Genomic DNA, 90,469 nt, shown 5'->3' with positions numbered 1-90,469 from the left:
TTTTACTTTGGTTTGTGTTCTTAAAAATTCTTTTTAGGAATTTTCGGGATTGTTTTGTTGTTCAATTATCAAAGTTCGTTGCCGCTCGTTTGAAGCAGCTTGTCTATTTTATCAAATCAGAAGAAGTTTGTCAATAACTTTTTTCATTTATTTTCAAATTTCTTTTTGATCTGACTGATTCTGTACTGTTTCGCGTTGTTCCCGCTGACAGCTTGTATATAATATCATCTCTTCCAGCATCTGTCAACACCTATTTTTAAGTTTTTTTAATTTTTTCGATTATTGTATCTTATAAATTGATGCGCTGTCTGCAGATGCCTTGTTAACAGATTGACCGATTTTAATCAATCCGTGATTCCTGTTCTCCGACTTAGATAATTACATTTGTCTATTTCTCTATATTCTGTCTATATTTTATGTTCAACTTTTAATATAATAGAAAATATCAAATTGAAGGAGTCTTTTATTATGAACTTAAAGAAACATCGTTTTACCAAAAAGAAAAAAGTCAGACACCTGGCATCTGGTCAAAGGACTTTTGTATCAGCTCAGGCCCATGCCTTCCTGAATGGTCTGGCTGCTGTTGCTGTTATTGCATTTATCAGCTTCTATTTCTTTCTGACACCGGTGAACCCACAATCCATTCCATTCTGGCTGACTGTGATTATTGCATTATTTGCTTTTGCCGCTGTCAAATCACTGACCATTGTCAGCGAAGCTGCCAGCCGCATGCAGGATCAGGCATCCGGCGATAAAACCTGGCAGGATATATGCGGAGGTGAATGCCGCCTTTTTCTTCTTCCTATAATTGTTATTGTCGGACTGCTTCTGGTTTCTCTTACTGGATCGCCCATTTTTTCAGCTCAGAAATATGCTTCCATTCTTAATGTCAGGGAAGCTGTTTTTTCTGATGATTTATCCGAATCTCTTGGCACCGATTCCATTGCATTGATGGACACAGCCTCTGCCCGTATGCTTGGTGACCGTGAAATCGGTTCTTTATCCAATGTTGTCAGCCAATTTAATGTGTCTGATGATTACACACAGATTGATTATAAAGGAAAACCGGTAAAAGTAGCAGCCCTTGATTATGCAGGCTTTTTCAAATGGATCGGCAACAAATCAGAAGGTGTACCAGGTTATGTCACTGTTGATCCTGTATCCATGTCTGCTTCCTATGCAGAATGTGAACAGCCGATGATTTATGTTCCATCCGCTTATTTTCATCAGGATACTGCCCGATATATCCGTTTTCATTATCCGACATTGCTGCTTGGCAATCTTCATTTCGAAATCGATGAAGCTGGAAAACCCTATTATATCATGTCCGTTTATCAGAATACCATATCTCTTTTCGGAGGTAAAACCGTTACAGGTGCCATTGTACTTGACCCGTCAACCGGTGATTTGACACGCTATGCGTTAGCCGATGTACCAAACTGGGTAGATGTAGTGGCCGAAGGCGATCTTCTCTGTGAACAATACAACTGGTTCGGAACACTGCAGAATGGTTTTATGAATAGCCTGGTCGGCAAAAAAGGCTGTAAACGTGTAACCACCTATGAAACAGATGACAATGATGAAAATGATGATGTGCCTGTCTCCGATTACGGTTATGTTTCTAAAAACGGCGATATCTGGATTTATACAGGTGTCACATCCGTCAACGGAGACAGTTCCAATATCGGTTTTCTGCTGGCCAATGAGCGTACAGGTGAAGCGCATTATTACAATATTGCCGGTGCTGATGAGAAATCTGCCATGTCAGCAGCTGAGGGTGAAGTTCAGGAAAAGGGCTATCAGGCCAGTTTTCCGTCTCTGATTAATGTAGAGGGACATCCGGTCTTAAAGGACGCCAGCGGCCTTGTAAAGCTTTACGCAGCCGTTAATGTGGAACAATACAATATTGTTACAACAGCTTCTTCTCAGGCTGAATGTCTGACCCGATACAAACGGCTTCTTGGTATTGAATCCGGAGATATATCCGATTCATCTCAATCCGGCAGCAGCAATCATTATTCAGAAGATGCTGCCGGAAACAGTGATACTTCCAATAATACCGGAAACAGCACTGATATTGAAGAACCGACTGCCGCCGATCATGAAGCTGATATTACCATTGCCGATATCAAATATATTGATATCAGCGGCAACACCTATATCTACCTGATTGCCGATGATGATACCTTTTATCGTGCAAAAGCAGCTGCTCACGAAGACATGCTGCTGTTAAAAAAAGGTGACAACGTCCATATTACCGCTTACGGTAAAGACATTGTTACCTGCGAAAAACAAACCCAACAACCAAATAATTAAACACAAAATGATAAAAAACAAGCGGCTGCTTCGGGATAAAAGAAGCAGCCGCTTGTCCTATTGATGCATATGCAAATTTTATGGATACTTAATCTCCACCAGTGTCAATCCGTGGGCAGGTGCCGTCGGTCCGGCGGCACTTCCTATCGGATATTCTACTGCTTCTTTAACTTCCTCCGGTTCTTTCTGTTCCAGTCCGACCTTAATCAATACACCGGCGATAATACGCACCATATTGTACAGAAAGCCATTGCCGCTGACACGCAGTGTCACAATATCTCCCTCTTCAATCAGTTCAAGAGAATAGATGGTTCTCACAGTGCTCAGCACTTTCGTCTTCTGAGAGCAAAAGGATTTAAAATCATGTTCTCCCACCAGATAATCCCCAGCCTCACGCATCTTAGCCACATTCAGCTTTTTCGGCACAAAATAACTGTACAATCTTTCCTTTGGCAGCTGTGTCCGCCGGTTCAAAATCCGGTATTCATACGTTTTCTCCACATCCGTATAGCGGGGATGAAAATCCAGCGGTACTTCCTCGGATTTCTGCACCACAATATCCTTCGGAAGACGCTGATTAATGGCCAGGGCATACTTCCAATCCGGGATATTTTTGTCTGTATCAAAAACAACCACCTGACCCAAAGCATGTACACCTGAGTCTGTCCGGCTGGCGCCTGTCACATCGGTTTTCTCCCCCAGTAGATTTTCTATAGCTTTTTGAAGTATTGACTGTACAGAAACACCGTTTGGCTGCACCTGCCATCCGCAGTAGTTTGTGCCGTCATAAGCCACCGTCAGTTTAATTCTATGCACAATTACATCACTCCTCTCAGCACACAAATGGCAATCATATAAACAGCCATTAGCAAATAAGCCATCCGGTCTCTTTTCTCATAATGCAGCGGCTTCATCTTTGTACGGCCCTGTCCGCCGTGATAACAGCGGGCTTCCATGGCCATAGCCAGATCATTGGCGCGTCGGATTGCGGCGATAAAAAGCGGCACCAGAAGCGGTACAAGCCCTTTTGCTCTCTGAATCAGATTACCACTCTCAAAGTCTGCCCCTCTGGCCTGCTGTGCCTTCATGATTCTGTCCATTTCTTCCAGTAAAATCGGAATAAATCGAAGGGCAATAGACATCATCATCGCCACCTCATGTACCGGCACATGCACCCTGTTTAAACAGCCCAACCCTTTTTCAAGACCATCTGTCAGCTGGTTCGGTGTTGTGGTCAATGTCATCAGAGATGAGCCAATAATCAGATAACTCAGACGCATGACCATATAAAGACCTGTCTTTAATCCCTGTACAGTGGCATTCAAAAAACCGATCTTGAATAAACTGTCTCCCGGCGTCAGAAAAAGGCTGAAACAAAATGTTAAGAGAACGATAATAAAAATGGATTTCAGCCCTTTCAGCATAAAACTAACCGGAACTTTTGATAAAACAATCATCACTGCCATAACTGCTGTCACGATGATAAAAGCCGGGACACTGTGGATCAAAAAAACAGATAAGACAAATAAAACCGTTCCGAGCAGTTTTACTCTCGGATCCAGACGATGGATCACAGAAGACTGGGGATAATATTGTCCAATGGTTATGTCTCGTATCATTTCTCGCCGTCCTCCATTCTCGTCTTCCTCCATAAATTGAGAATTTCCCCTGCAGCATCCGATACCGTCAAAATATCTGTGGATAAATCATATCCTTTTTCCGCAAGGCTGTGCATAAGATACGTCATCTTCGGTGCTGAAAGTCCCATTTTCTCCAATTCTTTATAACGTCCAAATATCTCCTTCGGGGTTCCGTCCATTACCAGTTCACCCTGGTTCATTACCAGCAATCGTCTGGCATATTCTGCCATGTCCTCCATGGAATGAGAGGATAAAATAACCGTCATGCCCGTTTCTTTATATAAATGTGCAATGGTATCCAGAATTTCTCTCCGACTCCCGGGATCCAGCCCCGCCGCCGGTTCATCAAGAATCAACACTTCCGGCTGCATGGCCAGAACACCTGCAATAGCCACACGGCGTTTCTGACCGCCTGATAATTCAAAGGGCGATAATGTATATTGCTCTTCTTTAATGCCCACCAACTGAAGTGCCTCAATCGCCCGCTTTTTTGCCTCTTCCTGAGATAATCCCAGATTCTTCGGGCCAAAAGCCACATCCGCCAATACATCAATCTCAAATAACTGATATTCCGGATACTGAAAAACAATCCCAACCTTCGAACGCAATCCCTTTTTCTTGTAGCCATCCGCTGTGATATCCTCATCGTGAAAATAAATTTTGCCGGAGGTTGGCCTGATCAATCCATTCATATGCTGGATCAGCGTTGACTTACCTGATCCGGTATGCCCGATCAGCCCGATAAAGCTTCCAGATTCAACGGTAAAACAAATGTTTTTTAACGCCTGCTTCTCAAAAGTAGTTCCAACGCCATATATATAGTTGACATTCTCAAATTGAATCAGTGACACCTTGCATCCCCCTTCCTCTATGCTGCAGTATCTGCTCTAATTCCTGAATAAATCGTTCCTGGGTCAAAATGCCGTCTGAAAGTGGCATTCCCTGTTGCTTCAGCTGCCATGCCAACTCCGTGATCTGCGGAACATCCAATTCAAGCTTTTGAAGCTCCTCTACTCTGGAAAAGACCTCTTTTGGTGTGCCATCCATGGCAATTTGTCCCTTATCCATAACGAGTACACGATCTGCATCCACGGCCTCATCCATATGATGGGTGATGAGAATCACTGTTACCTTTTCTTCTTTATTCAGTCGATGAACGGCCTCCAGTACCTCTCTGCGTCCTGCAGGATCAAGCATAGCTGTCGCCTCATCCAATACCATACAGGAGGGATGCATAGCCATAATACCGGCAATGGCAATCCTCTGTTTCTGTCCACCGGATAATTTATTCGGTGAATGATAGCGATACACAGTCATATCCACACTCTCAAGACTCTTTGCCACACGCTGCCAGATTTCTTCTGTGGGTACTCCCATATTCTCCGGTCCAAACGCCACATCCTCTTCCACTACACTGGCGATGATCTGATTATCCGGATTCTGAAAAACCATACCGGCGGTCTTTCTTATTTCCAGCCACTCCTGCTGATTTTTTGTATCGTGTCCGTCAATCCACACTGTTCCCTCTGTAGGCTGGAGCAGAGCATTCAGATGCCGTGCCAATGTCGATTTGCCGGAACCATTATGCCCAAGTAAAACAACAAAACTACCGGATTCTATATCCACAGAGATATCCCGCAGGACTCTATTCTTTGATTCAATATTGCCATTCTCATCTTTCTGCACATAATCGTGAATCAGATGCAGGGCCTGGATAATCTTTCCCATCTTTTCTCCTCCTGTAAATTCTCTGTCCTTTTCAGTCATTTGGCAGTCTTTCATATCTATCACTTTCTCTTCACGCATATAGCCTTCATATTCTGCACAAATCCCTCATATCTTCATCCCAAAGATGAAAAACTTCCAAATAACAAAAAAAGAAAAGAGGCCTTGTAAAATACGCTAAGCATATCTTACAACAGCCCCTTCGATTTGTCTATATACCAGAATTAAACTAATTCAATGATAACTTCCATAGCTGCATCGCCTTTACGTTCACCGATCTTGACGATTCTTGTGTAACCACCGTTACGTGTAGCATACTTTTCAGCTAATTCGCCAAATAACTTATCCTGAAGATTGATCTCTTTAGTATTGGCTTTCTTCTTAGCAGCAGCTGCAGGGATGTCTTTTCTTGTGTAAAGAACCTTTGCCATCTGCTTTCTAGCATGTAAACGGGATGGTCTGTCTTTTTTGATTGTCTTTTCAACTGTGTCAAAAACAACTTTGCCATCTTCTTTAACTCTCTTGCCGTTAGCGTCCTTACGAACAACCTTAGCCTGAACAGTTACTTCATCAAAGTTATCTTTTTCTTTAACACCAAGTGCAATTAAGCCTTCGGCAATCTTTCTGATTTCTTTTGCTTTTGCTTCAGTAGTCTTAATCTTGCCGTAGCATAACAGATCAGTTACCTGATTTCTGAGCAAAGCTTTACGCTGACTGGAAGTTCTTCCAAGTTTTCTATAGCCTGCCATTGTATATCCTCCTTAAAAATCGATAAATTCTAACGGAGCGAATTATTCGTCACTCGGATTCAGCTGAAGTCCAAGTTCTTTCAGTTTGGCAAGAACTTCTTCAAGTGATTTACGTCCAAGATTTCTTACCTTCATCATATCTTCAGCTGTTCTGTTTGTTAACTCCTCAACCGTATTGATACCAGCACGTTTCAGGCAGTTATATGAACGAACGGATAATTCAAGCTCATCAATATTCATTTCAAGAACTTTTTCTTTCTCATTGTCTTCTTTTTCTACCATAACTTCAGCAGTCTTGGCGTTTTCAGAAAGATCAATGAAAAGATTCAGGTGGTCGCTTAACACTTTGGCAGCAAGACTTACAGCCTCGTCTGGTCCAAGTGTACCATTAGTATAGACATCAAGAGTGAGCTTGTCATAATCTGTCACCTGACCTACACGTGTATTCTCAACAGTCATATTGACACGCTCAACAGGTGTATAGATAGAATCTACAGCAAGCACACCGATTGGTAAGTCATCACTCTTATTCTTATCTGAGCTGACATAACCTCTGCCCTTTGTAATTGTAAGCTCCATATAGAGTTTGCAATCAGCACCGCCACTTAATGTAGCAATCACCTGATCCGGATTCATGATTTCGATATCCTGATCAACCTGAATATCGGCCGCTGTAACGACGCCTTCGCCTTCGTATTCAATATAAGCTGTTTTTGGCTCATTGGTCAGACTTGTATTCTTGATTGCCAGACTTTTGATGTTCATGATAATTTCAGTAACGTCTTCCTTAACGCCAGGAATTGCACTGAACTCATGGACAACACCGTCAATCTTTACATGACTGACAGCAGCACCTGGGAGAGAGGAAAGCATGATTCTTCTTAAGGAATTACCAAGAGTAATTCCATAACCTCTCTCTAAAGGCTCAACTACAAAACGTCCGTATTTGTTATCTTCTGATATCTCTGCAATCTCTATTTTCGGTTTTTCAAAATAAAACACTAAATTGGCCCTCCTTTATGGGTTTAAAACTAATTGAGGGTAGTCCATCAGCCTGTCAAACAAGCTAAAAATTATTATTTAGAATACAACTCAACGATAAGCATTTCGTCAACAGGAACATCGATCTGCTCTCTTAATGGAAGAGCTTTAACTTCACCTTTCAGGTTTTCCTGATCTGCTTCGAGCCATTCAGGAACCATTCTGCCGCCGGCCATCTCAAGAATGTCTTTGTATCTCTGTGAAGTTTTGAATTTTTCTCTGATTTCAACAACATCGCCAGGTTTTACCTGATAAGAAGGAATATTAACAAGCTTGCCATTTACAGAAACATGCTTGTGATCTACGATCTGTCTTGCTTCTTTACGTGTTCTTGCAAAACCAAGTCTGAAAATAATATTATCAAGACGGCATTCCAACATAACCATGAGGTTTTCACCTGTCTGGCCTTTCATCTGGCTTGCTTTAGCAAAGTAGTTTCTGAAAGGTTTTTCCAGAACACCATAGATGAATTTAGCTTTCTGTTTTTCTCTTAACTGATTACCGTACTCGGATTTCTTTCTATTGCCTCTAATAGACTGTCTGTTGGACTTCTTATCTACACCAAGGTAGAGTGGGTCAAGTCCAAGGCTTCTACATCTTTTTAAAACTGGAACCATTTCTCTAGCCATATCTATTACACCCTCCTATTAGACTCTTCTGCGTTTTGGCGGACGGCATCCGTTATGAGGAACAGGTGTTACGTCTCTGATGCTTGTAACTTCAATACCACATGCCTGTAATGCACGGATTGCGGCTTCACGACCTGAACCAGGACCCTTAACCATAACTTCTACTGACTTCAGACCATGAATAAGTGCAGCCTTTGCAGCTGTCTCTGCTGCCATCTGTGCAGCATAAGGAGTTGACTTACGGCTGCCTCTGAAGCCAAGACCACCAGCACTTGCCCATGATAAAGCATTGCCTTCTGTATCTGTAAGTGTAACAATTGTATTATTAAAAGATGACTGAATATGTGCCTGACCACGTTCAACGTTTTTTCTGACACGCTTCTTTGTAACTTTCTTTGTCACTTTCTTAGCCATTGATCATTAACCTCCTGAATTACTTCTTCTTGTTTGCTACTGTCTTCTTAGGACCCTTACGAGTTCTTGCGTTTGTCTTTGTCTTCTGACCACGAACTGGAAGACCTTTTCTGTGACGGATGCCTCTGTAGCAACCAATTTCCTGTAATCTCTTGATATTAATTGCGATCTCTCTACGAAGATCACCTTCGATTAAGATGCTGTCTGCATCGATTGCATCACGGATTTTACCAACTTCTTCATCTGTTAAGTCTCTAACACGTGTGTCTGGATTAACTCCAGCTTCCTTTAAAAGGCGGTTTGAAGTTGCTCTACCGATACCATATACATAAGTAAGGCCGATTTCAATTCGTTTATCTCTTGGTAAGTCAACACCACTGATACGAGCCATGTAATTACACCTCCGATAGTTGTCCTAAACAGGGGCAAAACTGTAACACACATATTGCTATGTGCGGTGAAATGCTTACAGCGCTTCCCACTGTTCTTATATTTATTCTTGTTCTTATATTAGTAAATTGCATCGCCATTTTGACGGTCATGACGACACGTTGATCTAGCGTGATCAATAAATTTTATATAATAGTGAGGCTTACACCCATCCAGGTGTATCCCACTGCAGCCGCATAACATCGATTGCCGGAATAAGGCAATACTGTTACTACAGACAGAAATACAGAGTAAAATTAACCCTGTCTCTGTTTGTGCTTAGGATTCTCGCAGATAATTCTGACGCTTCCTTTTCTCTTGATAACCTTGCATTTCTCGCAGATAGGCTTTACAGAAGATCTTACCTTCATTATAAATCTCTCCTTTCATAGAATGTACATCCACATACGCAACCCCGTTCCTCTTAGAACGGTGGCCATGTATCGGCTGCTCATTCCATTTTAGAACGCTCGCCGACTATTATATCATATGAAAATATAGAAATCAAGCAGTTTTTTTCTTATTTTACTTATCTCTCCAAATAATTCTGCCCTTAGTCAGATCATATGGGGAAAGTTCAATCGTTACCTTATCTCCCGGTAAGATTTTAATAAAATTCATTCTGAGCTTGCCGCTGATATGTGCCAAAACAACATGTTTATTCTCAAGTTCAACTTTGAACATGGCATTTGGCAGCTTCTCAACAACTACGCCTTCAACTTCGATGACATCTGCTTTTGACATTTATTTGTCCTCCTGATTTTCTTTCCTGTTTTCAAAGGTTTGAATTGCTTTTACAATATCTGAATCGGTAATCTCTGCATCCATCCGAATATTAATCTTTTGCGTATGCACCGGATTTTTTCTTTTGGGATTCGATACCGTCCACTTTATACCGTTTGCCACATAGAGAAATTGATCATCTGAAGCTGTGACAATATAAAGTTTGTTCTGGTCTCTTCCCTGTCTGGATCTTACCAGCTGACCTTTTGGATATCTGTCTGATAACGTTTTATTCTTCATCATTATCACCTATCGAAGCGTCAGTATCTCACATCCGTCTTTTGTTACAAGAATTGTATTCTCATAATGTGCAGATAAAGAACCATCATCTGTTACAATTGTCCAGTCATCATCTTCACAGGCAACTTCCCATGTACCGGCATTGACCATCGGCTCGATTGCCAATGTCATGCCCGCCATCAGGCGAATGCCTCTTCCCTTCGTTCTGAAGTTCGGAATCTCCGGATCCTCATGAAGATGCGTTCCGATTCCATGACCTACAAGATCACGAACCACTGAAAAACCGTTTCCTTCAACATAATCCTGGATAGCAGCGGAAATCTCATGTAAATGATTCCCTTCTTTTGCAAAACTGATACCTTTAAAAAAGCTTTCTCTGGTTACGTCAATCAGTCTCTGTGCTTCTGCACTGATTTCTCCGACTCCCCATGTTCTGGCTGCATCTGAATGATAGCCTTTGTAAATGAGCCCTGCATCCAGACTGACGATATCTCCTTCTTTCAGGACTCTCTTATCAGTTGGGATACCGTGAACAACCTCATCATTAATGGATACACAGATGGAAGCCGGAAATCCGTTATAATTCTTGAAATTCGGAACGCAGCCGAAATCACGGATAATCTCTTCTCCCAGTCTGTCAATATCAAGTGTTGTCATTCCCGGTTTTAATGCCTTGTGCAGTTCCTCATGGGTAATGGCCAGCAATCTTCCAGCTTCACGCATAAGTGCAATCTGCTTCTCAGACTTTACTGTTACTGCCATATTATTCTCCCAGAATCTTCATGATATCTTCGAAGACTTTGTCCATTGACTGTGTACCGTCTACTTCAACAAGTACTTTTCTTGCTGAATAGAAGTCAATCAATGGCTGTGTCTGAGTATGATAAACATCCAGACGTTTCTTAACTGTTTCCGGTTTGTCATCATCTCTGAGAATGAGCGATTCACCGCACACATCACATTTACCTTCAACCTTTGTAGGATTGAATACGACATGATAAGTTGCTCCACATCCAACACAAGCACGGCGACCGGACATTCTATTGATTATATTCTCATCTGGAACATCGATATCAATCGCATAATCCAGCTTTTGTTCAATAGCATTAAGGGCTGCTTCCAGTGCTTCCGCCTGAGGAATTGTTCTTGGGAAACCATCCAGAATATAGCCTTTTTCACAGTCAGCTTGTTGAATTCTATCAACGACGAGATCGCAGACCAGTTCATCCGGTACAAGGAGGCCTTTATCCATGTATTCTTTGGCTTTAGCGCCCAGTTCAGTACCATTCTTGATGTTGGCTCTGAAAATATCTCCGGTTGATATATGTGGGATTCCGCATTTTTCGGCAATCATTTTAGCCTGAGTACCTTTACCGGCACCCGGTGCTCCAAGCATAATTATTTTCATAATTATCCTCCAATCATATGTCCAACAATTAATTAATAGTAACTTTATAACAGCAAGTATTCAGCCTTCGATAAATCGAACGCTGAATCTTTGCATTGTTATACATCTGTTGTAAAATCGAACTTACTTGCTGAAAATACCAGTCAAGTGTCTCTGTTCAACTTTTGAATCGATCTGTCTGATTGTTTCAATAATAACACCAACAATAATGATCAATGATGTACCGCCAAAGGATACATCGGCACCGAATAAACCTGAGAAAATGATAGGTACCAGTGCAACAATCAGAAGACCAACAGCACCGATCACAATCGTGCTGTTTGATACAGACTGCAAATATTCTGCTGTCTGCTTGCCAGGTCTGTGACCTGGAATAAAACTGCCTCTTTCTTTCAGACGTTCCGCTACTTCAACAGGGTTGAATGTAATGGATGTATAGAAATAAGCAAAAGCAACAACCAGTACAATATAGATGATAACACCGATACTGTAAACCGGAGCTGACATATTAAACCAGTTATTCTGGTTCAAAACTTTGACAATCTCACCGAAAATACCACTTGGAGTCTTACCAGCAAATGTTGTGATCAGACTTGGCAGTGACATTAATGAACCGGCAAAGATAACAGGGATAACGTTTGCTGAATTCACTTTAAAAGGAATATAATCACCAACGCTTCCCACGCTGCGTCTACCCTGAACCTTTGATGAATTCTGTACAGGAATCTTGATGTAAGCATCCTGCAGATAAACAACAAAAACAAACATGAACAAGATAACAGCAACAATAATGATGAGAGCAAGACCAGCTTTAACAATGTTCTTGCCGCTCATGAATGTATCATACAGTGTTTTGAAATCCTGCGGCAGTCTTGAAATGATGTTGAATAAAAGGATCATGGAGACACCATTTCCAACGCCGTGCTTTGTGATCTCTTTACCGAGATAAATCAGTACGCAGGCACCTGTAACAAGTGCAACGACCACAATAACCAAACCCAGTGCATTCTTAGATGCCAGATATCCACCACGGTAGAATCCGATACCCATAGCAAGAGACTGGATGGCAGCCAATACGATAGAAAGATAAAAAGTATACTCTTTCATCTTCTCACGTCCATCCTGATCCTTCTGCATCTCTTCGAGAGAAGGAATAATGATGGTCATCAGCTGCATAATGATTGATGATGTGATGTATGGTGTAATACTCAGTGCAAATATTGACATCTGACTGAATGAACCACCGGTCATCATATCAAAAAGATCCATTGCTCCATTTGACTGGTTGGCAAACCATGAAGCAAAGACATCCCGGCTTACGCCAGGAATTGGTATCTGAGCACCAAACCTGACGACAACCAGAATCAAAAATGTAAATAAAAGTCTTTTCTGAATATCAGGGACTTTTAATATATTTTTGAGACTTGCACCATTTGAATTGGTATTAGCCATTAGATCACCTCTGTAGTTCCACCAAGAGCCTGAATCTTTTCTGCAGCACTCGCACTGAATGCGTTTGCTTTAACTGTTAATTTCTTTGTAAGCTCACCGTTGCCAAGGATCTTAACGCCGTCTTTAGGGTTTTTGATAACGCCGTTTTCAACTAATGTTTCGATTGTAACAACAGTACCATCTTCGAATCTGTTTAATTCTGTGATATTGATGCTTACGATATCTTTTGTATTTCTGTTTGTGAAGCCTCTCTTAGGAAGTCTTCTGTATAAAGGCATCTGGCCACCTTCAAAACCTGGTCTTGGAGCGCCGGAACGTGCCTTCTGACCTTTGTGACCCTTACCTGCAGTCTTACCATTGCCTGAACCATGACCACGGCCTACTCTGAAGTTAGCGCTGTGTGTGGAACCTGCAGCTGGTTTTAATTCTGATAAGTTCATTACGTGCACCTCCTTGCAATCTGAATTAGATTTCTTCTACTTTTACTAAATGCTTAACCTGTGCAACCATGCCTCTTGTTGCTGCATTGTCCGGTAATTCAACTGTCTTGTTCAGCTTCTTAAGACCAAGAGCTTCAACAGTTTTCTTATGTTTAGGAATTGCACCAATTGTAGATTTAACTAAAGTAATCTTTAATTTCTCTGCCATTACAAACGCCTCCTTAACCTAAAATCTCTTCGATGGATTTGCCGCGCTTCTTAGCAACTTCTTCTGGAGTTACAAGATTGCTGAGGCCCTCGATTGTAGCAAGAACAACGTTCTGTTTGTTGTTGGAACCAAGAGATTTTGTACGGATGTTCTTGTAGCCGGCAAGTTCCAGCACGTTACGTGCAGGACCACCTGCGATGATACCAGTACCCTGAGGAGCTCTCTTCAGGAGAACGGAAGCACCACCGAACTTTCCTAAATTATCATGTGTAATACTTAAGTTCTCATCAAGTGGAACTTCGATTAATTTCTTGATTGCATCTTCTTTTCCTTTGCGGATTGCTTCAGGAATTTCAGTTGCTTTACCTAAACCAGCGCCAACATGTCCGTTGCCGTCACCAACAACTACTAAAGCTGCAAATCTCATGTTACGTCCACCTTTTACAACTTTAGTTACACGTTTAATTGACACTACTTTTTCTGTTAATTCTAATTGACTAGCATCAATAATTGTACGTTTCATGTGTTCTCCTCCCTGTGCTAGAATTTAAGACCAGCTTCTCTAGCTGCATCAGCTAAAGCCTGAATCTTACCCTGATAAATAAATCCGCCTCTATCGAAGACAACTTCTGTAATACCTTTTTCAAGAGCCTTTTTAGCAACAGCAGTACCTACAGCTGCAGCAGCTGCAACATTGTCTGTATACTGTAATTCGTCTTTGATTGCTTTTTCCATTGTGGAAGCAGCTACAAGTGTATTACCAACAGTATCGTCGATAATCTGAGCGTATATATGATTATTACTTCTAAACACAGATAAACGTGGGCGCTGTGCAGTGCCTACTAAATGATGACGCAGTCTTCTATGTTTTTTAACACGAATCTCACTTCTGGATTGTTTGTTAACCATTCTATTCACTCTCCTTTAATTATTTCTTACCAGTCTTACCAACCTTACGTCTGATTACTTCATCAGCATACTTGATACCTTTGCCCTTATATGGTTCAGGTCTTCTCTTGTCTCTGATTTCAGCAGCGTACTGGCCAACTTTTTCTTTGTCGATACCTGATACAATGATAATGTTCTGACCTTCAAGAGTTGTTGTAACACCTTCCGGATCAGTCATTTCTACAGGATGTGAATAACCTAATGATAATACAAGAGTCTTACCCTGTTTCTGAGCTCTGTAACCTACACCGTTTACTTCAAGTTTCTTTGTGTAACCTTCAGTAACACCAACAACCATGTTGTGGATGAGTGTTCTGGTTAATCCGTGTAATGATTTCATCTTCTTTAAATCGTTTGGTCTTGTAACTACAACGTGACCATCTTCGATTTTAATCTCCATTTCAGGTGCTAAAGCTCTAGCAAGAGTTCCTTTAGGACCTTTTACAGTCACATTATTATTTTCTGCTATCTCAACAGTAACGCCTGCAGGAATAGCGATTGGCATTCTTCCGATTCGTGACATGCCCGTACCTCCTTACTTAAATTGCAGGAGCATTCCGCTCCGTTTTCAGTAGATTTGTAAATTTGACTTATATATTATACTAGAATATAATATCGATTTCAAGCTTTAAGCGATTCTTAAAGCAGATTGCATTGCACACAGGCCGAATAAGCAGTTTTTGCTTATCCGCATCCCTTGCCCTATGCTCTGCGTTTTATCTTTTAATTACCAAACAAATGCTAAAACTTCGCCGCCAACGTTCATGGCTCTTGCTTCTTTATCTGTAACGATACCTTTGTTTGTGGAAATGATAGCGATACCTAAACCGCCAAGTACCTTAGGCATATTTTCTACACCTGCGTATACACGAAGACCAGGTTTGGAGATTCTCTTAAGTCCAGAGATAACCTTCTGGTTCTTATCAGCACCATATTTCAGTGTGATCTTAATTGTTTTAACAACGCCGTCTTCTACGATTTCGTATGCTTTGATATAACCTTCATCTAAAAGGATTCTTGCGATCTCTGTTTTGATCTTTGATGCAGGAACATCAACTGTATCATGTTTTGCAGTGTTCGCATTACGGATTCTTGTCAGCATATCTGCGATTGGATCTGTCATTCTAAGGTTCCTCCCTTCCTAATCTTACCAGCTTGCTTTCTTAACACCCGGAATTTCGCCCTTGTAAGCTAATTCACGGAAACAAATTCTGCAGATACCATACTTTCTTAAGTAAGCGTGTGGACGTCCGCAAATTCTGCAACGATTGTATTCTCTTGTGGAGAATTTAGGTTTGCGCTGCTGTTTGATTTTCATTGCTGTCTTAGCCATGAAACACTACCTCCTTATTTTACGTATGGCATACCGAATAAACGGATTAATTCACGAGCTTCTTCATCAGTGTTGGCTGTTGTAACGAAGATAACATCCATACCTCTGACTTTGTCTACCTTATCGTATTCGATTTCAGGGAAGATCAGCTGCTCTTTGATACCAAGGGCATAGTTACCTCTGCCATCGAAGGAGTTTGCGCTGACACCTCTGAAGTCACGTACTCGTGGCAGTGCCAGGTTGATCAGACGATCTGCGAAATCATACATTTTTTCGCCTCTTAATGTTACTTTACAACCGATTGGAAGGCCTTCTCTGATCTTGAAGTTAGCGATAGATTTTTTAGCCTTTGTGACAACAGCTTTCTGACCTGCGATGATCTCAAGATCTTTAACTGCTGAATCCAATACTTTGGAGTTGTCTTTTGCTTCGCCAACGCCCATGTTGATAACGATCTTGTTGAGCTTTGGAACCTGCATGATATTCTTATAACCAAACTTTTCGATCATTGCTGGAACGATCTCATTGTTGTATTTTTCCTGTAATCTGTTCACCGTCATGTCCTCCTTTCGTCAATTAATCAATTACTACTGCAGCCTGATCTTTAACCTTTGCTGCACGAACTTTTTTACCGTCAACGATCTGATACTGAATTCTTGCCGGCTTACCATTGTAAAGGTACATAACGTTTGAAGCATCGATAGGACCTTCTGTATGGATGATACCGCCCTGCTGATTAGCCATAGAAGGTTTTGTATGTTTGGTGATCATGTTGAGACCTTCAACGTATACAACGCCTTTTTTATGGTTGATAGCAATAATTTTACCGGACTTGCCTTTATCTTTACCAGCGATAATCTGAACCATATCGCCTTTTTTAATTCTCATTGTTGCTGACACGGTCGCCACCTCCTTACAGAACTTCTGGTGCCAGTGAAACGATCTTCATGAACTGTTTTTCACGTAACTCTCTTGCTACTGGTCCAAAGATACGCGTACCTCTTGGGTTTCCGTCATCTTTGATGATAACAGCAGCATTTTCGTCGAATCTGATATATGAACCATCTTTACGGCGAGCGCCTTTAACTGTACGAACAACAACAGCTTTTACAACATCGCCTTTTTTAACAACTCCGCCTGGTGTTGCATCTTTAACAGTAGCAACAATCACATCACCAATGTTGGCATATCTTCTTGTTGAACCACCCATAACGCGGATGCAGAGCAGTTCTTTTGCGCCTGTATTATCAGCAACACGAAGTCTTGTCTCCTGTTGAATCATGACTTTACCTCCTGAATTCTACTGAACTAATTATTTAGCTTTTTCGACAATTTCAACAAGTCTCCATCTCTTATCTTTTGATAAAGGTCTTGTCTCCATTACTTTAACTCTGTCACCGATGTTGCATTCGTTGTTTTCATCGTGAGCTTTTAATTTGTATGTTCTATCTACGATCTTCTTGTACAGAGGATGTTTTACACGGTCTTCAATGGCAACAACAATTGTTTTGTCCATTTTGTTGCTGACAACTCTACCTACTCTTGTCTTTCTAAGATTTCTTTCTTCCACGACAATAGTCTCCTTTCTCCGCCAAATTATTCAGCAGCGTTAGCCTTTTCAGTGATCACTGTCTGAATTCTGGCAATATTTTTGCGAACTTCTTTGATTCTGCTTGTGTTTTCTAACTGGTTAGTAGCATTCTGGAATCTCAGATTAAAGAGTTCCTTCTTAGCTTCTACTAATGCCTGAGTTAATTCGTCAACAGACTTTGTATTTAAATCTTTTACATATTCATTAGTTTTCACTGTTATCACCGCCTTCTAAATCTGCGCGAGAAACGATTTTGCATTTAACAGGGAGCTTATGAGTAGCCAGACGAAGAGCTTCTTTTGCAACTTCTTCAGGAACGCCTGCGATTTCGAACATTACGCGACCTGGCTTAACAACTGCTACCCAGTATTCCAGTGTACCTTTACCGGAACCCATACGTGTTTCAGCTGGTTTTGTAGTTACAGGTTTATCAGGGAAAATTTTAATCCAAACTTTACCACCACGTTTGATGTAACGTGTCATGGCAACACGGGCTGCCTCGATCTGGTTGGATTTGATCCAAGCAGGTTCCAGTGCAACGATACCGTATTCACCATAAGAAATTTTATTACCACGCTGTGCTTTTCCGGCCATGGAGCCACGGAACTGCTTACGACGTTTTACTCTTTTTGGCATTAACATTATTTATCGCTCCCTTCCTTATTGCCCTTTACTGGAAGAACTTCGCCATGGTAGATCCATGTCTTAACACCAACTTTACCGTAAGTTGTGTTAGCTTCTGCGAAGCCATAATCGATGTCTGCTCTTAATGTCTGAAGTGGAATAGTACCTTCGCTGTAGAACTCTGTACGAGCCATATCAGCACCGCCCAGACGTCCGCTTACGCTAGTTTTGATACCTTTAACGCCGCCTCTTGAACGCATTGTCTTCTGCATAGAAGACTTCATAGCACGTCTGAAGGAGATACGGTTTTCAAGCTGTGCAGCAATGTTTTCTGCAACAAGCTGAGCGTCACATTCAGGCATTTTAACTTCTTTGATATCAATTAAAAGCTTTTTGTTTGTGAACTGTTTCAGTTCTGCTTTAACTTTTTCGATTTCAGAACCCTGACGTCCGATTACAACGCCTGGTTTAGCTGTATATACGATTACTTTTACTCTGTCAGATGCTCTTTCGATTTCAATCTTGGAAACACCGGCACTGTATAATCTCTTCTTAAGGTATGTTCTGATCTTGTGGTCTTCGATCAGATTATCAGCAAAATCAGCATCAGCATACCATCTGGAATTCCAATCCTTAATAACACCGACTCTGAGGCCGTGAGGATTAACTTTCTGTCCCATTGCTTACTCCTCCTTATCTTTCATTCAGCACGATTGTGATATGACTCATTCTCTTTTCGATTCTGTAAGCTCTGCCCTGTGCTCTAGGCTGAATTCTCTTCATGATCGGGCCATTGCTTGCGTAGCACTCTTCGATGAAGAGTTTGCTTCTGTCCATACCATTGTTGTTCTCTGCGTTTGCAATTGCTGATTTTAATAATTTATCGATAACTGTTGAAGCATATCTTGGGTTGTATGCTAAAATTGCTAATGCTGTTTCTACATCCTTGCCTCTGATTGCGTCAAGAACGAAACAAGCTTTCTGAACAGGAATTCTTGCAAAAGACAGCTTTGCGCTTGGTCTTGTGTCCTTATTGCTGTTTCTTTCTCTCTTGATCTGGGATCTATGTCCTTTAGCCATGGATGAAAGCCTCCTTTCAAACTATAATCTTAACGTCTTGATTTCTTTTCGTCTTTACCATGTCCTCTGTATGTTCTTGTTGCTACAAATTCACCTAATTTGTGACCAACCATATCTTCTGTGATATATACTGGAACATGTTTTCTGCCATCGTGTACTGCGATTGTATGTGAAACCATCTGTGGGAAAATAGTTGAACGGCGTGACCATGTCTTGATAACTGACTTATCGCCTGCTGCGTTCATAGCGTCTACTTTTTTAAGTAAGCTCTCATCTGCAAATGGTCCTTTTTTAAGTGATCTGGCCATAATCTAACCTCCTTATTTAATCATGCTTCCGTCGCGTCTTCTTACGATCATCTTGTTAGACTGTTTATTCTTCTTACGAGTCTTATAACCCAGAGCTGGTTTACCCCATGGAGTCATAGGACCGGAACGACCGATAGGCGCACGACCTTCACCACCACCGTGTGGATGGTCATTAGGGTTCATTACGGAACCACGAACAGTAGGTCTGATACCCATGTGACGCTTACGTCCTGCTTTACCGATATTGATCAGTTCGTGATCAATGTTGCCAACCTGTCCAACAGTAGCTCTTGCCTGGATAGGAACAAGTCTCATTTCACCTGATGGCAGTCTTAATGTAGCATATTTGCCTTCTTTAGCCATCAGCTGAGCTGCGTTACCAGCGGAACGAACAAGCTGTCCGCCCTTACCAGGATGAAGCTCTACGTTGTGTACCATTGTACCTACAGGAATCTGAGCCAGTGGTAAGCAGTTACCAAGCTTGATTTCTGCTTCAGGTCCGTTCATAAGAACTGCGCCAACCTGTAAGCCGTTAGGAGCGATGATATATGCTTTCTGACCATCTGCATAGCAGATCAGAGCGATATTTGCTGTTCTGTTTGGATCGTATTCGATAGACTTAACAGTTGCAGGAATACCATCTTTATATCTCTTAAAATCAATGATTCTGTATTTTCTCTTAGCACCGCCGCCGCGATGTCTTACTGTAATTTTACCCTGAGCATTACGACCAGCTTTGCTGTTCTTGGATACTGTAAGGGACTTCTCTGGTGTTGACTTTGTGATCTCAGAGAAATCGGAACCGGTCATATGTCTTCTGGAAGGTGTATATGGGTTATATGTTCTGATACCCATTTCGTTCACTCCTTTCAAGTGTCTGATTTATTGTCATGCTTATTTGCATATAATTCGTTGTGCCTTACGGCCTGATCTTAAAGGCCTTCGAAGATTTCGATGTCAGCACTTTCAGCTGTCAGTTTAACGATAGCTTTCTTTGTCTTTGCTGTCTTACCAAATGTCATACCACGTCTCTTTGTCTTACCATCGTAGTTCATAGTATTAACACTTGCTACCTTTGTTCCAGCGAACATTTTTTCAACAGCTTCTTTAACCTGAGACTTTGTTGCATCCGGATGAACCAGGAATGTATACTTCTTATCAGCCATTGCATTCATACTCTTTTCAGTGATGACTGGTTTGAGGATGACATCATAATATTTTAAATCTGCCATTATGCATAAACCTCCTGAATTGTTGCAACTGCATCCTGTGTCAGTACAAGTGTATCGTACTTCAGAATGTCATATACGTTAATAGTATTTGTAAGAGCAGTCTTTACTGTAGGAACGTTGTTAGCGGATTTGATAACGTTGTCGTTCTTTTCATTCAAAACAACCAGAGCTTTTTCAGCCTTTAAGTTATTCATAACTGCTACGAATTTCTTTGTTTTGATTTCGTCAAGTTCGAAAGAATCAAGAACGATAAGCTTGCTTTCATTAACCTTTGTTGTTAATGCAGACTTAATAGCCAGTCTTCTTTCTTTCTTGTTTAATTTGATTGAGTAATCTCTTGGCTTTGGAGCGAATACTACGCCACCGCCTGTCCACTGTGGAGATCTTGTTGAACCCTGTCTTGCATGACCTGTTCCTTTCTGTCTCCATGGCTTTCTGCCGCCGCCGCTTACTTCAGAACGTGTCTTTGCGCTCTGTGTTCCCTGACGGGATGCTGCAAGCTGAGCAACTACTGCCTTGTGCATGAGATTTTCATTAACTTCTACACCAAATACGGCATCATTCAGTTCGATTTCTCCAACCTGATTACCTTCAATATTGTAAACAGATAACTTTGCCATCTGTAATGTCCTCCTTTCTCAAACCAATTAAGCTTTTACTGATTCTTTCAGCATTACTAAAGATTTCTTTGGTCCAGGTACTGCGCCCTTAACCAGGATAAGGTTCTTTTCAGCGTCAACGCTTACAACCTCAAGGTTCTGAACTGTAACTCTTACTGCACCCATGTGACCTGGCATATGTTTGCCTTTGAATACACGGCCCGGAGTTGTTGCTGATCCGTTAGAACCTGCATGTCTGTGATATTTGGAACCATGAGCCATAGGTCCTCTGGACTGTCCATGTCTCTTGATTGCACCCTGGAAGCCTTTACCTTTTGATTTAGCTGTTGCATCTACTTTGTCACCAGCAGCGAATACGTCTGCTTTGATTTCCTGACCTAAAGTATAGCTTTCAGCATCTTCCAGTCTGAATTCCTTAAGAAATCTCTTAGCTGTTACGCCAGCTTTTGCAAAATGGCCTTTCTTTGGTTTGTTGACCAGTTTTTCTCTGATGTCGCCAAAACCAACCTGGACTGCACTGTAACCATCATTCTCAACTGTCTTAACCTGTGTTACTACACAAGGGCCAGCCTGAAGAACTGTTACCGGTGTTAAAACTCCGTCTTCACTGAAGACCTGAGTCATACCAACTTTCGTTGTCAAAATTGCTTTCTTCATAAAGAATGCACCTCCTGTTTAAATCTACAGCGGAACGCTATTGCGTTCATCCTAGACGCATTGAGTACATCTTCGACTTTCGTCAGAATCTATATCAACCCAATACCTAAGGATTGTTTTCAATGTTATTATTTTGTTTTCATCTTGATGTCGATGTAAACGCCAGCAGGCATTTCCAGTCTGGATAATGCATCAACTGTTTTCTGATTTGGAGCGATGATATCGATCAGTCTCTTATGTGTACGCTGTTCAAACTGTTCTCTGGAATCTTTGTATTTGTGAACTGCTCTTAAGATTGTAACAACTTCCTTCTTTGTTGGAAGAGGAACTGGACCGCTCACCTTAGATCCTGTTTTCTTTACAGTTTCGATAATTTTACCAGCGCTCTGATCGATTAATTTGTGATCATACGCTTTGAGTGTAATTCTCATTACTTGACTTGCCATAAAAAAAGCCGCCTCCTTTTCGCACTATTCATCAAGTACGACAAGCGGTGACTGTACACTTTCCCGTGTGTTTCCTGATATCAACACACACTTATTCTGTCTTACATTCTCTTATAGACAGACCTTGTTAACTTTGTACAGTGACTTGTCGCCAGTTTTCAAACTTGACATTCGCTCCACGGAACACCTGCGCAACCCTCGCAGCAACCTCACGCTTCATAGCTATCAATGTCACAAGCTTTTTTAGTATATACCATAAAGCACAGGAATGCAAGTGTTTTTTTGAAAAAGCTCAAACTTTTTATGTATTTGTTTGTATACACAAAAAGTTTTGTCTGTTAAGGCAAACACGCACGTTCCGTACCGGTAAATATATTCCGAATCATACGCTTTTTCTGTTTCTTCTATAATAATACTATCTATCCGCATCCAACTGCCTCCTGAAAGCACCTACCGTCCGCATCCTTGCACCCCTATCAAAAACTTCATCTAATTGATATTCAATTCAATTGTATTTATATATTGTAAAAACACGCTGCATTATTTATACTATAATAAGCAAGGATTGCACATACACACGTATAGCACCCTGCTTTTATCGGATATAGCGTCTGTAACCACGGACCTATTGATTTTATATATTATGGAGGATATTATGTGGACTGCTGATAATTGGAAAGATTATGAAGTCATCGATACCTGTGGCGGCGAAAAGCTTGAACGCTGGGGACAGTACATTCTTGTACGCCCAGACCCGCAGGTCATCTGGAATACACCAAAAACGGATAAACGCTGGAAGAAGATGAACGGCCATTACCACCGCAGCAATAAAGGCGGCGGCGAATGGGAGTTTTTTGACCTGCCTGAGCAATGGACGATCCAATACCATCATCTCGGACTTTCTTTCAACCTGAAGCCATTCAGCTTCAAGCACACCGGCCTGTTCCCGGAACAGGCTGCCAACTGGGACTGGTTCTCTTCTATCATTAAGAAAGCCAACCGCCCTGTGAAGATTCTAAACCTTTTTGCCTACACAGGCGGTGCCACATGTGCCGCAGCCAAAGCAGGCGCCCATGTAACCCATGTAGACGCTTCTAAAGGCATGGTGGGCTGGGCCAAGGAAAATGCCAAGCTCTCCGGACTGCCTGAGACAAGCGTCCGCTGGATTGTTGACGACTGCCAGAAGTTTGTAGAACGCGAGATCCGACGCGGCAATCACTATGATGCCATCATCATGGACCCACCATCCTACGGCCGCGGCCCTAAGGGCGAAATCTGGAAGATTGAGACATCCATTTACCCATTCATCCAGTTATGCGAGAAACTGCTCAGCGACAATCCGCTGTTCTTCCTTGTAAACTCCTACACAACCGGACTTCAGCCGGCCGTTCTGACTTACATGCTCTCAACTGCTGTCAAAGCCAACCACGGCGGCCATGTTGTTGCTGACGAAGTCGGCCTTCCGGTATCTGGCAACAGCCTCGTCTTACCATGCGGCGCATCCGGTCGCTGGGAACTTTAATACACCTTTACAGAAAAAAAGAGGTATCTCCCCTTCACTTTTCATTTTCGAAAGGGTAGATACCTCTTTTTTATATTTTATTTTTTACAGATTGCAGCCATAGTCAACAACAAGTGCCTGACCTGTTGTCGCTTTTGAAAGGTCGCTTGCGAAGAACAGAATTGCATTGGCCTGATCTACTGCTTCTGCCTTTGGAACGCTTCTGCAGATATGCTCATTGCATGTCTTCATGAATTCCTGATCAAATGTTGCAATCTCATCTGATCCATCCGGTCAGGCCACTGTAAAATACCCATTCATTCATGTCATATATAACTAAAAATGTATGCTAAAATTTCCACAATTAATACGTATGTCAGATTTGCCTATACATTCGAAACAGCATTCAAGTCTGCTTTGCAGGCTAAAATAAGTCCCTGCATTACTGCAGAGACTCCATGCTCTCTTTAAACAAATCGGCAAACAGCCGCATCTCATCAAAGGAATGATTCTCCGGCCATGCCACGCAGATGGGCATTTTCTGGTCCAGTTTCAAACAGGACAGATTCCTGTCAAATGCGCCCCTTGACCAGATATCTGAGATGGCAAAGCCTTTGTCCAAACTCACATCCAACAGGATCGAATCAATATTGTGGTATTCTTTTGTCTCAGGAATAATGCCTTTATCCTGGAGAAAGCCCAGCTGATACGCCTTCGGAATAGAAGTATCCTCCTGCTCAAGCAACAACAGTTTTTCCTTTCTAAAATCCTTCAGAGTATATTCCAAGCCATTTTCAGGCGAACGATGCTTTCTGGAATACAGCAGCACATTCTGAAGGGGCGGTAAATCGAGGAAGGACATATGCTCCAATGGCACAATCAGCCCCTTCGGACAGATACATCCGTCAATCTGGTGATTGCGAAGCTGGGACAGCAGCAAACGGTAGCTATAAGCTGAAAAAGTCATTTTCAGTTCTTCCCGACGCTCTGCCAGTAACGCTTCCATTTTCTCAATCAATGGAAGAACATCCCACCCTTCCGGCACTCCCATATGAACGCGCTTCTCAAACCGCAGAGATTCTCTCTTCGCCTCCATAGACAATTCCGCCAGACGTTTTTCCATCTCGACAAATAAATCGTAATATTTCTTCCCGATCGGTGATAAAACAGCTCCTGTTCTTGACCGGCAAAAAAGTTCCGCCCCAAACTCATCTTCCAGCCGCGCGATCTGACGGCTTAAAGACGGCTGTGACGTATACAGCACCTGGGCAGCCTTTGTAAAGCTTCCCTGTCTGACAACCTCAAGAAAATACGCTATCTGCTGTGAATTCATATAAGCTTGTCCAGTGTATCCGCCGTGCAGCTCGGTTCAAAATCGTCTGTATCGCTGCAGATTCTTCCGCCGAGGGCAGCCATAATGTTGTGAAGTACTTCCCGAACCGCCTCAATATCACCGGTGTCATAACTAATCTGGTACTTTGTCTTAATACCTTGCTCCTCAAACCACTGCTGGTCTGCCGGATCTATAAAACACTCCTCTGCATTCTGGAAAATCAGAGAATCAAAATTCATCTCCACTTCCATCAGATTCAGTTCCGGCCAGATATCTGCCTTTTCAAACCATTTTTCGCCTACCGCTGACTGCAGTTTTCTGGCATCCATCTCTTCATCAAAGAAATAATAGTACTCCACAATTTTGCGCACCGGCTTCTTCGTCATCACAGCCGTAATATCCTTCAACGGCTTTTTACCTGATGATTTCTTCGCTGCCGCCGGCTTCTTAAAACCAGATTTCTTGCCATTCTTACCAGTTGATTTCTTCTTGATCGGATTGCCGTTATTGTCAACATCCGTCACCTTTCCTGTATAATTTTTCATATCATGCCTCTTTTCATCTTTTCATTGTACCTATTAGTCAGTTTTTATACAACTAGCTTTCCACACTCTATCCCCGGCAACTCCGCTTTCAACGTCCGCACAACACCGCGCAATACATAAGCCGTCAGCCCCCAGATAATCCAGTCTTTATAATAATAAAAATAGACTTTCTTATGTCCATCCCGCCAGTGATAATTCCGGCCTCCCGGTATCTGCTCATACGGAAAGTTATCCGGAGGCAGCAACCTGACAGTATTCACATATGCCACTGGTTCTGTTTCCATAAAAAACTTTAGCGGCACTGTAAAAATTTCTGCTACCTCATCTGCATTATAAGTCATTTCATAATCCGTCAATTCACACAGGTATACAGAAACTTTGTTGTCATAAGCCGTATAAAGTGTATCCATCTGTGCAATCATATGAATCTGTTCTCTGGATACCTTCAATTCTTCCATCATCTCACGGATGGCATTCTCTTCTGATGATTCATTACCATCGCGCGCACCGCCCGGCAGACAGATCTCTCCCGGCTGTCGTTTCAAACCGCCTGCACGTTTTTCGAAGACAACATTCAGTCCGTCGTCCTGTTTTACCAGAGCCACCATCACTGCAAACTTGCGATATTCTTCTTCGTCAATGGACTTTGGTATTCTGCCCTTTAATGTCTCAAACATCTCTCTACCATCCTTTTACTCAGGCCGAATGCCTCTGCTGTTAATATTCAATACCCTTGCGAGCCTTGACGCCTTTATCAAAAGGATGTTTAATTTTCTTCATTTCCGTAAGATAATCTGCCCAGTCACACAACTGCTCTGATGGATTACGTCCCGTCAGAACAACCTCCATATCATCCGGAAATTGTTCCAGCATCTCCATCAGTTCATCCTCATTCACAAGTCCTGCACTGCATGCACCAATCACTTCATCCATCACAAGCATAGAGAAATTCCCCTGTAAAACCATTCGGGTAATATCCCATATATAACGTTCATAAATATCTTTTGCTTCTTCCTTCTCTTCATCCGTCATCTGCCAGGTGAAACCAAACTCTGCCGGACAAAGCCAGATCTGCATATTCTCCATATCTTCCATGGCTTCTATTTCACCGGATTTCGTCGGTTTAAGAAATTGTGTAAAAAGCACTCTTCTGCCGCTTCCTGCACACCGTACCGCCAGCCCTACCGCTGCTGTTGTCTTGCCCTTTCCATCCCCGGTATAAATATGATGCATGCCTACATCCCCCCATAAATTATCATATTATATAACTGTTCAGAGCTAACCTCCAAAATGCTACGCATTTCGTCGGTGCGCTACATTTCCTGCCACAAAATCACATGCGATCTGTCTCCTTTTTCACGCATCGCTTTCAGATCGATCAGACGCTGATTCCTGCTGCCCCTGTATAAAAGTTCCAAATCACGTTCAACAATCAGAAATGGGCCATCCACCAGAACATCCACTACATCGAGTAATGCGGTCACATCCGGCTCTGTCTCTGCTCTTTTCAAAAGCTGCTCATACGTATAACCACTGTAACACATTAAATGCATGCCTGCCTTCTTTATCTGCTGACCAAGAATCGCCAGCGGCCCCGGCTGGCAGAAAGGCTCTCCGCCTGAAAAAGTTACCCCGTACAACAGTGGATTCTCCTTGATTTCTGACATGAGTTGACCAAGGGTTACACGCTTGTTCTCTTCAAAACTGTGTGTCTGCGGATTGTGGCATTTCGGACATCCATGCGGACATCCCTGCACAAATATAGTATACCGCAGGCCCGGCCCATCCACAATAGAATCATCTACAATTCCGCTGATATTGAGTGTTTCGGCTTCCCAGTTGTCCATTTTTCTTCTCCTGTTTCTATGTTGACGATAATTTTGAAACCTCCATAGTTCCCGCTACAGTTTTTTATGTCTCAAAATTATCTGTCTTTCTATACAATCTCTGATACCAGAAAAATCGGCCGCTACCGGGCAGCCGATTTTTCTTGTGTGTAGGTTATATTTTAGCCAAGTATATGTCTAGCACTATCACTTAACTAATAGTTTATATGTTCCTTAGTTCAGGCCATGTTTTACGCGGTCGTGTTCTTCTGCACGTTTTGCGTCGTTGAATCGGTCTGTTGTGCCTACAAGGTAACCTGTGATTCGACGGATTCTTTCAAATTTCACGCCTTCACCTACTACTGCACTATTTGCTGCTGCATCCGCATTCCTGAGTTCTTCTCCAGTCATGTTCAATTCCTCCTGCCATAATTTCTTCATCCGTGTACACCGGTACATTCGGATATTTCTTTCTGAGTTCCTTAAGGAAAGCCAGGCTGACCGGTTCTCCTTCTTTACGTCCGCATCGCGGACAGATATCATCTATAACGCCTGTGTATCCACACACCGGATCACGGTCTACCGGATGGTTCACGGAACCATAACCGATGCCTTGCTCCTTCATGTATCGGATCACAGATTCAAATGCCTTCAGGTTCTTACATGTGTCACCGTCCAACTCGACATAGCTGATATGTCCCGCATTGGTCAGTGCATGATAAGGTGCCTCCAGCTGAATTTTCTTATAAGCCTTAATCGGATAATAAACAGGCACATGGAATGAGTTAGTATAGTACTCTCTGTCTGTTACGCCCGGAATCTTGCCGTATTTCTTCTGATCAATCCGGACAAAACGACCGCTTAAACCTTCTGCAGGTGTTGCCAGCAATGTAAAGTTCAGGCCTGTCTTCCGGGATTCTTCATCCATACGATTGCGCATATGACCGATGATCTCAAGTCCCAGCTTCTGGGATGCTTCTGATTCACCATGATGCTTGCCTGTCAGTGCCTTCAATGTCTCTGCCAGACCAATGAATCCGACGCTCAATGTACCATGCTTCAGAACCTCTGCTACACTGTCATCCATATCCAGATGTTCTGAATCAATCCAGATACCCTGTCCCATCAGGAACGGATAGTTTCTGACAACCTTGGAACACTGAATCTTGAAACGGTGCATCAGCTGACGGATAACAAGATCTATCATATCATCCAATGACTTGAAAAACTTGTCAATGTCGCCATGGGCTTCGATACCCAGACGTGGCAGGTTAATGGATGTGAAGCTTAAATTGCCTCTGCCGCAGGTTACTTCCTTGGTCGGATCGTAGACATTGCCCATAACCCTTGTACGGCAACCCATGTAAGCAACTTCTGTATTATAATCACCCGGACGATAATACTGAAGATTAAACGGCGCATCAATAAAACTGAAGTTTGGGAACAGACGCTGCGCAGAAGTCTTTAAAGCCAACTGGAACAGGTCATAGTTCGGATCACCCGGATTGAAATTCACACCTTCCTTAACCTTGAAAATCTGAACCGGGAAAATTGGTGTCTCTCCGCCGCCAAGACCATCCTCTGTGGCTGTCAGCAGATTTCTAACCACCATTCTGGCTTCCTCCGATGTATCTGTACCGTAATTGACAGAACTAAACGGCACCTGGGCACCGGCACGGGAATTCATGGTATTCAGATTGTGGATCAGTGCTTCCATTGCCTGATGCGTCTGCTTCTCTGTCGTCTTCAATGCTTCAGCAACAGCAAAATCATGCGCCTTCTTTAAATATTCTTCTGAAATTCCCTCTGGTTTCAGATCCAGCAAAGCTCTGCCGTAAGCATCCATATTGGCAATACGCAGTTCCTCTGTAATCTCGGATTTCGCACGGGCAACAATAGCAGCTGCCTGATCATCATCAATGCCAGTCTCTAATCTCATGCTGGCTGCCAGCCATGTATAATATTCCTTGGCATACGTCTTCTTCACGCCGTCTGCCATGGCATAGTCGAAATTCGGAATGCTCTGTCCGCCATGCATCTCGTTCTGATTGGCCTGGATTGTGATACATGCCAGTGCTGCATAGCTGATAATGGACTGAGGCTCTCTCAAATGACCGTGACCGGTTGAAAAACCATTCTTAAACAGCTTGATCAGATCGATCTGACAACATGTTTCTGTCAGCATATAGAAATCCTTGTCATGAATATGGATATCACCATTGATATGGGCTGCTGCGATATCCTTCGGCAAAACATAATTATCAACGAAATACTTCGCGCCCTCTGAACCGTATTTCAGCATTGTACCCATGGCTGTATCACCATCAATATTCGCGTTCTCACGCTTGATATCTTCATCCATGGCACTGGAATAAGTCAGCTTAGAATAAATATCCATCAGATCAGATTCCGTCTGGCGGATCTTCGTATGCTCAGCACGATAGAGAATGTATGCCTTGGCAGTCTTCGCATAATCAAACCGGATCAATGTCTCCTCCACAACATCCTGTACATGCTCAACTGTAACAACCTCATCCGGATTCAGCCGACTGCACACTTTCTGTGTCAGGTAAGACAGATCTGCCGGATCCATCACCTCATCTTCAACTGCCATATTTGCTCTGCTGATAGCATTCAGAATCTTCACTGAATCAAACGCCACCATCTGGCCGTTCCTTTTTTGTATCTTCTCTATCATCCGTTTACGCTCCCTCTGTTATATATTTTAATTCCTCATATCTTCACTGTTTTCATGGGGAAAGGTCACATTTACATCTTTCATACTTTATTTTCAATTTGCTTTATGTTCGTATATATGGTATTTTCTATCTCATATGATACAATATTTAGTATTATATTGTGCTTTTGATAGAATGTCAATGCCATTGACAGCGTTTTGCAAATTCATACTTCATACTGTATACATATGTCTCTTGCTTCGTATGACATCATAAACGAACCCTTTCAAAAATTCCTCAATCTACATACATTCGCTGTAAATTACTGATGACTCAATATCTCCAGAATATCTGCAGGTTTGTCCGCAATCGCCATCGGTTTAAATGATGCCAGCAGTTCACGTTCTCTGAATCCCCAGCTCACCAGTATACAGTCCATTCCTGCATTGCGGGCTGTCGCAGCATCTACCTCAGAATCTCCGATGTATACAGCATGTTCAACGGTAGAACCCAGACGTTCCAAAGCTGTAAAAACTGTGTCCGGCGCAGGTTTCTTCCTGATCCCGGCAGCCTCATTCTCACCAATAGATACCGGAAGCAGCTCTCCGAAATAACATCTGCTGAGCTGACATACGGCGTCATGAAACTTGTTGGACACAATGGCCATCTTGAAGTGTTCTGCCTGCAGCTGCTTCAAAAGTTCAGGTATTCCGTCATAAGCACGTGTTTTCACCTCTGAATGTGCGGCATAGTAGGCTTTAAACCACTCATAGATTGCCTGAAAATCCTTTGCTTCCTTTCCTTCCGGCACTGCCCTGTCCATCAGATTCAGCACGCCGTTGCCGACAAACTGACGGACTTCATCCAATGTCCGCTCCGGTCTTCCAAAATGCTTCAGCGCTGCATTGACACCATCTGCCAGATCCTCCAATGTATTTAACAGTGTTCCATCCAGGTCAAAAATAATCGTATCATATCGTCTGCTCATTTTTACCTCCGTTGTACCGAAAAATTTCCGTAATGCCTATTATACACCTTTTTATTTTCCCTGCACAGTATTTTTTGCTCAATACTTTGCCATTTACTGGTAGAACCAGTTTGTTTCTTTTATACATATTTCTTTTCAAAATGTCGTTTTTATTGGTCATCCTTTTTCCGAATCTCTTTTCTTATCTGCTCCTTTGCCAATATGCCTCTTGATTTTTGAAAAAAACGCTGTATAGTAGTATCCATGATATAGATTAATACATTTTAATAGGAAGAAAGAGGCGATTTAAATGACTGACAGAAAACATATAGATCCTACAATTTATACCACACGTCCTACGGATGAGCGTCTCGAAAAAGAAAACCGCGTTTACGACCTTCTTGAAGAACTGAATATACCTTTTGTCCGAATTGACCATGACGCTATGAACACCATTGATGAATGTCAGGATGTTGACAGACTCCTCGGCGTTGAAATTTGCAAGAACCTTTTTCTCTGCAACTCACAGAAAACCAAGTTTTACCTTCTGATGATGCCGGGACGCAAGAAATTCATCACACGGGATTTCTGCAAGCAGATCAACTCATCCCGATTATCTTTTGCTCCGCCGGAATATATGAAAGCCTACCTTGATCTGACTCCGGGCTCTGCAAGTATTCTCGGACTGATGAATGATCACGATCATCATGTTCAGCTTGTCATGGATCAGGAAGTTGTCGATCAGCCATTGATCGGATGCCACCCATGCATCAACACCTCCAGCCTGACATTGTCTACCAATGATGTTCTGAACAAATTTCTGCCATATACAGACCATAATGTCCTGTATGTGAACCTTTAGTATGAGCAGACGCCTTCGATTAAATTGATCCCATAAAAGGACTGCCGATTCGATGATCAAAGCTTTACTGATAAATCTTTGATCATCGAATCGGCAGTCCTTTTGTATCTATCGGCTGATGCTGCACTACATCTGCTTACGCACAATCTTATACTCATCCCCCATCTGAAAATACGGGCAGTTATAGTAGGTATCCTGCATGAAATGGGCCATCTCATCCTCATCCAGATCCACTTCACAGGTATAGCACTCATAATCTTCATCATAAGTATAATTCATACATATATCGCAGCTTGAGATTCTTTTCTTTTCTATTTTCTTGTTCATCATCCGTCTCCCTCAAAAATAATATTTACATTTGTGCTATTTTGGTGTAAACTAAATCCATTAATGACTATTACTTGTTTAAAAGAAGGTTTTTCCATGTGTCTATTATACCACGCATTCAGACAACGGAATATTTTTTATCACTATATTTATTGAAGGAAGATGGATTTTATTCATCTTCCTTTTTTGTTTTATCACAGCAAAGGAGTAACACAGCATGCAAAAGAACATCTCAAAAACCCTTCACAATTTTTTGATCATTTCCCTGGGCAATCTGATTTATACTGTCGCTGTTGCCTTTTTTATTCTTCCGAATAATCTGATCACCGGCGGCACAACAGGACTGGCGCTTTTCGGTCAATATATGTTCCATATACCGATCACAGCCTTTGTCTATGTCTTCAATATTGCCATGTTCCTTCTCGGTGCCTGGGTTCTTGGAAAGGCCTTTGCCCTGACAACAATCCTCAGCACATTTGAGTATCCGTTTTTCTTAAGCATTCTGCAGCTGCTGTCCAGCCGTGTAGGCCCTCTGACAGATGACAGGATGCTTGCCACCCTTTTTGCCGGTGCAGGTATCGGTATTGGACTCGGGCTTGTTATTCAGGCCGGTGCCTCCACAGGCGGTATGGATATTCCACCCCTTGTCATTGAGAAGAAGCTCGGTTTCCCGGTTTCCGTCAGTCTGTATTTATTTGATTTCTGCATACTCATCCTGCAGATTTTCATTTCGGACAGAGAACAAGTGCTCTACGGCATCCTTCTGGTTGTTCTTTACACCGTTATCCTGGATCGCCTGCTCATCAACGGCAAACGTCAGATTCAGCTGAAGATCATCAGTCCGGAGTATCAGCAAATTAACAAAAAAATCCAGACAGATCTGGATCGCGGAACAACCCTCCTTTCTATCGAAGGCGGTTATACCGGCCGGCCAACCTATGCTGTACTGACGGTTGTCTCCCCCCGTGAACTTTTTAAACTTCAGGAGCTGATCCGCGCCATTGACCCCAACGCCTTCATTACCATCAATGAAGTCCGTGAAGTTCGCGGCCGCGGTTTCTCCCTGCAGAAGGAATATCACTAATAAACAGGACATACTTCCAGATGTTCTAAATATACAAAAGGCATTTCCCCAATGAAGAGAAATGCCTTTTTGCTATTTGACACCGGTACGTGTGCCCGCTTTGAGTGCACCTTTATCGCATCGGTTGCCCCATGAATCGATCAGCATGTCATCTCTGTATACACAGATGATCTCGCAATTATTCGGACAGCGTCCGCAGTTGATCTCTCTTGTCTTAAATACCATATCTTCAACAGAGAAATCAAAGACTTTCTTCTTATTGCCCTTTCCGGCCAAAATCGCAATACCGAGGGCACCCATGAGATGTCCGTTCTCATCCACGATGATATCGCAGCCCAGCGCCTTCTTAAAAGCCTCCACAACACCGATATTCTTGCTCACACCGCCCTGGAATACAACCGGCGAAACAATCTTCTTGCCTTTACCTACATTGTTCAGATAGTTGTTGACAACAGAACGGCAGAGACCGGCAATAATATCCTCTTTGGTATGGCCCATCTGGATCTTATGCACCAGATCCGATTCCGCAAAAACCGTACATCTTGCCGCCAACTGCGTAGGGTGTTTGGATGTCAGAGCGATCTTGCCGAAATCTTCGACTTCCACGCCCAGACGCTTTGCCTGGCTTGAAAGGAAAGAACCTGTTCCGGCTGCACACAACGTATTCATCGCATAATCCACAGCAACGCCGTTTTCCACAAGGATAATCTTGGAATCCTGTCCGCCAATCTCAAGAATCGTCCGTACATCCGGATAAAGTGTAGTTGTTCCCACTGCATGGGCCGTGATCTCATTCTTCACCATGGTTGCGCCCAGCATGGCACCTACCAGCTTTCTGGCACTGCCTGTCGTACCTGTTGCCACGATCTGATATTTCTCTTTGTCAAACTGCTTCTCCAGAAGCTCGATCAGTTTTCTCGCTGCGCCCATCGGGTCGCCTTCTGTCCAGATATATTCACTGGCCAGAATCTTGTAATTTTTATCTATAATAACACCTTTGGTCGAAATCGAACCTATATCAACACCAAGATATGCCTCTTCCATTTAGACAACCTTCTTTCTCATACTTATCATGTCGTAAAATGCTTCCACACGGGTCTCAAGTCCCGTATCACTTGTCTGTGAATCGTAAGTTAGGTATAATACCGGTATCTTATAATCCGCACTGATATTCTGAAGAATCGGCATAACGTCAATCTCCGGTGTACAGCCTGCAGATTTCACATGAACGATACCATCAAAGCCATTGACCGCATAATTCTTCGCACACCAGATATTGGCTGTGGATGTCGGTCCCATCTCATACTGACAATATTCGGCAATCTGAACGCCAAGATTCTTCTGTCCCTTATAGTGCAGATTTCGATTGGTAATATTCATCCAGCGATGCACTTCCACACCCATATCCGCCAGCTTCTGTTCAAGATCCAGATTGGAGAAAGGATCCATGATGGTAAAATATTCTCCGACGATACCCACTCTTAAAGGCTGCTCCGGCTTGTCCATCGGAATACGGTTAAATTCACGTTTTGCTTCGCGATAGCCTTCCTCCACATCCTTCTTGGACTTCGCCATATTCATCGCCAGATAAAATCTGTCCAACGCTTTCTTATAGTCACCTTTGTTGAGTTCAAAACCGCAATTTCTGTAGTATTCTGCCTCAATCTCATCGATATATTCCACCATCTTCAGACCCTCTGCAGCGGCCAGTGTAAACTTTGCCAGACTCATCTTCGGATTGATCCGGCGCAGCGCCTTCAGATAATCTCTGTTCTTGCCCGTTGTATATTCTGCCAGATTGATCATCTCAAAATTATAGCCGAGATCACGGATAATCTGTTCCTGAAGTTCGCCGTAATAACCCAGGCGGCATAATCCCATGGTCATAACCAGGGTATCTGCACCTGCTTCCAGTGCATCGATCATACTTCCTAATGTGCTTTTAAAAGGTGCACAGACATAATCCGGGCTGTATCTCGAACCAATCTCCAGTGTCCGCCTTGTCATCTTCGGCGGCATGATAAACTGCGCGTCCAGACCGCATTCCACAAAGTAGCGAACCACACTGTCGTAATTAGCTACCATTGGAAATGACACCTTCTTTTTTCCTATGTCCATTACAGTACCCCCTTCTTCAGCTTCAGGATATCCGTGAAGCTCTCAAGTCTCGTCTCCAGTCCGGCGGTACCATCCTGATTGTCCAAAACAATATTCAGAATCGGAAGTCCGGTGAACTTACGAATGATCATCTCATTCACCATAGAATCCGGTCCGCACGGAAATGCGCTGAGGAGAATCAGACCATCCACCTTGTCACGATGCATCTGGATACTGCCCATCAGTTCACGGCTCAGCTCCCACTTCAGCGTCTTTGATACCTTCGCACTCTGCTTCAGTGCTTCCTTACGATCTACAACATCTGCGCGGATCGGCGTCACTTCCATACCCTTCAGGTAATCAATAACAGGCTGTCCGATGTAAGCATCGCCTAACACATAGCTGTGGGCAACGATCAATACCTTAATACTCTGTGACTTATACAAAGCTTCCTCTTCGTGAACCTTCTTCTTCCAGTCTTCACTTTCGTTCCTCTTCGCCCTCTTATAAGCCTTCTGTGCCGTCTTCCTATCATAGCCGAGAGCTGTTCCGAGATCCACAAAAGCCTTCTCTTCATCAATCTTCTGAAGGGCATCTACATTGTAGGCAACAAACTTCTGATCCGTATTACGGAACACATTACAGACAACGTCATATAGTGATTCAAACTTCGTACACATATTCCGGTGCAGACCGAAATTGCTGATTCTCGGAACAAGAATATAATCACACTTTCCGATCAGCGACTGAATATGGCCCAGATAAATCTTAGTGGAAAGACAGGCTTCATCAATTGCCAGTGCTGAGCCCGCTTCAATCATCGCTTTATTGGTAGGCTTGCTGACAATACCCTTCATACCCAACGCTGAAAAAAATGACTTCCACAACACTTCATAACGATCATACAGCATCGCCCTTGGCAGTCCGATCACAGGTGCCTTCACACTGATGGCTGCCGTACTGTTTCTTTCCTTCATCTCTATATCCTTTCTGTGTATGCACATCTAAAATTCATTTCACTTTTTCTTTGCGTCAGCGGCCTTTTCCGCCTCCTGCACACTATATTATCATTTTAATGAAACGTAATGTCAACATACGATTTGCACCATTTGTCGCATACATTTTACTGACATTTCCCGACTGTTTTTTCTTATGATTTTTTCTTGAAAAATATCTGTTTTCATAAATTCAGAGCACAGAAAAGCTGATGCCTTATTCTCTGTGCATCAGCTTCTCTTATTGCTTATCAATACGCTTTGTATCCTATGTATAATCCCGGCAAAGTCCGTCCGATATTACTTTGCAGCGGCCGCTCTCTTCTTCAATTCATGTGGATAATAATGTTCTTTGTCAGGCATAATCACTGTACCCACGCCGATAATACTGAAAATCTCCACCAACAGCGCATGGGCCATCTTTGATCCCAGAATATGCACCCTCGGCACCCCCTGCTCAATCATCTGAAGGGCATAGGTCACTTTCTGAAGCAGTCTTCCCTCAAACTTTCCTGCTACATACATCTTGACCACCTCATCACAGGTCATCTGTGAAATAATATGGCCTTCATCATCTCTGATGCCGTCTTCTTTGCCCAGGAAAAGCACCTTCTCTGCACCGGTTGACACGGCAATTTCCTTCGCAGCCTCTTCCGGCAGAATCGGTGTGTCCTCATTGTCAATATCATTCGGCGTAATAACCGGAATATAATCATTGTCCAGTGTCATATGAATAGTCTGCAAATCGATACCGCAGATACCCACTGCCTTTACCCCGCAGAATTCAATCATCTTGGCAATACGTTTGTTCTCTCGGAATTTGTCATGTCCCATCTTGGTATCGTGAACAACAATCGGACGCATACCGATGGATTTCATCAACGCAATGTCACGCATAACTTCCTGTTCTTCCTCATCGGTCAGGATATTGCTGCATCCGAAACTGATAATAATAATCTTCTGGTTAAAATCTCTGATATATGGCAGAGAATCTACTAGAATCTGTGCCTTATCTTCTATTTCATGGTATAAATTATGATCCATTTCTTATCCTCTTTTCATGCTTACGGATTCTATGGGCGAATGTTCGCATTGATCTGCTGTGCCTCATTCTCCCTGTCCTGTCCACCAATTCATTCCGGCCGCAGAACATACATTATCATTATACCCATATTTTGTATAAAATTGCAATACAAATACATACCCCTTCCCAAAATTCTGTGGTACAATGTTACTGTTCAGCGCCGGTCATCACCGTTCTGAACTATCCTATTAAAATGATCCAGGAGGATTCCCATGAATATATATGAAGTACAACCGATTTTTAGCCATCCGACACATCCTTTTGAGCTGACCATCGATGCGCCGGGTTCCAAAAGCATTACCAACCGCGCTCTGATGCTGGCTGCCCTTGCCAATGGTGAAACGCTGCTGAAAGGCGCCCTGTTCAGTGACGATTCCAGGCACTTCCTGCAGTGTTTAAAGGATCTTGGTTTTGATGTCGTGGTTGATGAACCGGCTCATACCGTTCGCGTCACAGGTCTTGGCGGCCGCATACCGAAAGAAACAGCCGCTATCAATGTTGGAAGTGCCGGAACCGCTGCCCGTTTCCTGACAGCCATGTTGGGCTGTGCCAAAGGTATCTGGCATCTGGATGCTTCCGAACAGATGAAGAAGCGTCCCATGGCTGCCCTTTTAAACACTTTAACAGATCTGGGCTGCCGCATTGACTGCCATGAAAAGGAAGGTTATTTTCCTTTTACCATCTATTCAGAAGGTATCACCGCTTCAGAGGCCACTGTAGATATCGGCGACAGCAGTCAGTTCTTAAGTGCCCTTCTCATGGCCGCTGTGATGATGGATCATGATTTTGCCATTCATATCACCGGCAATCATGGTTTTTCCTATATTCATATGACCACCGCCATGATGCGTCAGTTTGGTGTCGAAATTTCTGTTTCTGACGATCAGACATGGCGAATCCCGGGAAATGCCGCTTATCAGTCACAGAATTATCAGATTGAACCGGATGTATCAGCTGCCGCCTATTTCTACGGCATGGCTGTCCTCTCCGGCGGCAATGTCCTTGTCCGACACGTTCACTTTGATTCCCTGCAGGGAGATATTGCACTGCTTCGCACCTTCGAGGAAATGGGCTGCAGTGCTGAGGATACACCGGAAGGTATCCGTCTGACCGGTCCTGCACAGGGCAGACTCCACGGCATCGATATCGATATGAGCAGCTTTTCCGACCAGGCTTTGACCATGGCTGCTATTGCGCCATTTGCCGACAGTCCGACTTTTATCCGCGGCATCGGCCATATCCGTCTTCAGGAAAGTGACCGCATGGCTGCGATCGTGGAAAATCTTTCCCGAATGGGTATCCATGCAGCAATTCAAGGCAATGATATCTATATTGAACCCGGCACCCCGCATGTGGCCACCATTGAAACCTATGATGACCACCGTGTGGCCATGGCCTTCTCACTAACAGGACTTCGCACACCGGGTATCATCATCAGCAACCCGCTTTGCTGCCGGAAAACATTTGAAAATTATTTTGACGTACTGGATGCGATCTGTCAAAACTATCTGAAATAATTTTTGCACACATTTATCATCCAACCAAAAAGGAAGCGACCAAAATCCGCAGATTCTGATCGCTTCCTTTTATTTACTTTGACATATTTACTTCGACATAAGACAGATTCACCATACAAAATTGATTTCAAGCCGAAAGGCAAACCATTGGCCGGTATGCCGGGCTCTAAACACTTTATTCTACTGTAACAACTTTTGCCAGGTTTCTTGGCTTATCAACATCCAGACCTCTGTCCATGGATACATAATATGCCAGCAGCTGCAGTGCTGCTGAGGCAGGGAATGCCATTGCCACATCATCCATGGCAGGAAGTGTGAACACATGTGTATAATCTGCATCTGCCAGATCAATACTATCCTTCACCAGTACCACAACACTTGCACCACGGGACTGAACCTCTCTGATGTTAGAAAGCTCCTTATCGCGGACACGTTCCTGTGTCACAAGAGCAACAACCGGTGTCTTCTCTGTAATCAGTGCAATTGTACCATGCTTTAATTCACCGGATGCATAAGCTTCTGTATGAATATAAGAAACTTCCTTCAGCTTCAATGCACCTTCAAGAAGGATAGCATAATCAAGACCGCGTCCCAGCATGAAAGCATCTTTGGCTTCCAGAAGGCCTCTGGCAATGTGATGCATCTCTTCTTTTCTGTCCAATACCTTCTGAATGGCGTCCGGAGCCTGCATCAATGCATCAACAAAGGATTTCTCCTGTTCTTCATTAAAGGCACCGCGCACAACTGCCATACGGCCGATCAATGCAAATAATGCAGCGATCTGAGTTGTATAAGCCTTTGTACTTGCAACAGCAATCTCAGGTCCTGCATAGGTGTACATAACATAATCACTTTCACGGGCGATAGAAGAACCCTTTACATTGATCACTGCAATACTCTTCGCACCCTGGCTTCTTGCATACTTCAGCGCTTCCAGTGTGTCAATGGTTTCACCGGACTGGGAAATTGCCAGAACCAGTGTCTTGTCATCAATGACAGGATCCATATACATAAACTCAGATGCGTATTCCACATCCATATGCATACGAAGGATTGAACGTACCAGAGACTGTGCAACCAGACCGGCATGCATTGCTGTACCGCATGCTACCACGCAGACACGTTCACAGTTCTTCAGAACATCATCCGGCACACCGTCTGCTTCCAGAGAAATGCGTCCATCCACATATCTAGGTGCCAGTGTTGCCTTGATTGCTTCCGGCTGTTCCATGATTTCTTTCTCCATATAGAATGGATAGTTGCCTTTGCCTGCTCTTGTTGTATCCCAGTCAATATCCAGGAATTCTGCCTCGCAAAGTTCATTCTTCATATTATAAACACGGATGTCATCTGTATGCAGTTCAACGACGTGATATTCAGGAACTACCATATAGCTTGTTGCCTGACCGCCAAGAGCAGCCACATCAGATGCCAGCATGGTACCGTCTTCACGATAAGCGGCAACGATTGGGCTGACATTACGGATAGCAAAAATCACATCCGGGATATCATCAAAAATAACCACAAGGGCAAAAGTACCTTTTAGGCATTTCACTGTCTGGAAAAGTGCTTCGTGCGGATCACCTGTATAAAAACGGTTCAATACCGCAGCAACAACTTCACTGTCTGTATCAGAAATCAGTTCATCCGCCAGGCCAAAATGATCCTTCAGCTCTTCATAATTCTCAATAATACCATTGTGAACCAATGTGACACGTCCTGCACGATGCGGATGTGCATTCACATCGCTGACACCGCCATGGGTTGCCCAACGTGTATGACCAATACCGCAAATACCATTCACCGGATTAGCCTTCCATACCTTTTCAAGGTCTGCTACTCTTCCGGCACGCTTGCGGATCTGCACCTGACCGTTTATCTCATCAACAATTGCCATACCGGCACTGTCATAACCACGATACTCCAGCAGTTCCAATGCATCCAGAATCTGCTTTGCAACACTCTGTTTACCTGTATAACCTACTATTCCACACATAATTTTTCCTCACTAATCTATATATTCATGTACTCAGCTGTTTTGCCAGCCTCATACGTCTCATAATCATCTTTGATGCTTCACTATCTGATCTCATCAGTTCCCGTTATATTGTTTTGTTTTGCAGTTGCCTGCATATTTGTCAATATATCCGCACCGGGATGTGCGAAAGGGCATCCGCCGAATCTTCGATCACCCTTCTCCTCGTTAACCGGATCACTCCGGTACATGGCGCTTAAAGAAAAAATTATGGTGAATCCATCTATTCAGTTATCAAAGTTTCTTTTGTATACTATAACAAGTCAGCTGTTTTGTCAAGTTTTCTCTTCATCTGCAGACCTGACAGTTTTCTCTTCATCTGCAGACCTGATTGCGGCGCACTTCCCTGATATTATCCTAAGCAAACATCTGCACCACCCAATAAATTGCTCCCAGTACCCAGCTGGTGACAATGCCGTACAGGATCACCGGGCCTGCAATGGTAAATATCTTGCAGCCCACACCAAAAACTTCTCCTTCAGCTTTAAATTCCAGTGCACATGCTGCCACCGAATTGGCAAAGCCTGTAATCGGCACCAGATAGCCCGCACCGGCAAATTTTGTGATGGGCCCCACCCAGTTCAGACATGTCAGGATCACACTGATCAATATTAACGACAGCGTTGTATATCCTGACACCTCATCCTTCATAAGTCCCATACTGCCGTACCAATCCGAAAACATCTGCCCGATGGCGCAAATGAAGCCTCCGCTAACAAATGCTTTCAGCATATTTAAAAGGCAGTTATGTTTCGGTGTTACCTGTTTCACGTAATCATTATATCGTTTATCCCGCCTCTTCCTGGCAGCCTGTTTTTCATCTTCCATCCGTTTTTCACCTTTTGTTTGTTTTTCATTTTTTGTCTGCTTTTCACTTTCCATCTGTTTCATTCACACCTTTCTTCTGATCAATCAGTATCCCGCCTCCATATTCTTCAATCTATACCTGCTTCTATTTTATACTGGCATTTATGTCAATATAAAATACCACATCCAGGCCCCCAGTGTTTTGCCGACGGCCATCCAGAAAATGACGACACCGATGCCCTGACGGATACCGATTCTTTTGAAAAACACCGGCAACGCATCCAGCACCTCTGCAATCGCTCCGATCAGACACCCGATAAATATCCCGACCAAAAGGCCTGCTGCACCTGCCAGAAACATCCCTGCCGGTATTTTTACTGCTGTATCTGTCAGCCAGACTGCATTACCAAGCGCACCACCCAGCACAAACATCCATTCATACCATCCGCCATAGGCCGTCGTGTGAGTGATCGTCATTAACCGATGGGGAATTCCCGTAATTACAAGGAAGGTAAATAATCCCGCCGCCACTGCGATTCCGCCCGACATACCGATCCCCCATAAAATCAATGCCTTCATTTTCTCTGTTCCTCCATTAAAACTTTTTCTGCAGCCTTCTAAATACATCGTTATTTCGAAAATGATGTATTAGTCAAGATCCGCCAGGATTTCCTGCGCAATTTTTCTTTCATTGAACGGCAAATAGTCTCCTTTGATCTCCTGATACTGTTCATGGCCCTTTCCCGCCAGGATCAAAATATCTCCCGGCCGTCCCTGTGCCAGCATAAACCGCATGGCTTCTTTACGATCAACCATCATTTGATATTGTCCCTTTGTTTCCTTCATTCCCTCCTCAATTGTCTGCATAATCCGCTCCGGTTCCTCATATCTTGGATTATCCGATGTAATCACTGTAAAGTCTGCATATTTTCCTGCCACACGGCCCATCTCTCTGCGCCTTGCTGCTGATCTGCCTCCGCCGCATCCGAAAAGAACCCACAGTTGTCTAGGATGATACCGGCGCATCGTCTCCAGTATATTTTTCAGACTCATGGCATTATGGGCATAATCGATCAGAAGCAGATATCCCCTGTCATTGTCAATAACTTCCACCCTTCCGGGAACACTGATTGTCTTCAGTGCTTTTCGGATAATCTCCTGATCAATACCATAGTGTCTGCATACGGTGATTGCCGCCACTGCATTATAAACAGAAAACTCCCCCGGTGCTGATACTGCATATTCTTCCCCATTGACTTTAAAAAATGTACCCAATTGTCCGTTACGGTTGACTAACATTATATCTGAAGCCTGAACATCCGCTTTTTGCCTACAGCTATAGGTACAAACCTGACATGAGGCATCTTTAAATATTTCCCTATAATAGGGATCATCTATGTTGCCGATCCCAAAGCAGCACTTTTGAAACAGTAGACTTTTATAATGCGCATATTCCGCCATATCTTTATGTTCTTTCGGGCCGATATGATCTCTTCCAAGATTCGTAAAAACCCCCATATCAAATAAAATGCCATCCGAGCGGTGAAGTTTTAATCCTTGAGAAGAGACTTCCATCACTGCAAAACGGCATCCGCTGTCTGCCATTTTTCTCAGATAACGCTGAACATCAATCGCCTCCGGTGTTGTCCGCTCCGCCCGTTTTTTCTCTTCACCAATCTCATAATCTATTGTGCCCAGAAGGCCCGTTTTATACCCGGCGGCTTCCAGAATATCCCGGATCATAAACGTTGTGGATGTTTTTCCCTTTGTGCCGGTAATCCCGATCACTTTTAATTCCTTTGACGGATAACGATAAAAAGCAGCTGCCGCCCAGGCTGCTGCTTCTCGCGTATTTTGCACAGATACAATCGTCATTTGCTCAGGCAGCTTCAGTTTCCCATATGCGGATGTCTTTTTCTCAGGCTGCTTCAGATTTCCATGCATGGATGCCGACTTCTTCCAGAAAGCCTCTTCAACCAGGCATGCTGCTGCTCCTCTCTCTGCTGCTTCTTGAATATATTGATGGCCATCCTGCTCCATACCCTTAATGCAGATGAACAGGCTGTTATTTGTTACCTCTTTCGAACACATTGCAATGGATGCTATATCAGTATCCCAGCTGCCCTGACACAATACTGCCGGAATCCCTTCAAACAATGCTTTCAAAATCATGACATAACTCCAAAAATGGGGTTATACTATATTATGTTTCAGGATGATGTTTGACTCACTTCCAATGTAAGTGTATATTTCCATATTTATACATTTTTTTATGCATTTCATGTCCTATAGGCTTTATTCCATTAAATTGACAGACCAGTTGACCCGTGTTATAGTGCAGTAAACTTAAGAAATGTCTGATATCTCATTCGATCACAGACATTGATTTATTGGAGGCAATCATGTTTGAATTATACGGCTGTCCGACCCACTACGGCGTCGGTGCAAAGGGATTAATCAAAAGTATCGACTATTTAACAGAAAATTTTAAAAATCTTCAAATGAATAAAGTTCCAGAAATCACGTGTAAGGGACCTTTCCGTGCCAATCTGAAGAATCTCGAAAGTGTATGCGCTACCTGCGAAGGCATTGCCAAGCAAGGTTACCATATTCTAACATCTGGGCATCGCCCTCTGATGATTGCCGGAGATCACAGTGCCGCCATGGGTTCTGTATCCGCTACATCCGTTTATACCAAAGGCGAAACCGGGCTGATCTGGATTGATGCGCACCCGGATATCAACACTGACAAGACAACGGTTACCGGCAATATTCACGGAATGCCGGTGGCTGCACTCCTGGGACTTGGTGAACCTTCCCTGACACATTTTCTGGATGACAGCATCAAGTTAAAATCAGGCAACATTGTTATGCTTGGCCTGCGTGACATTGATCCGCCGGAAGCAGAAATTCTCAAAGAACACCATATTCGTTATTATAAATGGGATTATATTATGGAACACGGTCTTCAGAACTGTCTGAACGAAAGTATTGACTATCTCAGCCACTGCCCGGCTGTTCATGTCAGCTTCGATATTGATTCCATGGATCCGAAACTGATGCCTGGCGTCTCCGTTCCCGTTCCGGAAGGTTTCAATGAAGACGACGTCTTCCTGATGATGGATGAGCTGCTGACACGGCTGCCGGTTCAGGCGATGGATATCGTTGAATTTAATCATGAACTGGACAAGGATGATATTACGGCTGGATTTGTATCCAGACTGGTGGAACATGTGCAGGGATTGTAAAATCTATTGAATCTTTTTGATACAGTAAAGGGGCGTATCACAATGATACGCCCCTTTGTTCATCTCACAAATGCCTCTTCCTGCTGGATCTTTTTAATCTCGTACAAAACATCTTCACTTTTCATGTAAAGACTGCCTGCCGGAATGGATAGATTCCTTCCATTGTTATTAAATAAATCATTCTTTACACCTTACTCCTTGAATTCAGAATTTCTTCCAACGTTCTCGGCGTATAATTCATATAATCCCGCATACATCCAACGTTATAGGCTCTTAATTCTTCCGCTTCATAGACATGCCGGCAGTCATTCGCCCTCATCTCGGACAGACACTTCTGATAAAACCTGTCTTCCTCACTCTCATGGGTATGCCCATACAGGAGAATTCTTCCTCGTCCCATGTTCCTCCAACTGAAAATCGGATAATGGCTCAAAACCAGACTATAATGCTCCTTACCAATCGTGTCATGCATTTCTTTATAATCGCAGATTTCATGAAACAACTGCTGATAACGGTAATCAGAAACGTCATCATGATTCCCCTTGATCAACACTTTACGCCCTTTTAACTGAGCCACGAATGCAATCAGCTCTTCCTTTTTGCCGCGCATGCTCACATCACCTAAAATATATACCATATCCCCATTGGTCACACGGTCATTCCAGTTCTTTAAAATCGTATCATGCATTTCCTGCAATGACGCAAATGGCCGAGGATCAAAGGCAATGGCGTTTTCATGAAATAAATGTAAATCACTGATATAATACTTCATTGCCTGTCACTCCTCTCTCAAAATCTCATCTGTTCTTAATTTTAGTCAATCGTCTATAAAATCGCAGACATCAACTGCGATTCCGCTATGTTCTCAAACAATTCCTTTGCCCCGGCACCGCCGCTTTTGATCCCATAAATATCATAGGTAACTTCCCGGTCCATCATTTTTGTTCCATAAGCATGTACTTGCTTAATTGTACCATATCCATCGACTTCCATGCCATTGATCTTCGTTGAAAAAATAACCGCCTCATCTTTTCGATATTCCGGCCTTCCCTGTTTCTGAAGCGTTTCTTTCAATCCAAGCAGCTTAATCGCATCGTAAAGCATTTCTGCATCCACATAAACCCGATTATCATGATAATGTCAAAAATACCATCGCTCATACTGCAGGTTTGCCGCAAGTGTTTCCAGCCATCTTTCTGTTGATAAGTCTATCGATTTGGGGTCTGATAAAGTATATAATGATTTTTCAGGCCTATACACCAGCGGACATGTATGAGACAACACATAATCTACTTTCCAACGGCTTTCTACTATTTGCTGCTCCGTATAATTTTTGATTGATTCATTCGGCTGTTCATCTTCAAACCACGGCAGACCGGTCATCATTCGATAGGCCTTATCCGGACTGCCGGCACCACCAATAACCAATACCTTTTTGCCTGAAAATTCATAGATTTCACCGTCTTTCGCAAAGATCAGATTCGGATATTCCGGCTCAAAATAAACGGTGCCATTTTTCCATTTCTTCTTCCTGTAAGAAGAAATGGAAGAAGGTCTTTCCTCATGATTACCATATACACAAAAAACTGTAATCGGAAGCCCTGCCAAATACTTTTTTCTCTCCGTATCCCGATGATCCATACAGTAATTAATTCCCGCATCACCAAGAATAATCATACAATCTTCGATTGTTGTCTGCATCCGTCTGCAAAACACTTCAACCTTTTGAAAATCACCGTGACAATCCCCTGTTATATACTCAGCCAATTTTACCTGCTTTCTGATAGCCTGACTGCTAATCTATCTGATATTTGTCTATTTCTCATCTTTCAAAGTATTTCGCTTTTTCTTTCTTCCAGCCTTAAAATTATAGATTGGCCGAATAATCTGATCGACACACACAGTCTCCCCAATTACTTCAAGTATGTCATCCATACACCGATAAGCAAATGGTGCTTCATCAAGTGTCCCCTCATCGATACAGGTAGAATAAATCCCCTGCATTGCTTTTTTAAACTGCGACACCGTAAAATGCTCCTTCACAGCTGAACGCTTATAAAGCCGTCCCGCTCCATGGGGTGCCGACTGATTCCATGCATCATTTCCCAGTCCTGTTCCAAGAATGATCCCTGCCTGCATATTCACCGGAATAATCACCTTTTCTCCTGCTTTTGCTGAAATAGCACCTTTTCGAATGATTGGTGTACCGGTAAATGTTGTGTCTGCTGACTCCACATAGTTATGAATACAGCTGTAAGTGTCCTGAACCTTCCACTTCATTCCTTTTATAACCTCTGCCAATATCGCCTGTCTGTTAATATCCGCATACTTCTGTACAATCTGCAAATCTTCAAGATATTCCTGCATCAGCTGTCCTTCAAGATATGTTGTCTCATGAGGAACTGAACAACCTTTTTCCTTCAGTACTTTCTCACCCTGATTGATATAAAAATTCGTCACCTCAATCCCAAGATGCCTGCTTCCGGAATGAATCACAAGATAAAAATCTCCATCTTCTCCCTGATCCACCTCTATAAAATGATTGCCGCCGCCCAGCGTACCAATCGACCGATATGCTTTGTCTGCCTGTATATTTTTATAGCAATGCATTTCTGAAAGATCTATTTCATCAGCCATGCGAAGTGCATCGTCTCTTATAGCAAATCCCGCCGGAACCTTCTCCCTTATCACCGTATCCAGTTTCTGAAAATCCTTAATTCGTCCTTTTACCCGTGCTAATGTCATCCCGCAGCCGATATCAATCCCGACCACATTCGGCATGATCGCTTTGCCGACAGTCTGAGTATATCCAATTGTCCCAACGATTCCCGCATGCACATCCGGCATCACGGCGATCTGACATCCTTCATTTATCGGCTGATCACAGAGTGCCTGAATCTGTGATGCAGCATAATCTTCAATCACTGTCTCAACATTTTTAGTTGTATAAACCTGCGCTGTTGTATATTTTCCTTTGATTAACATCATACACCTCATACATAAAATTCTTCTTTTGTTTCCAGGCATAAACACCCTAAACGACCACTTTTAAAACCACATCCGCAGTCAATCATATATACTTTTTCCTTTTCGTGTAGGCGACACATGCTCATGATAACACATCTTATGGTCATAAGATGCAATTGGATTGTTATAAACCAATACTGATTTCTCCCAATCCGTCAATTCAATTTGACGATCCTCCATAAATTTTCTATAGTCTCTTGATGGCACGACTATCGGAGAAATTCTCCTTCCATTGATATCACCTTCTAAATAACTATAATATTTTAAAACTTCAAAATACGCCTTATACCGTTCTAACTTCATAAAAAATGATATTCCCATATGAAGACCCTGGCCCCTTTCATAAGGTGATTTCAGACTATAAGTCATTCCATCATCATGTAGCATCATATGATAGGATTCAACATATAAATTCATCTTTTCAAAACGCTATTTCCCGCATCAAAATTTAATATTTTTCCATCTACACGTTGCGACAAACTGTTTATTCAAATCGATATATAATAGTTGCACCACCGGTGAGTTTTGAGTACAATTAAAGGAGAATCTATTAATGTCGCAGGAAAATATCTATTACAACCGTAAATACAAGGACAGCCTTTTCCGATTTATTTTCAATGATAAGAACGCTGCACTTTCGCTTTATAATGCCATCAACGACAGTAATTATCATGAGACTGATGCCATGGAATTCTATACCATGAACGATTTCCTGTATATGGGAATGAAAAATGATTTATCATTCCTGCTTGACTGGAATCTGAACATGTTTGAGCATCAGAGTTCTTATAATCCGAATATGCCGCTTCGCGGTTTGATTTACACCAGTGCTGCATTAAAGAAATTTATTGAAAAGAATCGTCTGGATATGTATTCCAGTAAGTTATTGACCATTCCAGTCCCACGCTATTATGTCTTTTATAACGGATTAAAAAAGCCGCAGATGAAGTAATCCTTAAATTGACTGACAGCATGGCCGGAACAAACGCTTCTAAAGTTTCATCCGCAGAATTTACTGCTCATATGATTAATATCAATGCCGGACACAGCGCCAAAATCATGAACCGCTGCCCACTGCTCCATCAGTATTCATTATTTGTGGCCGCGCTTCGCCAAAAGATTTCTGACGGACTTTCACTGGGTGACGCAATAGAAGAAACAATTACTGAATGCATTGAAAAGGACATACTCGCCGATATTTTACGTGAACACAGGGCGGAGGTTACCGATATGTTATTCAAAGAATATGATAGTGCCGCACACATTGCTTCCGAGAAAGAGATTAGTTATGAAGAAGGGTTTGAAAATGGTTTACGCCAAGCAGAACAAGATATTACTAAAGAAAAGGAACGTGCTGACAAACTTCTCACTTCCCTAATTCTTTCCTATCATGCACAAAACAAATCACCAGAAGAAATTGCTGCTCTCTGTGAGCAATCCATAGATTTTGTACTGGATGTCCTGAAAAAACATAATCTATAATTTCTCAAAGTCAAATATAAGTTTATAAAACTGTTGTAAAACGCTTACATTTCCAAGCAGGCCATCACATTTCCACATGTGATGGCCTGCTTGAATATCCACTCAAATTTCCAGCTTCTATCATTTTCAACTAACAGTTCAATGTTTTTTCCATTCATCCATGCTATACTCTGTAATCAAAGAGCACGCAACAATTAGATTTAACCAGCCAGAAGACTGTTCCTTAACTGGCCCCCGGAGGAAAATACCATGAGCAAATACAGAGAAACACCATGCAAATTTTATATCTGCCGCGGCGAATGTTCAAAGGGTCGTGCTGCCGAGCACAAGACTTACTGTCAGCACTGCAGCAAATATTATCCAAGAGCCAAAGTCCGCCATATTAACCAGAAGAAACGCTATAATGAACAACAGCGCAGTCAAATCACTGCCTGAAACAACACCAGAAAGAGGATTCTATGAATTTACCAATTACTGTCACACAGGATGACATGCTGGAAATATTGCTCAATGTTGCTCCAAGCAGACCTGTATTTATCTGGGGTGCACCGGGTATCGGAAAATCTGCACTTGTGGAACAATTTGCAGCTGAAATCGGCTTGCCCTGTGTATCGCTTCTCGGCAGTCAGCTAGCACCGGAAGATATTATCGGTATTCCGCAGATCAAAGGTGAAACTTCCGAATTTCTTCCTCCGAAAATGATTGCTCGCAAAGAGCCTTATGTCTTATTTCTTGATGAACTCAATGCCTGTTCCCAGGAAGTTCAGAAAGCTTTCTATTCTCTTATTCACGAAAGAAGAATCGGCGAATATCACCTCCCGGAAGGCAGCATTGTCGTTGGTGCCGGAAACCGAATTCAGGACTCTGCCATTGTCAAAACCATGTCTTCTGCCCTGATCAACCGAATGTTCCACGTTCAGATGAAGGCTGATGCAAGACAGTGGATCAAGTGGGCACAGCGCAGTCAGCTTCACCCATGGGTCATTGATTACATTATCCAGCGGCCTGACCATCTTTTTTCCGAAGCACCCAAAACAGAAGAGCCTTTCTCTACACCAAGATCATGGCATATGCTGAGTGATGCCCTGACAGAATACGGTGCCGGTAAAAGAGAACTTTCAAGCCGCGTACTGAAAATGCTTGTCTATGGCTGTCTTACCCCTTCCCATGCCGGCGGACACGACGCCTCAAAAAAGAAAGACACCGTAATTTCCAAAGCCTCTGAATGGTTCTTATCTCACTATCCGCTTCTTGGCGGCCTGGCCTCATCTTTTAAGATTATTGAAGACATTGATTTATGCCGCAGATATGAGATACACATTGCTGCTGTAGATGCAGTACACGGAGAAATATATACCAATCCGTCATGTTGTCTGACACTTGAGGAATGGAAATTCGTCCTCGCCCATGAATATCTGCATGCCGGACTCTGCCACCATGAACGATGCCAGGGTCGGGATCACTATCTTTGGAATATTGCCTGCGATTATGTCATTAATGATTGGCTCCTTGCCATGCATATCGGCAGCATGCCGGAGGAAGATCTGCTGTACGATGAAAGCCTGCACAATATGTCAGCAGAAGCCATTTATGACCTTATTGTCAAAAAAATACGGAAATTTAAAAAGCATGCCACTTTCAGAGGATACGGAAAAGGCGATCTGTTTGGCGATCAGAGTCCCCGATTTGAAGGCCTGCACAAAGGCATCAGTCTGGATGAATTTTTCAAGAACGCGCTGCGTGAAGGACTTGACTATCACACCACCCACAGCAGAGGCTATCTACCGGCCGGACTTATTGAAGAGATCCGCGCCCTTTCCATGCCGCCTATTCCCTGGGAAGTGCAGCTGGGCAGATGGTTTGATGAGCAATTCCCGCCTCTGGAAAAGCATCGCACCTATGTAAGACCAAGCAGACGCCAGGGTTCCACACCGAATATACCAAGGCCAAGCTATATGCTTCATGAAAAAGAGCTGAAAAGCCGAACTTTTGGCGTTGTTATCGACACCTCCGGCTCCATGTGTTCTGCACAGATTGGCTTAGCATTGGGTGCCGCTGCCAGCTACGCTGCTGCCAAGGACGTCCCCTTTGTCCGGATAATCTTCTGTGATGCCGAGGCCACCGATGCCGGATACATGGCCCCGGAAGATATCGCAGGCAGAGTAGAAATCACCGGCAGAGGCGGCACAATCCTTCAGCCCGGAATTGATGCTTTGGAAAAAGCCAAAGACTTCCCACCTTCCGGCCCGATTCTTGTAATCACAGACGGCTATATCGAAGATAATCTAAAAATCCGACGGAAACATGCCTTTCTCATTCCCAATGGCAATCGACTGCCTTTCCGGCCAAAAGGCAAGGTATTTTATATGGAGAATAAAGAAAAACAGGCCGCCCAGTCAGCACTTCGCTGACCGGACGGCCTGTCTTATATCACTTCAAATTCAGTTTTACAGCACCTTCGACAGAAATTCCTTCAGTCTCACGTCCTTCGGATGTGCGAAGAATTCCTTCGGTTCTGCTTCTTCCTTGATAACACCTTCATCGATGAAGACGACTCTGGAAGCCACTTCTCTGGCAAATCCCATCTCATGGGTAACAACCACCATGGTCATGCCTTCCTCTGCCAGCTGTTTCATCAGCTCCAGAACTTCTCCGACCATTTCAGGGTCCAGGGCAGATGTCGGTTCGTCGAAAAGAATCACATCCGGATTCATGGCCAGGGCTCGGACAATGGCAATTCGCTGTTTCTGACCGCCGGACAGTGTTGAAGGATAGACATTCGCCTTATCTTCCAGCCCGATACGTTTCAGCAGATTCATGGCCTGTTCTCTGGCTTCTTTCTTAATCTGCTCCTTGGTGGTTGTCACAGGAATCTGTTCTTTCTTGCCAAATGCCGCCAGACGGTTATGACGTTTGGCTTTCTTCAGTTCCTGGCAACGGGTATAAACAGGTGCCAGCATAATATTCTCAAGAACGGTTTTGTTGTTGAAAAGATTAAAATGCTGGAATACCATGCCCATCTTTCTTCGGTGAATATTGATATCAACTTTCATATCCGCGATATCAACACCATTAAAAATAATCTGTCCTGATGTCGGGTCTTCCATACAGTTCAGGCAGCGGAGAAATGTACTCTTACCGGAACCTGATGGTCCGATGATCGCCACAATATCGCCTTTATTGATGGTCATGTTGATGCCCTTTAAAACTTCGACACTGCCAAAGCTTTTCTTAAGATTAATTACGTCTATCACTCTTCTTCAGGCTCCTTTCCATCAATTTGATTAATAATGAAATAATCAGCACAAGAACGATATAAATCAATGCCATGACAAGATATGGAACCATAAATTCATAGCTGTTGCTGCCGATATAGTTAAATGCTACATAAAGGTCGGCCGCACCGACAAAACTGACAACAGATGTCTCCTTGATCAGGGAAATGAATTCATTGCCCAGTGTCGGAAGAATATTTTTGACTGCCTGTGGGATAACAATTTTGACCATACTTGTACCAAAACTTAAACCCACTGCACGTCCGGCTTCCATCTGTCCCGGGTCTACAGACTGAATACCACTTCGCATAATCTCAGATATGTAGGCGCCGCTGTTCAGACCAAAGACCATCATCGCCACCTGAACACCTGTAATCTTCAAACCGATAATCGGTAAAAGAACATAGTAGAAGACAAGGAGCTGAACAACCATAGGCGTACCGCGGAATAATGCAACATAAAAGCTGCAGATCGCATTCAGCACCTTCGGCAATGTTTTATATTTTGGGAGTACACGGACAGTGGCAATGATCGTACCGATAATAATGCCGATGATCAGACCGGCAATGGCAATCATCAGGGTGTTCTGCAGACCCTGAAGCACCTTGTTGTAGCCATTCTGCTCCCAGAATATCTCTATAAACTTGTTAACTTTCTGATCAAAATTTCCCATAATGACTCTTCTTTATCCTTTCAGGCTCGTACAGCATAACAGATGGGTTGTAGGCCCATCTGTTATAAAGATTACTGCATTGCGTTGATAGATGCTGTAATTGCTGCAGCAGGAGCAGCATCAATGATGACATACTTGATGTTGCCATTTAACATATCCTGAACAGCCAGGGAACCACTCTTATAAGTTACACATTCAGCAGGAAGACCCGGGAAGCCCCAATCATCGCTGCCTTCAACGTAATACTGACCTGTTGTACCGGCCTGAACACCAATCTTGTCAGAGCTGCTTAATTCACCAAGTTTAGCTGCAACTTCATCAGCTGTCTTGCATTCGTCAAATGTTGTATCTGCACTTGGCACAATCAGTCTCTGGGATGCCTGATAATAAGGATCTGTGAAAGTTACATATTCCTGTCTTTCTTCGTTGATTGTCAGACCTGCCATAGCAATATCACATTTCTGCTGGCTGACAGATAAGCATACCGCGTCGAAATCCATGTTCTGGATAACAAGCTCTTTGCCAAGTTCATCTGCAAGAAGTTTGGCGATTTCCATATCAATACCATAGTACTGGTCACCCTTTGTGTATTCAAAAGGCTCGAAAGCTGCATTTGTAGCTACAACCAACTGGTCTTTGGAACTGTCAAGTTCTGCTGATTCAACAGCTTCAGGTTCACCATCACCGAAATATTTTGCACAGATGGCATCCAGTGTACCGTCATCTTTGATCTTCTGGATAAATGTGTTTGTCTGTTCAAGCAGTTCAGGCTGTGTTTTATCCACACCAAATGCATATTCTTCACTTGTCAGATCCACATCGATAACCTTTGCTGTGTTGGCACTGCTTCCTGCAGTTTCACCTGATGCGCCTGTTGTTTCACTCTTGCTGCTGGAACTGCCGCATGCTGCCAGTGAAAGGGTACATGCTGCAACCAGAAGAGCACTTAATACTTTTCTCATTTTCATTTTACTTATCCTCCTTAAAATTTTCGTTGCTTCTCGGTGTATGTTTATTCATTATGAATGCATACTGACCTCTTACATATTTTATCATGTTTTCCGCAAAAAACTAGTCTAAATTCTGATTTTCCAGTACATGGGAAGGTGAATGGTTATATTCTTCCAGATATTCCTTGACATATTCCACATCTGTACGGCAATCCGCATAGATCGTGCCGTATTTCTGTCGCGTCTCATTGCCCTTGCCGGTAATCAGAAGAACGGTAGGCCGCTTGCACTCCATAATGGCTTTGTGGATAGCTACACCTCTGTCTTCGATAATCTCATACGGACAATTCTTCTGAGCCACATACTGGGCAATGTCCTCTGAAATCTGCTGTACAGGCTCCTTGCCGGGATCCTCAGCCACGAGATAAACCTTCTTGGAATATTCTCCGGCAATGAGACCAAGGTCCTTACGGCGGATATAGGCCTTATAGCCCGGGCATCCGAAAATAGCCACGATATCATGATCCGGATATTCTTCTCTTGTGGACCCGAATAACTTCTCAAAGCTCAGTTTATTGTGGGCATAGTCCACAACCGCTGTCACGCGCTTGTCGGCACTTGTATACAGTTCCATACGGCCACTGGATCTTGCCCTGTGAAGACCGGACTTGATGTATTCAAGAGGAATGTTCAGCAGTGTCGCTGCAGCCACAACGGCAACGGCATTCTCCACATTGAATAAGCCCGGCATGGTCAATGAAAATGTCTCATCAAACTTATCGCATTTCACAGAGAAAATGATTTCTCCATCTTCTTTGTAAATATTGTAGCCATAAAAATCCGCAGACGGATCCTTCAGACTGAATGTCTTGAAGCTGCCGGCATCCTCTGCAGCCTTTAAGGCACGCTCCACAAAATCCGCATCCAGATTGACAACTGCCTGTTTAGCCAGCGCAAACATCTTCATCTTAGATGAAATATAATCTTCAAAATCCTTATGCTCGATCGGACTGATATGGTCCTCTGAAATATTCAGATAAACCGCCACATCAAACTGCATATTATTCACACGGTCATACTTTAACGCCTGACTGGAAACTTCCATCTCCAGATAAGTAATACCGCTGTCTACCGCATGGCGCATATGCTCATGTAATTCCACCGATTCCGGTGTTGTAATATGGGATTCCTGTCGAATCACACCATCGTATATGTCGATGGATGATAAAACAGCACTTTCTTTGCCCCCTGTGGCTGCCATATAATCATCCACAATGGCTTTCATATAATAAGCAGATGTGGATTTTCCCTTTGTACCGCCAAAACCGATGACCGTCAATTCCTGCCATGCTTTGTTGAAATACATCTCAGCCAGCGGCGGCATGGCTTTACGGATATCCTTCACAATCAGACACGGCACCTTGGTCTCTGTTTCATATTGTACTTCAGAAACATAAGCCACAGCCCCTGCCCGGATTGCATTCTCCAGATACTGTTCTTTAAAGGCTGCACCTTTGCAGATGAAAAGGGTTCCCGGTGTCACTGCCCTTGAATCATACGTCAGATATGTAATGACCGTCTCTTCCCTGCCCATCATTTCCGCCTCTGCCAGCATATCAACAGAAGACAGCAAATCTGCATATTCTTTTAATATATAATTTTTCATACGTATTTCCTCCTTGCAATTAACTGCATACGTATAGGTTCAAATTCAAACATCTGTGCAAGTGAATGGTATAGTTATTTCGAAAACGATGTACTAGCTATAGTACTTCTTATACTTTTCAAAATGACTCAGATGGGTTTTGATCATACGGGCCAGTCTCGGCATACCGAGATCTCCCTTCATGAAGCTTGGATTCACGACTTTCTTCTCTTTGATCAGCTTTTTCATCTTTGCCTTCAGAGCAGGATCCTTGACATACTTAAAGGCAACAGCTTTTGGAACAACCATCCAGAGATGCTCTTCTTTGGCGTAACGCAGCGGCAGTTCCTTGCCGTAAACAAAGTCTTCCACAATATATTCTGCCACATTAAATCCGGAACCGGTCACATAATAATTGCTTCGGCCCTGTCTTGTATTGATCTCAAAGAACTTGAACTTGCCGTCTCTTCTGTCGTATTTGATATCGAAATTGGAAAATCCCACATAATGCAGTTCTTCGAGCAAATCTTTGACACGCATCATCAGTTCCTTATTCGGCTCTGTGATAATGACTGCATGATTGCCCAATCCGTGCGGTGTATGCTCTTCAAGAAGCACATGACCGAGGCACATCATTTTCACCTTGCCGTTGTGATCCGAATAGGATGTCAGCACACGCATATACTCATCATTACCCGGAATCATATCCTGAATGATCAGTTTGCCTGTATAACCGGCCCCGTAAATGTCATCCAGCACCTGATCCAGTTCCTTCTTATCTTTAATCGTGTACACCTTCTTCTGTGTATCAAAAGGATGCTCCCAGTACTGAATGCTGTCGGATGGTTTCAAGATCACAGGAAATGGGAAATTCATCTCAAAATCATGTCCCATCTCTTTGTTGTGGATAATGGTTCCCGGATAATCCACGCCATGTTTCTCACAAAGTTTATAGAATGTCTCTTTCTGCTGGAGACTGTTCATCAAATCAAAATCAATATATGGTGCAATGGTATTCTTCGGCAGTTCATTCTTATGCTTGCTGATCAATGCCACATAGCTGTCACCGCAGCCCACCAGAACAACGGTCTTGTCTGCATGCTTGGAGCAGAAGCTCTTCACTGTCTTCATAAAAACTTCATCTGTGTCAATCTTCGGGTTTGGTGTATATTCAATAATTCTGCTCTGGTAACTCGGACCTGTGGCAAACTTACCAAATGTATAGGATTTCACTTTATAACGTTCATAAAATGCACGGGCAACACTGTATGTATTGATGTCCCCGCCAAACAGCATCGGTATAAAATCTCTTTCTTTGAAATTCATTGCTAATCGCCTTTCTTTCTATTTACAGTAACTTTCATTATAACTTAACCCTTTTCCCCTGTCAACGGCTGTCAAACAGCCTGTTTCCCTTCGTTTCTCAGTTTCTGCTTATTGAAACGAAATCTTAATCTTATCGTAACTGTTCAGAGCTAACCTCCAAAATGCTACGCATTTCGTCGGTGTGGCGTATCCGCCAAATAAAATTTCAAAAACAGTCTTAAAAATTCAAGAATTTTATACCTGTTTTTTGAAATTTTGCTTGGCTCTGAACAGTTACATCTTATCTTTTGTTTAACCGATTATCAATTTTGACAATCGTATCCCTGATATCTGATTCATATTTCTCCATTTCAATTTCAACAGGAGAGGGGGCCTTTCTCTTTGCCGCCGAAACAAAAGGATTAAAAAACAGCAGAATACCTGCAGCCACACCAAAAGCATAAGCAGCTTCAAGAATCCCGGGCTGTGTCGGCACATGGCCCACAAACAGCTGATAAATCCGACCAAACACCCCCGCCACATCCACATCCTGATCATAGGTCATGATGGTAAAAGCCGAACCCGCCAGAATGATCAGACTGACGCATGCCGTCTTCAAAATCGTCACCCACCACAGTGCCGTCTTTTTGCCTCCCCATTCAACAATCAACTGTTCCGCTCCCAGCAGCACGCACTGGCACTGGATACCCGCAAATTGCTTCTGGACCTGCACTGTGATTGCTTCCACCAACATTAAAACAGAGAGGACACTCCGCCCCGTCTCTTGAGTCTGCAGACCGGTCACCGGCATCTGTTTGACAAAATCCGCCACCTTCCTGTCCGTTCCCACAATTTCACATAAATCTCCCATGGTCAGCGGCTGCACCTCAACTTCAATATGATCATCTGCCATCAAATAAATGACAACCTGTTTTTGACCTTCCATTTTCTCATCTCCCGGATTTCTGCATATTTTGAAGATTTGCTCATAATAACTCGCCTACCGCATAGTCTCCCAAAAAGACTGATGTTCTATGCATACGGTCTAGAACCCAGTGTGCGCTTGACGCACACTTTGGCGCGTGAGCGGATAGCACAGCTATATATTCCTCTCTGCGAACTGCACTTTCTGGCACACAGTGCCTTGCTCTGCTCGCTAACTGATATACATCTTCATCTTTCTTAGGATCCTCTTCTCAAGCCTTGATACCTGCACTTGTGATACCCCCATCCGTTTCGCAATCTGTGACTGTGTCTGATCATAATAGAAGCGCAGAACAATCAGTTCCCTTTCTTTTTGTTCCAGTGCTGATAATGAATCTGCCAGCATCATCCGATCCAGTGAAGCATCTCCTTCCCCACTGTGTGCGGACAACCTGTCCATCAGACGGATGCTGCTGCCGTCCCCTTCATAAATCATCTGCTGAAGGGATGCCACTTCCTGGCCTGAATTCACGGCCAGCAAAATATCTTCCATAGAAAGCCCCACATCCTCGGCAATTTCATGGATCGTCGGCTCTCTTCCCAGTTTTTCGATCAACCGTTCTCTGCTCCTGTTGACAGCAACACGATGATCCTTGATAGAACGACTCACCTTAATGGCACCATTATCCCTCAGAAATCTGCGAATTTCCCCGGCGATCATTGGCACCGCATAGGTCGAGAAACGCACCTCATAGGTCATGTCAAAATTGTCGATTGCTTTTATCAGACCGATCATCCCGATTTGGATCAGATCCTCTTTTTCCACACCTCTGGCTGTATACCGACTGACAATACTTTTTACAAGTCCAATGTTTTTCTGAACCAGCTGCTCTCTGGCTTCCTTGTCGCCTGCCTGTGCCTTCATCAGCAGCTCCCGGATTTCTGTCACCTGATAGACCTCTTTTTTCTGCGAACTGCTGCCGGCATTTCAATTTTCTTTCGCATTTTTACTTTTGTTCCCTGTCCGGGCGTCGAAACAACCTCCAATTCATCCATAAAAGCTTCCATAAAAGTAAACCCCATACCGGCATGATTCTCCTCCGGACGAGATGTATACAATGGTTCCATGGCCTGCTTCACATCATCAATCCCAATCCCTTCATCCTCGATTTCAATCTCCAGCCATTCATCCTCGATCCGTGCATCAATCTCCAATATCCCTCCTTTGTGGTCATAACCATGAACGACGGCATTCGTGACAGCTTCCGAAACCGCTGTTTTAATATCTGCAAGTTCTTCCATGGTCGGATCCATCTTGGCCGAAAAAGCCGCCACCGCAACCCGGGCAAAATATTCATTCTCTGCAATCGCATTCATTGTCAGTTTCATTTCATCCCTCATTATCTTTTCCCCCTCCCTCCATGGCTGCCATAAACCGCGATTCGTCGTCATAACTCGGAATAATCCTCTGCAGTCCCGCCATCTGATAAATCCGACGAATCCCCTTCTGCATACGGATAATAAAAACAGCACCTCCCCAGGCCCTGATTTCCCGATAAAGCCCGATCATCATCCCCACACCGGCACTGTCCATAAAAACAGTATCCGCCAGATCAAAAACCATCGTCCGAAAACGCTGCTGCCTGAGCAGACTCTCTGTATACCTGATAATTCTTTCCGCCCGGAAATGATCAATCTCCTTCCCGGGCGAAACAAACAAAATGCCGCGGACAATGCGATATTCCATAAACTCTCCTCCCAATCCTCCAGATTTACTAACAAATTTGAAGCACCTGCCTTCTTTTAAAAAGTATTCAATTACTTTTTATATTAAAACACCTCGCTATCGGATTTCTGATTCCTGAAAAATATACTCCCACACAAACCAAAAAAGAAAAAGCATGCGCTCCGGTTAATCGGAGTATCATGCTTTTTCTTTTGTATTTTCATTGTTTATTCAATTTTTATAGAAGAAATTTTATTCTTCGCTGCCGTCACCATTGTCTAATGATCCGTTGTCTGTGTTATCTCCCAAATCGTCGTCAGAGTTGTCGCTGCTGTTGTCCTCTGAATTGTCATTGCTGTCGCTTGTGCTGCCGCCGCTAATATCCACAGGGTCAATGCTTGTGGTGTCACCCAGCTGATCCAGATATTTTCTTGCATCGTCTACCATATCTGAGTTTGGATAGGACTGGATCAGGCGTTTGTAGTAACCTGCTGCATTGCCTGTATCACCAAGCATCTGATAGCTGCGTCCCATATAGAAAACGGCATAGGAATAGCTGTCATCCATTCGAAGGACTTTGGTCATACCATCGATGGCAGCCACATAATCCTTCTTGTCAAAGCTGTCTTTTGCATTTGCATACAGCGTTTCTGTCACAGAGCTCTTGGTCGCCTCTTTCAAAATATTGTAAATCTTCTTCTCCTGGGCATTAGTAATAGCTGCAGGCTCAATTTCAGCAATCAGCGTACCTGCGTCCTGCACATTGTTCTGGAGATAGCTGCCTACAGCCTCGATCAGTTTCTGCTCACTGGCACCGGCATCATCCACGGTATTGCCGACGGTTGACTCATACTGAGACAGTTTGCTCTGAAGATCCGTAATCTGATTCTGGAGATCATCAATGTTCTTATTGCGCTCAGAGATCTGGGCACTGTATTCCACAACTGCCTGATTGTACTCGGATGCCTTTGTCTTGGTAATAGATGGTACAATGAGCAGCCAGATAACCGCCGCACCAATAACAATACCGATCAGAATATTGATAAATGACAAAAATCCCGTATTATAATCTGCATAATTATGTCCAGATCCCTCTTCTATAACAATAGGGTTCGGATCGTTGATCTGCATGAATTCATCCTTGCGTCCATGCTGATTTTTCTCCTGCTTACCGTGGAGATGATTCACTTCTTTCAAATACCGAAGTGTGGTCATATTATTCCTGTCAACCTTGACGGCACGCATCAGTACCTTTCTGGCCGCCGCATACTGCTTTCTCTGCATATAAAGCAGCCCCAGCAGCTGATAGGCTCTGATATATGTAGGACTCATGTTCACAACACGTTTCAGCTCTATAATTGCCAGATCCGCATTGTTCTCCTGCACATAATTCAATGCCAGATTATACTTCTGGATCACCTTGTTGGCTGCCTTTAACTTGGCCGGATTGTTCTGAATGGCCTGAATATAGTCAGCCGCAATATTGTTGCGTTCCTGAAAATGAACGCTGATGACCCACTCGCTGAGGGCTGCCACAATCTCTCCCATCTGATAATAAATCAGCCCCAGAAGATTACGTGCATCTGTATTCCGTTTGTTATATTTCAATGACTGACTCAGTGACGTAACGGCACCGCTCAGATCTCGTACCTTTGCCTTGGCCAGTCCCTGGTTATAATGCCAGTTGGATGAATATATGATCTTCTTGGCCACCTTGTCCACATGACCGCAATGTGGGCATATATAGACATTTTCCAGGGGCATATTACATTTTATGCAATTCATCTGCTATCCCCCTAAAAACGCTTGTTTCCTGATGCAATTTTAACTTCCTTCATCATATCCTCCAGAATATCCGTTACATCCCGAAGATCGTTCTTATATATCGCCTCTTCCGCCTGATCAATTTCAAGGCTTGGCTTAAATTTCTTCAATTCTTCTTCAAAATTAATCATCTGTCCGTCCTTCCTGCACCGTCTCTCCCTGTCGATGCACCATCTACCGCTGCAGTGCTTCGATCACACTGCCTGCCAGATACAGCGATCCCGCACAAATAAGTACAGCATTCGGATACTTTGCCGCCTGCTGCTCACTCGTGATGATCGCTTCATTTATATTATATGAATGACCCACATATCCATGCCAGTTCTTTTTAAATATTGAGGCAACTGTCTCAAGATCTGTCCGTCGATAATTCTCAATTTCAGTCACTGTCACGCCCTTTAGATCGGGAATCGTGCAGAGAATTCGTATCATTTCCCCGTAATCCTTGTCGCTGGCTACTGCAAAAAGCAGCCATACCGGTCTGCCGGCAAAACTAACTGCAATGGATTCACGGAGCTTCCTGATGCCGCCCACATTGTGTGCGCCATCCACATAGACCCCCGGAAGCAGTTCTTCCAGTCTTCCCGGCCAGTGCATATTCGCCATACCCTCCAGAAGAACACCATCTTCCGTCTGCTGCAGTTCTGCGTCCTGCTTCTGCAGCTCCTTTACAGCCATCCACGCCAGAGAACCGTTCATGGTCTGGTAAACTGCCTCTGTCTGCACATGAATCCTGTAACTCTTATTATCATACCTATCCTGCAATAAAAAATCAATGTTTTTGCCCCGATTTAAGAGAATTTTAACCTGTTCCGGCTCAATTACTTTCAGTGGGCAGTGCAAAAGTGCCGCTTTTTGGCGGATAACAGCCACCGCTTCCGGTTCACTGCCATCACAGATGACCGGTACGCCTGCTTTTAAAATACCTGCCTTCTCCCCTGCAATTTCCGTCAGGGTTGATCCAAGAATTTCCATATGATCATAGCTGATGGATGTAATGATGGTTAAAACAGGCTGCGCGATATGATTGGTGGCATCCAATCTGCCGCCAAGTCCGGTTTCAATGATACCATACTCAATCCCCTGTCTGTCAAACCAGATCATCGCCATCAGATAAAGCCATTCAAAATACGTCGGATGCAGATGTCCTGCCTTTTCGCGCACTTTGACAACATGGAGCAGTTCCTCGAAAATTTCATTAAAGGCTTCTTCCGATATATTCTGGCCATTAATCTTCATCCGTTCCGTTGTCGTGATCAGATGCGGTGACGTAAAGAGCCCCGTCTTCTTTCCTGCCATCCGGAGCATACTGTCCAAAAATGCACAGACAGATCCTTTTCCATTGGTTCCGGCCACATGGATATAAGCGAACTTCTTCTCCGGATGACCAAATAAAGCCAGTATCTCATCCATATTCTCTTCTGATTTCACTTTTGAAAAACGAGGAATCTGATTAATATATTCCTCTGCCTCTGCATAATTCATGGTTATCTCTCCCAATCCTGCAAGATTCCCCCCTGACAAAAGTCAATGATGGCCTTGTCCGGGAGGAATCCGGGATAAAACATTGTTTAATTCAAGTAATCGTAAACTCTTATTTCAGTGCTGCCAGACGTTCCTGGATCTGTGCCAGCATCTGTGTATATTTCTCTAACTTATCTTTTTCTGCCTGCACCTTATCAGCAGGTGCTTTATCGACAAACTTCGGATTAGAAAGCATACCCTGTGCTCTCTTGATCTCTTTGTTCATCTTATCTTCTTCTTTTGTCAAACGTTCGATCTCTTTGTCGATGTCTACAAGATCCGCAAACGGCATGTAGAGAGCTGCCTGATGGATCAGTACAGATACAGCATCTTCAGCGATACCTGTCTTATCAGACTGAACTGCAACTTCACTGGCATAGCCAAGTGTTGCAAAGAAAGCCTTGGAATTCTCGAAAATGTTTCTGACCTCTTCAGATTCAGATACAACAAATACTTTGGCTTTTCTGCTTGGCGGAACATTCATGCCTGTACGGGTATTTCTGATACCGCGGACAGCTTCCTTGATCAGCTCAACGGCTTTCTCATCCTCTTCAAAGTTCCATTCATCCTTGTATTCAGGCCACTTGGAGATCATAATGGATTCTTCTTCATTCTGAACATTGCAGAAAATCTCTTCTGTGATGAACGGCATATACGGATGAAGCAGCTTCAGTGCATTGATCAGGACTGTCTTCAGTGTCCAGAGGGCTGCTGACTTTGTCTTGTCTTCGTCATTGTAAAGTCTTGGCTTCACAATTTCAATGTACCAGTCGCAGAATTCTTCCCAGATGAAATCATAAATCTTGGATACGGCAATACCCAATTCATACTTATCGATGTTCTCTGTGACATCCTTCGTCAGACGGTTCATCTTGGAAAGAATCCACTTGTCAGCCTGTGTCAGATCTGCCAGTGATACGCCATCGATGGAAATACCTTTCTCGGCTGCCTGCTCAAAATTCATGAGCATAAATCTGGAAGCATTCCATACTTTATTGGCAAAATTACGGCTGGATTCCACACGCTCCCAGTAGAAACGCATATCATTACCCGGTGCGTTGCCTGTGATCAGTGTCAGTCTCAGGGCATCAGCACCGTATTTGTCGATAACTTCCAGCGGATCGATACCATTGCCAAGGGATTTACTCATCTTACGGCCCTGTGAGTCTCTGACAAGACCATGGATCAGTACAGTGTGGAACGGTGCCTTACCTGTCTGTTCATAACCTGAAAATACCATACGGATAACCCAGAAGAAAATAATATCATAACCGGTAACAAGAACATCTGTCGGATAGAAGTAATCCAGTTCTTCTGTCTTTTCCGGCCAGCCAAGTGTTGAGAATGGCCATAATGCCGATGAGAACCATGTATCCAGTGTATCAGGATCCTGTGTGAAATGTGTGCATCCGCATTTCGGGCATACAGAAGGCATACCTTTGGATACTACGATCTCACCGCATTCATCACAGTAGTATGCAGGGATTCTGTGGCCCCACCAGAGCTGTCTGGAGATACACCAGTCACGGATATTCTCAAGCCAGTGAAGATAAGTCTTGCTGTAGGATTCAGGAACAAATTTCAATTCGCCTGTTTTGATTGCATTAATTGCAGGCTTTGCCATTTCTTCCATAGCAACAAACCACTGAGGTTTGATCATCGGCTCTACTGTTGTCTTACATCTGTCATGGGTACCAACCGCATGTGTAATATCTTCGATACCGCAGAGATAACCCTGGGCATCAAGATCTGCAACAATCTGCTTTCTGGCCTCATAACGGTCAAGGCCTGCATATTTGCCGCCAAGCTTGTTGATGGTACCATCATCATTCATCACATTGATTTCAGGCAGATTATGTCTCTTACCAACCTCAAAATCGTTAGGGTCATGGGCCGGTGTAATCTTAACGGCACCTGTACCTTTTTCCTTATCCGCATGTAAATCGCCTACAACAGGGATTTCTCTGCCCACAAGCGGAAGAATAACATTCTTGCCGATGAGATTCATATAACGCTCATCCTCCGGATGAACAGCAACCGCTGTATCGCCCAGTAATGTCTCAGGACGGGTTGTGGCAATTTCGATAAATCTTCCCGGCTCACCGGCTACCGGATACTTGATATGCCAGAAATGGCCGACCTGTTCTACATGTTCTACCTCTGCATCGGAAATCGATGTCTTGCAGACAGGACACCAGTTGATGATTCGGGAACCTTTGTAAATATAGCCTTTCTCATGCAGCTTGCAGAAAACTTCTTCTACAGCCTTGGAACAGCCTTCATCCATTGTAAAACGCTCTCTGTCCCAGTCAGCGGAAGAACCCAGTTTCTTCAGCTGTTTGATAATACGGCCGCCATATTCTTCCTTCCATTCCCATGCTTTCTCAAGGAAACCTTCACGTCCGAGTTCTTCTTTGCTGATGCCTTCTTCTTTTAATTTGTTAATGATCTTAACTTCTGTCGCAATGCTGGCATGGTCTGTACCCGGCTGCCATAATGCTTCATAGCCCTGCATTCTCTTATAACGGATCAGAATATCCTGCATCGTATTGTCAAGAGCATGACCCATATGCAGCTGTCCTGTAATATTTGGAGGCGGCATGACAATTGTAAAAGGTTTCTTGCTTCTGTCTACCTCTGCATGAAAATACTTCTTCTGCAGCCAGCGGTCATAAATCTTCTCTTCAATGGCCGCAGGATTATAAGTTTTTTCCATTTCCATAATTTTAATCTCCTGTCTTCTTTGTAAAGTGACTGCAAGGCCACATGCAATCATGGGCTTTGACTCATTATTCGCGTAAAAAAAGAGCCCTCACATCCAAAAAGGGCGAGAGCTCGCGGTACCACCTTTATTCACATATTCCAATGACACACATCCGTCATCACTTCGATGCACACAGCAAACTATCCGCTGTCTGATGCATGGCACTTCCATATGCCTTCAGAGCCTTTAACGGAGCCACCCGTTACAGCCTACTAAAACCGGTCGTCAACGCTTCGCCGCCTGTTCCTGTTCAGCCATCCTGTTCAAAAGCTACCTTCGATACACATTGCTCTAAGCGGTCTTCCAGCTGCCAAACCGCTCTCTCTGAAGAGATCCTGTATCTACTCCTCTTTCTCACCACATTTTCTATTCTCTATATTATAATTACCGCGAAAATTTGTCAAGCACGAATATCAACAAACCATGCGCCTGACACATTCTTTCTGTCTGAAAAAAGCGGCTGTACCTCATCCGCACAGCCGCTTTTTTCTTCCCTATATAATATAAATATTCATCTACCTTCCCGATCTCAGTCATCTGACACCTAAGAAAGCTGCTCCATTACCCATTCCAGATCTGAAGTTTTCTTCATTTTCTCAAGAACTTCTTCATCTTCCAGAACCTTACAGATCTTGGATAAAAGTTCCAGATGTTCATCACCGATTCCGGCAATACCAAATACAAGTTCTGCCTTCTCATCACCGAAATCCACGCCTTCAGGATACTGCAGAAATACAATACCAGTCTTCTTAACCTTCTCCTTAGCCTGACTGGTACCATGCGGAATAGCAACACCCATACCCATATAAGTTGTTACCAGTTTTTCACGCTCCTGCATGGCATCCACATAAGTTTCATCTACATAACCAAGCTCTGCCAGCAGTTCCCCTGCTGCCCGAATGGCTTCTTCTTTAGAAACCGGCTTCTGATTCAAACGGATTCCCTGCTTAATAATAATCTGCGGCTTATCCGTTTCTGCTGCCCCAGTCTCATTTTCCGCTGCTGCGGCAGGAACATCTGATGCCGTTTCTGCTTTTTCGCTCTCACTGCCGGCATGACATAACTGTTCATAAAGTGCATCCAGTGCCGGGTCTGCCAGGAAATTGCCGATGGTCACAAGCTGCGCCTGCGGTGCGGATTTTCCGGCACGCTCTGCCAACGTGGTCTGAACAACGGCAACATCACAATCGGATGGAATATTATCCACTGAAGTATTGCTTACGTGAATTTGAGGACATACTTCTTTGAGACGATTTCTGAATTTCGTTGCTCCCATGGCAGATGAGCCCATTCCCGCATCACACGCAAAGATGATCTTTTTGATCTGAGATGCATCTTTAATCTCAGTCTGTACAGTCTGCCCTTTTGCTTCCGCTTTCATGGCTGCCGTCTCAGCCTGTGCGGCTTCCAGACTGTTCTTTCCGCCTGCCATCTTGACAATCGGTGATGCAACTGCAAATGAAATACCTGTCGCAATTGCCACACCCACCAGTACTTTCCATATATCAGAACCCGGTGTCATCATCAGATAAGCGATGAGGGAACCCGGAGATGCCGGTCCCACAAGGCCACAATCCATCATATTGAACCAGAAGATAGAAACCATATTGCCAATAATCGGTGCAATGATCACCAGCGGATTCATCAAAATATACGGAAAATAAATTTCATGGATACCACCCAGCACATGGATGATGATTGCTCCTGGTGCAGACTGCTTGGTCTTCATATCTTTACAGAAGAACATATACGCCAGTAATACACCAAGGCCCGGACCCGGATTCGGCTCCAGCATGTACATGATCGACTTGCCGGTCTCCGCCGCCTGAGCTGTTGCCAGCGGCGTGAAAATACCATGATTAATGGCATTATTTAAGAACAGGACTTTTGCCGGCTCAATAAAAATAGCAACCAACGGCAGAAGGCCATGTACAATAAGAATATTGACGCCTGCAGCAAGCACTACCAGAATTGCGCTCATGACCGGACCTACAACGGTGTAGCCCAGAATCGCAAGCAGCATGCCGATGATACCTGCTGAGAAATTGTTGATCAGCATTTCAAAGCCCGCCGGCATATGGCCATCCATCACCTCATCGAACTTCTTGATACAGAAGCCGCCCAATGGTCCAATGACCATGGCCGCCATCAGCATAGTGATGGATGTATCACTCATAATGGCACCAATGACAGCAATGGCACCAACCACACGACCTCTGTCGCCGCCAACCATCTTACCACCGGTAGATGCGATCAGCATCGGAATTAAATAGGTGAGCATCGGTGATACCATACTGTTTAACTTTTCATTTGGTATCCATCCGGTATCAATAAATAATGCTGCCAGGAAACCAAATGCGATCAAAGCACCGATATTCGGCATGACCATTCCCGACAAAAACTTACCAAACTGCTGTACTTTATTTTTCACGATATACCTCCCCATAACGTCTTATACGGCGCCGCAATGGGAAATATACACGCTCTCAGCGATTAATAAACAGTAATATGGTGCGTTTCACACGCCAACAGGAATTCCTTCGGCAGATTGCCATCAGATATAATAATATCCACATCTGCCAATCCACAAATTGTATAGGTACTCTTAATATCAGTTTTGGAAGCATCCATCAGAACCACCACCTGTTCTGCCTGTTCAATTGCTGTCCTTTTTAACATCGCCTCTTCATTGTTGCCGCAGGTAAAACCTGCTTTCATCGAATAGCCCGTCACCCCAAGAAACGTCTGATGAAAATTAACCTGTTCCAGTTCACGAATGGCTGAAATGCCATATACACTGATACTATAACGGTTCAGCTGACCACCCGGTAGCATAATGACCGGCTTCGTCAGATTCGCCAGCTCAGTGGCACAGGAAAGACCTGTTGTATAGATCAGATTGGACTGATCCGGAAAAATCTTTGCCAACTCTGTTGTAGTACTTCCGGAATCCATGAATATCGCCGTATCCGGCTGAATAAGCTTCAAAGCTTTTCTCGCAATCTCCTGCTTCGCCTGTATATTGCGCACGGCACGTCTTGTGAGATAATCATCCGTTCCGATTACCAGCTGTACAGACTTGGCTCCGCCATGGATCCTGACAATTTCCTTTGCCTCATCCAAGGCCTTCAGATCTGTACGCAATGTCATCTCAGACACATTCGAAAACTGTTCCTTAATCTGTGAAAAACTCACTGTTCCATACTTATTTACCAGTTCCACAATCGCATTTCTGCGTATTTCCATTGCATCCATTGTCGCTCCTCCCCGTCAAAATCCTGTTATCCTGACGGAATCAGAGCATTCTGACGGTTTCTATTCTTCTGTAATAAAGTTTGCAAGTAAATATTCTTCAGCTTCAGGACACCATAATCCCTGATGAGACTCCACAATATCTGCCAGTGCTGCATAGCGGTCATCATTTCTCTCTTCTGCCGCCTTACGCAATTCATCCAGTGCGGTTAAAGGCATGGACAAATGTGTATAGATCAGCTTCTTGCCGCCCGGAATCTTCGGAAGATTCAATGTTGTCTCTGCAGCTGCATCAAGACCACCGATATGTGTGACCATAACTGCCGGATTAATGCGTTTTGCTGCTGTCAGTTCAAGGGACTCAATCATATCTGCTGTATTACCGCCTGTTGTCCCCATAACATGTGTTGAATTATAATGAACATCGTAGAAATTCATGGTTGCACTGAAGTTCTTGTCAGTTGGTCCTGCAAAAAAGTTCAGACAGCCATCTCTGCCAAGAATGTCACTGGACTGTTTCACAACTGCAGCAACCGGTGCATAGCAAAAAACATCATCGTAGCCTGTACCACCGGAGATTCTGATCAGTTCTGCAACAGGATCTTCGAATTTGCCTGTGTTTACAAAATGAAGTTCGATACCTTCCTTCTTATATGTCTCAACAGGAAACAGCTCTTCTGCACGATCCAGACGATCCTGATTCAGATCTGTAACAACAACCATGGAAGGTCGTACATCACGATGCAGCGCATAGGTCAGTGCACCAAGTCCCATAGGACCCGCACCCGCCATAATGGCCAGCTTTCCGTTTTTCTTGATGCCCATCTCATGTGTATAAACGCCCATCTGTGTATGATAAGCTGCATGGAAAGCACCAATACTGCAGGACATCGGTTCTGCCAGGGAAGCCTCATAGTAAGCACGGCCTTTGTACTCCAACAGACATCCCAGTTCCATAACCTCAGCAGGGATCACACAGTAAGTTGTATCTCCGCCAAAGAATTCATAGGAGTAGCCAGGGCTCCACATTGTTCCTTTGTAGTTCAGAGCCGGCTGAAGTGTAAATTTCATGCCTGGTTTGAACTGATCCTGATGGTTCTTACCTACCTTTACAATATCACCTGCAAATTCATGTCCCATAATGGCCGGATGCTCTGCAACATCCTCATGTACTCTCTTGTGCTCTGTTCCCAGAATCGCACATTTGTAAGTTGACATACAAATGCTGTCTGAAACAACCTTTACAAGGATCTCATCATCTGTAATCTCAGGAAGTTCAAACTCCTCCAGTCTCAAATCATTTGCTGCGTGTAATCTTACGCCTCTTGCCTTCATAATAAAAGCTCCTTTCTACTATGTTATTCCCGTTTTTTGACTTTTGCAACAACAAAGTTGAAAATTTATTGCTGCTGATATGACTTTTTTGTTCGATTGTTGTTTTGAAAGTTTATCGCTTTTGTTTCAACAGCTGTTACACTTATAATATGCCTCTATCTCCTAAAAGTCAACGGTTGTTTTCGCATAAAAGTGCACAAATTTTTAACTTATTTTTTTACTTCAAAAGTTTTAACTTTTGAATTGACAGTTTGTTTTTTCTATGTTAAATTGTTGGAATAACACTGCAAAAAGCTCCGGCCTTTCTTAATTAAAAGAAAAGCCGGAGCTTTTGCGTCTTATAAGGATGTTATTAATCAACAAGAAACGGCAGGAAATAGCGAATCTGCTTTTTCCACCATGGCCAGTCATGATCCACATCATATCCCCAGAAATCTGTCCATCCATGGATACCTTTTCTGTAGAAGATATCTGACATCTGACCCGTTGTACGGATTCCCTCACTCTCCCAGTTGCCCTGTCCTACACAGAGAATGATTTTCCTCTCATTATACAACTGAATATATGGATGATCTGAAGCCATGTTCTCCAGAAAATGAACCGGAGAATTATTGTACAGATTCTCATCGCACCAACCATCTGTAAAATAAGTGGCATCATAACAGCCGGACATACCAAGCACACCGCCGAACAGATCCGGTCTTCTGAAGAATACAATGGCTGCGTGGGTTGCGCCCAGGCTGCAGCCCAGTGTCAGCGGCAACTGTCCCGTACCGTTGATCTCATGTACCATCGGAAGGACTTCATCTACGATATAATGATAATAGCATTCCTGCATCCAGGCACGATAGCCCTTATCGCCCCATATGTCGGACCAGCTCTCCTTATCCACCGTATCAACGGAAAAGAGCTGAATTTTTCCACCATCAATATAATCCTGAAGCACATCGATCATGCCGAAATTCTCAAAATTATCACACATACTGTCCTGACACGGGAATACAATAATCGGTACCCCCGTATAGCCATAAACCAGTACATGCATCTCTCTTTGAAGATTTTCACTGTATTGTGTATAATAATGTCTTTCCATTTTTATAAAACCTTTCTATCCGATCTGCATCTCCTGCAGCACTGCTTCTGCTGCTCTAATATTGACTAAGACAGATCATAATTTTTCTTCTGCTGTTCCAGATAATCTCTGACAAAGTCCCTATATTTCTCAGGTGAAGTGCTGTTTCTAAATGCCAGTCCGGTCTGAACCTTTTTGTTGGACTCTGAGTCCCTGCACTGATTCTCAGCCTCTTTGTACCGGTTAAGAATCGCATCACTGATATCCGGCGTAATCTCTTCCTGACGGATCAGTGCCAGAATTCTCTCATGATCTCCCATCAATTCCAACACATACATATACGGTGCCAGAAATTCCTGTGTTTTTACCAACTCAAACGCATTCTCCATACATTCCGCCGCACATTTTAAATTGTGCAGCTTCAAAAATGCCAACCCCATATTATGCCATGTGTCCGCCTTAAACTGTCTTGTCATCTCTTCTTCATAATCGTGCGACATCTGATAAACAACATGGTGATAGTTTTTCAGTGCTGCCATATAATGACCATAACGATTATAATTATCTGCCGCAAGCCGCATCTGTTCCAGCGGATTCTGGTTCTCCATCTCCGTCAGTTTATTATAAATTCTGGCAATCTCACCATTGTCAAGATAATCCACAGCATTCAAAAGCAATCGGACAATCTCCTTCAATGACTTTCCGGCAGATTTGTAATTGGCAATGGCCAATGCCAGAGAATGATTCCCGGTAATTTTGTCCATCCAGAAAAACATTTTCTCATCGAAAAGATCGTATGTCGTAACATAAACGTTCTTTGAGAGATACCAACATAATTCCTCCAGTGAAAAGATGCGTGTCCCTGACATCTTCATGTCTAACGGAAAAACTTCCAACGGCATCGTTGCTTCAATGACCGACTCCTTCCCCGCTTGCAAAGGGACTGCTGCCGCTTCAGTGATATCAAACTGTTCCTCCCATACTTTGCCTGTTGCCGCAAAAATCTCACCAAATCCAATATCTGTAATCCTAATACGGCAGCTTGTCTCTGACTGAAAAGATGTCTCAATGAGTAATTTTGTCGTCTTCGGCGGCCTCTCCGGCAAATCATCCAACTGTAAGACTTCTGTCTGTTCAAAATTAGTCAGCGGATCTCTCATTCTAATAATCAGCTGTTCCTGGTCATCAATAATAATCGCCGTTTTCGAAACAGCACTATACCACGGCGTTCCTGACGCTGCCAGAACCAGTTTCCGGGGCGCATGCTTATGTACAGAACGCAGATAAATATCCTTTGTCAACAAACCTGCATTGGCTGCTGCAAATCCCGGCTTCTTTCCAAGCGCGCCCTGATCATAACTGTGATAGCAGGCACCTCTGGCATAAAGATTCTGACCTACAAAGACATGACGCTTCATAGCGCACAGCTGCTTCAACGAAAGATTCATCCAGCTTTTGCCGGATCCTGCTTCAGCAAAGCCTTCTCCCATAAGATAATAAGTTGAGATCGTTCTTCTGGCAGAAACTTCTTTGATGGCCTCAAGAAATTTTCTGTCCATCTCCGGCGGTACCTGATCTGACAATTCATGCCCATCCAGATATTGTTTCAGCTCCGTTGTCTCTGCGGTCACTACCGGCGGATGATGTTTCCATGAAACACTTAAATGATGATATCTCAGGCCATGTCTGTCATATTCAAACAATCCCACATCATGCGTCCAGAGCTCTCTTCGCTGTGACAGTGCATAATATTCATAACTCAGACGGTGGCTCTCCAATGCCAGTAATTTTGCATCCATCCCCATGGATGCAATCGCCCTTTTCAGCGCATCCGCTGCCGCCAGATCAATATCTTCCATGGTAATCGTTATAAAGCCTATTTCCGCCGACGCACTGACATTCTCTATCGCCTTAAGCGTCTTTGTCAGAAAAATGCTGATAAGGCCAGACTTCTCCATCCGTTCACCGGCTACATCCACCATCGGGTCATCGGCGATGTGCGTCGTAAAGTTCCTGACCGGAACACCCTTTCCCTCCTGTGCCGCTTTCACTGCCTGCTGCCCCACCAGCCATTCGTCACCGGCAAACAGCCTGCAGAGCACGGTAGGGATTTCCGCCTGTCCGTCCAGTTCAACAGAATCCGGTTCATCTTTCTCTATATTGTAATAACTGATCTGCGAATAGTCTGTACACAGATCGTATCCAACCATCAACTTTTGTTTTTCCATTCTCTGTGTCTCCTATTTCAACTCAAATAACTGATCTGTCATCTCATTGACACGCTCATAAGAACGAATCAGTTCATCCACTGCCTGATCATCCTCGGCCTGAATTGCCTGATGCATTCGGCTCAACAATTCCACACCTGTCCCCGGCCACTGATTCGATGACCGCGGTGCAGCAAGCCTCTTCTTATCACCGGTCTTAAGCTGTTCTCCATCCTGCTCGGCAATATAATATTCGACCGCCTCTCCATCAAATAACTGGAAAGTTTTAATAAAAATGCCGCCGAGAATATGCCGCATTGGTTCATGTATCCACTCTGCACTCTCCTGATCTGCCGGGCGGTAATAAATCGTCACTGCAGATTTCGGGCTTGTATGATATTCCGCATACATAAAATCCGCCAGTTCTCCCGGAACCTCTGCATCACCGGCATATTTTTTGAAAAACGGAAGCAGGATCCCTTTGTCCATAAATGCAGATACTTCATGCTGCAGCCGTTCATAAAATTCCGGTTCCACATGCTCTGCCTCTGAATAATACTGCAGCAGTGCAAGCGCACAGACATTCCTCGCATTCTCGAGCTGATCCAGCTCAATTTCCATAATCTGAAAAATCTTCTCTCCGGCTGTCTGTCCATGAACCAGATAATGGTATCCGTAATAGCCAAGAAATGCTCTTGTCAGTCTGTGTCCCGGATGGTCGTTATAATATGAAGCAAAAACTTCACATCCTTCTGCCACATGATTTTCTGTAAATAAAATCTCACACAGCAATCGTTCTTCTAACTGTGCAGCCGGTACTTCAAAATCTCCGGCCGCTTTCCATATCGCATACAGACCTTCTGTTGTTCCGGCATAGAACAAAATCAGATACTGGAGCGTCGTCTCATCGTATTTGCCATTTGAGAACGCAAAATAAGACAGTTCTACAAGCAGATCATCCTTCTCAAAATCTTTCTCCCGGATCACCCTTGAGCAAAGACGCATAACCCGCTTATCCTGAATTCCCTCATAGCCATACTCCCTGATGGCCTCATAAGCTTTATCAAACAGTCCTCTTTGAATAAAATACTCAATGATGTGACTGCGTTCGGAATGCCCAAGCAGATGAATATCCAGCTGAAGAAGATACTTCTCCAATGTCTCTCCTTCATAATTATCATAGTAATAATCAATCAGGTTTTTAAGAATTGTCTTCTGATAATGACGGCTGACATCCTGAAGCTTCAAGACACATTTATAAGTTTCAATTGAAACATCATCCATCATCTGATATTTTAACGCCCGTTCACTTCTATTAAGAACAAGCATCTTGTTGTCTCTTCCCTGTTCATAACAAATTTTGATGTACTTACCAACATCCATCAGTCTGCCTGTCGTATATGGAATTGTGGACATATAACGCCCACCCTTGGCATCCACAAGCACGATCCTATAGTCATCCATATAAAGATCCACATAAGCCTCTCCATGAACAAAAGGGTAATAATTCTCTTCACCCAGTTCTGAATAATCTACCACTACACCCTTAATTCCCGGATGGTCACAATGGATATGATGTTTGAAAATAACTGCCGGCATCGCTTTGACAACGTGCGGCGTCATCGCTTCTTTTGTCAGATAATGATCATATAAAACCACGATATCCTCATTAATCACACCGTTCTGCAGCTGTTCAAATGTAAATGCCCGGATAATGCCATCATAAGCTGTAAAAAGCCTGTCCAATTGATCTCTATGCTCAATGACATAACGGAAAAGGAACGCTTTCTGATCAAGCTGCAGATGATTATCATACTGAAAATAAATCAATACAGGCACCGGCAGCTTCTTACATGAAGCCATATCCAGTGTTGCCATATAATATTCATACAGCTCCGGCATCTTAATCGAAGACTTGATGCCCAGTTCATACCACTGATGGTAGACCTTCTCTTTCTTCTCTCCCAGAATCAGCAAATGAAGCACGGCAGAAAGAATATTCTTTGTCTCATAAATCGAGCACATTTCGATCATGGCATGAAGACATGCTCCATGATAGCTTCTCATGCGAAGAACAAGGTCCGCAAACCTGAAAATAGTTTCCCGATTCAGACAGTCATGGCGCATTCCCCACAAAAATAAGCTGATCTCAAAATCACCCATCTCTCGAATCAGAGAAGGATCCTCATTGATGATCTTCGCTGCCTCCAGATACATAACACCGCCTACCATCCGGTGGTCATAAAGTTCTTTGATCTGTCTGAAATCTCTGGTCTGGTGCTGCGACTCTCTTGTATCCAGTTTCATCAGCATATAGAATAATTCCCATCTGTCATGATACTGACCCTCTGTATAAAACCGGATTGAATCGCGAACATATTCTGTATATTGTTCTTCCTGTCGGCAAAGAGCATTCACATAAAGAAAATAGCTGTATGAAACCGCTGAACGGTATCGCAGTTCTCTGCCGTTGATCGTCTCCAAAATCAACCGCGCTTCTTCTATATTTCCTTCCATACGAAGAAAATCCGCTTCAATAACCTTGTAGATAATGTCTTTGCTGTTGTTTAAGCAGCCATTAATATCCTCCCGGGCATCCGATATCATCTGCTCTCTGGTAATCTGATGCAATTCGTAGGCCAGATATCGCCTGCGCAAATGCATCCAGGAATCCTTCAGAGACTTACGCTCAATGTAATCTTCATCTTTTACCTTGGTCCTTCTGCAGCAGACCGGCACCACAATTCTCTGGTTTAATGTCTCTAATATGATTTCTCCTGTATGAATTGAATTAGCTCCCGGAATGATCTGATATTCCAGCTGATAATAGCTGCCCAGAAAATCCTCATCCGTTACCGTCTGCTTATAAACTTTGATGAAATCACCATCAGCAGACACCTGGATCTTCACATGTCCCCACTGACTCTTCTCGATCAGCAGACGTTCGCTGACTGTATGACTAAGATTCTCAAATTCAATCAACTCCTGGGACACTCTGATCTGTACTGGTTGTTTTCGCTTCACCGTACATAAAAATTCTTCCATAGCCAGAGACACATCCTGACCTTTGATCAGCGTTGCGTAAATCTGTCTGTTCTTCTTATTGTTCAGAAAGACCCGTTCAAATTCCAGTGTCTTAAAAATCTTCAAAGCTTCCGCCCAATTATCTCTGGCCAAAGCCGCAAACTGATCCAGATCATTGATGTCCCCCATACTGGTGGTGCAAAATGGTGCACATACCTTCACTCTGTACGGGACAGTTATCTCACCGCCATTGCTGACAACGTAAAAGCAACCATCACACACTTCTCCAATCTCCAGAGCCTGTGTATCAAAAACATAATGTATGCTCCCTGATGTTCCTATAATCGTTGACTCCAGACACTGCATCCACTTATTCGATGAGAAAACCATGGCACGTATTTCAATATGATTACGGCTATTCAACTGAATAGCCCCTGTATACCGACTGCCAAATTCCACTTCCAGTTCTATCTCTTTCTCCGATATCTCTATATTCGGATTCTCATACTCAAATACACCTCTTGATAATAGCTGAATTTTTTCTTTCACGTTCTCTCACCTTCTTTTCTTCCCATTCATTCACTATCTATTCGACCTATCTGTTCAACTTGAATTCTGTTTCGCATAATGTATTTTATCACTAAATAGGGTTCTCTTCAATCTGTAGACGTCAAAAAAAGATGTCCCATCACTGTCAGATCCTGTCATCTATCATGGGACATCCTTTTCTTTTGTTCTTTTTCTGATGTTTATGCAAATTCAGGGAGTAGCTGCTGATTCTTCTGCTCAATTCCTGTCATACGATAAATAAAGCCCGGCAATTCTGCCATCTGTTTGTAAGTCATAGCCACCTGATTCTTCCCCAGGCGCTCTGTCTGTTTCAACAATGGGCTCAATATTGTATCTTTGGTGAAAAGATACGTAGATCGGATAGCCAGATCAAAAATCATATATTCCTTCTTGCTGTTCATCCGAAAGGCCTGACGCTCGTAATCCACAACAACCCCAGGTCTCATCTGATTGATCGTTAGCTGAAGATAAAAATCTCTCAATATACTTTCTCTGGAAGCAGCCATCCATTCATAATCACCATCCAGAATCTGTTCAAACTGCCTCTCTGACAGCTTCAGATAACTCTTGGAGATAAGGCCTTCTCTCCTGCACTTCTTCTCGAGAATCAACCGGTCCGTCTGCCAGTCGGTCATCATAATACAATAGCTGTCTGAGTTCCCGTGATTCACACTGACCGCATCTGACAGATAATTGATCTCTCTATTGAAAAATATCTTTCGTACAACAGAAATCCTGGCTGGTCTGAACTTCTTCTCTTTATGTAAAGTATTGATTATATTGTTATACTCCTTCTTTGGAATAATATTGTTCTCTTCATAATACATTTTGTCAAACACTTATATTCTCACCTTTCCCTTTCCAAACGGATGTCCTTCTCCTTCCATCCGCAGCACTGTCTGTTCTTGATTTGACATATTTATTGTACGATACAATTGTGTATTTCTCATGAGGAAAGGCTAAAATATTTCTAAAAAAATAAAGACTGCCGAAACAGTCTTTATCTTATATTTTAGAAATATTTTATTAGTTTATTTACGTTTGATGATTTCATGACGACCCGGTCCATTGGATACCATTGTGATCGGAACTTCCAGCTCTTTCTCAATGAATTCAATGTACTTACGGCAGTTCTCAGGAAGATCTTCATACTTCGTAATACCACGGATATCGCACTTCCAACCCGGTAATGTTGTATAAACAGGTTTTGCTTTCTTGAGCAGATGAGTTGTAGGGAAGTCTCTTGTCACTTCACCATCAATCTCATAACCGATACATACCGGCAGCTCATCAAGATAACCAAGTACATCCAGTACTGTAAGTGCAACTTCCGTCGCACCCTGTACACGGCAGCCATATCTTGAAGCAACCGCATCAAACCAACCCATACGTCTTGGACGGCCTGTTGTTGCACCAAATTCACCGCCGTCACCGCCGCGCTTTCTGAGTTCATCAGCTTCCTCACCAAAAATCTCAGATACGAATTCGCCGGCACCAACTGCACTTGAATAAGCTTTAACAACTGTGATAACATCCTTGATCTCATATCCCGGAATACCGGCACCAATAGCACCGTAAGATGCCAGTGTAGGTGAAGATGTAACCATCGGATAAATACCAAAATCCGGGTCCTTCAGAGAACCGAGCTGACCTTCAAGAAGAATTCTCTTATTCTCTTTCAGTGCCTGATGTAAGTATACAGATGTATCACATACAAAAGGTTTGATCATATCTCTATACTCAAGCAGTGTCTGATAGATTTCTTCCGGATCAAGCTTCTCCTTGTGGTACAGATGCTCGATCAGTACATTCTTAGTCTCTACAACACTATAAACCTTGTCCTTGAGGCCTTCCTCATCGAAGAGCTCATTTACCTGAAAACCAATCTTTGCATATTTATCAGAATAAAATGGTGCAATACCTGACTTCGTTGAACCGAAGGATTTGCCTCCAAGTCTTTCTTCTTCATAAGCATCTAATAAAATATGATATGGCATCAGAATCTGTGCACGATCTGATACAAGAATCTTCGGCATTGGTACATTTCTGGATGTCAGACTCTCCAATTCCTTAATCAGGTATGGGATGTTCAATGCCACGCCATTACCGATGACACTTGTGGTATGATTGTAAAAGACACCAGATGGCAGAAGATGTAATGCAAATTTGCCGTAATCATTAATAATTGTATGACCGGCATTGCTGCCGCCCTGGAAACGGATAATAATATCTGAATCCTCGGCCAACATATCTGTAATCTTGCCTTTACCTTCATCTCCCCAGTTCGCTCCAACGATTGCTCTAACCATAAACTAACTCAGCTCCTTATATGTTTTTACATACTCAATGCATGTATTTCTTTGTAAATCCTGTCTATAATACTCTATTATTTTATGCTATATTCCACCAAAAGTAAATAGCAGATTTACATTTTATTACTCTTTCAGTAAATCTTCCAACTGAACATTGAGACAATCTGCCAAAACCATCAGTACGCTAAGTGTTGGGTTGCATTTTGCATTCTCAAGATCCGATATATAGGTTCTATGCAATCCGCACATATCTGCCAGTGCCTGTTGAGAAACCCGGCTGAGTTTACGATAACGTTTGATGTTGTAGCTCAACCGCTGTTTCATCCTTTCTATTTCACCCTCTAGTTCAAGTCTTCGTTCATTCATGTGAAATGTCCTCCATGTGTATAATCCATCAATTTGGCATAATTAACAAAATTGACTTTTGTCAATGATCGAATCATTTTCCCATTCAATATTACCAAAAACCGAGTTTCATTTCAATAGTCCACTTGCAAAAAGTAACTTTTTTAGCAAACATTTTCTCCTTACAGGCATACAAAAACTGCTGTATATTCAGCGCCAAATCCGAATATACAGCAGCTATTATTTGATCAATAATCTGAACCGGTCCTAAAGGCCTGTCAACATATTACACCGATCAATGATAATTAGTTATATTTGTAGAAACCTTCGCCAGTCTTCTGACCAAGTTTACCACCACGAACCATCTTTCTTAACAGTGGATGAGGACGATATTTGGAATCGCCTGTCTCTGTGTAAAGAACATTCATGATTGCAAGACAGATATCAAGACCAACTAAGTCACCTAATGCAAGAGGTCCCATTGGATGGTTTGCACCAAGTTTCATAGCTGTATCAATACCTTCAACATCAGCAACACCGTCAGCATAGATACCAACTGCTTCATTGATCATAGGAATAAGAATTCTGTTTACAACGAAACCAGCAGCTTCTTTAACCTGTACAGGTGTCTTACCGATAGAAACTGAAATCTCTTTAATCTTCTCAACTGTTTCATCAGGTGTATTAAGACCTGCAATAACTTCGATCAGTTTCATAACCGGTGCCGGATTGAAGAAATGCATACCAACAACTGGTCTGTTAACGCCTGCTCCGATTTCTGTGATAGAAAGGGAAGAGGTATTAGATGCGAAGATTGTTTCTGGTTTGCAGATAACGTCTAATTCTTTGAACATTTCATGTTTAACGCCAAGATCCTCGTATGCAGCTTCAACGATCAGATCACAATCTGCACATTTATCCATAAGACCTGTTGTGATCTTACCTAAAATAGCGTCTGCTGCTTCCTGAGCCATCTTACCTTTAGCTACTTTCTTGTTAAGACCTTTCGCGATCTTCGCTTTACCGCCTTCTGCAAGTCTCTCAGAAATATCACATAATACAACTTCATAACCATCTGTCTGTGCAAATGTCTGCGCGATACCTGAACCCATTGTACCTGCGCCAATAACTCCTACTTTCATTGGACTAATACCTCCTATAACAAATATATAGCACACTACGGCTGTGCAGCAGCACAGCCGCTCTAATTATGTACTTAATAAATTAAGCGTTGATGAAGTTTTTCTCTTTACGTTTTGTAAGGAATGCATCCATACCTTCGATCTGGTCATGTGTCTTGAAGCAGCTGCCGAACAGTTTCTCTTCAAGTACGATAGCTTCGTCCATCGGAAGATCAAGACCTTCGTTGATAGCTTTCTTACAAGCACGAACAGCGATAGGTGCATTCTTAGCAATCTTATTAGCAAGCTTTTCAGCTGCTGGAAGTAATTCATCCTGTGTATAAACTTCATTTACAAGGCCAACTTCTTTAGCCTTTGCAGCATCGATATTCTTTGTTGAGTAAATGATTTCTTTAGCTAAACCAGGAGCGATGATACGAGCAAGTCTCTGTGTACCGCCGAAACCAGGTGTAATACCAAGTCCAGCTTCTGGCTGACCGAAGATAGCATTGTCAGAACAGATACGGATATCACAGCTCATGCAGATTTCATTACCGCCGCCTAATGCGAAACCATTAACTGCAGCAATTACTGGAATAGGGAATGTTTCAATCTTTCTGAATACGTCATTACCTTTCTTACCGAAAGCTTCACCTTCTTCTGGTGTTAATGTGCTCATTTCACCGATATCAGCACCAGCTACGAAAGATTTCTTGCCGGCACCTGTGATGATCAGTGCTCTGACAGCGTTAACATCTACTGCATCGAGAGCTGCATCCAGATCATTCAGAACCTCTGAATTTAAAGCATTAAGAGCTTTTTCACGGCTAATAGTAAGAATAGCAATATTACCTTTTACTTCATATAATACGGTTGACATTTTTTTAACTCCCTTTCTGTGTTGAATTTTTACCTTCATCCTTATTCTACAACACATTTACTAATAAGTAAATAGCTAATCTTCAATTTTACGAAATTTTTTAGATACTTCATGTAAAAAATCAGATTCTTTCCCTTTGTTTTACAGCCATTTTACCTATTTACAAATTTCAAAACGCAGAGGCCCAACCAATTTAAAAGTTAAGTATTTGTCAATTTCTCGCGTAAAAAAGCCTAAAAGCACCGATATTTCAACATTCCCCCCTCCAAAATTCCCTGTATTTCAACTGATCTGATCTGCTGCGATGTCCTTCCCTGAAGGATAACCTTCTGTCTATCCCCTTATCGTCATAATCCCTATATTTTCTATATTTTCATCTATCGTCAGCCTCTGTGAGCCGCCTTTTTATTTAAATTGTTCGCACGCCAATTACTTTCTGACACAAACAGATGCTGCTTATTTATTGTCGTTTTTTTGCCACAAAACAATACGATTGTCTGTCATTTTATTATCGAATCAGTTTTCTCACGCAGCTTCTCCCAAAATCAACTGTGACAAAAAACAAAAAAGGCAGAAAACAGAATGTGATCTGCTCTTGCCTTTAAAAAATGCGGATAACAGGAATCGAACCTGCACGGGGTACCCCACCAGATCCTAAGTCTGGCGCGTCTGCCAGTTCCGCCATATCCGCATAACATTATGAAATTATTCCCGAGCTGCATCCGCTGCATCTTTCAGGAAAGAAAAACAAGCCTTAACAGGCTTGTTCAAATGAGACATCCGGGGCTCGAACCCGGGACACCTAGATTAAAAGTCTAGTGCTCTACCAACTGAGCTAATATCCCATATTCTATTCAATTCACCCAATAAGCTGGGCTAGTTGGATTCGAACCAACGTAATGCAGGAGTCAAAGTCCTGTGCCTTACCGCTTGGCGATAGCCCAAAGTCCTGCATAAAACTTACATCAGTTCTATGAAGGTGGATACAGGGATTCGAACCCTGGGCCTCCAGAGCCACAATCTGGCGCGCTAACCAACTGCGCTATACCCACCATACCTCTTTGCAATTAAGCAAAGAGAAACGAGCCTGAAGGGATTCGAACCCCCGACCCACGGCTTAGAAGGCCGTTGCTCTATCCAGCTGAGCTACAGACTCATATTCAAAAAAACAATGTTATATTTTGATGTAAATCATACATCATCGGGGTGACAGGATTCGAACCTGCGACCTCTTGATCCCAAATCAAGCGCTCTAGCCAAGCTGAGCCACACCCCGTTTCATCAGCAGCGTATTCATCCGTGACGCAAGATATATTCTATATTACAAACACCAAAATGTCAACCCTTTTTTTAAATTTTTTTAAATTTTTTATTTTGCATGTATAATTCAGCAAAAAAGGCCTTTCTTCGGCACCTTAAAAGAAATATCCTTCCTAGAGATAATAGATTTCGATATTGAAGTCTCCCTTCCTGTTCACGTCAAGAATGGCATAGGAAGGTCTGCGGTTATCCTGTCTTGGCAGGGAGATACTTCCCGGATTAACAACCGTTACCTCTTCTGTATCATCCAACACCGGTCTGTGAATATGTCCAAAAAAAGCATACTCACATCCCTTTGCCTTCGCTGCTGCTCTCAGTTCCTCATAGCCGTAATTCACATAATGGTTATGGCCATGGGTAATAAAGACCTGATGCCGGCCGATTGTAATTACCTTCTCCCTCGGGAGCCTTGAGAAGAAGTCATTATTTCCTGCCACCATTTCAACCGGACAGGGTGCAATAGCCTCCAGATAGCCCTCACTGCCCTCCAGATCTCCCAGATGGATCAACAGATCAATGGGACTTACTTTTCGGATGACTTTTTCCATATTCTGATTTCTTCCATGCGAATCACTGACCAGAAGTACTTTCATATATCCCCTCTGCCTTCTAAAATAATGCTGTCATTTTTATTGGTCTTTTGCATTCAGATAAGCGCCTATAACCGGTTTAATGAGCTGCAGCGCCTTTCCTCTGTGACTGATGGCATTCTTAGCCTCTGACGACATAGAGGCTGTTGTACAGCCATATTCCGGCACATAGAAGATAGGATCATAGCCAAAACCATTCTCCCCTTCTTCCTTATAGCCGATACGTCCTTCTATCGTCCCTCTGACAACAGCTGTCTCCCGATCCGGAAAAGCTGCTGCCACACAACAAACAAATCTTGCCGTTCTTTGTTCATCCGGTACTCCCTTCAGCCGCTCAATAAGATGAGCATTCTTCACATGGTAAGACGTCTCTTCTCCCATATAGCGTGCTGAATAGATTCCCGGTTCACCATTCAGATAATCAATTTCAAGACCTGAATCATCCGCCAGAACAATCGCCCCTGTCATCTTTTCAATGGCCTCAGCCTTAATTGCCGCATTCTCTTCAAAACTGCTTCCATTCTCATCAATATCTGCTTTAATTCCTGCTTCTTGCAATGAAAAAATCTCCACAGGAAAATCAGAAAGGATTTCCCTGATTTCTTTCATTTTATTCTCATTGGTTGTTGCAAATATAATTCTCTGCATAATTTCTCCTTTATTCTGCATCATCCGTATAAACTTTGAGACAGGCATTGCATGCCGATGCAGTCTCCATATGGCTCCATAGATTTCCATTGTAACTCATGTAGCTTTCTCCATCGGTGATATCCGCCGCCGATGTCAGTTCATTGGATGCATACTCAATGGCAACAGGATGCGATGAACCCTTCGTATAAATCTGCACGATAACTGCAAATCGCTCTCCACCCTCCACAATCTGCTGATTCCTAAGAGGGATCGTGTAATAACCTTTGTCCTCGATATAACCGCTCTGAAGGAGAACTCTCCGATCCATATCCTCTATCCCCTCAAAATTCTCTACCAGATAAATATCGTAATATGTGTCAGCATCTGTCGCATAAAAACCTGCTGCCTGCACAGTGCTTGTTTGCTCAGCCTGATAGACGCTTGAAAACCATGCCAGCGGTTCATTATAACCAATTGATCCTGTCCATCCGAGAAGATCCGACTGATAAATCTGATCATAATTGTCCGCAGATTCCACACCTGTGTAGGCCACACCATAAACACCTATATTCTGATCATAATAAGAAATATAAAAAAATCCATTCTGGCCAAAATCTGCTCCCCAACTGTTCTTGCAAATGAAAGCCCCATCTCCTTCAGGCTGAGTCACAAAATTCTCCTTAGGATAATGATCATCCCATCCAATGATATCGATATCATGGTTGCATTCCTGTCTTTCCGGGTAATAATAGGCCGCATTCTCTTCACTGTAATATTCACTGAGTGACCGGATATCCGGCTGGGAATAAATGGCTGACTGAACAGCACCATAGGTCATGATCAGTTTTTTGATCTGATCAAAATCCCTCTCATTAATAATGACCGCATCCTGAAGATGTACAGCTGCACTAAGATCTTCTTCATACTTTCCATCGCCATATGGATCCTGTTTTTCTGTCACCGGACCCGTCCAGCTGGTCATATAGGCCAATGCCATATTATAATCCCCGCCATCATCCAGTCTGGCATTAAAACCATTATCCATCGCCAGATGATCCACTGAAAATTCCCATTTCTGATTCGGAAGCAGCGATGATTCCAATGCGGATAAGGCTGCAAATGCCCAACAGGTTCCCCAGCTTCCCTGATCTCTTACTTCTGAAACTCTTCCGTATTCTCTCAGGTCATATTTTGCCGGAAGCGGCTCCGAATCCTCCTCCGGCGTTTCCAATTTGGCTGTGTTCATCTCGTCATCCCACTGATACCCGTAACCAAAATAATCTGCCAGTTCATTGACTGAAAGGCATACGTTTCCGCTGTCATCCATTTCAACTGCGTCTGACTCCTTCCATTTGCCATCGATTTGAATCAGATTACGCCTGGTATCAATGATCCATTGCTTTTTATCTTTCGTTAATTCAATCTTGCCATCATCCAGCCAGGCCACTGTACATCTAAAAAGATCATTCACAAGATCCCCCGGAACCATTAATGCCATATTGTCCGACATCCAGATCTTGTCACTGTCATCTCTCTCAAATTTCTGGTCATCAATATAGAGTTCAATCGCTCTGCTGTTAATGTCCTCTGCCTTTATTGAATTGTAATGTCGTGTCAATTCCAAAGAATCCTGACCGCGAAATTGTGTGGCAGGCGTCCGCATCAATAGAAGACTCCCTATTCCCAGAACAACTGCCAAAATAATGAAACGCTTTAAGTGTTTCAATTGAACCTCCTGTTATCCACTTTCTTCGGTGGCTTTGGTCCCATAAACTGATAGAAATATGTTTTGATCATGCCATTATAAATCTTGCGATTTTTATCAGCCTTCCTGCCAATATAACGTTCTGCATCTTCATAGGAAGTTAATACATAATAGGACCAGCTGTCCAGATGTCTGAATGCATTGCCGATATCCGTATACAGTGCCGGTAGGGCTTCCTTCTCCTCAAGACGTTCACCATATGGAGGATTTGTAATAATAAAACCATATTTCTTCGGATGACGTAGCTCACTCACCGGACGCTGCTGAAAATGAATCAGATGATCCACACCTGCTTCTCTCGCGTTGGCCATGGCTACTTTGATTACTTCTCCATCAATATCATAACCCTGAATACGCATCTCCACATCATTGCGTATCAGATCATTCGCCTCCGTCACCGCATCGTACCAGCCCTTTCTAGGCAAAAGATGCTTCCACGCCTCAGCTGTAAACTCACGATTCATACCCGGTGCAATATTGGCACCGATCATAGCTGCCTCAATCGGAAAGGTACCGCTGCCGCAGAAAGGATCCACAAGAATACGATCTTTATTCCATGGTGTCAACATGATCAGGGCCGCCGCCAATGTCTCTGATACCGGCGCTTTGCCAGTCAGCTTTCTGTATCCTCTCTTATGAAGTGACTCTCCTGTTGTATCCAGTGCGATTGTAACTTCATCTTTAAAAATGAATACCCTCAGCGGATACTCGTCACCATCTTCTTTGAACCAATCCACTCTGTATGTCATCTTCAGACGTTCAACAATTGCTTTTTTCACAATAGACTGAATATCTGAACTGCTAAATAACTGACTCTTTGCTGTCGAAGCCTTCTTTACCCAGAATTTGCCGTTAACCGGGATATAATCTCCCCACGGAATTGCCTTTGTTGCTTCAAAAAGTTCATCAAAGGTTCTGGCTTTAAATCTGCCTACGCAGAGCAGAACTCTTTCTGCTGTTCTTAAAAAAATATTTGCCCGGGCAATAGCTGTCTCATCTCCTCTGAAGGTCACTCTGCCATCCGCCACATTGACAATTTCATATCCCAGTGTCATTATTTCTCTTTTAAGTACGGCTTCCATGCCAAAATGACATGGTACAACATATTCAAATGTATTATTTTTCATTCTTCTTCTCCTCTGTCTGCTCGGCTTCAATCTTTAGTATATACTTTTTATAATTTACAGGCAAGACACGCCTTGCGTAATTTCTGAATTTTTCCTTTTTATACAAATAAACGTCCTCTGTATGATAAAATTCCACCACCTATACTTAAAACATCCAGGCCTGCATCTGACATCTTTCTCCCGGCGATCATGCTGGCGGAACCATGACTGCAATAAAGAATATAATGTCTGTTTTCCGGAAGCTTCTCTATATATTGATCCAGAAATTGATAGGGCAAATTGATCGCACCTGCAATATGTCCCCTGTCATATTCTCCATGATTACGCATATCTATCACGACATAATCTGAAAATTTCATCAGCTTTTGCGCTTCCCTTGCAGAAATTAATTGAAATGCCATATTCCCTATAATCCTTTTATTTCTATCATATGTTATAAAGTATGTACTTGACGCAGGATGCTCTTTTTGATGTAATAAAATTCACATACAAACCAAAAGCTGCCGCAGTCAAATGGGCCGCGGCAGCCGTCTAAACTCTTTTACTTATCTTCTGAATGGCTTATCCTCTGAATCTTACGCATCTTCTGAATCTTCACTATTTCTTACAGCATCTCTGGTATTCTTGTAACTGTTTCTTGTGTTGTTCTTGTAACTATTTCTTGTGTCGTTCTCTGACTTATCTCTCGCATCGTGACTGCAATTCGTGCTGTTTGTACTATTCGCATTGTTACTGCAATCAGATGTCTTATTGTTGTAGCTTGTTCTACTCTTTGCCATACTATCAACCTCCTTTGTTATGGTACGAAAATAGTATGGCCATCATTTCGTTTTTTATGTGTTTTTCAATAAGTTTTTTTGACTCTGATCAGATATCTCAAATAACGGTATACCTCATCCTCTCCCCTAACAGCCAGCATCTTCAATAAGCGCTCTAAAAGCCTGCGTGTCTCGGGATGGATCGTAATATAATCTTTCGTCTTTTTATAGTATCTCCAGGGACTCATCGTTGTATACCTGTCTTTTTCATAAGTTTTGCATGCAGCCACACGATCTGCAAACATCTCAGCTACATATCTGACCGGCATCTTGATTCCAACAATACCAAGACTGCGATCCTTCGTCACATCCGTCCAATATTCATAATGATGTCTGTTTCTTCCCTTATGATGCAGCCATGCCTCTGAATAGCCCTTATCCTCCCTTTCAGCTGCATTGGGGCTTTTATTTCCCTGATAATATTCAACTCCTGTCTTAAACTCCGTCAGAGAATACTTCGAGAGATCATGGGTCAGCCCCTGCCAGTACAGCCCCATCCTGAAACATCCCTGCATCACCAAAATTCTATGCGTCGTAATTGTCTTAAAATGATGCCAAGCCACCAAAAGCTTCCTCATATCTGCAGCACCTCCATAAAAAATTTGTAAATACACAACACTCCTAATATCTGTGCGTGAGAGGGCGCTGGAAGGCCAGTGGACTTCCGTTAGCACCGACCGGAGTGAAACGAAGAGCTAGGTGCCAGTGGCGCCTGTTCAGCAACGACCGAGCCAGAGGCGAGATACGAACCCGTGATTATTCACAGGTTCGTATCATCCGCCTCGGCTCGTAACAAAAAGAGACAGGACATCTAGTCCTGTCTCTTTTTGTTACTAACGTGCGTGAGAGGATTCGAACCCCCGACACCTTGGTCCGTAGCCAAGTGCTCTATCCAGCTGAGCTACACACACATATCTGATTTTAAATGCCGGCGACCGGAATCGAACCGGTACGGACGATTAGGTCCGCAGGATTTTAAGTCCTGTGCGTCTGCCAGTTCCGCCACGCCGGCATTTGTCAATGCCTGCAAAGGCATAAATGCAAATTACTCTGCATTGAATGGAACCTATAGGGCTCGAACCTATGACCCTCTGCTTGTAAGGCAGATGCTCTCCCAGCTGAGCTAAGATTCCATATAAACGACCCAGACGGGACTCGAACCCGTGACCTCCGCCGTGACAGGGCGGCGCTCTAACCAACTGAGCCACTAGGCCATAATAGTCGTTTTTTGTTTGGACCAGAATTTATACCCGGGTAAAATGGACCTTCAGGGACTCGAACCCGGGACCGACCGGTTATGAGCCGGTTGCTCTAACCAACTGAGCTAAAGGTCCAAAAAGCCGATGATCGGACTCGAACCGATAACCTGCTGATTACAAATCAGCTGCTCTGCCAATTGAGCCACATCGGCACGAATAATTCTGACTAAATGACCTCGACGGGATTCGAACCCGTGTTACCGCCGTGAAAGGGCGGTGTCTTAACCGCTTGACCACGAGGCCATCAACTCCCCGAGCGGGGCTCGAACCTGCAACAACTCGGTTAACAGCCGAGTGCTCTACCATTGAGCTATCGAGGAAAGTTGAAAGGCTTGCACCTTCAAAACTGCATATCAACTAAACACATTCTTTAGAACCATTTTGGTCAAGCCCTCGACCGATTAGTAACAGTCAGCTCCGGACATTACTGCCCTTCCACCCCTGCCCTATCTACCTCGTCGTCTTCAAGGGGTCTTACTTCTTCCGAATGAGAGATCTTATCTT

At 43.3% G+C, this 90,469-nt stretch carries 100 protein-coding genes, 14 tRNA genes, 1 rRNA gene and 1 other annotated feature; of the genes, 10 read left to right on the top strand and 105 right to left on the bottom strand.

What is annotated here, in order from left to right:
* Positions 1-468 precede the first annotated feature (468 nt).
* Positions 469-2,316 carry a hypothetical protein gene (locus HED67_RS14465; RefSeq protein WP_221718729.1) on the top strand — a complete coding sequence of 616 codons (1,848 nt, stop codon included), beginning with the start codon at positions 469-471 and terminating at the stop codon, positions 2,314-2,316.
* 78 nt (positions 2,317-2,394) lie between these two features.
* Here the strand turns inward: HED67_RS14465 and truA are convergent, their stop codons facing one another.
* The 36 genes from truA to rpsJ all read right to left on the bottom strand — a co-directional run bounded on the left by truA (position 2,395) and on the right by rpsJ (position 22,313).
* Positions 2,395-3,132, bottom strand: coding sequence for a tRNA pseudouridine(38-40) synthase TruA (gene truA / locus HED67_RS14460; protein ID WP_215632363.1), 738 nt, complete (start codon positions 3,130-3,132; stop codon positions 2,395-2,397).
* Between the two features lie 2 nt (positions 3,133-3,134).
* Entirely contained in the window at positions 3,135-3,935 is an 801-nt protein-coding gene (locus HED67_RS14455) for an energy-coupling factor transporter transmembrane component T family protein (RefSeq protein WP_221718728.1), read from the bottom strand.
* Entirely contained in the window at positions 3,932-4,807 is an 876-nt protein-coding gene (locus tag HED67_RS14450) for an energy-coupling factor transporter ATPase (protein ID WP_221718727.1), read from the bottom strand. Before HED67_RS14450 ends, HED67_RS14455 begins: the two co-directional genes overlap by 4 nt.
* Positions 4,788-5,684: an energy-coupling factor transporter ATPase gene (locus HED67_RS14445; protein ID WP_178441863.1), complete on the bottom strand. Its 897-nt coding sequence runs from the start codon at positions 5,682-5,684 to the stop codon at positions 4,788-4,790. Before HED67_RS14445 ends, HED67_RS14450 begins: the two co-directional genes overlap by 20 nt.
* Before the next feature lie 221 nt (positions 5,685-5,905).
* Entirely contained in the window at positions 5,906-6,430 is a 525-nt protein-coding gene (locus HED67_RS14440; RefSeq protein ID WP_178441862.1) for a bL17 family ribosomal protein, read from the bottom strand.
* Between the two features lie 42 nt (positions 6,431-6,472).
* Positions 6,473-7,432 carry a DNA-directed RNA polymerase subunit alpha gene (locus HED67_RS14435; protein WP_178441861.1) on the bottom strand — a complete coding sequence of 320 codons (960 nt, stop codon included), beginning with the start codon at positions 7,430-7,432 and terminating at the stop codon, positions 6,473-6,475.
* Positions 7,433-7,506: 74 nt separating this feature from the next.
* On the bottom strand, positions 7,507-8,100 hold the full coding sequence (rpsD, locus tag HED67_RS14430) for a 30S ribosomal protein S4 (protein WP_015513736.1): 594 nt from the start codon (positions 8,098-8,100) through the stop codon (positions 7,507-7,509).
* Positions 8,101-8,118: 18 nt separating this feature from the next.
* Complete coding sequence (rpsK, locus tag HED67_RS14425; protein WP_015513737.1) at positions 8,119-8,514, bottom strand: 30S ribosomal protein S11; 396 nt, start codon at positions 8,512-8,514, stop codon at positions 8,119-8,121.
* Between the two features lie 19 nt (positions 8,515-8,533).
* Positions 8,534-8,905, bottom strand: a complete 372-nt coding sequence (gene rpsM, locus HED67_RS14420) for a 30S ribosomal protein S13 (RefSeq protein ID WP_015513738.1) — start codon at positions 8,903-8,905, stop codon at positions 8,534-8,536.
* Positions 8,906-9,200: 295 nt separating this feature from the next.
* Positions 9,201-9,314, bottom strand: a complete 114-nt coding sequence (gene rpmJ, locus HED67_RS14415; protein WP_005339020.1) for a 50S ribosomal protein L36 — start codon at positions 9,312-9,314, stop codon at positions 9,201-9,203.
* A gap of 154 nt (positions 9,315-9,468) precedes the next feature.
* Positions 9,469-9,687 carry a translation initiation factor IF-1 gene (gene infA / locus HED67_RS14410; protein ID WP_015513739.1) on the bottom strand — a complete coding sequence of 73 codons (219 nt, stop codon included), beginning with the start codon at positions 9,685-9,687 and terminating at the stop codon, positions 9,469-9,471.
* On the bottom strand, positions 9,688-9,969 hold the full coding sequence (locus HED67_RS14405) for a KOW domain-containing RNA-binding protein (protein ID WP_221718726.1): 282 nt from the start codon (positions 9,967-9,969) through the stop codon (positions 9,688-9,690).
* A 6-nt stretch (positions 9,970-9,975) separates the two neighbouring features.
* Positions 9,976-10,728, bottom strand: coding sequence for a type I methionyl aminopeptidase (gene map, locus HED67_RS14400; protein WP_215632359.1), 753 nt, complete (start codon positions 10,726-10,728; stop codon positions 9,976-9,978).
* A 1-nt stretch (position 10,729) separates the two neighbouring features.
* Positions 10,730-11,374 carry an adenylate kinase gene (locus HED67_RS14395; RefSeq protein WP_215632358.1) on the bottom strand — a complete coding sequence of 215 codons (645 nt, stop codon included), beginning with the start codon at positions 11,372-11,374 and terminating at the stop codon, positions 10,730-10,732.
* Positions 11,375-11,497: 123 nt separating this feature from the next.
* Complete coding sequence (gene secY, locus HED67_RS14390) at positions 11,498-12,826, bottom strand: preprotein translocase subunit SecY (RefSeq protein WP_221718725.1); 1,329 nt, start codon at positions 12,824-12,826, stop codon at positions 11,498-11,500.
* Entirely contained in the window at positions 12,826-13,266 is a 441-nt protein-coding gene (rplO, locus tag HED67_RS14385) for a 50S ribosomal protein L15 (protein WP_015513744.1), read from the bottom strand. The genes secY and rplO overlap by 1 nt, the downstream gene beginning before the upstream one ends.
* Before the next feature lie 25 nt (positions 13,267-13,291).
* Positions 13,292-13,474, bottom strand: coding sequence for a 50S ribosomal protein L30 (gene rpmD / locus HED67_RS14380; protein WP_015513745.1), 183 nt, complete (start codon positions 13,472-13,474; stop codon positions 13,292-13,294).
* A gap of 13 nt (positions 13,475-13,487) precedes the next feature.
* Positions 13,488-13,997 (bottom strand): 30S ribosomal protein S5, encoded by a 510-nt coding sequence (rpsE, locus tag HED67_RS14375; RefSeq protein WP_015513746.1) that lies wholly within the window; start codon positions 13,995-13,997, stop codon positions 13,488-13,490.
* Positions 13,998-14,014: 17 nt separating this feature from the next.
* On the bottom strand, positions 14,015-14,383 hold the full coding sequence (gene rplR, locus HED67_RS14370) for a 50S ribosomal protein L18 (RefSeq protein WP_015513747.1): 369 nt from the start codon (positions 14,381-14,383) through the stop codon (positions 14,015-14,017).
* A gap of 19 nt (positions 14,384-14,402) precedes the next feature.
* Positions 14,403-14,945 (bottom strand): 50S ribosomal protein L6, encoded by a 543-nt coding sequence (gene rplF / locus HED67_RS14365; protein WP_221718724.1) that lies wholly within the window; start codon positions 14,943-14,945, stop codon positions 14,403-14,405.
* 204 nt (positions 14,946-15,149) lie between these two features.
* Positions 15,150-15,545, bottom strand: coding sequence for a 30S ribosomal protein S8 (gene rpsH / locus HED67_RS14360; protein WP_117527654.1), 396 nt, complete (start codon positions 15,543-15,545; stop codon positions 15,150-15,152).
* Positions 15,546-15,569: 24 nt separating this feature from the next.
* Complete coding sequence (locus tag HED67_RS14355) at positions 15,570-15,755, bottom strand: type Z 30S ribosomal protein S14 (protein ID WP_215632355.1); 186 nt, start codon at positions 15,753-15,755, stop codon at positions 15,570-15,572.
* 14 nt (positions 15,756-15,769) lie between these two features.
* On the bottom strand, positions 15,770-16,309 hold the full coding sequence (gene rplE, locus HED67_RS14350) for a 50S ribosomal protein L5 (protein WP_117540819.1): 540 nt from the start codon (positions 16,307-16,309) through the stop codon (positions 15,770-15,772).
* A gap of 22 nt (positions 16,310-16,331) precedes the next feature.
* Complete coding sequence (gene rplX / locus HED67_RS14345) at positions 16,332-16,643, bottom strand: 50S ribosomal protein L24 (RefSeq protein WP_117527670.1); 312 nt, start codon at positions 16,641-16,643, stop codon at positions 16,332-16,334.
* A gap of 25 nt (positions 16,644-16,668) precedes the next feature.
* Complete coding sequence (rplN, locus tag HED67_RS14340) at positions 16,669-17,037, bottom strand: 50S ribosomal protein L14 (protein WP_015513752.1); 369 nt, start codon at positions 17,035-17,037, stop codon at positions 16,669-16,671.
* A gap of 30 nt (positions 17,038-17,067) precedes the next feature.
* A complete protein-coding gene (gene rpsQ, locus HED67_RS14335; RefSeq protein ID WP_117540821.1) occupies positions 17,068-17,325 on the bottom strand; it encodes a 30S ribosomal protein S17 in 258 nt (85 codons plus the stop codon).
* Positions 17,326-17,351: 26 nt separating this feature from the next.
* Positions 17,352-17,561, bottom strand: a complete 210-nt coding sequence (rpmC, locus tag HED67_RS14330) for a 50S ribosomal protein L29 (protein WP_215632354.1) — start codon at positions 17,559-17,561, stop codon at positions 17,352-17,354.
* Positions 17,551-17,988 (bottom strand): 50S ribosomal protein L16, encoded by a 438-nt coding sequence (rplP, locus tag HED67_RS14325; RefSeq protein WP_221718723.1) that lies wholly within the window; start codon positions 17,986-17,988, stop codon positions 17,551-17,553. Before rplP ends, rpmC begins: the two co-directional genes overlap by 11 nt.
* Positions 17,988-18,650 carry a 30S ribosomal protein S3 gene (rpsC, locus tag HED67_RS14320; protein ID WP_215632353.1) on the bottom strand — a complete coding sequence of 221 codons (663 nt, stop codon included), beginning with the start codon at positions 18,648-18,650 and terminating at the stop codon, positions 17,988-17,990. Before rpsC ends, rplP begins: the two co-directional genes overlap by 1 nt.
* A gap of 13 nt (positions 18,651-18,663) precedes the next feature.
* Positions 18,664-19,050: a 50S ribosomal protein L22 gene (gene rplV, locus HED67_RS14315; RefSeq protein WP_215632352.1), complete on the bottom strand. Its 387-nt coding sequence runs from the start codon at positions 19,048-19,050 to the stop codon at positions 18,664-18,666.
* A gap of 29 nt (positions 19,051-19,079) precedes the next feature.
* A complete protein-coding gene (gene rpsS, locus HED67_RS14310; protein WP_015513756.1) occupies positions 19,080-19,358 on the bottom strand; it encodes a 30S ribosomal protein S19 in 279 nt (92 codons plus the stop codon).
* A gap of 12 nt (positions 19,359-19,370) precedes the next feature.
* A complete protein-coding gene (rplB, locus tag HED67_RS14305) occupies positions 19,371-20,213 on the bottom strand; it encodes a 50S ribosomal protein L2 (RefSeq protein ID WP_221718722.1) in 843 nt (280 codons plus the stop codon).
* 77 nt (positions 20,214-20,290) lie between these two features.
* Positions 20,291-20,590 (bottom strand): 50S ribosomal protein L23, encoded by a 300-nt coding sequence (gene rplW / locus HED67_RS14300; protein WP_015513758.1) that lies wholly within the window; start codon positions 20,588-20,590, stop codon positions 20,291-20,293.
* Entirely contained in the window at positions 20,590-21,210 is a 621-nt protein-coding gene (rplD, locus tag HED67_RS14295; RefSeq protein WP_015513759.1) for a 50S ribosomal protein L4, read from the bottom strand. Before rplD ends, rplW begins: the two co-directional genes overlap by 1 nt.
* Positions 21,211-21,237: 27 nt before the next feature.
* Positions 21,238-21,867, bottom strand: coding sequence for a 50S ribosomal protein L3 (gene rplC / locus HED67_RS14290; RefSeq protein ID WP_117527647.1), 630 nt, complete (start codon positions 21,865-21,867; stop codon positions 21,238-21,240).
* A gap of 128 nt (positions 21,868-21,995) precedes the next feature.
* Positions 21,996-22,313 (bottom strand): 30S ribosomal protein S10, encoded by a 318-nt coding sequence (gene rpsJ, locus HED67_RS14285; protein ID WP_015513761.1) that lies wholly within the window; start codon positions 22,311-22,313, stop codon positions 21,996-21,998.
* A 655-nt stretch (positions 22,314-22,968) separates the two neighbouring features.
* On the opposite strand from rpsJ, the gene HED67_RS14280 reads away from it, so the two are divergent.
* Entirely contained in the window at positions 22,969-23,835 is an 867-nt protein-coding gene (locus HED67_RS14280) for a class I SAM-dependent methyltransferase (RefSeq protein WP_221718721.1), read from the top strand.
* Between the two features lie 84 nt (positions 23,836-23,919).
* Here HED67_RS14280 and HED67_RS14275 read toward each other — a convergent pair whose 3' ends face one another.
* The 9 genes from HED67_RS14275 to HED67_RS14235 all read right to left on the bottom strand — a co-directional run bounded on the left by HED67_RS14275 (position 23,920) and on the right by HED67_RS14235 (position 31,184).
* Positions 23,920-24,090: an SDR family oxidoreductase gene (locus HED67_RS14275; protein ID WP_260702744.1), complete on the bottom strand. Its 171-nt coding sequence runs from the start codon at positions 24,088-24,090 to the stop codon at positions 23,920-23,922.
* Between the two features lie 166 nt (positions 24,091-24,256).
* Positions 24,257-25,147, bottom strand: a complete 891-nt coding sequence (locus HED67_RS14270) for a LysR family transcriptional regulator (protein ID WP_221718720.1) — start codon at positions 25,145-25,147, stop codon at positions 24,257-24,259.
* Positions 25,144-25,692, bottom strand: a complete 549-nt coding sequence (locus tag HED67_RS14265) for a hypothetical protein (protein WP_221718719.1) — start codon at positions 25,690-25,692, stop codon at positions 25,144-25,146. Before HED67_RS14265 ends, HED67_RS14270 begins: the two co-directional genes overlap by 4 nt.
* Positions 25,693-25,736: 44 nt before the next feature.
* Positions 25,737-26,369, bottom strand: a complete 633-nt coding sequence (locus HED67_RS14260) for an NUDIX hydrolase (RefSeq protein ID WP_221718718.1) — start codon at positions 26,367-26,369, stop codon at positions 25,737-25,739.
* Positions 26,370-26,409: 40 nt separating this feature from the next.
* The gene (locus HED67_RS14255) at positions 26,410-26,925 is read right to left on the bottom strand and encodes a cob(I)yrinic acid a,c-diamide adenosyltransferase (protein WP_221718717.1); all 516 of its coding nucleotides are present in this window, start codon (positions 26,923-26,925) and stop codon (positions 26,410-26,412) included.
* Between the two features lie 80 nt (positions 26,926-27,005).
* Positions 27,006-27,539: an anaerobic ribonucleoside-triphosphate reductase activating protein gene (gene nrdG, locus HED67_RS14250; protein WP_221718716.1), complete on the bottom strand. Its 534-nt coding sequence runs from the start codon at positions 27,537-27,539 to the stop codon at positions 27,006-27,008.
* Positions 27,540-27,752: 213 nt separating this feature from the next.
* Positions 27,753-27,929 carry an anaerobic ribonucleoside-triphosphate reductase gene (gene nrdD, locus HED67_RS14245; protein WP_015513769.1) on the bottom strand — a complete coding sequence of 59 codons (177 nt, stop codon included), beginning with the start codon at positions 27,927-27,929 and terminating at the stop codon, positions 27,753-27,755.
* On the bottom strand, positions 27,886-30,216 hold the full coding sequence (locus HED67_RS14240) for an anaerobic ribonucleoside triphosphate reductase (protein WP_221718715.1): 2,331 nt from the start codon (positions 30,214-30,216) through the stop codon (positions 27,886-27,888). Before HED67_RS14240 ends, nrdD begins: the two co-directional genes overlap by 44 nt.
* A gap of 302 nt (positions 30,217-30,518) precedes the next feature.
* Positions 30,519-31,184: an HAD family hydrolase gene (locus HED67_RS14235; RefSeq protein ID WP_221718714.1), complete on the bottom strand. Its 666-nt coding sequence runs from the start codon at positions 31,182-31,184 to the stop codon at positions 30,519-30,521.
* A 289-nt stretch (positions 31,185-31,473) separates the two neighbouring features.
* Between HED67_RS14235 and HED67_RS14230 the strand changes: the two genes are divergently transcribed.
* Positions 31,474-32,025: a prolyl-tRNA synthetase associated domain-containing protein gene (locus tag HED67_RS14230; protein WP_178441398.1), complete on the top strand. Its 552-nt coding sequence runs from the start codon at positions 31,474-31,476 to the stop codon at positions 32,023-32,025.
* Positions 32,026-32,151: 126 nt separating this feature from the next.
* Here the strand turns inward: HED67_RS14230 and HED67_RS14225 are convergent, their stop codons facing one another.
* The gene (locus tag HED67_RS14225) at positions 32,152-32,352 is read right to left on the bottom strand and encodes a DUF6472 family protein (RefSeq protein WP_221718713.1); all 201 of its coding nucleotides are present in this window, start codon (positions 32,350-32,352) and stop codon (positions 32,152-32,154) included.
* A 217-nt stretch (positions 32,353-32,569) separates the two neighbouring features.
* Here HED67_RS14225 and HED67_RS14220 point away from each other — a divergent pair, with 217 nt between their 5' ends.
* Entirely contained in the window at positions 32,570-33,436 is an 867-nt protein-coding gene (locus HED67_RS14220) for a YitT family protein (protein ID WP_221718712.1), read from the top strand.
* 72 nt (positions 33,437-33,508) lie between these two features.
* Here HED67_RS14220 and HED67_RS14215 read toward each other — a convergent pair whose 3' ends face one another.
* The 4 genes from HED67_RS14215 to HED67_RS14200 form a co-directional block, all read right to left on the bottom strand.
* Positions 33,509-34,480, bottom strand: a complete 972-nt coding sequence (locus HED67_RS14215) for an acyl-CoA dehydratase activase (protein WP_015513775.1) — start codon at positions 34,478-34,480, stop codon at positions 33,509-33,511.
* The gene (locus HED67_RS14210; protein ID WP_221718711.1) at positions 34,481-35,554 is read right to left on the bottom strand and encodes a 2-hydroxyacyl-CoA dehydratase; all 1,074 of its coding nucleotides are present in this window, start codon (positions 35,552-35,554) and stop codon (positions 34,481-34,483) included.
* Positions 35,554-36,510 (bottom strand): acyl-CoA dehydratase activase-related protein, encoded by a 957-nt coding sequence (locus HED67_RS14205; RefSeq protein WP_178441401.1) that lies wholly within the window; start codon positions 36,508-36,510, stop codon positions 35,554-35,556. Before HED67_RS14205 ends, HED67_RS14210 begins: the two co-directional genes overlap by 1 nt.
* 318 nt (positions 36,511-36,828) lie before the next feature.
* On the bottom strand, positions 36,829-37,572 hold the full coding sequence (locus HED67_RS14200; RefSeq protein WP_015513778.1) for an amino acid kinase family protein: 744 nt from the start codon (positions 37,570-37,572) through the stop codon (positions 36,829-36,831).
* A gap of 252 nt (positions 37,573-37,824) precedes the next feature.
* Here HED67_RS14200 and aroA point away from each other — a divergent pair, with 252 nt between their 5' ends.
* A complete protein-coding gene (aroA, locus tag HED67_RS14195) occupies positions 37,825-39,129 on the top strand; it encodes a 3-phosphoshikimate 1-carboxyvinyltransferase (protein WP_221718710.1) in 1,305 nt (434 codons plus the stop codon).
* A gap of 175 nt (positions 39,130-39,304) precedes the next feature.
* Here the strand turns inward: aroA and glmS are convergent, their stop codons facing one another.
* The 4 genes from glmS to HED67_RS14175 all read right to left on the bottom strand — a co-directional run bounded on the left by glmS (position 39,305) and on the right by HED67_RS14175 (position 44,143).
* Positions 39,305-41,125 carry a glutamine--fructose-6-phosphate transaminase (isomerizing) gene (glmS, locus tag HED67_RS14190; protein WP_221718709.1) on the bottom strand — a complete coding sequence of 607 codons (1,821 nt, stop codon included), beginning with the start codon at positions 41,123-41,125 and terminating at the stop codon, positions 39,305-39,307.
* A gap of 396 nt (positions 41,126-41,521) precedes the next feature.
* Positions 41,522-41,992 carry a SpoVA/SpoVAEb family sporulation membrane protein gene (locus HED67_RS14185; protein WP_221718732.1) on the bottom strand — a complete coding sequence of 157 codons (471 nt, stop codon included), beginning with the start codon at positions 41,990-41,992 and terminating at the stop codon, positions 41,522-41,524.
* A gap of 141 nt (positions 41,993-42,133) precedes the next feature.
* Positions 42,134-42,550, bottom strand: a complete 417-nt coding sequence (locus tag HED67_RS14180) for a stage V sporulation protein AB (protein ID WP_015513782.1) — start codon at positions 42,548-42,550, stop codon at positions 42,134-42,136.
* A 69-nt stretch (positions 42,551-42,619) separates the two neighbouring features.
* A complete protein-coding gene (locus HED67_RS14175) occupies positions 42,620-44,143 on the bottom strand; it encodes a UDP-N-acetylmuramoyl-L-alanyl-D-glutamate--2,6-diaminopimelate ligase (protein ID WP_221718708.1) in 1,524 nt (507 codons plus the stop codon).
* A gap of 230 nt (positions 44,144-44,373) precedes the next feature.
* On the opposite strand from HED67_RS14175, the gene HED67_RS14170 reads away from it, so the two are divergent.
* Positions 44,374-45,219 (top strand): arginase, encoded by an 846-nt coding sequence (locus tag HED67_RS14170; RefSeq protein ID WP_221718707.1) that lies wholly within the window; start codon positions 44,374-44,376, stop codon positions 45,217-45,219.
* A 184-nt stretch (positions 45,220-45,403) separates the two neighbouring features.
* Here the strand turns inward: HED67_RS14170 and HED67_RS14165 are convergent, their stop codons facing one another.
* The 5 genes from HED67_RS14165 to HED67_RS14145 form a co-directional block, all read right to left on the bottom strand.
* The gene (locus HED67_RS14165) at positions 45,404-45,991 is read right to left on the bottom strand and encodes a metallophosphoesterase (protein WP_117540856.1); all 588 of its coding nucleotides are present in this window, start codon (positions 45,989-45,991) and stop codon (positions 45,404-45,406) included.
* 53 nt (positions 45,992-46,044) lie between these two features.
* A complete protein-coding gene (locus tag HED67_RS14160) occupies positions 46,045-46,323 on the bottom strand; it encodes a hypothetical protein (protein WP_221718706.1) in 279 nt (92 codons plus the stop codon).
* 36 nt (positions 46,324-46,359) lie between these two features.
* On the bottom strand, positions 46,360-46,986 hold the full coding sequence (locus HED67_RS14155; protein ID WP_221718705.1) for a metallophosphoesterase: 627 nt from the start codon (positions 46,984-46,986) through the stop codon (positions 46,360-46,362).
* Between the two features lie 48 nt (positions 46,987-47,034).
* A complete protein-coding gene (locus HED67_RS14150; protein ID WP_221718704.1) occupies positions 47,035-48,207 on the bottom strand; it encodes an RtcB family protein in 1,173 nt (390 codons plus the stop codon).
* A gap of 78 nt (positions 48,208-48,285) precedes the next feature.
* Positions 48,286-48,549, bottom strand: a complete 264-nt coding sequence (locus HED67_RS14145; RefSeq protein WP_221718703.1) for a hypothetical protein — start codon at positions 48,547-48,549, stop codon at positions 48,286-48,288.
* A gap of 250 nt (positions 48,550-48,799) precedes the next feature.
* Between HED67_RS14145 and HED67_RS14140 the strand changes: the two genes are divergently transcribed.
* The 4 genes from HED67_RS14140 (at position 48,800) to HED67_RS17135 (ending at position 52,139) form a co-directional block, all read left to right on the top strand.
* Positions 48,800-49,198 (top strand): hypothetical protein, encoded by a 399-nt coding sequence (locus HED67_RS14140; RefSeq protein WP_221718702.1) that lies wholly within the window; start codon positions 48,800-48,802, stop codon positions 49,196-49,198.
* A gap of 8 nt (positions 49,199-49,206) precedes the next feature.
* Complete coding sequence (locus HED67_RS14135; protein WP_221718701.1) at positions 49,207-49,728, top strand: FliH/SctL family protein; 522 nt, start codon at positions 49,207-49,209, stop codon at positions 49,726-49,728.
* Between the two features lie 249 nt (positions 49,729-49,977).
* Complete coding sequence (locus HED67_RS14130) at positions 49,978-50,163, top strand: hypothetical protein (RefSeq protein ID WP_178440552.1); 186 nt, start codon at positions 49,978-49,980, stop codon at positions 50,161-50,163.
* Between the two features lie 23 nt (positions 50,164-50,186).
* Positions 50,187-52,139 carry a DUF2201 family putative metallopeptidase gene (locus tag HED67_RS17135; RefSeq protein ID WP_246612246.1) on the top strand — a complete coding sequence of 651 codons (1,953 nt, stop codon included), beginning with the start codon at positions 50,187-50,189 and terminating at the stop codon, positions 52,137-52,139.
* A 36-nt stretch (positions 52,140-52,175) separates the two neighbouring features.
* Here the strand turns inward: HED67_RS17135 and HED67_RS14115 are convergent, their stop codons facing one another.
* From HED67_RS14115 to HED67_RS13890, 46 genes are all read right to left on the bottom strand, one after another.
* Positions 52,176-52,982, bottom strand: a complete 807-nt coding sequence (locus HED67_RS14115; RefSeq protein WP_117527628.1) for an amino acid ABC transporter ATP-binding protein — start codon at positions 52,980-52,982, stop codon at positions 52,176-52,178.
* Positions 52,966-53,676, bottom strand: a complete 711-nt coding sequence (locus HED67_RS14110; protein ID WP_178440540.1) for an amino acid ABC transporter permease — start codon at positions 53,674-53,676, stop codon at positions 52,966-52,968. Before HED67_RS14110 ends, HED67_RS14115 begins: the two co-directional genes overlap by 17 nt.
* A 71-nt stretch (positions 53,677-53,747) precedes the next feature.
* On the bottom strand, positions 53,748-54,644 hold the full coding sequence (locus tag HED67_RS14105; RefSeq protein WP_221718700.1) for a transporter substrate-binding domain-containing protein: 897 nt from the start codon (positions 54,642-54,644) through the stop codon (positions 53,748-53,750).
* Positions 54,645-54,747: 103 nt separating this feature from the next.
* Positions 54,748-56,292: a Mur ligase family protein gene (locus HED67_RS14100; protein WP_221718699.1), complete on the bottom strand. Its 1,545-nt coding sequence runs from the start codon at positions 56,290-56,292 to the stop codon at positions 54,748-54,750.
* A 93-nt stretch (positions 56,293-56,385) separates the two neighbouring features.
* Positions 56,386-57,597, bottom strand: coding sequence for a carboxylate--amine ligase (locus HED67_RS14095; protein WP_117527620.1), 1,212 nt, complete (start codon positions 57,595-57,597; stop codon positions 56,386-56,388).
* Between the two features lie 280 nt (positions 57,598-57,877).
* Positions 57,878-58,522, bottom strand: coding sequence for a stage V sporulation protein AA (locus HED67_RS14090; RefSeq protein ID WP_178440532.1), 645 nt, complete (start codon positions 58,520-58,522; stop codon positions 57,878-57,880).
* Between the two features lie 210 nt (positions 58,523-58,732).
* On the bottom strand, positions 58,733-59,449 hold the full coding sequence (locus tag HED67_RS14085) for a SigB/SigF/SigG family RNA polymerase sigma factor (RefSeq protein WP_221718698.1): 717 nt from the start codon (positions 59,447-59,449) through the stop codon (positions 58,733-58,735).
* Positions 59,446-59,901 (bottom strand): anti-sigma F factor, encoded by a 456-nt coding sequence (gene spoIIAB, locus HED67_RS14080; protein ID WP_246612245.1) that lies wholly within the window; start codon positions 59,899-59,901, stop codon positions 59,446-59,448. The genes HED67_RS14085 and spoIIAB overlap by 4 nt, the downstream gene beginning before the upstream one ends.
* On the bottom strand, positions 59,891-60,247 hold the full coding sequence (locus HED67_RS14075) for an STAS domain-containing protein (protein WP_221718697.1): 357 nt from the start codon (positions 60,245-60,247) through the stop codon (positions 59,891-59,893). Before HED67_RS14075 ends, spoIIAB begins: the two co-directional genes overlap by 11 nt.
* Positions 60,248-60,478: 231 nt before the next feature.
* Complete coding sequence (locus HED67_RS14070; protein WP_221718696.1) at positions 60,479-62,011, bottom strand: tetratricopeptide repeat protein; 1,533 nt, start codon at positions 62,009-62,011, stop codon at positions 60,479-60,481.
* A gap of 11 nt (positions 62,012-62,022) precedes the next feature.
* The gene (locus tag HED67_RS14065; RefSeq protein ID WP_015513803.1) at positions 62,023-62,181 is read right to left on the bottom strand and encodes a hypothetical protein; all 159 of its coding nucleotides are present in this window, start codon (positions 62,179-62,181) and stop codon (positions 62,023-62,025) included.
* 43 nt (positions 62,182-62,224) lie between these two features.
* Entirely contained in the window at positions 62,225-63,535 is a 1,311-nt protein-coding gene (locus HED67_RS14060) for a bifunctional folylpolyglutamate synthase/dihydrofolate synthase (RefSeq protein WP_221718695.1), read from the bottom strand.
* A 109-nt stretch (positions 63,536-63,644) separates the two neighbouring features.
* Positions 63,645-66,296, bottom strand: a complete 2,652-nt coding sequence (locus HED67_RS14055; protein WP_221718694.1) for a valine--tRNA ligase — start codon at positions 66,294-66,296, stop codon at positions 63,645-63,647.
* Positions 66,297-66,394: 98 nt separating this feature from the next.
* Positions 66,395-66,705 (bottom strand) — a binding site (T-box leader).
* Positions 66,706-66,882: 177 nt separating this feature from the next.
* Positions 66,883-68,769, bottom strand: a complete 1,887-nt coding sequence (locus HED67_RS14050) for a PTS mannitol transporter subunit IICBA (RefSeq protein ID WP_330656588.1) — start codon at positions 68,767-68,769, stop codon at positions 66,883-66,885.
* Positions 68,770-68,831: 62 nt separating this feature from the next.
* A complete protein-coding gene (locus HED67_RS14045; protein ID WP_117527606.1) occupies positions 68,832-69,593 on the bottom strand; it encodes a DeoR/GlpR family DNA-binding transcription regulator in 762 nt (253 codons plus the stop codon).
* Positions 69,594-69,653: 60 nt separating this feature from the next.
* Positions 69,654-70,925, bottom strand: coding sequence for a zinc-binding dehydrogenase (locus HED67_RS14040; RefSeq protein WP_221718692.1), 1,272 nt, complete (start codon positions 70,923-70,925; stop codon positions 69,654-69,656).
* 352 nt (positions 70,926-71,277) lie between these two features.
* Positions 71,278-72,018, bottom strand: a complete 741-nt coding sequence (locus HED67_RS14035) for an esterase family protein (protein ID WP_221718691.1) — start codon at positions 72,016-72,018, stop codon at positions 71,278-71,280.
* Positions 72,019-72,083: 65 nt separating this feature from the next.
* Complete coding sequence (locus HED67_RS14030) at positions 72,084-74,225, bottom strand: DUF5716 family protein (RefSeq protein WP_221718690.1); 2,142 nt, start codon at positions 74,223-74,225, stop codon at positions 72,084-72,086.
* Positions 74,226-74,237: 12 nt separating this feature from the next.
* On the bottom strand, positions 74,238-77,777 hold the full coding sequence (locus tag HED67_RS14025) for a DUF5717 family protein (RefSeq protein WP_221718689.1): 3,540 nt from the start codon (positions 77,775-77,777) through the stop codon (positions 74,238-74,240).
* A gap of 200 nt (positions 77,778-77,977) precedes the next feature.
* On the bottom strand, positions 77,978-78,637 hold the full coding sequence (locus tag HED67_RS14020; RefSeq protein ID WP_178440512.1) for a VTC domain-containing protein: 660 nt from the start codon (positions 78,635-78,637) through the stop codon (positions 77,978-77,980).
* Positions 78,638-78,829: 192 nt separating this feature from the next.
* Positions 78,830-80,107 (bottom strand): adenylosuccinate synthase, encoded by a 1,278-nt coding sequence (locus HED67_RS14015; RefSeq protein ID WP_178440510.1) that lies wholly within the window; start codon positions 80,105-80,107, stop codon positions 78,830-78,832.
* Positions 80,108-80,233: 126 nt separating this feature from the next.
* On the bottom strand, positions 80,234-80,476 hold the full coding sequence (locus tag HED67_RS14010) for a helix-turn-helix transcriptional regulator (RefSeq protein ID WP_178440508.1): 243 nt from the start codon (positions 80,474-80,476) through the stop codon (positions 80,234-80,236).
* Positions 80,477-80,760: 284 nt separating this feature from the next.
* On the bottom strand, positions 80,761-81,597 hold the full coding sequence (locus tag HED67_RS14005; RefSeq protein WP_178440506.1) for a 3-hydroxyacyl-CoA dehydrogenase family protein: 837 nt from the start codon (positions 81,595-81,597) through the stop codon (positions 80,761-80,763).
* Between the two features lie 82 nt (positions 81,598-81,679).
* Positions 81,680-82,456, bottom strand: coding sequence for an enoyl-CoA hydratase-related protein (locus HED67_RS14000; RefSeq protein ID WP_178440504.1), 777 nt, complete (start codon positions 82,454-82,456; stop codon positions 81,680-81,682).
* A gap of 609 nt (positions 82,457-83,065) precedes the next feature.
* Positions 83,066-83,147, bottom strand: a tRNA-Leu gene (locus HED67_RS13995).
* Between the two features lie 81 nt (positions 83,148-83,228).
* Positions 83,229-83,301, bottom strand: a tRNA-Lys gene (locus HED67_RS13990).
* A gap of 26 nt (positions 83,302-83,327) precedes the next feature.
* Positions 83,328-83,400 (bottom strand) — tRNA-Gln (locus HED67_RS13985).
* Positions 83,401-83,434: 34 nt separating this feature from the next.
* Positions 83,435-83,508, bottom strand: a tRNA-His gene (locus tag HED67_RS13980).
* 30 nt (positions 83,509-83,538) lie between these two features.
* A tRNA-Arg gene (locus HED67_RS13975) sits at positions 83,539-83,612 on the bottom strand.
* A gap of 45 nt (positions 83,613-83,657) precedes the next feature.
* Positions 83,658-83,732 (bottom strand) — tRNA-Pro (locus tag HED67_RS13970).
* 157 nt (positions 83,733-83,889) lie between these two features.
* Entirely contained in the window at positions 83,890-84,369 is a 480-nt protein-coding gene (locus HED67_RS13965; RefSeq protein WP_178441572.1) for a metallophosphoesterase family protein, read from the bottom strand.
* A 36-nt stretch (positions 84,370-84,405) separates the two neighbouring features.
* Positions 84,406-85,014 carry an XTP/dITP diphosphatase gene (locus HED67_RS13960; protein ID WP_221718688.1) on the bottom strand — a complete coding sequence of 203 codons (609 nt, stop codon included), beginning with the start codon at positions 85,012-85,014 and terminating at the stop codon, positions 84,406-84,408.
* Positions 85,015-85,024: 10 nt separating this feature from the next.
* A complete protein-coding gene (locus HED67_RS13955; RefSeq protein WP_246612244.1) occupies positions 85,025-86,722 on the bottom strand; it encodes a lectin like domain-containing protein in 1,698 nt (565 codons plus the stop codon).
* Positions 86,719-87,888, bottom strand: coding sequence for a THUMP domain-containing class I SAM-dependent RNA methyltransferase (locus HED67_RS13950; protein ID WP_215632296.1), 1,170 nt, complete (start codon positions 87,886-87,888; stop codon positions 86,719-86,721). Before HED67_RS13950 ends, HED67_RS13955 begins: the two co-directional genes overlap by 4 nt.
* A 98-nt stretch (positions 87,889-87,986) precedes the next feature.
* Positions 87,987-88,289 (bottom strand): rhodanese-like domain-containing protein, encoded by a 303-nt coding sequence (locus HED67_RS13945; protein ID WP_178441575.1) that lies wholly within the window; start codon positions 88,287-88,289, stop codon positions 87,987-87,989.
* 174 nt (positions 88,290-88,463) lie between these two features.
* A complete protein-coding gene (locus tag HED67_RS13940; RefSeq protein ID WP_178441576.1) occupies positions 88,464-88,667 on the bottom strand; it encodes a hypothetical protein in 204 nt (67 codons plus the stop codon).
* Positions 88,668-88,732: 65 nt separating this feature from the next.
* On the bottom strand, positions 88,733-89,284 hold the full coding sequence (locus tag HED67_RS13935; protein ID WP_221718687.1) for a DUF5662 family protein: 552 nt from the start codon (positions 89,282-89,284) through the stop codon (positions 88,733-88,735).
* Positions 89,285-89,543: 259 nt separating this feature from the next.
* Positions 89,544-89,617, bottom strand: a tRNA-Arg gene (locus tag HED67_RS13930).
* Positions 89,618-89,632: 15 nt separating this feature from the next.
* Positions 89,633-89,718: transfer RNA gene (locus HED67_RS13925), tRNA-Leu, on the bottom strand.
* Between the two features lie 48 nt (positions 89,719-89,766).
* Positions 89,767-89,839 (bottom strand) — tRNA-Val (locus HED67_RS13920).
* Positions 89,840-89,846: 7 nt separating this feature from the next.
* Positions 89,847-89,920: transfer RNA gene (locus tag HED67_RS13915), tRNA-Asp, on the bottom strand.
* 46 nt (positions 89,921-89,966) lie between these two features.
* Positions 89,967-90,040 (bottom strand) — tRNA-Ile (locus HED67_RS13910).
* Between the two features lie 4 nt (positions 90,041-90,044).
* Positions 90,045-90,117, bottom strand: a tRNA-Thr gene (locus HED67_RS13905).
* A gap of 19 nt (positions 90,118-90,136) precedes the next feature.
* Positions 90,137-90,208: transfer RNA gene (locus HED67_RS13900), tRNA-Glu, on the bottom strand.
* Between the two features lie 5 nt (positions 90,209-90,213).
* Positions 90,214-90,285 (bottom strand) — tRNA-Asn (locus HED67_RS13895).
* Between the two features lie 61 nt (positions 90,286-90,346).
* A 23S ribosomal RNA gene (locus tag HED67_RS13890) occupies positions 90,347-90,469 on the bottom strand; the annotation flags it as partial.

It is taken from the genome of Pseudocoprococcus catus, assembly GCF_019734885.1.
GTDB classification, from domain to species: Bacteria; Bacillota; Clostridia; order Lachnospirales; family Lachnospiraceae; genus Coprococcus_A; species Coprococcus_A catus.
This window is presented reverse-complemented; position numbering and strand designations above follow the sequence as displayed.

Coding starts and splice junctions, on each gene's coding strand:
- HED67_RS14445 (WP_178441863.1), bottom strand. CDS start 5,684: ATGGGAAAGATTATCCAGGCCCTGCATCTGATTCACGATTATGTGCAG.
- HED67_RS17135 (WP_246612246.1), top strand. CDS start 50,187: ATGAATTTACCAATTACTGTCACACAGGATGACATGCTGGAAATATTG.
- HED67_RS14035 (WP_221718691.1), bottom strand. CDS start 72,018: ATGGAAAGACATTATTATACACAATACAGTGAAAATCTTCAAAGAGAG.
- HED67_RS14005 (WP_178440506.1), bottom strand. CDS start 81,597: ATGAAAGTAGGAGTTATTGGCGCAGGTACAATGGGTTCAGGTATCGCG.
- rpsC (WP_215632353.1), bottom strand. CDS start 18,650: ATGGGACAGAAAGTTAATCCTCACGGCCTCAGAGTCGGTGTTATTAAG.
- HED67_RS14095 (WP_117527620.1), bottom strand. CDS start 57,597: ATGAATTTCAAAGAAAGAGATTTTATACCGATGCTGTTTGGCGGGGAC.
- HED67_RS14065 (WP_015513803.1), bottom strand. CDS start 62,181: ATGATTAATTTTGAAGAAGAATTGAAGAAATTTAAGCCAAGCCTTGAA.
- rplF (WP_221718724.1), bottom strand. CDS start 14,945: ATGTCACGAATCGGAAGAATGCCAATCGCTATTCCTGCAGGCGTTACT.
- rplN (WP_015513752.1), bottom strand. CDS start 17,037: ATGATTCAACAGGAGACAAGACTTCGTGTTGCTGATAATACAGGCGCA.
- HED67_RS14455 (WP_221718728.1), bottom strand. CDS start 3,935: ATGATACGAGACATAACCATTGGACAATATTATCCCCAGTCTTCTGTG.
- rplD (WP_015513759.1), bottom strand. CDS start 21,210: ATGGCAAAGTTATCTGTTTACAATATTGAAGGTAATCAGGTTGGAGAA.
- rpsK (WP_015513737.1), bottom strand. CDS start 8,514: ATGGCTAAGAAAGTGACAAAGAAAGTTACAAAGAAGCGTGTCAGAAAA.
- rplB (WP_221718722.1), bottom strand. CDS start 20,213: ATGGGTATCAGAACATATAACCCATATACACCTTCCAGAAGACATATG.
- rplX (WP_117527670.1), bottom strand. CDS start 16,643: ATGAGAATTAAAAAAGGCGATATGGTTCAGATTATCGCTGGTAAAGAT.
- HED67_RS13965 (WP_178441572.1), bottom strand. CDS start 84,369: ATGAAAGTACTTCTGGTCAGTGATTCGCATGGAAGAAATCAGAATATG.
- rplW (WP_015513758.1), bottom strand. CDS start 20,590: ATGGCAGATTTAAAATATTATGATGTCATCCTCAAACCAGTCATCACT.
- HED67_RS14200 (WP_015513778.1), bottom strand. CDS start 37,572: ATGGATCATAATTTATACCATGAAATAGAAGATAAGGCACAGATTCTA.
- HED67_RS14255 (WP_221718717.1), bottom strand. CDS start 26,925: ATGCATCATATTTATACCGGGGATGGAAAGGGCAAGACAACAGCAGCG.
- HED67_RS14395 (WP_215632358.1), bottom strand. CDS start 11,374: ATGAAAATAATTATGCTTGGAGCACCGGGTGCCGGTAAAGGTACTCAG.
- HED67_RS13935 (WP_221718687.1), bottom strand. CDS start 89,284: ATGAGGAAGCTTTTGGTGGCTTGGCATCATTTTAAGACAATTACGACG.
- HED67_RS14170 (WP_221718707.1), top strand. CDS start 44,374: ATGTTTGAATTATACGGCTGTCCGACCCACTACGGCGTCGGTGCAAAG.
- nrdD (WP_015513769.1), bottom strand. CDS start 27,929: ATGACTGGAGAAGAACTCAGGAATGCGGATGCAGCAGCAAATAGTGCA.
- glmS (WP_221718709.1), bottom strand. CDS start 41,125: ATGTGTGGAATAGTAGGTTATACAGGTAAACAGAGTGTTGCAAAGCAG.
- rpsE (WP_015513746.1), bottom strand. CDS start 13,997: ATGAAACGTACAATTATTGATGCTAGTCAATTAGAATTAACAGAAAAA.
- secY (WP_221718725.1), bottom strand. CDS start 12,826: ATGGCTAATACCAATTCAAATGGTGCAAGTCTCAAAAATATATTAAAA.
- aroA (WP_221718710.1), top strand. CDS start 37,825: ATGAATATATATGAAGTACAACCGATTTTTAGCCATCCGACACATCCT.
- HED67_RS13940 (WP_178441576.1), bottom strand. CDS start 88,667: ATGGCAAAGAGTAGAACAAGCTACAACAATAAGACATCTGATTGCAGT.
- HED67_RS14150 (WP_221718704.1), bottom strand. CDS start 48,207: ATGATGTTAATCAAAGGAAAATATACAACAGCGCAGGTTTATACAACT.
- rplP (WP_221718723.1), bottom strand. CDS start 17,988: ATGTTAATGCCAAAAAGAGTAAAACGTCGTAAGCAGTTCCGTGGCTCC.
- HED67_RS13950 (WP_215632296.1), bottom strand. CDS start 87,888: ATGAAAAATAATACATTTGAATATGTTGTACCATGTCATTTTGGCATG.
- nrdG (WP_221718716.1), bottom strand. CDS start 27,539: ATGGACAACTGGGAAGCCGAAACACTCAATATCAGCGGAATTGTAGAT.
- map (WP_215632359.1), bottom strand. CDS start 10,728: ATGGCAGTAACAGTAAAGTCTGAGAAGCAGATTGCACTTATGCGTGAA.
- HED67_RS14105 (WP_221718700.1), bottom strand. CDS start 54,644: ATGAAAATGAGAAAAGTATTAAGTGCTCTTCTGGTTGCAGCATGTACC.
- HED67_RS13945 (WP_178441575.1), bottom strand. CDS start 88,289: ATGGCATTTCAATTAATTTCTGCAAGGGAAGCGCAAAAGCTGATGAAA.
- HED67_RS14010 (WP_178440508.1), bottom strand. CDS start 80,476: ATGAATGAACGAAGACTTGAACTAGAGGGTGAAATAGAAAGGATGAAA.
- HED67_RS14465 (WP_221718729.1), top strand. CDS start 469: ATGAACTTAAAGAAACATCGTTTTACCAAAAAGAAAAAAGTCAGACAC.
- rpsS (WP_015513756.1), bottom strand. CDS start 19,358: ATGGCCAGATCACTTAAAAAAGGACCATTTGCAGATGAGAGCTTACTT.
- HED67_RS14355 (WP_215632355.1), bottom strand. CDS start 15,755: ATGGCTAAGACAGCAATGAAAATCAAACAGCAGCGCAAACCTAAATTC.
- HED67_RS14405 (WP_221718726.1), bottom strand. CDS start 9,969: ATGATGAAGAATAAAACGTTATCAGACAGATATCCAAAAGGTCAGCTG.
- HED67_RS14225 (WP_221718713.1), bottom strand. CDS start 32,352: ATGAACAAGAAAATAGAAAAGAAAAGAATCTCAAGCTGCGATATATGT.
- HED67_RS14215 (WP_015513775.1), bottom strand. CDS start 34,480: ATGGAAGAGGCATATCTTGGTGTTGATATAGGTTCGATTTCGACCAAA.
- HED67_RS14060 (WP_221718695.1), bottom strand. CDS start 63,535: ATGAATTATGCAGAGGCAGAGGAATATATTAATCAGATTCCTCGTTTT.
- HED67_RS14100 (WP_221718699.1), bottom strand. CDS start 56,292: ATGAAAAATTATATATTAAAAGAATATGCAGATTTGCTGTCTTCTGTT.
- HED67_RS14260 (WP_221718718.1), bottom strand. CDS start 26,369: ATGTTTGAGACATTAAAGGGCAGAATACCAAAGTCCATTGACGAAGAA.
- HED67_RS14070 (WP_221718696.1), bottom strand. CDS start 62,011: ATGAATTGCATAAAATGTAATATGCCCCTGGAAAATGTCTATATATGC.
- rplO (WP_015513744.1), bottom strand. CDS start 13,266: ATGAACTTATCAGAATTAAAACCAGCTGCAGGTTCCACACACAGCGCT.
- HED67_RS14160 (WP_221718706.1), bottom strand. CDS start 46,323: ATGCTTTACGATGCGATTAAGCTGCTTGGATTGAAAGAAACGCTTCAG.
- rpmD (WP_015513745.1), bottom strand. CDS start 13,474: ATGGCAGAGAAATTAAAGATTACTTTAGTTAAATCTACAATTGGTGCA.
- HED67_RS14240 (WP_221718715.1), bottom strand. CDS start 30,216: ATGATAGAGAAGATACAAAAAAGGAACGGCCAGATGGTGGCGTTTGAT.
- HED67_RS14210 (WP_221718711.1), bottom strand. CDS start 35,554: ATGGACATAGGAAAAAAGAAGGTGTCATTTCCAATGGTAGCTAATTAC.
- HED67_RS14265 (WP_221718719.1), bottom strand. CDS start 25,692: ATGAAAAATTATACAGGAAAGGTGACGGATGTTGACAATAACGGCAAT.
- rplR (WP_015513747.1), bottom strand. CDS start 14,383: ATGGTTAACAAACAATCCAGAAGTGAGATTCGTGTTAAAAAACATAGA.
- HED67_RS14270 (WP_221718720.1), bottom strand. CDS start 25,147: ATGAATTCACAGCAGATAGCGTATTTTCTTGAGGTTGTCAGACAGGGA.
- HED67_RS14140 (WP_221718702.1), top strand. CDS start 48,800: ATGTCGCAGGAAAATATCTATTACAACCGTAAATACAAGGACAGCCTT.
- HED67_RS14075 (WP_221718697.1), bottom strand. CDS start 60,247: ATGGAATATCGCATTGTCCGCGGCATTTTGTTTGTTTCGCCCGGGAAG.
- HED67_RS14015 (WP_178440510.1), bottom strand. CDS start 80,107: ATGGTTAGAGCAATCGTTGGAGCGAACTGGGGAGATGAAGGTAAAGGC.
- HED67_RS14110 (WP_178440540.1), bottom strand. CDS start 53,676: ATGGGAAATTTTGATCAGAAAGTTAACAAGTTTATAGAGATATTCTGG.
- HED67_RS14165 (WP_117540856.1), bottom strand. CDS start 45,991: ATGAAGTATTATATCAGTGATTTACATTTATTTCATGAAAACGCCATT.
- HED67_RS14030 (WP_221718690.1), bottom strand. CDS start 74,225: ATGGAAAAACAAAAGTTGATGGTTGGATACGATCTGTGTACAGACTAT.
- rpsH (WP_117527654.1), bottom strand. CDS start 15,545: ATGACAGATCCAATCGCAGATATGCTGACAAGAATCCGTAATGCGAAC.
- rpsD (WP_015513736.1), bottom strand. CDS start 8,100: ATGGCTAGAGAAATGGTTCCAGTTTTAAAAAGATGTAGAAGCCTTGGA.
- HED67_RS14145 (WP_221718703.1), bottom strand. CDS start 48,549: ATGAAGTTAGAACGGTATAAGGCGTATTTTGAAGTTTTAAAATATTAT.
- rpmJ (WP_005339020.1), bottom strand. CDS start 9,314: ATGAAGGTAAGATCTTCTGTAAAGCCTATCTGCGAGAAATGCAAGGTT.
- HED67_RS14040 (WP_221718692.1), bottom strand. CDS start 70,925: ATGAAGGCAAGAGGCGTAAGATTACACGCAGCAAATGATTTGAGACTG.
- HED67_RS14280 (WP_221718721.1), top strand. CDS start 22,969: ATGTGGACTGCTGATAATTGGAAAGATTATGAAGTCATCGATACCTGT.
- HED67_RS14130 (WP_178440552.1), top strand. CDS start 49,978: ATGAGCAAATACAGAGAAACACCATGCAAATTTTATATCTGCCGCGGC.
- HED67_RS14230 (WP_178441398.1), top strand. CDS start 31,474: ATGACTGACAGAAAACATATAGATCCTACAATTTATACCACACGTCCT.
- HED67_RS14440 (WP_178441862.1), bottom strand. CDS start 6,430: ATGGCAGGCTATAGAAAACTTGGAAGAACTTCCAGTCAGCGTAAAGCT.
- rpsJ (WP_015513761.1), bottom strand. CDS start 22,313: ATGGCAAGTCAAGTAATGAGAATTACACTCAAAGCGTATGATCACAAA.
- HED67_RS13960 (WP_221718688.1), bottom strand. CDS start 85,014: ATGCAGAGAATTATATTTGCAACAACCAATGAGAATAAAATGAAAGAA.
- rpsM (WP_015513738.1), bottom strand. CDS start 8,905: ATGGCTCGTATCAGTGGTGTTGACTTACCAAGAGATAAACGAATTGAA.
- infA (WP_015513739.1), bottom strand. CDS start 9,687: ATGTCAAAAGCAGATGTCATCGAAGTTGAAGGCGTAGTTGTTGAGAAG.
- HED67_RS14205 (WP_178441401.1), bottom strand. CDS start 36,510: ATGAAGGAAAGAAACAGTACGGCAGCCATCAGTGTGAAGGCACCTGTG.
- HED67_RS14000 (WP_178440504.1), bottom strand. CDS start 82,456: ATGTCAACCGTATTATATGAAGTAAAAGGTAATATTGCTATTCTTACT.
- HED67_RS14090 (WP_178440532.1), bottom strand. CDS start 58,522: ATGGAAGGTCAAAAACAGGTTGTCATTTATTTGATGGCAGATGATCAT.
- HED67_RS14180 (WP_015513782.1), bottom strand. CDS start 42,550: ATGAAGGCATTGATTTTATGGGGGATCGGTATGTCGGGCGGAATCGCA.
- spoIIAB (WP_246612245.1), bottom strand. CDS start 59,901: ATGAGGGATGAAATGAAACTGACAATGAATGCGATTGCAGAGAATGAA.
- HED67_RS14185 (WP_221718732.1), bottom strand. CDS start 41,992: ATGGAAGATGAAAAACAGGCTGCCAGGAAGAGGCGGGATAAACGATAT.
- HED67_RS14235 (WP_221718714.1), bottom strand. CDS start 31,184: ATGAGCAGACGATATGATACGATTATTTTTGACCTGGATGGAACACTG.
- HED67_RS14220 (WP_221718712.1), top strand. CDS start 32,570: ATGCAAAAGAACATCTCAAAAACCCTTCACAATTTTTTGATCATTTCC.
- HED67_RS14045 (WP_117527606.1), bottom strand. CDS start 69,593: ATGGATGCAATGGAAATACGCAGAAATGCGATTGTGGAACTGGTAAAT.
- HED67_RS14055 (WP_221718694.1), bottom strand. CDS start 66,296: ATGGAAATGGAAAAAACTTATAATCCTGCGGCCATTGAAGAGAAGATT.
- HED67_RS14175 (WP_221718708.1), bottom strand. CDS start 44,143: ATGATTTTGAAAGCATTGTTTGAAGGGATTCCGGCAGTATTGTGTCAG.
- rplV (WP_215632352.1), bottom strand. CDS start 19,050: ATGGCTAAAGGACATAGATCCCAGATCAAGAGAGAAAGAAACAGCAAT.
- rplC (WP_117527647.1), bottom strand. CDS start 21,867: ATGAAGAAAGCAATTTTGACAACGAAAGTTGGTATGACTCAGGTCTTC.